The organism is Arthrobacter sp. D1-17 (assembly GCF_054130535.1).
In genome coordinates this window covers 799,316-910,115 of sequence record NZ_CP096382.1, presented here as the reverse complement: position 1 = coordinate 910,115, position 110,800 = coordinate 799,316, and the positions used below count along the sequence as shown (strand labels likewise).

The window sequence follows — 110,800 nt, the reverse complement described above, 5'->3', positions numbered from 1 at the left end:
CGTCCCCGCTCTCCGATACTGCGCATGCCCAAGCCGTCGCCCAAAAACTGGAGGCGGCAGGCGTGCAGGCCCGCGTCGAACACGTCCAGTCCCCCGGCTGGCCGATAGCGGCGGGAGCCCTCGGCTACCGCGTCCGGGCGGGACTGTCTGCGGTCACATACGGAAGATAGCCGGCATCGGTGACTTTGCCGTCCTGGGGTGTGCCGTGGACCGGAGAAATGGCATCGAAGCCGAGATGGGAGGCCGCGCTCACGAGGTCGCCGCCGAAGTCATCTCCCTCGAACCTGGAACGTCAGGACAGGCAATCAGCTGACCGACGGAATGTCACGTTAGTTCTTCCATGAGCCGGGCGAGGATGTCATTCATGGCGAGCAGCCCGACGAGCTGGTTGCCCTCCACCACGACGAGCCGGCTGAGGTGATAGCGGCTCATCAGGGCCGCGGCCTGGCGGACGGACAGGTCCTCGTTGACAGTAATCGCAGGGATCGTGGCGGCGTCATAGACGTTCAGGAGGTCCACATCCCCCTCCTGCGCAACGACGGTGTCCAGGAGTTCTCTGTAGCTCAGCATGCCGTAAGCGTCGTGGGCGTGCTGCCGCTCCACCACCAGACTCTTCACCTGGCGCTCCTTCATCATGGAAAGCGCCTCCCGCAGCGTGCTGTATGGGGAGATCGTGACGACCTGGGGGACCATGACATCTTTGACAGTGAGCATCTCTTTCCTCCTTGTAAAGTGCTGGACCGCCTCAGGCGCCTTCGCGGCGCAGATGCTCCTCGAACCTGACCACCTGCCGCATGTCGATCCCGGTCAGGTGCTCGATGGGGATCGCGAACGCCAGACCGCGGGATTCCGTTCCTTGGACCAATATCGTGTGCAGTTCCTTCAGAATCGGCGCGCTCAGGTGTGCCCCCACGACCATCAGCAGCACGGACTGCGTCCCTTCGAAGGTGAGCCCGAAAAACGTCTTCCTGGCCTCGCCCCCGATGCCCTTGCCCGGCAAAATTGTCACACCCGTGGCGCCGGCCCGTTGGGCGTGTTCAATCACCTTGTCTTCAAGCTCGTCCGGGGCGATCACGATGACTGCTGTGAATCTCATGCCGGTGCCTTCCTTAGAAGGGGAAATCTCTCCATCACCATGGCATACACGATGACCGAGATGACAGGGAAGATGGAGGCATAGGCGATCAGGCCAAACCCGTCAATCAGCACGTCCCTGCCCTCCACGGCGGCCGCAAGCCCGATCCCGAGGGCGGTTACCAACGGCACGGTGACCTCCGACGTCGTCACCCCCCCGAGGTCGAAGGCCAGCGCGATGATGTACTTCGGGGCGAAGAACACCAGCACGATGGCGACGGCGTAGGCGGCCATGATGAAGTAGTGGAACGGCCCTCCTACCAGAATGCGGTAGACGCCGAAGCCGATCCCGAGGGCGACGCCAACGGCGACAACGACCCGGACGGCGAACGCGTTGATCTTGCCCGGAGATGCATCCTGCGCCTGTTCTCCGATGGCCACCAGGGCAGGTTCGGCCATGGTGACCGCAAAGCCGATGAGCAGCGCGAACAGCAGGATCAGGGCCGGGACTCCCTGCTCGATCAGCTGCTCCGCCATCAGGGTCCCGAGCGGGAACAGCCCGAGCTTGAGTCCCACCACGAAGGCATACAGTCCCGCCAGGACCATGATGAAGCCGATGACGAGCCGCAGGGGGTGGGGCAGCCTGCGCCGCAGGGCGACCCATTGGAAGAAGAGGACAACGGCCACAATAGGCAGGACCTCCCGAATCATTGAGGCGAGGCCGAGGATCATGCCCACCACCCAATCCGTTGAGCCCTCCCCGGCGTCGCTCACTGGCGGCGCCGGCCCGGCATTGCCGAAGGTATAGACCCAGATGCCGTAGAGCTGGACCCCGATCAGGGGTACCATCACGCACAGCGCGACCAGGCCAAAGCCGTCGGCGAGCAGGCTGCGTCCCCTGATGGAATTGGCCAGGCCGAGACCGATCGCCGTGATCAACGGGACACTGACGATGTTGGTGGTGACCCCGCCCGAATCGTAAGCAAGGCCAATGATCTCCGGCGGGGCGATATACGTGAGTCCCAGCGCCATCGCGTAGCCCGCGATCAGCAGTCTGTACACCGCCCAGCCCCGCAGGACGCGGAGGATGCCCAGGGTCAAGACCAGCCCCACCGACACAGCGATGACGAAGCGCAGCACCAGCGCATGGATCCGACCGTCGCTGACCAATTGGGCCTGCTCCGCGACAGCGATCACGGCCGGCTCCGCGATGGAGGCAGCGAAGCCAATGGCAAACCCAAAGGGCAGCAACAACCCCAGTGTCCCGCTCCGGACGAACTGATTAGCCAGGTTCTTGCCGACCGGGAAGATACTCAGGTCCAGGCCGTACAGGAACAGGGCAATGCCCATAGCCACGATCAGGAGCCCCGCCACCAGCACCAGTGGGTCATCGGGCATGGAGCGGAACACCAGCGATTGGAACAGAACAACGACGATAACGATGGGCAGAAGGTTCCTGAGCGCCTTAAGGAATTCGCGGGCGAATCGGCTGAGGTGCTCCATCGGGTCCTCTCCCGGAATGGTCCTGTGGGTACCTGGCTTTTCAGTTCTCCGATCCAGCCCAGTCGCGTCTGCCAAGCGAGGCTCCGGTGTGAATAGAGGACATGCGCAGGTCCACTATTGTCATCGCCCGCTCCCCGTGATCTGAGCGACCCTGCGTTCGAGTTCGGCGATGCGATCAGTGATCGGCTGGCTGTGCAGGAGTTCGGCGACCTGATCGGCCTCGTCCTCCTCGAGCACGATCCGCGCCACGATCCGATCGGGCTCGGCGGAGTCGTAAACGAAGAGTTCGCGTCTGCCGGGACGCGCGACGAGGATGCGGAATTGCTGGCCGTCACGGGTCAGGCAGTCGTGCAGCACGCCGGCGCCGGGCACGGTGGAGTGGGTGGTATCCATCGGGCCGTCCGTTCCGTCGGTTGTGGGGTACATCCAGTCTCTCCTTGCCGGTACGGAGGTGCCATTGGGGCTGACACCCATTTCCGAGCGGTGCGCGCCCTGGGTTTCACCGCATGTGGGGGGTGGGGCCTCATGGACAAAGGACGCGGGCCGCGTAAGGCTAGTTGGATGCGGACTCCGCTCGAAACCAGGGCTTCCGGCGCGACATCCGGCCTGCCTCCGAAGGGACCGGCACAGTTGCTGTTCTGGCGACTGTTCATTATCAACGGATTGCTCTTTGCGATCGGCACGCTCGTATTGGCGCTTTCGCCCGCGACGGTATCGTCGCCCGTTCTGCTGACCGAGGTACCGGTCCTGCTCGTCGGACTGGCTCTCATCCTCACTGCGAACGCCGCCCTGGTGCGGGCCAGTCTGGCGCCGTTGGACGCGTTAACGACCGTGATGCGCCGGGGGGGCCTGCTGCGGCGCGGTGGCGATCGGGCAACCGAGGCCGGCAACGGGGACCTCGAACATCTCATCCGCACCTTCAATGAGATGCTCGACCGGTTGGAGGCGGAGAGCAGGGCGAGCAATGCCCTCGCGCTGGCCGCCCAGGAGGGGGAACGTCAGCGCATCTCGCGGGAACTGCACGACCAGATCGGCCAGAGCCTGACCGTTGCTCTCCTCAGTCTTAAGCGGGTTGTCGATCGATCTCCCGACGATCTGCGCGAGGAGAGCCTTGTCGCGCAGGAGGCGGTCCGCGCGAGCCTGGAGGAGGTCCGCCAGGTGGCGCAGCGTCTGCGCCCCGGTGTGCTCGCGGACCTGGGCCTGCGGAGCGCACTGAGTTCGCTGGGTTCGGAGTTCTCCCGTTCGAGCGGGATCCCGGTGGTTTGGGAGCTCGATGAGGAGCTTCCCGAGCTCAGCGGGGAGATCGAGCTGGTGCTGTACCGTATCGCGCAGGAGGCGCTCACCAATGTCGCCCGGCATGCGCACGCGACTCGAGTCGATGTCGCACTCACCTCGACGACGAAAGGGCTGACCCTGCGGATTCTCGACGACGGGCAGGGCGGTGACCTCCGCGAGGGCGCGGGCATCCGCGGGATGCGCGAACGCGCCCTGCTCATCGGTGCCGAGCTGACGGTCGCCGCCCGGCCGAGCGGGGGGACCGACGTTCGCCTCGTCGTTCCCGGCGTCGAGGCGAGGAGCTGAACCGATGGGCGAACCTACACGCATCCTGCTCGCCGACGACCACGCCCTGGTCCGCCGCGGCCTTCGCCTGATCCTCGACGCCGAACCCGATCTCACCGTCGTGGCCGAGGCCGCCGACGGCACAGAAGCGGTTGCCGCTGCGGCCGCAGGCGGGGTCGACCTCGCTGTTCTCGACATCGCCATGCCTCAGATGACCGGTATCCAGGCGGCACGGCAGATATCACGGAACGTACCCGAAGTGCGGATTCTCATCCTTTCGATGTACGACAATGAGCAGTACTTTTTTGAGGCGCTGCGAGCCGGGGCCTCGGGCTATGTGCTCAAGTCGGTCGCCGACCGCGACCTCATCGAGGCGTGCCGCGCAGCGATGCGCGGGGAGTCCTTTCTCTACCCCGGCGCGGTCACAGCGCTCATCCGCGACTACCTGGAGCGCGATCGCCGCGGCGACCGGATGCCGGACAGCATCCTCACAACCCGCGAGGAGCAAATTACGAAACTCATCGCAGAGGGAAATTCCGCCAAGGAGATCGGCGACATCCTGGGGATCAGCGTTAAGACCGTCGATCGCCACCGGGCCAATGTCCTGCAGAAGCTGGGGTTGCGCGACCGGCTGGACCTCACAAGGTTTGCCATCCGCACCGGGCTCATCGAGCCCTAAGACCAACTGCGCGAGCTCGGCGCGCAACGGCCCCGGCCAGGCCCGCGTAGGGCTTGGCCGGGGCCGTAGCTGCCGACGATTCGGGTGAGGACTCGAGGTTATCCTGCGACCTGGAACGTCAGGGTCTCGGTGAACGCCCGGCCGTAGACATCGCTCGACGTGACCGTGGCGGTGTGCTCGCCGGCGGCCAGATCGGAGGGCAGCTGCAGCCGCCAGAGGTGCATCGTGCGGTCAGCCAGGCTGCCGCCATTGACAAGCTGCTCCTGCACGGCCACTGGGTCAGACCACTCAGCACCGACGAGCTGACCTTCGCCCTGCATCTGCTGCGTGCGGACAGCCTCCACAGGCTGGCCGCCGTCGATCTGCACCTTCACCGTGGAGCCGGTGCTGCCCATCCAGAAGTTGGTGGTCAGCCATGTGGTGTTGGCGAGATCGTCCCGGGAGACCGTCAGCGGGCTGGTGAACTCGGGGGCCTTGCCCTTGTTCGCCAGGTTCTGTGCGTACCACTCGCGGTAGCGGGGAGTGTTCAGGCCAAGGGACATCTGCAGGGAGTCATCTTCCCCGCGGACGGTGAAACGCTCCTGGAACTCGGTGTTCTTGATGTCCAGGGTCAGCACGCCGGGCAGGCCGCCGTCGCGCTGGAAGGCCAGAGGATAACCTTCGGAGGTTTGCCGTCCGGAGTACCAGTCGCCGGAAATGGCGCCGGCGGTGATGTGGGTGAAGGGCAGGGCATCGATACCGAACAGCTCGGACCATCCCGCCAGGGAATCGCCTTTCCGCAGGTTCTCGATGCTGTGGGTGTGCCCGCCCACTGCAACAACCTTGCGGCCTTCGAGGATTTTGTAGATTTCCTTGACCTGCGCCACCTGGTGCTTGCTGCTGCCCTGGTCGGCATAGTCCAGCAGCGGGATGTGGGCGGCGAGCACGATCAGCTGGTTCGCCGGTACCTGGGCAATGTCCTGGCGCAGCCATTCAAGCTGCCGGTCGTCCAGGGAACCGGTGTAGTCGCCCTTGCGCGCCGGCAGCTTGGTGGGGAATTCCACGGTGTTCAGGGCTACAACGTGGGCCTTGCCGGCGTCGTAGGAGTAGTACTCCGGGCCCAGGTTGGCCCTGAACGTGTCGAACGTGTGCTCGCTGCTGGTCGCATCGAAGTCAAGGTCATGGTTGCCGGGCAGGAAGCGGGCCGGACCGTTGAGCATGCCGCTTAGTTCCCGGGTCTGCGGGTACAGGGACAGGTCGTCGCCAACAACGTCGCCAATAAACAGAGCACCGCAGCCCGCGTAGTCCTTGCGGGCGGCCAGGTCAGCGAAGGCGCCGGTGCGGGCGTAGGTCACCTCGTCCTGGTCATAGGTCTGGACGTCACCGCCAATCACGCAGTGCTGCTCGGGCGACTGCGTCAGCTTGCTCTGGGCCAGCGGGAAGTTGACCTGGTCCGGCAGCGGACCGGTCGGCTTGATGCCGCCGAAGCGCAGTTCCGGTGAACCGGCCGGCAGGTGGTGGTAGAAGAACTGGGCGACGTTGTCTTCATCCACGGGAACCTGGTAGCCGCGGGGCTGGGTCACGAACACGGTCATGTTGTCGAACGCGGGCAGCTTGTAACGGCCCTCGCTGTCGGTCTTCGTAACGTCGCGACCGTTGGACACGGTCACGCCGGCAAGACCGCGCTCGTTGCCGTCCTGCACGGAGTCCTGGTCCTCGTCGACGAAGGCGACCCCGTCGATGACCTGCTGGTCCTCGTCCGGTCCTTTGACCACGTTGACGCTTCCACGGTAGGCCGAGTCTGGCCAGTCGGCAGCATCTGCGGCGTGGCCGGCAGCAGGGTTCAGCAGGGCCGCAGCGGCGATGACTGCCAGCGTGCTGGCGGTCAGGGCCAAAGGCCGGGCGGGGCACAACTTGGACGGTCTGGCAATCGGGTACACGAAGATCCTCCGGTTGAGTGAAAGCTGCCGGCCGCTTCAGCCGGCGCGTCCACCCTCACAGGACCGGGTGAACACTTCCCCACGGTCCGGCCACGGGAAGCGGACGTATACGTAACCACTTCCCCGGCTGAAAGTGGCGCCCAGCACTGAGCATGCACGTTAACCGGGAGTTTGCTTGCATGCGATTTCGTGCCGGATGTATAGTCGCTCATCCCCCGCAACGAGGCGGGCAGGACGGTCAGGACCGGTGACAGCGATGAAAAAGATCATGTGGACCATTGCCGCGGTGGCAGTGGTCTTTCTCATCATCGGCGGAACTGTCGAGGCCGTCGGATTTTTGCTCTGGGTGGCTCCGATACTCCTGCTCGGGGCCGTCCTGCTGTTCTTCCTAAGCCGCTCCGGCGGCCGCCGCATCCCCTGACATCCCCGTGACGGTGGAGGCCTCCCATGCTGCCTGGAATCATCACCTATTCCTATCCGCCCGACGCCGGTGGGCAAAGCCTGGCCGGGACCTTCTACCTTGATGTCGCCACCGGCCGCTTTGAATGGTCAGAGGAAGTGTTCCAGATCCACGGCTACTCCCCCGGCGAGGTGGTTCCCACTCTTGACCTGCTTCTGGCGCACAAGCACCCGCAGGACAGAGAACACATCCGACGGATCATCGCCGACCTCTGTTCCCGCGGCGGCCGGCGGGCCATGTTCCACCGGATAATCGACAGCCGCGGGCGCGAGCACCATGTGTTCACGGCTGCCGAGGCATGCGAGGACTCGGGCAGGATTACGGGGATGCGGGGTTTTACCGTGGACCTGAGCCGGACTGTTGAATCGGCGAACCGTCACGCTGCCGACCAGGCTATCCGGGGCATGTATGCGAGCCGGGAGATCATCGAACAGGCCAAGGGAATCATTATGGGACTCCGCGGCGGAACCCCCGAGCAGGCATTCAGCCTTCTGGCTGGCCGCAGCCAAAATGCCAACATCAAGCTGGCCACACTGGCGGCGCAGCTCGTGGATGCTGCCGGGCGGGGCAGCGCGCGTGAAGAGCTCGCAGGTTGGTCGGAACGGAAGCGGCTGCTGGACCGGACCCCGTAGGTGAGCCTTCCTGTGCAAACCACGACTCAAAGGAATACCCATGGAGGAATGGCCGGAGGGGCCTCTCCTGCTCGGGGTGCCCATTGTTCCTCAAGAAGGTTAAGGGGTCTGGCAGGGCGTCCGGACCGGGTCTACATTGCTGGGTGAGGAGCTGCATCCGCGGCTCCCGGAACACTGTGGTCCAGGAGGAAACGATGAGCCCCACCCCCAAGCAGCCCGTGACCGACGACAGCATCAAGGTGCGCCAGGTCAGCCATTACCAATTCAGCTGGGTGGCGGGAGAGGCCGGCAGGCCCGGAACGTGGACCCTTCAGCTGGTCCTCGATCAAGGGGCATGGGAGGAAGTCCTCACCTTGGACTCGCAGGACGCCGACAACCTCCAGGACCTGCTGTCAACGTCGGAAACGGTGTTCTACGACGTGCCGCGCCGCACCCTCATGTTTGGCACCACCAGCGCCGGGCACCACTGACGACGGCGGTGCTGCCGCCGTCGGACGCTTCGTGGCCGGACGCCAGAGCCGGCCGCTGCAGAACCGGCCGCTGCAGAAAATTGCCGAAAAGCCACCCCGCGTACACCGTGCGGAAACCTTCAGTGAGCAAACTGGGACAGCATGGCCGTTACCTGAAGGGACTCCACGATGATGACGCAGGACGAATTCATGCCTGCGCTGGGCGAAGAATCCGCCCGCGCCTTGCCCGCAGACCTCGCCCCCGGCGACCTGGTTGAGGGGCGCCGCGGCGGGCGCCTGCTGCACCGGGGCAGGGTCACCGACGTCGCCGCGCACCAGGGACTGCTGTGGATCATGGATACGGTTTCGGGCAGCCGCAGGCTGTTGGACAGCTCGGAACTGGACATCACGCGCCCATCGGAGCTGGAGAGCGCCTAGCCCTCATGGTTTCTCCTGGTCGGCCTCACGGGGATTGAGTCCTGCCAACCGCTCGATGACGTGCAGTCCGGCCGGTGTTCCTGGCCAGTGGCGGCGGAACGCTTCGGGCCCCGCGGAACGGATTACGGAGCGAAGGACCCAGGCGACGATGATGACGTCGTCCGCGTAACCGATGACCGGGAGGAAGTCCGGGACGAGATCCACCGGCATCACCAGGTATGCCATAAGCAGGAGCAGCCTGATCCGGACACCTGACGCGACTGTTCTGTCGGCTGCCATCCGGCGGATCAGACGCAACAGATCAGGCAGAAGACGCAAAGCATCCTTCATACTGACGACCTCTGGGTTGCGCCGGGCATAGACCCACAGACCCGCCAAAAGAATCACGTACACGCAGCCCAATCCGATCAGGATTCCCAGAGCGCCGTCCCACCACTGCATAACCGCTGCTCCCGCTCCTCTTCCTGCCGCGTTCCTGCCGCGCTCCCGCGCCCGGGCGGAATCCGGATCCTTCCGAACAATAACCGTAAGCACCGCACTGGCGCTCTCCCTCTGCCCTAAACTCTTCCGGCCGCCGGCGCAACGCCCCATCATCGGCTGACCAGGCAAGCAGCTTGCTCCTCATAGATCCGACGACGGGAGGGACCCTTCACCGCCGGTGTTCTGCAGGGTTTTCCCAAGCAGTCCCACGCATGGTTTACCAGGGTCAAGCAACGGCTCAGGGGGCAACACCGGTCTCGTGCATGACGCATGTGGAGGACCGATGGCAACACGCAGGGATGTTTTGAAACTCGGCATGTTGGGCGGTGCTGTTGCCGTTTCCGGCGTCGGGGTGGCCCCGGCTTCGTCGGGGGCGAAGGCGAGCGGCGGGGAGGGGGCGACAACGACGTCGGGCTCGTCACCGAGCCAGCTGGCACCGGCCAACATGCCGGTCCCGTACCGGGCGCTTTTCCGGCGGCCTCCCGAGCTGGTGCCCTATGCCACGGGCAGGGACCCCGATGGCCGGCCATTCGCGAAGTACTCCCTCTCGGAGCGGCTGGGCCAGGTGCAGATAGCGAACGGGCTGCTGACCACGATCGCAGGCTACAACGGAATCTTTCCGGGTCCGACGGTCAGGGTTCCGCAGGGCACCCGGACGGAGTTTCGGATCAGCAACCGCCTCCCCTCGAAAGGCCTGCTGTACCCGGACACATTCAACACGGCCACGCACCTGCACGGCTCGGCGTCGCTGCCGCAGTATGACGGGTACGCGAATGACCGCACAGCCCCGGGCAAGGTAAAGAACTACCACTACCCGAACTGGCAGCCCGCGCGAACGCTTTGGTACCACGACCACAACCACCTGCTCACGGCGCAAGGTGTCTATTCCGGACTGGCGGCGATGTACCTGCTGTCTGACCCCTATGAGCAGGCGCAGCTCCCCCAGGGTGAATTCGATGTGCCCATGCTGGTCTCGGACGTGATGCTAAACGCAAACGCCTCACTGGGCTACAACGACAACGGCCGCTCTGGCCTGTGGGGTGACATCATCCTGGTCAACGGCGTTCCGTGGTCCACGATGAAGGTCAAGCCCAGAATCTACAGGTTCCGGTTCCTCATCGGTTCAATCACACGCTCCTACCGCTTCGCTCTATCCAATGGGAAGCCGTTTTACGTTGTTGCCACCGACGGCGGCATGACGCGGAAGGTCGAAGCGGTGTCATCGTGGCGGCAGGGTACCGCAGAACGCTATGAGGTGCTGGTCGACTTCCGTGGCTACAGGCCCGGCCAGACCGTCGACCTGAGGAACCTGAGCAACAAGAACAACGTGAATTTCGCCAACACCGGCAAGGTCATGCGGTTCGAGGTTGTGGCGGACTCCCCGTCACTGATGCCCGGATCCCGTACCCTCAGCTCCATCCCTTCCACGCTTGACCCCGGCGAGCATCCCACCAGGGACTCCGGCGGTATCGAAACAATGAAGCTGACCACCGACATGGTGGTGGCCAAGAAGGTCCTGCGTGTAAAGCGTGAGGGCGGAGAGTGGACCATCAACGGCGTGACATGGGAGGATGTGGAAGCGTCCGGCTTCAGAAAGTGCTTCTCCACGCCGGAGCGCAACGAGGTGGAGCAGTGGACCATCGTCAATGATTCCGGCGGCTGGTTCCACCCCGTGCACATCCACCTCATCGACGGCAAGATCATCGGACGCAACACCAACGGCGGCAAACCTTTCGCTTGGGAAAAGGGCCCGAAGGACGTCTTCTACGCCGGCGAGAACGAATCCGTCACGGTCCTGATGCAGTTCGACACCGGAAAGCACGAAGGCGGCCGGTACATGGTCCACTGCCACAACCTGGTGCACGAGGACCACGACATGATGGTGCAGTTTGCGGTGGGCGACCTGGAAAACAACGACCCCATCTCCGCTGACCCGCCTGTGCCGGAAACAGTGCCGGAGAGTTTCTTCGCCTCGACCTACCGGCTCGCCTATCCGGCAGGGACCTGACATGGAAAGACGCGGCCTGGTCGCATCGTTGGTGCTGCTGGCCGTGTCACTGGCGGGCTGCACCGGGGGCGGGGACCCGGCGGTGCCCGCTTCTGGTGGTCCGCCTGCCAGCGCCGCATCTGCCGCTGCCGGTGGGCCCGCTGATGGGGACTCGGTCCTTTCGCAGGTGGAGGAAGGCCAGGACTTGGGAAACGGCCGGCCCGAGGTCAGCTACGACGGGCTGATGGTGCGGCGCCGGGTGGTCATCGCCGTGCACTCGGACTCCAATGCAGACATGTTGAGCGTCCGTCAGCAGCTGGGCGCAGCAGCAGCGGCCCGCGATATGGTCCTGGACGCCATCTCCCCCACCGTCCTTGAGCCGGCAGTGCTCCAGCACGTCATGCCTGAACTGATCGTCGCACTCCCTGCAGCGGCCACGCTTGACGACGGCCGGGCCCTGACGGACCAGGCCGTTCGGGAAAGAGTGGGAGAAGCAACGCAGGCACTGGCCGCTGAGCACTTTCACGTCCTCCCCGTCCTGGTGCATGACCTCAAATTCACCATCGCCACCGCCACCCCTGCTGCACTCTCGGCTGCAGTCGACAAGGAAGGAATTCTCTCGGATGCCCTAGGGAATTATGGAACAACTGTCGACGGCGGGAAGGTCGCCTTCAGCTACACCGGACCGCTGCTGGGCGACGGCACAGTGGCAAGCGTCCGTGCCGGCATCGCCCGCCAGGCGGGCGTGGCCGCTTCCGCCGTCGCCGTCGGCCCCCGATCCCTGGCCGGCACCGGGGTGGACATGGCCGCAGAACCACCCTGGGACCCGGAGGTGGTTGAGGAAAAACCCGGCCACGCGCACGGCTGACCGGCACCGGGGGCCGCACAGGCAGAGGCCATAACCACCGTCCGGCATAACTTGAGGAACAGCGGGTATCTCTAAGAGCGAGAAAGCCTCGCGCAGCAGGAATGCCAGAGGCCACGAGGATCGGAGCGGGATGTCCACCAAAGCCAAGTCGAATGGCGTGAAGCAGAGCGCCCTGCCCAAGCCGATCACACTGCCTGGCATTTTTTTGGGGGTGGGGCTTGGCGGATTCGTTGACGGGATCCTGCTCCACCAGGTCCTGCAGTGGCACCACATGCTTTCCAGTTCCGACACTGCCAATATCGACATTGGCTCCCACCCCGTCACCACCGTGGCCGGCCTGGAAATGAACACTCTGTGGGACGGGTTCTTCCACACGGCCACCTGGCTAGCCGTGGTCGTAGGGCTGGGAATTCTTTACTCCCGCATCACCATGTCCCGGGGCAGGATCTGGACGTCCAGGGTCCTGTGGGGATGGATGCTGCTTGGCTGGGGCGCATTCAACGTCGTCGAAGGCGTCACAAACCACCACATACTCGGCATCCACCACGTGATCAGCGGCGAGTTCCAGATCCTTGCCGACATCCTGTTCCTGGTTTTCGGCGTCCTCCTGATCGTCGGCGGCTGGTTGCTGCAGCGTTCAGGCCAGCCGCTGGACGCGGACAGGTAGTGTGCCGCCTCGCTGCCGGCCTCGGGAGCATGGCGGAGCCGACACACAAAGGGTGCGGCCCCCAAGAACTGGTCCACAATGGGCCGCACCTTTCGCTTTGTGAATCAATCTTTCTTGAAGGCGTCCTTGACGTGCTCGCCGGCCTGCTTCAGGTCCGACTTGGCCTGATCACCCTGGCCTTCGGCCTTAAGGCTGTCATCGCCGCTTGCGTCGCCAGCAGCTTCCTTGCCCTTGCCGCCCAGCTTTTCCGCCGCGTTGCCGATCTTGTCATCCAAACCCATGGTGTCACTCCCTACGGTTGGCTGCCCGCCGGCGGGTTGCCGGCGGCTCGCCTTCGCATCTTAGGCACGGAGGCGTGCAGGCGCACAAGGGCGGCCGGTTGCCTCAGTCTGCGGATTCCGGCACGTTCCCGGGCATAACTAACCGCCATGACAGCCGACCCATAGAGCCGCCGCAGCCCAAGGCGACTGTGGTGCACACCCCTGTACACTTGACGGAGGTGAGCCGGGAAGTCTGGTCGGCAGTGTATTCGCTGACCCAATTTTAGGATTTTAATGAGCCAGTCACCTTCGCCCGTCCCTCCCCGCCCCACGATCTTCGGCCGCGGCAGTTATGCCGAGGCCCTCCGCATCGGAGAAATCCTGCGGAAGGAAACGGTGGGCGGGGCCCTCTTGGTCATCGCCGCCGTCATCGCCCTGATCTGGGCCAACTCCCCCGCCTCCGAAAGCTACTTCGCGCTGCGGGACTTCACATTCGGCTACGAACCCTGGCACCTCGAACTCAGCCTCGGAGCCTGGGCGGCCGATGGCCTGCTGGCCATCTTCTTCTTCCTCGTGGGCCTCGAACTCAAACGCGAATTTGTAGCCGGCGACCTGCGACAGCTGAACAAGTCGGTGGTCCCGGTAGCCGCCGCAGCCGGCGGGGTCCTGGCTCCGGCGCTGATCTACGCTGCGGTGAACATCAGCAGCCCGGAAACCCTCAGAGGCTGGGCCATCCCCACGGCGACCGACATCGCGTTTGCGGTTGCAGTACTGGCGATCATCGGTTCGCACCTGCCGAGCGCCCTGCGGATCTTCCTGCTCACACTCGCCGTGGTGGATGACCTGATAGCCATCAGCATCATCGCGATCTTCTACTCCTCGGACATCCAGGCGGTGCCGCTGCTGCTGGCACTCCTGCCCTTGGGCCTTTACCTGCTGCTGGCGCAAAAGTTCCGGCGCTTCTTCGGAACGCACCCGGCCGCCGCCTGGCTTATCCTGCTGCCGCTCGGAATCATCACCTGGGCGCTCGTGCACGCGTCCGGAATCCACGCAACGGTGGCTGGCGTGCTCCTGGGCTTCGCCGTCCCTGTCATCCGATCGCAGGCCAGCGGCGGATCGGAAGCCGGCCCAGGGCTTGCAGAGATCTTTGAACATCGCTTCCGCCCGATTTCCGCGGGCATCGCCGTTCCCGTCTTCGCCTTTTTCTCGGCCGGGGTGGCCGTCGGCGGTGCGGAAGGTCTGGTTTCGGCGTTCACGGGTCCGGTAGCCCTGGGCATTGTTCTGGCGCTGGTGCTCGGCAAACCCATTGGCATCATGGGCACCACCTGGCTGCTCACGAAGACCACCAAGGCGAGGCTGGACGGTTCCTTTAAGTGGATCGACGTCTTCGGCATCTCGCTCCTGGCCGGCATCGGCTTCACCGTTTCACTGCTGGTGGCGGAGCTCAGCTTCGGTCATGGGAGCCTAAATGATGATCACGCCAAAGTCGGTGTCCTCTCAGCTTCCCTGCTGGCTGCCCTGCTCGCTGCCGTGGTGCTGCGGATCAGGAACCGCCACTATCGCAAGGCGGAAGAAGAGGAAAAGGTCGATTCAGATCAGGACGGCGTCCCGGACGTCTACCAGTCCGACCGGACAGTCTGACCCTCCACCCCCAACTGCCTGCAGTTGTGGTCGTATTCGCCCCCCACAACGACCACGACTGCCAGTTAGTTGGGTGGCAGGGCGGGGATTGCGCTAGTAACGTGGAGTTTTCGCACGCCAGGGGCTAACCGGGAGTGGATATCGTGGGCAAAGATGGACAAAGCAGTGTAGACCAGCGCAACCTTGACGGACGCAACGCGCACCACAGCAGCAACGGCCAGCGCAGCCCGCAGCAGCACAGTGATCGAACCATGCCGGCCGGCTGGAACGCGGGAGCAGTCGAGCTGATCCTGGTCCGGCACGGCGAGAGCCAGGGCAACGTGGCCGCTTCAGACGCACAGGCGGCAGGCTTGGACGTAATCGATGTTCCCGCCCGCGACGCTGACGTCGAACTCTCCGACACCGGCCGGGAACAAGTTCTGGCCCTGGGCCGTGCACTGGCGGACACCCCCGAAGAGCTGCGTCCCGACGTCGTCATCTCCTCGCCGTACATGCGCGCATTCCGGACGGCGGAACTGGCGGTTCAGACGGCCGGCTGGCCGGTGACCGTCCGCAGCGACGAGCGGCTCCGGGACCGCGAGCTCGGCATTCTCGACATGCTGACCAGCACCGGCGTGGAGAACCGGTTCCCGGAGGAAGCAGAACGACGGCGGTGGCTGGGTAAGTTTTACTACCGTCCGCCGGGCGGGGAATCCTGGGCGGACGTGGCGCTGCGGGTACGCTCCGTACTCGGGGAACTGAACGCGCTGGGCAGCGGGCACCGGGTGATGCTGGTTTGCCACGACGCGGTGGTGATGCTGTTCCGCTATGTGCTCGAGGGCATGTCCGAGCGGGAGCTGCTTGACCTCGCCGCGGGCACGTCAGTCCTCAACGCGTCGGTTACCCGATACGTGCGCCCGGAAGGCGCCGGGCCGTGGACGCTGGAGAGCTTCAACGTTGCCGAGCACCTGGAACGGCACGGCGTCCAGGTCACCGAACATGCAGGAGATGCCAGTGTCCACCCGAAATGAGTCCAGGCCAGCCAAGGAAGATGCCGCCAGTGACACTGCCGCGCAGGACTCTCCTCCGGCTCAGATCACGCCGTCGCTGCTGCGCGACTGGCCGCTGCCCTCCGCCGGCGCGGACAAGTATTCACGCGGCGCGGTGCTGGTGATCGGCGGCGCCCGGCGGACACCCGGAGCCGCGTTGCTGGCCGGAACCGCCGCGCTCCGCGCCGGTGCCGGCAGGCTGACCCTCGCAGTGCCGGAATCGGTGGCCGTGCACCTGGCAGTTACGCTGCCGGAAGCCGGAGTCATCGGCCTGCGTGAATCCGCTGGAGGGTCTCTGGGTTATGACGGTCTGGAAGCTTTGTTCGAGGACTTTGACTCCGCTGACACCGTGCTGATCGGACCGGGACTGGACGACATCGACGGCACCGAAGCGTTGCTCAGGGAGCTGCTCCGGCACGAAGCAGCGCGCACCACTGGTCAGGACGGCGACGGCGGGCCCGCTGCCATTGTTCTGGACGCCTATGCCCTGGGTTGCCTTTCCAAGCTGGTGGACTACCTGGACCCGTGGGCAGGCAGGCTTATACTTACGCCCAATCCCACCGAGGCGGCTATTCTGCTCGGCCAGGACGCGGATCTGGGCGACGAAAGCACGTTGGCGGCCGCCGTTGTCGAAATCTCGGAAAAGTACCGGGCCGTGGTGAGCTGCCAGGGTTTGATCGCCCGCCCGCCCGGCGGCGACGCGCCGGAAGCTGCGGAACGCTGGCAGATCACCACCGGCTATGGCGGGCTGGGCACCTCCGGCAGCGGAGACATTCTGGCGGGCGCCATCGCAGGGCTCCGGGCAAGGGGCGCCACCGACGCGCAGGCCGCCTGCTGGGGCACGCATCTGCACGCAGCCGCCGGTGACCGGCTCGCAAGCCGGCTGGGGAGCCTCGGCTTCCTGGCCCGCGAACTGGCCGACGAGCTGCCTCCCCTGATGATGGAGCTGAACACGTAGCGGTCTGCAGGCAGCGGCTGCAGATTCACGTCTCCGGACACAGGGGAGGCCCGGAGCCCAACGGGCCCCGGGCCATCCCTTACGGGAGAATCCGGCGTATCCTGCCCATGCGCTATGCAGCGCGGTGGCGTGCTCCCGGGCTAACCGCCCCGAAAGGCAGATAACGCGTTCACCGGCTTCTCCCTGTCTCGCGGAGGCTATGCGTTGATCTCCTGCCGAGCCCCCTTGGTTTCGATTTGGATCTTCCGGGGCTGAGCCTTCTCCGCGACCGGAATCCGCAGAGTCAGCACACCGGCGTCGTAATTGGCCTTGATGCTTTCCGTATCCAGGGTGTCGCCCAGGATCAGCTGCCGGCTGAACACACCGCGGGGACGTTCGGAGGCAATCATCTCCGTGTCCTTGCCTACGGGGTCAGGTCGCTCAGCCTTAACCGTCAGGACGTTCCGTTCAATGTCCAGGTCGACGGAGTCAACATTCACACCGGGCAGGTCGAAGGCCACGACGAATTCCTTGTCTTCCTGCCATGCATCCATCGGCATGGCGGCGGGACGCGCCGTTGTGCCAAGGACCTGCTGGGCGAGCCTGTCCAGCTCGCGGAACGGATCGGTGCGCATCAACATGGCTTTCCCTCCTCTTGGGTGAGACGGTCCATTCAGTTATTCCTACCAACCGGATCTATATCGGTTGGTACAGATTTTTTGTAGCACCGAGGATAGGGTCGCGCAAGGGGTGTAGCCAAAAAAGTTTTTCCGGCTTTCAGGACCGTCGCAGACGCCGGTCACGGGTGAGGCAGCATCCACGCGGATTAGGAAGTATGCTTACCACCGGACAGCAAGAACTGGACAGTAAGAAACCAGACAGTTAAACCTGCAGCATGCTGGCACAACGGGACGGACTGCCGTACCGAAGGTCCGGCACACGTCGTAAGGAGTAATGCCATGATTGGATTCATTGTCGCCGGGCTCATCATCGGAGCCCTCGCCCGCCTGATCAAACCGGGCAAGCAGAACCTCGGCCTCGGGGCCACCCTGTTGCTAGGCCTGGCCGGCTCCGTTATTGGCGGCGTCGTCGCAAGCCTGCTCGGAACGGGGGACATCTTCGAGCTGAACGTTCTCGGGTTTATTGTCGCCGTCGTTGCTGCCGTGCTGCTCATCGGCGTCGCCGAAAGCGTGGTCGGCCGCAGGCGGATCCGCCGGTAGCCCCCGCCGCCCTCAGGGACTCAAGCTCACGCCCTGACTCCGGGCAACCGCGCGGTCAGGCCGGGAGCGAACACCCCGACCGCGCCAACCCCGCGCCTTGGAAGGCAGCCAGCCCGCGCCTCCTCTTGTTTGCCTGCACGGCGAGCGCTATTTTAAGCGTGGGATTGAGCTCTAGCAGTCAGGGCACAGAGACCCCTTAGCCAGGAGCGAGTCAGTGTCGACCATCTCCAACGCCCAGCTTCCCGGAGGGGCCCACCGCCCACCCGGCGACCGATTGTGGTGCTCCGAATGCCGCACGGACGAGCACCTGATCGTCGAGTCCATCGAAGCTTTGCACCCTCCCCAAGACGGCATGGTGGAGGTGTCCTACACCTGTGTCGAATGCGACTACTTCTACGGGCACCCCGCGACGGTTCACGACGTTGCTGCCGTCCTGAACCGGCACGGCCAGATGCTGGGCGTCCTGCAGTTCGGCGGCGATTACTTCCACTGCGGTGCTCCCATGATATCGGTGGGCTCGGGAACCAGCAGCATCTCCGGCCGGGAGCTGACACTGCGGCGTACCATCCATGACGTTCACCTCCCCACCCGCCTGCTCCGCTGCGGTTGCGGCTTCCAAATGGAAGTACCGGACTAGGGCAGCGCCTGACTGGCGCAGAATCGAACCGAAAATTCAGCCCGAACCGCACCTGGCGGGTGCGGCGGTAGGACTTTTACGGGCTCCCGGGAAACCGGGCGTACGAAAGGTAAATAGGATGCGTCGGCGGCAACCCGCCGACGTTACCGGAACTGGTGAGGAGATACGGATATGACTATCAAGGCACGCGACATTATGACCGGCGGCGTGGAATGCGTCGGCGCAAATGAAACCCTTGAGCAGGCCGCCAGGAAGATGAAAGAGCTCGACGTCGGCGCGCTTCCGATATGCGGTGAGGACAACCGACTGAAGGGAATGGTCACGGACCGGGACATAGTGGTCAAATGCCTCGCCGAGGGCGGCGACCCGCGCACCGCAAAGGCGGGCGATTTTGGAGAAGGAAAGCCAGTCACCATCGGCGCTGACGACTCCATCGAGGAAGCCATCAGGACCATGCAGGAGCATCAGGTCCGCCGGCTGCCTGTCATCGACGGCCACGATCTAGTCGGCATGCTGAGCCAAGCTGATATCGCGAGGAATTACCCCGAAGAGCGGGTAGGCGAACTGGTTGAATTTATTTCGTACTAGGAGTTCGGGCCCGCCCCGGTTGCAGGCTATTCTCCCGGCCGGCCAGGGCCGGCCCACCGTCCGCCAGCGCATTCAGCTGCGCCACGCGGGGTGCGCCTTTCCAAGCCCTTGATCTCAAATGGCAAACATTTCATCAAAGATGCTTAGTATCCGATACTAATCATGCTTACTATGTTGTTGCCGGCATTGACCAAGGAGACTTATTTATGCGCAAGCTGCTTGTTATGACCACAGCCGTACTGGCCCTGCTCGTAGGCGGTATTTCGTTTGCCCTGCCATCGCAGGCTGGAACTTCCGCTTCGCTCTTTTCCGCGCGGGTCCAGGCGCCGGTGCAAACCGCAGGTGATCCGCAGGCGGCGGAAACTCCAACGCCCACCAGCGAATCAAGCGCTTCCGCGACTCCCTCAGGAAATCCCGTGAATCCGGGAACGGGCGAACCGGCCGAGTCCGAGGGGGCACGCCTCGACTGGGCTCCCTACGTCATTGGTGCGATTGTCCTTGGCGCGATCCTCGCGGCGGTCCTATGGCGCCGTCGCCGGCACGACAAGACGGTGGTTTAGAGACTTGATCTAAAGACTTGGCCGCCACTAGGGCGGCCAATGAAAAAGGAGAAACGAAAATGGTCACTTCCAATCGCGCAGCCGGCGCCAGGAGCCGACTGCAACTGGCAGCCCAGGTCGTGGGGGCAGTGTTCCTGCTCGTCGGCATTCTGGGCTTCATCCCCGGCATCACCAGCAATTTCGGTGCCATGGGTTTCGCAGGGCACACCTCCGAGGCGCTGCTCTTAGGCGTTTTCCAAGTTTCAATCCTTCACAACATCGTTCATCTCCTCTTCGGGGTGGCCGGCATCATGATGGCCCGCAATCCAGGCCAGGCGAAGAACTACCTGCTCTACGGCGGCATCATCTACCTGGTCCTGTGGCTGTACGGCCTGATCATCAACCTCAACACGCCTGCCAACTTTGTGCCGGTCAACATGGCTGACAACTGGCTGCACTTCGTGCTCGGCGCCGGAATGGTTGCCCTGGCACTGCTCCTGTCCCGGCAGGGAGTGGGCGCTGCACATCCCCGGGCGGGGCACTGACACTGTGTTCCACACAGTTTGATTAACGACGACGGCGGCCCTGCACCTTCGCGGGGCCGCCGCACTTTTGCCCTTTTACTGTTGCACCGCCCTTCGGCGGGTTATTCTGATCCTGTCGGTTCCGTGAACCGCACCTGGTTCCGTCCGGCGCCGCAGTAAAGCGGGCCCCTGCAACGACGCCCAGGAGTGGCAGACGATGTCCAAACTTCAGCAGTCACCAGTTTCGACCACTACCGTCACGCCCTCGCCGCCGAAACGCAAGGGCCGGATCGTGGTCAGCTGGATCACCAGCACCGACCACAAAACCATCGGGTACCTGTACCTGATCACCTCCTTCGTGTTCTTCTGCCTGGGCGGTGTGATGGCCCTGCTCATCCGCGCCGAGCTGTTCGAACCCGGCATGCAGGTGCTGGTCACTAAAGAGCAGTACAACCAGATGTTCACCATGCACGGCACAGTCATGCTGCTGATGTTCGCCACACCGCTCTTCGCGGGCTTCGCAAACGTCATTATGCCGCTGCAGATAGGCGCACCGGACGTCGCCTTCCCTCGGCTGAATGCCCTGGCTTACTGGTTCTTCCTCTTCGGCTCCACCATCGCCGTGTCCGGCTTCATCACCCCCCAAGGCTCGGCGTCATTCGGCTGGACAGCCTACACTCCGTTGTCCAACACGACATTCACGCCCGGCGTAGGCGGTGACCTGTGGGTGTTCGGCCTGGCATTGTCCGGCTTTGGCACCATTCTGGGGGCCGTCAACTTCATCACCACCATTATCTGCATGCGCGCCCCGGGCATGACCATGTGGCGGATGCCGATCTTCACCTGGAACACCCTCGTAACGGCAGTCTTGGTGATCATGGCCTTCCCCCCGCTGGCGGCAGCGCTTTTCGGACTCGGTGCGGACCGGAAATTCGGCGCTCACGTCTATGACCCGGAAAATGGCGGTGCCATCCTCTGGCAGCACCTGTTCTGGTTCTTCGGCCACCCGGAGGTGTACATCATCGCGCTGCCGTTCTTCGGTATCGTGACGGAGATCTTCCCCGTATTCAGCCGCAAGCCGATCTTCGGTTACAAGGGCCTTGTCTACGCAACGATCGCAATTGGGGCTCTCTCGGTCACTGTGTGGGCACATCACATGTACGTCACCGGCGCTGTGCTGCTGCCGTTCTTCGCACTGATGACCATGTTCATCGCGGTTCCGACGGGCGTGAAGTTCTTCAACTGGATTGGCACCATGTGGGGCGGTTCGCTGACGTTCGAGACCCCGATGCTGTGGAGCATCGGCTTTCTCATCACGTTCCTCTTCGGCGGCCTCACCGGCATCATCCTGGCTTCCCCGCCGCTGGACTTCCACGTCTCGGACACTTACTTCGTGGTGGCGCATTTCCACTACGTGGTCTTCGGCACCGTGGTCTTCGCGATGTTCGCCGGCTTCTACTTCTGGTGGCCGAAGTGGACGGGCAAGATGCTCAACGAACGCCTCGGCAAGATCCACTTCTGGATGCTGTTCGTGGGCTTCCACGGCACCTTCCTGATTCAGCACTGGCTTGGCGTTGCCGGCTTCCCCCGCCGCTACGCGGACTACATGCCCCAGGACAACTTCACCTGGATGAACCAGTTCTCCACGTACGGTTCCTTCTTGCTGGGGGCGTCCCTCCTGCCCTTCTTCTGGAACGTCTGGATCACGTCGCGCAGCCACCGGAGGGTCGACGTAGATGATCCTTGGGGCTTCGGCGCTTCACTGGAGTGGGCCACGTCCTGCCCGCCGCCGCGCCACAACTTCACGTCCCTGCCGCGCATCCGCTCGGAACGCCCGGCGCTGGACCTGCATCATCCGGAGCTCCGGGTGCGCGAGCACGAAGCGGTCCACTCCCCGGCCGCCGACGTACTGGGGGCAGCGGACATAGGAGCCAAGGACGTGCGGGACCCGAACCCGGACAAGTAAGACCCCAGAATCCTTTGGTGAGTGGAGGACGTCCCGCCCGATGACTGGGCACAGGACGTTCCCCGCTCAAAGATGCCGACTTTTTAACCGGCGGAGTTTTACTCACCGGGCAGTACGGTTCGAGAATGCAGCTGTTCCGGCCAGCTGAACCGGCCGCGCTGTTTTGTCAGCCTGTCAGGCGGCTGCAGTCAGCGGTGCCCGGCGCGAAGAGGCGCCCATGCCGGCGTGAGCAGGGGCCAGAACGCGAACGTTGCATTCCGACTGCTGCGGATCGATGGAAACGGGCAAGTGGTGGGTTTCGGAGCATTCGCGAAGCTGCTCAAGGGCGGACGGTTCGACCCGTGCGTGGCTGACATCCACAACGAGCCGGAGGCCCTCCCTGAGGTGGTTGGCGCGCTTTATAACAACGTACAGAGCCTGGATGTTTCGGGCGGTTACATTTCCCTGGGCGGCGACTTGAGCTTCACCGCATTCAAGATCGAGTCGGACCAAAACCTTAAGCTTGTCGTTCAAAACATCTCCCCTCATGCTGGCCGCTACGCCGCGGCCTGGCCGCGACGCTGCGACCGAGAACTACCCTAACCCAAATGTGATGCACGTAACAGTAAAAGACCGAATGTTGCAGAATCGCGATTCTTAAGGGCAACCGGCACGGAGCCGACAAGCAACGGCCCCGGCGTTTAAGGGACTGAGTCCGCCGAAACGGATTTCGGCGGACTCAGACCGGTTCTCTCGGCAGTTCGGACTATAAGTATTCGTCCCTGGTGGGATCCGGGCGGAGCGGCGCAGGCCCTGGGTCCGGGACGGGAAGCGGGCCCGGCGGTTCCGGCGTAGGGAAAGGACTGGGCGGCGTAGGGCCAGTAGGGTCCGGTCCATTCGGATTGGGACGCATGGGATCGGGACCCGGCTCCGGCGGAAACGGCTCTGGCTCGTGCACTGGCGGAATTGTCATGGCTGCCCCTCGGCTGCTGGATTGTTTCCGGTTTGCGGACGCCAGTTCAGCATACGCCGGAGGCCGGAGCTGGGACAGAGGTCTTCACGCCCGCTTCTCCCCTCCCCTGCGTCACCTTGGACCCGCATGCCCACGGCCAATAAGCCTTCTCTTCCGGTAGCGAACGGCCGGCCTATTTGGCGGTTTCGCTCTATATATTGAGGGAATGACCCAGACTCCGCTGCAGCATTCCGCAGATACCCCCGCCGCTGCCTCCCCTGCGCCTCCGGCCGCAAAGAAGGTGCCCACTGAACGCACCCACCACGGTGACACGTTCGTGGACAACTACGAATGGCTTCGGGAGAAGGACTCTGAGGAGGTGGTGGCGCACCTGAAGGCCGAGAACGCCTATCAGGAAGCCGTCACCGCCCATCAGGAACCGCTGCGCGAGGCGATCTTCCAGGAGATCAAGGGCCGCACGCAGGAGACCGACCTGTCCGTCCCCAACCGCAAGGACGACTGGTGGTACTTCAGCCGCTCTGTGGAGGGCAAGGAGTACGGCATCCAGTGCCGCGTGCGCGCCCAAAACACCGGCGACCCGGTGGCGGACTGGACTCCTCCGGCGGTTGAGGCCGGCGTCGGGATACCGGGCGAGGAAGTGCTGCTGGACTGCAACGTGGAGGCTGAGGGCAAGCCCTTCTTCTCGGTGGGCGGCTCGGCAGTGACCGTGGACGGAAACCTGTACGCCTATGCCGTGGACAACTCCGGTGACGAACGCTTCACGCTGCGCATCAAGGACCTGCGTACCGGCGAGTTGCTGCCGGATGTCATCGAGAACATCTTCTACGGGGTTTCCTTTTCCCCGGACGGCACCCGGATCTTCTACACAATGGTGGATGACTCCTGGCGCCCGTACCAGGTCAAGGCGCACGTCCTGGGTACGCCCGTCACCGACGACGTGGTGATTTACCAGGAGGACGACGTCGCAATGTGGCTGGGCTTCGAGCTGTCCTCTGACAGGCGTTACCTGGTGCTGGGAATTGGCTGCTCCGAATACAGCGAAACACGGCTGCTGCGGCTGGACGATCCCGATGCCACGCTCACCACCGTGATCTCCCGCGACGAACGCGTCCTTTACGAGGCCGAGCCATTCCTGCTGGAGGGCCAAAACGGGCAGAAAACTGAGCGCATCGTCATCACCCACAACCGGAACGCTGTCAATTCGATGGTCTCACTCGTGGAACCGTCCGAACTCGCGAAGCCGCTGGCCGAGCAGCAGTGGACTACCGTCGTCGAGCATTCCGACGACGTCCGGGTGAACGGCGCGGGCGTCACCTCGACCCATATGGTGGTCTCGGTCCGAAAAGACACCATCGAGCGGGTTCAGGTCATCTCCCTGGCCGGTCTCGGCACCGCCGCCCAGGAACCGCCCGTGGAGCCAGCCTTCGACGAGGAACTGTATACAGCCGGAGTAGGCGGTTCCGACTACGAAGCGCCCGTGATCCGGCTCGGCTACACGTCCTACTTCACGCCGTCGCGGGTCTATGACTTCGTGCTCCCCACCACGGACCTGCCCGCAGGTGAACTGCTGCTGCGCAAGGAAAGCCCGGTGCTCGGCGGCTACAACGGCGATGACTACGTGGCCACCCGTGAGTGGGCGCAGGCCGAGGACGGCACCAGGATTCCGCTTTCGGTGCTGCGGCACAAGGCGGTTGCCCGCGATTCAACGGCTGCCGGCCTGGTCTACGGCTACGGCTCATACGAAATGAGCATGGACCCGGGCTTCGGCATTGCCAGGCTCTCGCTGCTGGACCGCGGCGTCGTCTTTGTCATCGCGCACATCCGTGGCGGAGGCGAGCTGGGCCGGCACTGGTACGAGAACGGCAAGAAACTCCGCAAGAAGAACACCTTCACCGATTTCATCGCGGCCACGGACTGGCTTGCGGCCTCGGGCTGGGTGGCGCCGGACCGGATCGCGGCGCTGGGCGGCTCGGCGGGCGGCTTGCTGATGGGTGCCGTGGCCAACCTTGCCCCCGAGAAGTACGCGGCCATCGTGGCGGAAGTGCCGTTCGTCGACGCCCTCAACACCATCTTGGACCCGGAGCTGCCGCTGTCCGCGCTCGAATGGGAGGAGTGGGGCAACCCCATCAAGGACCCGGCGGTCTATGAGTACATGAAGTCGTACACGCCGTACGAGAATGTCCGGCCCGCCGCGTACCCCAAGATCGCCGCGGTGACCTCGTTCAACGACACCAGGGTGCTTTACGTCGAGCCGGCGAAATGGGTGCAGGAGCTGCGGAATAAAACCACGGCTTCAGACCCGATCGTCATGAAGATCGAGATGGACGGCGGCCACGGCGGGGCGTCCGGACGATACGTGCAGTGGCGCGAGCGGGCGTGGGACTACGCCTTCATTGCCGACTCCCTGGGAGCCACGGAACTCCTCCCCGGCGCCGGACTGAAGTAGCTCTCCGACTCGTCCACGGGCCCGACCGGTCGGTTTGTCAGTGATGGCCGCTTGAGGACGCGCCAAGCGGCCAACACTGGCAAAGTGGCAAGAGCCGCGCCTCTGCACCCTATATTTGGACGGTGCTTACGTTGTTCGGGCTCTCACTGTCGAGGCTGAGGTTGTCGATGCTGCCATCACTGAAGAAATACCTGCTCGTTCCCGAGCTGATGCGGCTGTCCTCCAAGGCGCCGCGGGATCCGCACCATGCCTGGGACCAGTACTGGGGAGACATTCGCCGCACCGGCCAACCCGATGGCGTGCTGTGGGACTCGGGCGACGACCACGAAATGCTCGGCTACCTGGAGCACCTGAAGCGGCAGATGGATCCGGAGCTTCCCGTGGTGGACGTCGGCTGTGGCAGCGGCTCATTCAGCCGGAGGTTGGCGGCGCACTTTCCCCACGTCCTCGGCGTGGATGTGTCAGCCCAGGCCGTCGCCCTGGCCCGCTCGGAATCGGAGGGACTGGAGGGGCTCTCCTTCGCTACGGTTGACATGTCGGCGCCGGGAGCAGCCCAAGCGGTGAGAACTGCGCTGGCTGCAGCAGGTCTGGCTGGCGATGCCAACATCTTCATCCGGGGCGTCCTCCACGTTCTCAAGCCCGCCTCCCGCGCCGCGCTGGCCGAACAACTGCTCCCGCTGGTGGGCAGAAGGGGCCGCGTCTTCCTGTCCGAAACGGACTTCCGGGGTAATGCCGTCGAATACGTCAGCCATCTCGGCGCGACCAAGAGCTTCATACCGGAGCCTCTCGCCCACGCCATCCGGGCCCTTCCCATGCCCGGACGCTTCGGGTCCGTTCAGCGCCTGCGAGCGTTTCCCGAATCCCGCTGGGACCTCGTGGAGGACGGTTCCGCCGTCATCGAAACCCATCCGCTGACCTCGCGGGAACCGGAACGGATCCCGGGGTATTTTGCGGTCCTCCAGGCGCGCTGACTGCCGCTGGACCTGCTCCCCATCCTTATCGAGTGCTGAGTAGGCGACCAGATGCGCGCTCAAAACCGAACTTACTCGGCAACCGACGGGGCCTGGGCTTCGTTGAGCCAGGCCAGGGCGTCGGGTTCGGAGGTGAAAAACTTCGTGGGACACGGAACCTTGTGGATGCCGAGGAAAAAGTTGGCGAGCACCCGGTCCACCGGCGACGTGCCGAGCAGCGCAATCCGGGAAGCCTGGCACGGGCGGCCAAAGACGGCGCGCGCTCCCCGGCTGACGTCCGAAGTAGTGGCCATATCCACGAGCATCGGGAGACGGCTTGTCCCGGACAAGGCATTGACCTTTGCCATGGCAGCTTCCGCATCGGCTGCCGTAATACTGGCACCCCGTGCCCAGGTCAGCCGAAGGAATCCCCCGTCATCCAGGACCAAGTCAAACAGCCCATGTTCGCCGCTTGTATCGGCATTCATTGTTGAGACCTCCTCTTGTCTAAACAGACAAGTATCAAGCTACCGCTCCTTGCGGACCCGTCCAACGCGCGCCTTCAATAGACGGAGGAACTCCGCATCTGGTTGAACACCTTCCAAGGGCTGATATTGTGAGTCGAAAATCAGGGGTGGCGCACTGGCGGCGCTCACAACAGGGGGCAATGTGGTTCAGGCACCGGCGGAAAGTCTTTCCCTGCCGCGGGCAGCCGTGGTTGCGATTCCTGATGCGCGTCTTCTCGCCGCGACAGGACACGCCCTCGCTGCTGCCGGTTTTACTGTCCATTCAGCCCTCGATGCCGATTCCCTCGCCTTGGAGCTTGCACGGACTGATCCCGCCGTCGTACTGCTGGATACACGCTTGGCCGAGGGATTCTCCGGGGAGGGCACGCCGGTGCTGCTTCTGGTCGACCTCACCGACGACTTCGACCTGGCCCGGCTGGAGCCGTGGGGCGCTGCTGACTACGTCTCAAGAAGTGCATGCGCACAGGAACTCGTCCACCGGGTCAACACCCTGATTGCACGGTCTCAGGAGCGGCGCCGGATCCGCGCGGAGGCCGAGTCCCTGCGCGAAAGCCTGCGCAACGTCTCCGCTGCCATCCGGGGCACCAACAGCCCGCAACAGATGGCCGGCCACTTGGTGCGTGGGTTTGGTGAGGCGTTGGGAACAGACCATGTCTGGTTCACCACCTTCCAGGATCCGAGGGTCCCCCGCATCACGTCGCAATGGTGCAGGACGGGTTTGTCGCCGCTTCCGGACTCGATTGGATCCTACGAAGATGCCGCCAGGGATCTGGCCAAGTGCCTCTGGTCCGAGGCCGAAGTGCTGGCTGTGGCGGACCACCAGGTCCCCGCTGCCTCGCCCCTGGCCAGTGAGCTGCAGGACTGGCTGGGACTCGCTCAGGCCTCCGCGTCCGTGGTTGTGCCGGTGGGCGACAATGAGTCCGCGCTTGGCATCATCTGGATCGCCCAGCTGGACGCTCCGCGCGAGTGGACCCGGGCCGAAATAGCCCTCATCCAGCACGTTGCAGGTAACCTCGCCCATAGCCTGATCCAGGGCCATCTCATCAGCGCCCAAGTGCAGGTGCTGCAGCAGCTCCGCGAACTGGATAAGGCCAAGACGGACTTCCTGGCGACGGTAAACCACGAGCTCCGCACCCCGCTGACGTCCATCACCGCCTACCTCGACATGATTCGCGATGGCGCCGGCGGCCCGGTGCCTCCAGGCATTGAGTCCATGATGGAAGTCATCTCCAGGAATTCTGAAAGGCTCCGGCGCCTCATTGAGGACCTGCTCACCGTTTCCCAGCCGGACGGTTCCGGCCGCCTCCACCTCAAACAGGTGGAACTCGGCCACATTCTACGGATCGTAGTTGCCGCGCTCCGCCCGCTCGCTCAAGCGCGGAACGTTGTCATCACCGGCGCCGACGCCCACGAGGACGTCAAAATCCGCGCGGACGAAACCCAGCTCGAACAGGTCTTCACTAACATCGTTGCGAATGCCATTAAATTCACCCCCGACGGCGGACGGATCAGTATCAGGGTAATGCTTGATCCTGCTGCTGATGCAGCAGGGCAAACGGCCGTGGTCAAGGTCGCCGACACCGGCGTCGGAATTCCCGAGCAGGAGATTTCCCAGGTGTTTTCCCGTTTCTTCCGGGCCTCCAACGCATCCTCGGCAGCGGTGCCGGGCAGCGGTCTTGGGCTGGCAATAGCCCACGATATTGTGCAGCGCCACAATGGCTCGCTCGAGATGAAATCATCGCTGGGAGTAGGAACAACGGTCTCTGTGTACCTGCCGGTGGCCGGCCCTGAGGGCTAGCCAAACCGGCACTGGCCAAACGAGAGCCAGCAAAAACTGCCCCGGACCAAGCGGTCCAGGGCAGTTCCTGTGCATTAGCTAAGAGCCGCTTAGTTCGGCCACGAACCCACGTACGAGTAGTTGGTGGACGAGGAGGTTGTTGTGGTGTCTTTATCCTTGGGGGTGGCGTTGGCAGGAGCAGCGAAGCCTGCAACCGCCAGGATGCCGGTCATTAAGAGTGTTGCGGCAAATTTCTTCATTCCGCTGATCCTTTCGTATTAGTCACGCGCATAGGGCTTACGGGCGTCAGTATACGACCCTTTCCTCAAGTTTTTGCAAGGTTTTTATAGGTGTCAGGGAGTAGAGTAAATCCAAATGTTTTATGACAGTGTTGCGACGTAACAACTCCTGTTTAACTGCGGGTCGAACTACGATCCGGACTCGCCGTGGATAATTGTCAGCATGCCGATGTCTCGAAATCTATCGCCGTTCATGATTGCAGAGCTGGAGGCCCGCGAAAGCTGGAAACGGCGGGACTACAGCACCGGTTACACGCAAGCCGGGCACGCCGCAGCACTGGCCAAGGAAGTGGGCGACGAATACCGGTGGTGGAAGATGGTGCTGCTGCAGGCGGAATGCCTGCGGGACCAGGCCTCCTTCCAGGGATGCCAAGAGCTTGCGGCCCAACTTGCTACTCATGCTGTCTCCGCTTCTGCCCCTGACCTTGGCGCGAGGGCATACATCCTTCTTGCACTTTCCCTCCAAGGATTGGGCAAGCTTTCGGAGGCTGTCGATGCAGCAACCGCAGCCGCCCGGCTGGTGGCCGGTGACTTTGAGAACGTGTACCTGCACATCCAGGCAGAGCAGGCCCTCATTGCTGCGCTCGCCGAGAGCGGCCGGCTGCAGGCGGCCTGGACCGAATGCCTCGCGTTGCAGTCCCTGCTGACGGACGCCGTCGATGAGGACACCGCGGGCAAGGCCTACTGGGTGATCGGCAACGTCGCCTTCCTCACGCACCGGGTTGCGGAAGGCAGCAAGTACCACGATCTTGCGGCAGAAAGGCTCTCGCCCTCCCGCGACGTCGACCTGTGGGCGCGATTCAACCGAGGATCCGCAGACATGCGCCTCAGGGCCCAATTGAGTGACGGCGCCACTCTGCGCTGCATCGAACGCGCCGAGCTCGCAACGGAGGTGGTCGGAGGCAGCGAACGTGACCTCCTGGAGATGGCTTTGGTCCGCGGCCACTGGTACTACCTGACCGGCGACCTGGATTCGGCGGTCAGCATCCTGGCCCCGTTGCGCAGCAGATTCCATATTCTCGCAAGCCAGACGGCGGCGGAAGCCTCCTTCATCCTGGGCAAGGCGATGATGGAGCAAGGAAATGATGCTGAATCGCTGCAGATTCTCGACGAGGCGGCTACGCTGTTCGATACGGCTGCAGCTACGGAGCGGAGCGCCACGGTGCGTGAGTACCTCGACTCCGTCCAGCACCAGCAGCGGTTCTTTCAGGGGGGATAAGTGGCAGAAGCAACGACGGTTTCCGGCGGGCTTTTAAGGACACACGCCCCAGCCGACCATCAGGGTGGCCCGGGCGTCGCCTGTACTGTCTTGCCGAACCTGACCGTCAGGGCCGTGCTGGCGCAAGGCGCCGACCTGAACGAGGCCACCGTCGCACAGCTGGGTGAGCAGCTCGATGCGCTTGCCGACGGCCGCAGGGCCGCCGTCGTCCTTCAACTGAACGGCATCGCATCCGTAAGCCGCGCCGCGCGTGCTGCCTTTGCCTCCATTGCCCCTGCCGCATCGTGGGCTGTCGTCGGCGCCACGCCCGTGGACCGCCTGCTCGGACACTTCCTCCTGAGCGGGGAATCCGGCTCCGCCCCCGCCCGGTATTTCGCCTCCGAACATGAGGCGCTGGGCTGGCTGGCCAGTCTCGACCGCCTGGGCGGAGCTTAGGGACGGGGATGTTCAGCAACGACGACCCCCGGCTGGGACAACTCCTGGATGGCATCATCCGCCTGGCCTCCGGGGAGCTCCACTCGCGCATCGAAGTCTCGGATGCCAGGGACGAGCTGGATGCCGTGATCATGGGCACGAACCTGCTCGCCGAGGACCTGCAGATCGCCTACCAGGAACTGGAGCAGCGCGTGGAGTCGCGCACCCAGATGCTCCACGCCGCGCACGAGGAACTGCAGCGGATGGCTCTGACTGATCCCCTGACGGGCCTCTACAACCGTTCGGCGCTGGTCGCCGCCGTCAAGGACGCCCAGACCCAAACGGCCGACGGCGGGCTGCCGCCAGCCCTGCTGCTGCTGGACCTTGATGCCTTCAAGAGCATCAACGACTCCATGGGCCACTCGGTGGGCGACCGGGTGCTGACCGGTGTCGGACAGCGGATCCGGGCCTGCGTGCGCACGGACGACATGGTGGCCCGGCTGGGCGGCGACGAGTTCGCCATCCTGCTGCCCGGCAGCAACCTTGCACAGGCCACCCGGGTGGGCAATCAGGTCCTCGAGGCGCTCAACGGGACCATCGAGGTGGACGGCAAGAACATCCGGACCGGGGCCAGCCTGGGCGTGCGGCTGGCGGAGCGGGGCGAAACCTCGGAGGAACTGCTCATGGAGGCCGACATCGCGATGTACGCCTCCAAGGCCGACGGCCGGAACAAACTGCGCGTTTTCGAACCGGCCATGCTGCACGCCCGGCAGCTCCGCAACCAGCTGGTGGGGGAACTCCGGGCTGCCATCGCAGACAACCAGCTCGTGCTCTTCTACCAGCCGGTGATCGAGCTGGCGACGGGGAGGGTCGAGGGCGTGGAAGCCTTGGTACGCTGGCAGCATCCCACGCGGGGCCTCATCATGCCCGACGAGTTCATTCCCATCGCCGAGGAAACCGGCCTCATCTCCGCGCTGGGCAACTGGGTGCTCAGGAATGCCGTGGACCAGCTGCGCCGGTGGCGGACCTGCCCCGAAACCAGCAGGCATGACTTCTCCATGCGGATCAACATTTCAGCCGCCGACCTGCAGCGCCTTGAGTTCATCGAGGACGTGCGCGATGCCCTCGCCGACAGCGGCCTCGATCCCGCATTGCTGGTCCTGGAGCTGACCGAGAGCGCCATTATCCAAGGCAACGAGCTCGACCGCTACACCCTGGCCAGCCTTCGCAGGCTCGGGGTGGGGCTTGAAATCGATGACTTCGGCACAGGTTACTCTTCCATCAGCTACCTGCGGCGGCTGCCCGTGGACCGCGTCAAGGTGGACCGGACGCTCCTGACCTCCCTCGGCAGCGACCCCGCCCAGCCGGCCCTGATTGCCGCCATCCTCCAGCTCATCCGGGCCTGCGGACTGGAGGCGGTGTGGGAAGGCGTGGAAAACGCGGAACAGGCCGAGCACCTCCGCACCACCGGGTGCATCAGCGGCCAAGGCTATTTCTTCAGCCGTCCCCTCCCCGAGGCCGAGTTCACGAAACGCCTGACCGAACAGGACACCTGGCCGGCCTGATTCCGGGCCGGCCTCATTCCGGGCCTGCCTAATTCCGCGCCGGAAGGCTCAACCCGCGGACACTACCGCCGCCGCGGCCTCGGCGATCGCGCGTTCCTCGTCGGTGGGCACCACCAGCACGGGGATCTGCGAGGCGTCGGTGGAAATCACCCGGGGTTCCTTGGAGCGCTGGCGGTTCAGGCCGGCGTCGAGCTCGATGCCCAGCGCACCCAGCCGCTCCCCCACAAGCCCGCGGAACTGGTGCGAATTCTCGCCGATTCCCGCTGTGAAAACAAGGGCCATCGCCCCGCCGACGGCCACGTGGTAGCCCCCGATGTATTTGGCCAGCCGGTAGGACGTGACCGCGAGCGCCATGGCCGCGCGGGCATCACCGGCTTCGGCGGCCTCAACCACGGAGCGCATGTCGTTGTTGCCGGCCAAGCCCCTGAGCCCTGATTCACGGTTGAGCATCATGTCGAGGTCCTCCGCGTTCCAGCCGTGCCGGGCCAGGAACACCAGAATGGACGGATCCAGGTCCCCCGAGCGGGTGCCCATGACCAGGCCCTCGAGCGGGGTGAAGCCCATCGACGTGTCCACGGACTTGCCGCCCCGGATCGCCGTGACCGAGGCGCCGTTCCCCAGGTGGGCGATCACGCCGTCGAACTCCTCCACGGGGAGCTCCAGCAATGCGGCAGCCTGGTGCGTCACGTATTCGTGCGAGGTGCCGTGGAAGCCGTAGCGGCGGATCCCATGATTCGTGTACAGCTCGTCCGGGACCGCGTAGCGCCAGGCATGCTCGGGCAGGCTGCGGTGGAATGCGGTGTCGAACACGGCAACCTGCGGCATGTCCGGCCACTTCTTCGTGATGGCACGGATGCCCAGCACGTTGGCAGGGTTGTGCAGCGGCGCCAGCGGATTGAGCCGCTCGATGGCACGGGTAATCTCATTGTCGATCAGCACGGGCTCGCCGAACCGCTCGCCGCCGTGCACCACGCGGTGCCCCACCGCGTCCAGCTGCCGGTCGCCGAGCACCTCGTGGATGGCGGCGTCGACTTGCTCCAATGCCTCGGCATGGTCTGCCGGGCCCACGACTTCGCCGTCGCCCTGGCCGCCGTTGGACATGCCGATGCGCTCAATCAGCCCTTCAGTGAGGATGCTCCCGGAGGCAACGTCGCGGACCTGGAACTTGAGCGAGGACGAACCGGAATTGATGACAAGCACGAGCACGGGGCCTCCTAAGCCTTAACTTCTGCGGACGGGACGGACGCTGTTGCCGGCTTCTGGTTTTCCGCGGTTTGGGCCTGGATGGCCGTGATGGCCACGGTGTTGACGATGTCCTCCACGGTGCAGCCGCGGGAAAGGTCATTGACCGGCTTCCGCAGCCCCTGCAGGACGGGCCCGACGGCGACGGCACCGGAGCTCTGCTGCACCGCCTTGTACGTGTTGTTGCCGGTGTTGAGGTCCGGGAAGATGAACACCGTGGCCTGCCCGGCGACGGACGAACCCGGCATCTTGGACGCGGCGATGGCGGCGTCCACCGCGGCGTCGTACTGGATGGGGCCTTCGACGGCGAGGTCCGGGCGGCGCTCCCTGACCAATTCGGTCGCCTGCCGGACTTTCTCCACCGCCTCGCCCGAACCGGACCCCCCGGTGGAGTAGGACAGCATGGCCACACGCGGCTCCACACCGAACTGCCGCGACGTCTCTGCCGAAGCCAAGGCAATGTCGGCGAGCTGCTCTGCGTTCGGATCCGGGTTCACGGCACAGTCACCGTAGACCAGCACCCGGTCCGGCATGAGCATCAGGAACACCGAGGACACGATCTTCACCCCCTCCCGGGTTTTCACGAACTCCAATGCGGGCCGGATGGTGTGCGCGGTGGTGTGGGCGGCTCCGGAGACCATTCCGTCCACCACGCCCAGCTGGACCATCATGGTGCCGAAGTAGCTTTCGTCCTGCATGACTTCAAGCGCCCGGGGCAGGTCCACGCCCTTGTGCGCCCGCAGCTCCGCATACCTGGCCGCGAAGTCCTGGCGCAGCTCCGAGGTCGCGGGGTCCACGATGTTGATGCCGGCAAGGTCGATGCCCCGGCTGGCCGCGAGCTCCCTGACGTCCCCCTCCCGGCCCAGCAGGGTCAGGTCGCAGACGTCCCGGCGCTGCAGGATCTCGGCCGCCTTCAGGATCCGCACGTCCTTGCCTTCGGGCAGCACGATGTGGCGGCGCTGGGAGCGGGCACGTTCAATGAGGTCGTGCAGGAACCGCAGCGGGGTCATGCGCTCGGCCCGGGGCAGGTGCAGGCGCTCGAGCATCTCGGCTTCGTCCACCTGCCGGGACCAAAGGCCCAATGCTGATGCCACCTTCCGGCGGTGTCCGCTCCAGATTTCGCTGCGGACCTCGGAAACGCGCCGGGCTGTGGTGTAGGTGTCATCCTCCGTCGCAAACACCGGGAATGGGGCGGAGGCCAGCAGCGGATAGATGTTGGCGTCCGGGGCCAGGCCCCCGGTAAGGATCAGTCCGGACGGCACCGGGAACTCGGGCGAGAACGACGACGCCAGGCAGGCCACCATCACATCCGCCCGGTCACCGGGCACGATCACCAGCGCGCCGTCGTCGAGCACGTTCAAAAAGTTGCCCACATTCATGGCGGCGACCTTGACGTCCCGGACGTCGCGTTCCATGTCGGCGCGGCCGGCGATTTGCTGCAGGCCAAGGGCGGCGCCCACTTCCCCCGTGGTGGGCCGGGCAATCTCCTCCAGCTCCGGGAAGATGTAGACCGGCCTCCCGGACGCCCCCGGCTTCACGGCGTCGGCAATGGCCCCCACAGCCCTTGGATCCGCGCGGTTCACCATCATGGCCAGGAGCGAGCACTTTTCGGCGGCGAGCTCCTTGCGGGCGACGTCGACGGCGGCCGCAACCTCCGCGGCGCTGCGCCCCTTCGCCCCCACCACGGCCACCACGGGGGCGGCCAGGTTGTTGGCGAGGCGGGCGTTCAGGTCGAATTCGACGGCGGCGTCGTGGCCCGTGAGGTCCGTGCCCTCCACGATGATCACGTCGCAGTGCCGGGACATCTCCGCGAAGATCTCCACGCAGCGGCTATCGATTTCTTCGCGCCGGCCCTCGGCCAGCAGGCTCCGCACCTCGGTGAAGGTCAGGCCGCCGCGGCAGCGTTCGCCATCGAGGTCGAAACGGGACTGCATCAGCGCCACCATGGGGTCCGCACCCGGATTGTCGCCGTGGACCACCGGCTTGAAGAAACCGAGCCGGTCCGCGTGCCGGTGCAGCGTGTCCGCCAAGCCCAACGCTATGAGCGACTTTCCCGAACCCGGGGTGGTCGCACTGACATAAATCCCTTTGGCCATCATCAAGTCCTCTGGTTGGAAGGTCCTGCAGCCTGCGTCCTGCATCGACCTGTTCCGTGAAACGTACCCACGGGCATCCCGTCTAAGCAGCGGAGCCCCGCCGCCCCTTCATACTTTCACTTGTTCGCAGTCTTTCGGGAGCACACAATGGTGTTGATCCCCACGTCAGTGGCTCAGCGCTCATCCGGGCACGTGGCGGCGTTCGCCTCGCCCGCCCCTCCCGTGAGCCCGAACGGGCACTTCAGCACCCGGCCCCGCCTGGACGCACATTTAAGGACCGGGCGCAGGATATAAGCACCGAGCCGATGGAGGAGGGAAATGGCCGCCGAACCGCCAGATGATGCGTCCGCCTGGCCGGTCCACCGCCGACTCACCCTGTTTTTCATCCTGGCCTTCCTCATCTCTTGGCTGATCTGGCCGCTGACTCTGCTCAATCCCGGGAGCTCGCCCATGGCGCCCTTCGGACCGGCCGTAGCCGCCGTGCTGGTGGCCGTTCTCGCAGAGGGAAAGGAAGGCCTGCTACGGCTGCTGCGCCGGCTGGGCCGCTGGCGGATTCCCGGGCGCTGGTACCTGGTGGCTTTCGGACTGCCGTGCCTGTTGGTGGGGGCATCGGCGGTCCTGACGGTGGCGGGCGGCGCACCTGCTCCAGACCTGGCGCCGAACCCCGGATGGTTCATGCTGGCCGGAACATTCGCAGCGACCTTGGTGGTGGTCGGACTGTTCGAAGAGTTGGGCTGGCGCGGGTATGCCCTGCCGCTGCTCCAGCGGAACCTCACTGCCCTCCCCGCAGCCCTCCTGCTTGGCGTGGTGGGGGCACTCTGGCACATTCCCGAGTTGGCATCCGACGCTACACAGCAGCGGCCGCCGGTTCCTTTCCTGCTCATGGTCGTGGCGCAGTCCGTGCTGCTGGCGTGGATCTTCAACAGCACCGCGATTCCCCCGCCCCGGTCGCGCGCCAGCGGTCGGAACACCTGCGGAAGCGTGCCCCTCTGTATGGTGTTCCACGCGATGTTCAATACGGCCGGGGCACTGATCTTTCCGGCATTCGCCGGCCCTCACTATCTCGCCTTGTGGTGGACGTTGTCGCTTCTGCATGTGCTGACTGCGCTTGCGGTGATCGCCTACGCCGGACCCTGGCGCCTTGCCCGGAGTCTTGACACAGAGCCCCTTCATGGGATTACCTAATGAACATTCGGTAAATAAAGCTGGAGGCAATGACGCATGGCTGGATCAACAATTTCGGGGTTAACCCACCCGATCCTCGAGAATGACTACGCCTCCGAGTGGATGGGCATCGAGGTCCTGGCCCTCGGCGACGGGGAAGCCACCATCCGCATGACGCTTCGGCAGGAAATGCTCAACGGCTTCGGCATGGCACACGGCGGAATGATCTTCGCCTTCGGCGACACAGCCTTCGCCCTCGCCTGCAACCCGGCGACCCCGGCCACGTCGGAAACCCCGGCCACGCCCGAAACCGGACCCGGCCTGAGCAACGAAGAAACCCCCAGCGCCGGAACGGCAGACACTGAGGGGACGGAGGCAGCCGGACTGGCCGGCTCCGCCGGAGCCGGATCGGACAGCATCACTGTTGCCTCCGGCGTCGACATCAACTTCCTCAAGCCGGCCTTCCAGGGCCAGGTGATTACCGCCGTCGCCCACCGACGCTCAAGCGCCGGCCGCAGCGGCCTGTACGACGTCCAGATCTTCGCCGCCGACCCCGGCTCCGAGATCAGTTCCGGCAAGCCGGGGGAGCTCATCGCCGAGTTCCGCGGGCGCAGCCGCACCATCCCCAAAAAGTAGGAACACACCATGACTCTCCACGCCACAGACCCCCACGCCGCATCCTCAACGGCAGCAACTCCTGCAACTGAGGCGGTCCTCGACCCCGAGGAGACCATGTCCCGGGACGAGATCGAGGCACTGCAGCTCAGCCGCCTTCAGCACACGGTCGCCTACGCCTACGACCGGGTACCGCTCTATAAGCGCAAATTCGACGAAGCCGGAATCCATCCCGCGGACCTGCGCGAATTGTCGGACCTCGGCAACTTCCCGTTCACCACGAAGGAAGACCTGCGCCAGGAATACCCGTTCGGCATGTTCGCCGTGCCGCAGAGCGAAATAGCCCGCGTGCACGCCAGCTCGGGCACCACCGGCCGGCCCACGGTTGTCGGCTACACCAAGCAGGACCTGGCTGACTGGGCCAAGCTCGTGGCCCGCTGCCTCCGCGCCTCCGGCGTCCGCCCCGGCATGAAGGTGCACAACGCCTACGGCTACGGCCTCTTCACCGGCGGCCTCGGAGCCCACGCCGGCGCCGAAGCACTCGGCTGCACTGTGATCCCGATGTCAGGGGGCCAGACCGAGCGCCAGATCCAGCTCATCCAGGACTTCGAGCCTGACGTCATCCTGGCCACACCGACGTACCTGCTGACCATCGCCGATGCTATGGCGCACATGGGCATCGACCCGACTTCCACATCCCTGAAGTATGCCGTGCTCGGCGCCGAACCCTGGACCCAGGAGATGCGCCACGAACTCGAAGTCACCCTGGACGTCAAGGCCTGCGACATCTATGGCCTGTCCGAAGTGATGGGACCGGGCGTCGCCGGCGAAGCAGTGGAGACCCAGGACGGCAGTCATATCTGGGAGGACCATTTCCGCCCCGAAATCATCGACCCCTTCAACCCGGCACCGGGCAAGGAGAACGTGCTGGGCGACGGCGAACACGGCGAGCTCGTCTTCACCTCGCTCACCAAGGAAGCCCTGCCGATCATCCGCTACCGCACCAAGGACCTCACACGGCTGCTCCCCGGCACCGCCCGTCCGGCACACCGCCGGATGGGACGCATCACCGGCCGTAGCGACGACATGATCATCCTGCGCGGAGTGAACCTGTTCCCCTCGCAGATCGAGGAAATCGCGCTGCGCATCCCCGAGCTCAGCCCGCACTTCCAGCTTGAACTCACCCGCCCCGAAGGCCAGCGCATGGACCAGCTGACGGTCAGGATCGAGCGCCGCGACAACGTCACCGCTGAGCAAAGCACGACGGCGGCCCGCGCCTTGCGCGAGCAGATCAAGATCCACGTGGGTTCTTCATGCACGGTAGACGTCGTGGAGCCGGGCTCGCTGGAGCGTTCGAACGGCAAGCTGCGCAGGATCTACGACCTGCGGCCGAAGGGGTAGACGGTATGGCGCTGCGGCCAGCGCAAGGCCGGCCCCAGCCGCCTTCTGCCCATATCGACCGAACGTTCATGAGAAAATAGGCGGTATGCCCAGCACAGCAGCCAGTACATCAGCACCGACGAAGCGCGGCCGTCCCGGATACGACCAGCAGTCCGTGCTGCTCATCGCCGTCGACGTCTTCAACCGCCACGGCTACGATGCCACGTCCATGGGCATCCTGGCCGAAAACCTGGGCATCTCTAAATCGGCGATCTACCACCACGTTCCCTCCAAGGGCGATCTGCTCAAGCTCGCCCTGGACCATGCCCTCGGCGGCCTCGAGGCCATCCTGGAGGAGCCCGGCGCCACCTCCGGAGCGGCCGACTCCCGGCTTGAATTCGTGCTGCGCCAGACCATCGCGGTGCTGGTGGAGCGGCTGCCGTTCGTCACGCTACTGCTGCGGCTGCGCGGCAACACGGACATCGAGCGCAATGCGATGGAACGCCGCCGGTCCTTTGACCATAAGGTGGCCGAGTTGATTTCCGCGGCCCGCGACGAGGGATCGCTGCGGCAGGACATCGACCCCCGGACCGTGACCCGCCTCCTGTTCGGCACCATCAACTCGATCGTTGAGTGGTACAAGCCCGGCGGCTCACTGTCGCCGCAAAAGCTCGCCGACGACGTCATCACCATGGCGTTCGACGGCCTCCACGCCAAGCCTTAGGCCTGGCAGCTCCCCCGGGCCGCCGGCTTACTCACGTCCGCGGCTGGGCAGGGTTCGTGGGAACGCCCTGCGACGGCGGGTTGATTGGAGGCCCGGCAGTGTCCGGGCTGACAGGGGAGCCGCCATGGCCCTGGCTGACCTCGGGCATGTCTTGGGGAAGGGACCCGCTGGGCTCAGCACCGCCCCGCAGCGCGTCCAGCCTGGACTCCAAAACCTGCACTACTGGCAGCCTGTTCCCGTGCGCCTGCTCATACGCCAGCAGCGCCTCCACGCCCCCGGCGTCCAGGGAGTGGATTCGGGAAGGCAGGGTGCCAAGCGGGATGTGGTCGTAGTCGGGAAGCGGCAGATCGTTCCGTTCGGGTGAGTCGCTCATCTTTCCTCCTGGTTTTAGGTTCGACCAACGTAACAGCGGCGCTTTTAATTCGGAACCCTCTTCCACATCTGGCCCCTAAAAACCCGCCCCTCTTCCACATCTGGCACGAAATCGGACCCTCCCTCAAGAGCTGAGGAAGGGTCCGGAAGAACTGCTGGATGTCGTGTTCAGAGCTGATATTCAGCCTGCTGTCCCTTGGTCTCGTGAACGCAGAGGATGTTGTTTTCCGTATCCATGAACCATGCGCATTTCTCGGCATCTGTCGTACAGATGTGGTTCTCAGTCTTAAGATCCGGCAGGTCATAGTCCTGGAAATGGACACCCTTGGCCTCCATATCCCGGACCGTCCGTTCGATGTCCGTGACTTCGAAACTGATGGTGGTGTGTTCGGAATGCTTGCCGTCCCTGACGGGCATCAGCTGCAGTATGGGGCCGCCTTCATGGCCGAACAGTTCGCTTCCGTCCTCTGCCACGCCACGATGGGGAAGGCCAAGTGTTTCCGCATAAAAACGACGGGCGCGCTCTTTGTCATCCACGGGCAGGACGGTTGTGGCTTTGTTGAGTACTAGGTTCATTTTGCCACCTCCTACGGGGGACATTTTAAGCCCGCAAGGTCCAGAAAGATCTTAGGAGATTCCTTCCCGGACGCCTTCCCCAAGTGTTCCCAGCCGCCAGATATATGAGAGAGCGTCCCCGGGAACGCCTCCAAAAGTGAGAGAGCGTCCCCGGAAACGCCGCAGGACCTGCGAGAGGGTTGGGAAAAAACGGCAGGAAGTGAGAGAGCGTTACTTTTCCACGAGGGTGAGGACGTCGTACGTGGCCACGATTTCGTCGTTCTGGTTGGTCAGGACGGCGTCCCAAGCCACCTCTCCGTACTCGTCCGTTTCACGCGGGGTGATCCTCTTGGCCGTGAGGGTAACGCGGATGGAATCGCCTGCGGCAACGGGGGTGATGAAGCGCAGGCTCTCCAGCCCGTAGTTAGCCAGCACCGGGCCAGGAGCAGGCTCAACGAAGAGTCCAGCGCCCCAGGCGAGCAAGAGGTAGCCGTGCGCCACGATGCCCGGGAAGAACGGGTTGGCTTCGGCGGCCTCCTGGTTCGTATGGGCGTAGAAGGTGTCGCCGGTGGAGTTGGCGAAGGCCGTGATGTCCTCCAGCGTGACTTCCCGCAGGTCTGACCGGACGGCGTCGCCAATCCGCAGAGTCTCGAGGGACTTCCGGAAGGGATGCGTGCCCTCGGTTTCCACAGTGAAGTTGCGGTCGGCCCCGGTGTGCCAGACGCCGGTTACAGCCGTCAGCATGTTGGGCGAACCCTGGATGGCAGTGCGCTGCATGTGGTGCATGACGGAGCGGATACCGCCCAGCTCCTCGCCGCCGCCGGCCCGTCCGGGACCGCCGTGGACCAGGTGCGGGACTGGGGAACCGTGGCCGGTGGAGCTGCGCGCGTCCTCCCGGTTCAGCATCAGCACGCGGCCGTGGTGGGCTGCGATCCCCGTGACCAGTTCCTGTGCAACGGCGGGATCGTTGGTGCAGACCGAGGCGACGAGCGAGCCGCCGCCACGGGCGGCGAGGCGGACGGCGTCGGGAATGTCCTTGTAGCCGATGACGGAGGACACCGGACCGAAGGCTTCCAGTGAGTGCACCTGCTCCGCTTCAGCGTCGGCCCAGCTGAGCACCACCGGGGACATGAAAGCGCCGCCCTCAGCCACGCCCTTGGCGCCGTCGGCGTTGGTGACCGACGGCGAATCGAGCGTTCCGTATGCCAGTTCACCGCCGGCGTCGATCATGGCCTGCACGGCTGCGCGGACGTCGTTGAGCTGCTCCACGGACGCCAGGGCACCCATGGTGACGCCTTCGGCCCGGGGATCACCGAGCACCACGCGCTGGTCGACGCGGGCGCCGATGGCGGAAACGACCGCCGGAACCAGCTCCTGGGGCACGATCGCGCGCCGGATCGCTGTGCACTTCTGGCCGGCCTTGACTGTGATTTCGGTGACGACGGATTTGATGAAGGCGTCGAACTCCGGAGTGCCTTCCACCGCGTCCGGTCCGAGGATGGCCGCATTCAGCGAGTCGGTCTCGGACGTGAAGCGCACGCCGCCGAGCACCACGTTCGGGTGTGCCTTGAGGGATTGCGCCGTGGACGCAGAGCCGGTGAAGGCAACGAGGTCCCGATAGTCCAGCACGTCCAGCAGCCCGCGTACAGAGCCGGAGATAAGCTGAAGCGCACCCTTGGGCAGGATATTGGATTCGATGATCGCCTTCACCACGGCGGCCGCGACGTAGCCGGTCGGCGTTGCGGGCTTCACGATGGTGGGAACACCAGCGATGAACGCGGGGGCGAGCTTTTCCAGCATCCCCCAGACGGGAAAGTTGAAGGCGTTGATCTGCACGGCAACACCCGGAATACGCGTGTAAATGTGCTCACCGACGAACGAGCCGTCCTTGGACAGCACCTCCATGGGCCCGTCCACCACCACCTGGGAATTGGGGAGTTCACGCCGGCCCTTGGACCCGAACGTGAAGAGCACGCCGATACCGCCGTCGATATCGATCATGGAGTCAATTTTCGTGGCGCCGGTCTGCGCGGAGAAGGCGTAAAAGTGCTCGCGGCGGGCGTTCAGGTACTGCGCCAGCTCCTTGAGCTTGAGGGCGCGCTGGTGGAAAGTCAGCTTGCCAAGTTCAGTTTGGCCGGTGGTGCGTCCGTAATCCACCACGGCGGCAAGGTCCAGCCCGTCCGTGCTCACCTTCGCCAGAATTTCGCCCGTGCTCGCATCACGCACAGGCACAGCGGAAGCTGCCGAACCGGCGCTGGGCGTCCACCAGGAGTCCTGCACGAAGCTTGGCACTGTCTCCACGGTGTCCAGGGAGGGCTGGGGAGCGGTAGCGGTTGTGGTCATCGTTGACGGGTCCTTCCAACGCGGAACAAACAAATCCGGGCGATCCGGGAAACCGGCCAGCGCATTACTGACCGTCCGTTCGGTAATATGTCTACAGTACATGATGTGCCGCGCTGCACACTAGGAGGGCAGCAGCCCGCCGGTCCGCCGCCGGGCCCCGGCGCCGTGTTCCAACCGTTGGAGCCGTGTTCCAACCGTTCGAGGAGACCAGATGATGCCCAAACCCCGCGACGCCGATCTGCAGGATGCGGCGCCAGCCCCCCAAACGCCGGAAGTCCAAAAGCCTGCCGCCCCGAATCCTACCCGGGAGCTTTGGCAGATCACGCTCGGGGAACTCGACGAGAAGATGGGCGTGAAGATCCTCGAGCAGTCGGTGGAGCGCGTCGTGGCCACCATGCCCGTCGAAGGGAACCGCCAGTCGTTCGGGCTGCTGCACGGCGGGGCGTCGCTGGCCGTCGGCGAAGCAGTGGGCTCGTGGGCCGCCGTCATCCACGCCAGCACGCTGGGAAAGACGGCGGTGGGCGTGGATGTGTCGGCTACACACCACAGATCGGCGCGCAGCGGATTCATCACCATCACGGCAACTCCCATCCACTTGGGAGGGACGCTCACCACCCACGAGGTGCTGATCACCAACGAGGCCGGACAGCGGCTCTGTACGCTGCGGATCACCAACCTGCTGCTGGCGCCAAAGGTCTAGCTGCCCGATATCCCCGCCGGCGCGCGGATAGGCTGGGCGGGTGAGTGAAGTGACTGGCCTGAGTCCCGTCCTGGGTCCCACCCTGCTGGCTATCGGCCTCCTGATGGCGATGACGGCTGCAGTACTCGCGGGCTACCGCGTACCCCGCGCCTATTCACCGGCGCTGGCCGTTGTCCGCGGCGCTGCCCAGCTCGCCGCGGTGAGCCTGGTCCTGGGCGCAGTGATCGCCAGCGGCACCTGGGTGGCTGTGGCACTGGGCATCATGTTCCTCGTTGCCTCGATGACCGCCACGCGCCGCCTTGGCTGGAGCTGGGCACACCTCGGCATGGTCAGCTCCTCAATGGCGGCCGGCATCATGCTGACCCTCATCGTCATTTTCGCTACGGGGTCCATTGAACTTACGGGCCGCTACGCGCTGGCGATTGGCGGCATTGTCATCGGCAACTCGATGACTATTGCGGTGCTGGCAGGCCGCCGCTTCAATGAGGCCGTGATCGACCAGTGGGACGTCGTGGAGGCGTGGCTGGCACTGGGTGCGAAGCCGCGGCAGGCCACCCGGGACATGGCGCGGCATGCAGTGGCCGCATCCCTCATACCCTCCGTCGACCAAACGAAGACCACCGGTCTTGTCACCCTCCCCGGGGCGTTCGTTGGCGCCATTTTTGGCGGGCTCTCCCCGCTGGAGGCAGGACGCTTCCAGATTGTTGTGCTTGCCTCGATCGTAGCCGCCGGCTCCGTCACGGCCGTGATGCTGGTGCATATGCTGGCTCCGGTCCGCCGCCAGCCGGCACGGATGCGCTAGGCGCAGCGGCTTAGGTTAGCGGCCCCTGTGGCTAACGGCGGCCGCGCCGACGTAACGCAATCAGCAGCAACCCGCCCACGATCAGGGCAACCGCAGCCCCTCCGGCCGCCGGCAGCCCCGAAGCTCCCGTATCCGCGAGCGCCGCAGCAGCTGCTGTCGGTCCCGTCCAGGAGCCGGCTTGTCCCTGTGGCTGCACGCCCTGTGGCTGCACTGCCGCAACGGTGGGTTCTGGAGCCGGGGTCAGGACTGCGGGTGCAACCGGGCGCACGGGCTCCGGCCGGGCAGGTGTGTCCTCGCCAGATGCACCACTGCCCTGTATTGGACCGGGCGGGGCAGGCGCCGGCGCCGCTGGTTCTGTCCGGCTGCGGAACGTGCTGACGGCGGAGCTGCTGAACCCGTTGACCGCCTGCGCCGAGAACCCGGGTGTAGAAGCTGGGGCTGCGAAGGACCACATGCCAGCAGCGTCAGCGGGGACCACCAATGGCTCCCGGCCTGGTAGCGTGATCCGCACACTGGAACCGGCCGGAACGCTCGTCCCGGCCAGGGAAGGAATGCGTCCCGAGATGCGCTGCCCTTCCGCAATCGGTCCTGCTGACAGGGGCGTGGTCAGCACAGGCTTGCTGAGGAACAGCCGGAGCTCGACGCCGGGCAGCACCTGGAGCGAGTCCTGCAGTGTGGCGGCCACAGCATAATTTTCGAGGGAGCTCCGCGGATTACCGGCCGAGTGCGTGCCGACAGCGTAGTTGCCGCTAATCCATGGCCCTCCGGAGTCCCCCCCTGCGGACTGCACGGAATAGGACAGGAATCCCCTGAACGATCTGAGGTCCGCCGGCTCTCCGGAAGGACCGCCCACCACATAGATCCCCACCTCGTCCACGACGCCGCATGACCAGCCCTCGGTCCGGCCGGAGCGGCAGACGAACTGCCCGACAACGGGCGCCGCAGAGCCTACGATCTGCACGGAGTTCTTGCCCAGGTCGGCCGTGTCCTCCCAGGTCGTTGCTGCAGGCAGCAGGTTTAGGTCCCCGCGGATCGATTCGACCACGGCGATGTCCTTTCCGGGGTCCCCCGGGTTGTCCAGGTCACCGCCAATCCAGGCATTCCCGGGTCCACCGAACTGGCTGAAGCCAAAGATTCCCAGCTCCCCGGTGACAGCGCTTCCTGCAACGGCACCGCCGGCGGGATCACCGGCCGGAAGCGTGACCTCCGTACGTCTGGCAGCTCCGTCGTCCGCGCAATGCCCGGCGGTGAGCACCAGCGGCTCACCTGCAGGGCTGAACGCGCTGAAGCCCGCGGAGCAAACCACCCCGCTGCCGTCGACCCTGTACCCCTGGCCCCCGAAAAAGTCCTCTTCGCTGGCGAGCGGCTCGCCCTGCACCAGCACCACGTTTGCGTACTTTTTGACAAAGTCCGACGGCGACGTGCCGGCTGCCCCGGCAGCCTCACTTGCGCGGCTCCCGCCTTGACTCTCCGTCTTCCTTGCAGTTTCGGCTGAATTCACGCCTCCGGTGCGGATGATGAATTTGCCGCCGGCCTCGGCAACGGCCTGAAGCCCGACGGGCCCCACCTCGCGCAGGTATGCCCGGTAGAGCTGTTCAACGCTGCTGACCTGAAGCTCCCCGCCTGCTGCAGTCCCGGCGGCAGGTTCCGATGCGACGGGGTTCGCCGAAGTTTCGGCGGGCCGACCCGCTGCCTGGTCCGGAGCGGAGCCGGTGAGGACGAACTCGTCCCTTCCAGTTCCGCCGGCCCTGTTCAGCCCGGCAACGCGATCTTCCAGTTCCGGACCCGAGCCTTCAACCCGGATGTGTCCGTCCCGCAACCGTACCGCCACGAAGCCGCGCAGGTCCCGGAGTACGGCCAGGGCCTCGGCCGCACGCTTCGCCTGCGCGCCCGCGGCGTTGAACTCCGCCAAGGTCATGCCCAAGTCGCGCGCGACGGCCTCGGCCAAACCCTCGTCGCCAGGTGCAGGGGCTGTGGCCGCCTTCCTGGCCACTGCCTGGCCGTTGGCAGCCTCAATGGTGACTGCCGGCGTCGGACTTTCCCCGGTTGCATGCGCCGGCGCTGACGCCGCGGCAATACCGAAGGCGAGCACGGCCGCGATCCCCAAGGGAGCATGGCGGCGCGGCCCACGGCGGGCGCCGGGGGCGTAGTCATGGAACCTCACAGGCCAACCCCCGCATCGAGCAACAAGAGGATCCTGTCCAGCTCGGCAGGCGTGATGCCGTGCGTGAGCAGGTAGTCCCGTGTCTTCAGCGACCTCACGAACTGCAGAACGCCCGCCCCCCGGATTTCCAAAAGCGGCGCCAGCTCGTCTTGGTCCAGGTAGCGTTCGTGGGGGTGCGGTGTGGTCATAGTTCGGTGGCGCTCATTGATGCCGCGCATTGCCGCCTGGTAGGCGGAAACGATGTCCTCATCAGTTGCGCCCGCCAGGTCCTGAAGCATGGCCGCGATCATGCCGCTGCGGTCCCGTCCGGCAGAACAATGGATCACGACGCCGCCTGGAGACTTGGCCACGCTCCGAAACACAGCCGCCACCCTGTCCGGAAAGAAGCGCGCATTGGCAGCGTAGAAGGCCGGATCGTTGAGGTAGGGGACACAGAGTGCCTTGAACTCCGGATGGTCCGGGTCCTCCGTGGGAGCGTGGACGACATCGAAGGGAGCCAGTGCCTCCCCCACAACCGGATCCGCGGGCCGCGGCTGCCGCTCTGCGGGGTTCCGGAGGTCGATGACCGTGCGGACGCCGTCGTCGTACGCCTGCTGCCAACCGGCAGCGGTGAGCCACTCACGCCGGCCCATCCGGTAGACAGAGCCAGCCACGCGCCAGGCGTTCACTGCCCCGTCCCAGCTGACAGGTCCCCTGCCAGCCGGTACATGCTCCCTCGCTTTCACGCAGACAGCTAACCACATCTTCGCCGGTGTCTGCACAGCTCAAACCAAGTAGTACCGGATCACAAGACGCAAAAAAACGGGTAATTGCCACGGGTTCGCACAGTTTCTTCCGGGAGTACCCTAGGGCCCGTGCAGCGTTTCCTGCGCACCAATGGCTTCCCTGAATGAGGGGCTCATCGTGATAACCAAAATGCTCCGCCGCCACACCGCCCGCATGACGGGAGCCATTGCCGTTCTGGCACTCACCGCCGGCGTGTTCTCCACGCCTGCTTCCGCTGATCCTCCCCCGACGTATGTCGGTCTAGGTGATTCCTATGCAGCGGGAATCGGGGGCGGGGAATATGGATCAGCACCGGCATTTGGGGACGTCCCGCCATGCATACAGACCGATGCGGCCTACCCCGCCCAGCTCCGTGGCCTCAACCTGGCATGCTCCGGCGCCACAACGGCCGACGTCTCCAGAATCGTGACGGCTGCAGCAAATCATTCGAGCACGGCGCGCAGGGTAAAACATGCCTCCCATATCACCGTCACCGTGGGCGGGAACGACATCGGTGCTGCCGCCGCTACCGTTCAATGCGCGGGCCTGACCCCGGCTCCAGAATGCAACGCGGCGCTCTTCGAGTCGCTGGCCGTGAAGCTTCCGCAGCTGCCGGCGAAGATCAAGGCCATGGTGGCGGTCATTAAGAGCAAAGCGCCCCGGGCCAAGATTGTCCTGACAGGGTATCCGCGGCTGTTCACAGTCGATTCCATGGCTCCTGAGCAGAAGACCACGGCCACCACAATCAATGCTGCCGTCGATCTCCTCAACGCCACCCTTGCCGCCTCCGCCTTGGCGAACCGCGTGGGGTACGTGAGCGTCACGCAACGGTTCACCAACCACGGCGTCGGATCTGCGGATCCCTGGATCGTCGGACCGCCCCCGGTCTGCCTGGCGACACTCACCTGCGCCCCCGATGGCAGGCCTGCGGACACGTTCCACCCGAATGAGGCGGGACACAGCAACGGGTACGTTGCGGCGGTAGGGGCGGCGCTGACCCGTTAGCTGCGCAGCACGTGCTTTCAGGATCCGCCCCTGAAAGCACGTGTGCTGGTCCGCTTGTCTCGCTAGGCTGAAGCAATGATCAAGGTTGCGGGTACAGCCAGCGCATCGCTGCCGGCGCGGACAGCCTTCGCCTACCTGTCCGCATTTGAGAACACCGCCGAATGGGACCCTTGGACCGAAAAAGTGGAGAAGCTCTCCGAGGGCCCGCTGGCGCAGGGACACCGCTACCGCGCCGAGGTCCTGTTCCGGGGCAAGCGCCAGCTCCTGGAGTACGAGGTCATCGAACTGTTCGACAACCACATCAAGCTGCGCGGCGAAAACGAGAAAGTCGTCGCGTTCGATTCCGTCGATGTGCGTTCCACGGGACCGGGCTGCGACGTCCTCTACACCGCCGAGTTCAGCATTAAGGGGCCGATGAAGCTCCTGCAGCCCTTCCTCGGTCCCGCGTTCATGTCGTTGCGCGATCCGGCGTTGGAAGGACTGCGCCAAAAACTCAACTCCCTGTGACAGGAGCCAGCACGCCCGCATTTACCCGTACCACTGCAAGGAGGACACCATGTCGGGTCAGAACCCAGATCCCCTCGAAGACAAGATCACCGGACTGGAACCCGGCGGGGGCGTGCCTCCCGGCGAGACACCGCCGGGGGAAGCGTCCACCGGGGGCCCGCAGGGCCACGATGAGGGAGCCCGGAAAGGGACACAGGTTGTAGCCATGGTGGCGATCGGCATCGTGGTCCTGCTGTGCCTGGTCTTCTTCATCGGATACATCGTCGGCCTGCTGTAACCCCCAGGCCTGCTGCGGTTCGGGTTGCCTGCGCCCTAGTCAGTCCAGTCGAAGAAGCCCTTGCCCGTTTTCCGGCCGAGCTCGCCGCGGGCCACCTTGTCCCGGAGGATCTGCGGCGGCGCGAAGCGCTCCCCCAGGGTTGACTGCAGGTACTCGGCAATGCCCAGCCGCACGTCCAGGCCCACAATGTCCGTGGTCCGCAGCGGCCCGGTGGGGTGCTTGTAGCCGAGCACCATGGCGTTGTCGATGTCCGCCGCCGAGGCCACGCCCTCCTCCACCATGCGCATGGCCTCCAAGGCAATCGCCACGCCCAGCCGTGAGGAAGCAAACCCTGGAGCATCATTGACGACGACGGCGGTTTTGCCGAGCGCCTCCACCCACGTTTTGGCTGCGGCGGCCAGGTCCGGGGACGTCTGCTCGCCAAGTACCACTTCGATAAGCGTGGATGCGGGAACCGGGTTGAAGAAGTGCAGGCCGAGGAAGTTGGCCGGGCGTTGCAGCTGGGCTGCTAGATCGGTCACCGAAAGCGATGAGGTGTTCGAGGCCAGGAATGCCGTGGCGGCCAACTGCTCCTCCACAGCCTTCAGGGCGCTGACCTTCAGCTCGAAGTCCTCCGGAACTGCCTCCACCACGAGGCCGCAGCCGGCGAAGGCCGCATAGTCGGTGGAGGTGCTGAAGCGGGCGAGAACCTCCTCCGGAGATCCGTCCAGGAGACCACGCTGCGCGGACTTCGCCACCGCGTCGGCGACCCGGGTACGGGCGCCGGCGGCAGCATCGTCGTCGCGCTCCATGACCACCACGGTGGCTCCGTTGATCAGGAAGGCGTGTGCGATGCCTGCCCCCATCCGGCCACCGCCAAGAACTCCAACAGTTTCGGGAAGGTTTGCTGGCCGTAGGGAATTGCTCATGGCTGTGTCTTCATCTCGTTTTTCTTGGTTGTCTTCTTATCCAGAAATGCCTGCATCCGGTCGAACTTGGCCTGGGACTCAAAGAGGATGCCCTGGGCCAGCTGGTCGATGACCGGATGGGCTTCGGCAGGCGCATGGAGAACGGATTTCGTGATCCGTACGGCCAGCGGGTCCTGGCGGGCGATTCGGTCGGCGAGCTGGTGCGCGCCATCCATCAGGACGGCAGCCTCGTGGATTTCGGTGATGAGGTTGACTGCAAGCGCCTCTTCGGCACGCAGGACGCGCCCCGCCAACAGGATTTCCTTGGCCACTGGCTCGCCCACGAGTTCCTTTAGCCGCCAGCTGGCACCGGCCGCAGCCAGAATGCCCAAGCCGGTTTCCGGATTGCCGATCCGGACGCCCGGCGTGCCGATGCGGAAGTCGGCGGCGTACGCCAGTTCAGCACCGCCGCCGAGACAATAGCCGTCCAGCGCCGCAATGACAGGCATGGGCAGCTTGGCGATGCGCACGAAGATGGTTGAGTTGATGCCCTGCAGGGCGTCGTCGCGCCGCCGCTCGCGCAGCTGGGCGATGTCGGCCCCGGAGGCAAACACACCGTCAACGCCGGAGATGATCAGGACCCTCGGGTTCTGTTCGAGCGCCGCGCAGACCAGATGGAGCTCGTCCACCATGTGCTGGTCGATCGCGTTGCGGACTTCCGGGCGGTTGAGGAGCACCACCAGGCGGTCGCCGCGCTCCTCCACCAGGAGGGTGCGGAAGTTGTGGGTGCTTAAGTGTCCGTTCGCGCTGTCTGGGCCCGCCACTACACGCGCTCCAGCAGCATGGCGGTGCCCTGGCCGACGCCGATGCACATGGTGGCCAGGCCGATGCGCGCGTCCTCGCGTTCCATCCGGCCCAGCAGGGTGATGGCAATCCGCGACCCGCTGGAACCCAGCGGGTGCCCCAAAGCGATGGCCCCGCCGTCGTTGTTGACGATGTCCGGCTCCAGCCCGAGGCGCCGCATGCAGGCCAGGGACTGGGTGGCGAATGCCTCGTTGAGTTCGACGGCGCCCAAGTCGCCGACGCTGAGCCCGCTCCGCTTAAGCACCTTCTGGGTGGCCGGGACTGGGCCGATGCCCATGATCTCCGGCTCGCACCCGGCGGAGGCCCCGTCAATAATGCGGGCACGCGGAGTCAGGCCCAGCCGCTGGATGGCTGCTTCAGAGGCAACGATGATGGCGGAGGCACCGTCGTTGAGGGAGGAGGAGTTACCTGCCGTGACCACCGAACCTCCATGCGCTACCGGACGAAGTCCGGCCAGAACCTCCATGGAGGTGTGAGCGCGAGGGCCCTCATCCGTGTCCACGACAGTCTCGGATTTTTTGGTCTTGACCGTCACCGGGACGATTTCGTCCTTGAACCTGCCGGCCTCGATCGCGGCGATGGATTTCTGGTGGGACCGGACGGCAAAGGCGTCGGCGTCCTCGCGCGAGATCCCGTCAACGCGGCCGACTTCCTCCGCTGTTTCCGGCATTGAAAAGGTCATCTTGCCGTCGCGGGACAGCTCGCCCTTCTTGAAAGCGGGGTTGACGAAGCGCCATCCAATGGAGGTGTCGAAGATGTCCCCTGGCCGCGCGAAAGCGGTCTGTGGTTTCTCCTGCACCCACGGCGCGCGGCTCATGGACTCCACGCCGCCGGCAACCACGATGTCAGCGGCCCCGGACTTGATCATCTGGCTTGCCATGATGATGGCGCTCAGTCCCGAGGCGCAGAGGCGGTTTACCGTGATGCCGGGAATGTGGAGGGGAAGTCCGGCCAGGATGGTAGCCATGCGGGCGACGTTACGGTTCTCTTCGCCCGCGCCGTTGGCGTTGCCGAGAATGACTTCGTCAATGGCATCCGGGTCCACACCCGCACGGGCCACAGCTTCGCGGACCACCAATGCAGCAAGATCGTCCGGCCGCACTGCCGAAAGCGCGCCTCCATAACGCCCTACCGGGGTACGGGCACCGCCAACCAGAAAAGCCTCGACCATGAGAACATCCTTCACGCAGGGAGCTGGGCCGGAACGAATAATTTACCGACCGTTCGTTCTATAAAGATTACACGGCAGGGTCCTCCGGTCAACCATGGACCTGCTTCCGGTGGGGCTTTTTGCCCCGGCCCAGCCCCCTTAGCCGCAGATCGCGGCAACGTTCCCGGACCTGACTTTGCCCTACAGCGACTCCGCCTTCGCCGCGATCTCCGCCAGGTCCTTCGCCAGGGACTTTCGCGTGGCCTTCAGGCCAAGCCTGCCGAACAGCGCCATCATGACCCTGCTGACCACCGTAGGCCGGAGGACCTCGGCGCCGAATGTCAGCCTGAGGTCGGTTCCGCCACTGCGCTCGGCCAGTTCAAACCGGGAAGTGTACTCGGCGCCGCCGTGCAGCGCCTTGACCGTGGTGCTCCGCGGCCGGTCCGCCTCGGCGACCCACATTTCCAGGGTTTCCCGGCGGCCCAGCATGGAGCGCGTTTCCTTCCACCGGGTCCCCTCACCATAGGGACCTTCGCTTACCATCTGGATGGATTCCACGCCGGAAAGCGTCGCGGCCGAGCCGGGGATGTCGGAGATGACCGACCACACCTTGTCGGCGCTTGCGTTCACGTGCTGCGTCAGGCTGGTGCTGTGATTCATGGTTCGAGCCTAGTCCGCGGACACGGCAAGGAGCACGAAACCTGAGACATGCTCTTGAATTAGTAAGCATGCTTTGTGTTAGGCTGAAATGGCTTTGTCAGAGCAACCGGCAACAGAAGGTGGTCACCGCCATGGGTATCGCAGACAAGATTTCGAATGCAGCGGAAGAGCTCGGCGGCAAGGCCAAGGAAGCGGCGGGTAACGCAACTGACAACGACCGGCTGAAGGCTGAAGGCCAGAAGGATCAGGTTGTGGCCGATGCCAAGAAGGTCGGCGAAGGCGTCAAGGACGACTTCAAGAGGGACTAGGTCCCAGAGGCTAAATAAAGAACGACGGCGGCGGACTCTCCTTGGGGGGTGTCCGCCGTTGTTTGTGTGTGCCCGCCAAGCGCGAACGGACACTTGAGCCCCGCCAAAAGGGGCCCCAAGTGTCCGTACGCGCCTCCTGAGGAGGAGGAAGAGGGAACTAGCTGTACAGCTCGCTCTTTGGCTCGTTGTTCTTGACCTTCTGCCAGCCAAGCCACAGCAGCACTGCGAAGAAGGGGATGGTGGCAAGGGTCCAGAGGCCGAGGTAGAACACCTCACCGCTCTTGCTGGTCATGGTGTCGAACCCGATCAGCACAGTGATGGCGAGCAGACCCAGGAGTCCGCCCCAGCTGGTCCACGGGGACCCGGGCATCGGCAGGCTGGAGGTCACGCCCTTGCGGTGGCGCAGCGCGATCTGGCTGGCGAAGATGGCGCCCCAGGTGAAGATGACACCGATGGAGGCGGTGTTCAGTGCCAGGTCGAAGGCGTGGGAGCCGCCCAGCCAGATGTTGAGCAGGATGCCCACGAGGTAGAACGCGGCGATGGCCAGGATCGCGGCGTAGGGAACATGGCGCGAGGACATCCTGGTGAGCCACTGCGGCGCGTGGCCGTTGTTGGCCATGGTGCGGAAGACGCGGCCGATCGAATAGAGGCCGGAGTTGCAGGAGGACAGTGCGGCGGTGATAACGATCATGTTCATGACGTCGCCAACCCAGGCGAGGCCCATCTGGCCGAAGACGGTGACGAACGGGGATACGCCGGCCTTGTACTGGTCGGACGGCAGGAGCATGGCGAGCAGGGTGACGGAACCGACGTAGAAGACCACAATGCGGAGCACGACGGCGCGGATCGCCTTGGGCACTTCACGTTCCGGGTTCTGCATCTCGCCTGCGGTGATGCCGACGAGTTCGATGCCGTTGTAGGCGAAGATCACGGCGTTGAGTACCAGGACCATGACGAGGGCGCCCTTGGGGAACATCCCGCCCTCGGCCGCGAAGAGGTTCGCCACGGAGGCGTTGCCGTCGCCGACCTGGGCGTTGGTCAGCACCATGAAGGTACCGACGGCCAGGAAGATCAGGATGGCGCCGACCTTGAGGCAGGAGGCCCAGAACTCGAACTCGCCAAACGCCTTGACGCTGAGCAGGTTCACGGCCACGAGGAGCGCCAGCGCGGCGATGGCGGAGGCTTCGACCGGCACGTTCGGGAAGAAGAACTGGAAGTACAGGCCGATCGCGATCAGTTCCGCGATGCCGGTCATGCCCCAGTTGATGAAGTACATCCACCCGGAGAGGAATGCGCCCTTCTTGCCGAACATTTCGCCGGCGTAGCTGACGAAGGATCCTGAGGTCTGCCGGTACATGATGAGCTCGCCCAGTGCCCTCATGAGGAGGTAGGCGATGACGCCGGCAATTGCGTAGGAGAAGATCAGGGCCGGGCCGGTGGAGGCCAGGCGTCCGCCGGCTCCCATGAAGAGGCCGACGCCGATGGCGCCGCCCATGGCGATCATGGTGACGTGGCGCCTGCCCAGGGTCTTTTTGTAGCCCTCGGCGCTGAGGGTGGAGTCGACGGCGACGGATGGGGCCGTCCGGCTCTCAAGTTCTGTGGGGGTGATTTGTGGCACAGCTGTTCCTTGTAGGTTGTGGTGTTGCCGCAGGTCGGGATTACTGTCGGTTGGGGAACCTGGAGTTTTTGTACCGATAATTCGCGTTCAGGCCCCTTTTGAGGGCCATCTGCGTACCAAAACTCGTGAAGCACCGAAGCTTCGCGCGGCCTGTCCATAGTACAAGATCCCTCCGGCAGGTCGTGACGCGCACAACATTCCGGGGGTGCTGTCGCCTGCCCGCTGCCTTCCCACCGCCTGACAAGGAGCGGGTTCTCTTTCGAATGGATAAAAACATTCCTGCTCAGGAGCATTTACCGATACCCTTTGCACCATGGGGGGTGACGTGTGTCTTCTCCCAGCGACCACGCCGCCTGCGTGGGCATGTGGCATTCGTGCCATTCCTCAGGGGGGACAATGAGAAAAAGAGCACTCCTGCCTGCAGTTTTGCTGCTGGCAGTTGCCGGGTGTTCAGGCGGCGGTTCCGGTCCTGGCGGACCGGGTGCAAGCGAGCCTGCCGCACCTACGGCAACAACGGGTTCGACGGCGGGACCGGAAACCCCGTTGATCTCCGCTCCACCGACCACGGCACCATCCTTGCCGACGGACGTATCAACAACACTGAACGCGATCAAAGACCTGCAAAAACACACCTGCTCAGCGGGTGCCGACGGGTCCTGGACCTTCAAAGGGACCTTGGTCAACGCGTCGGAGAAGGCCAAGACCTACACGGTGGCAGTTGCGGTAACTGTGGGGGCGGCTGTTCAGGGCCACACGCTCATCACGGAAACCGTTGCGGCAGGGAAATCGGCTGAAGTGTCTGCCGAGAACTTCGCGAAAACCACTGGCTCGGCAGGTCAGTGCGAACCGGTCGTCTCGGCAAAGGATGCTCCATGAAAAAAACAATACTGACGGCTGCCCTGCTCCTGAGCTTCGCGGCTGGATCACTGACGGTCTCGCCGGCCCTCGCCGAGGATTCCACGACTCAGCCGGGCAGCCCTACGGACCCGGCCAGCACTGCGGAGGCAACACCGCTGGCGCCGACTCCAGCCGGGACGGCCTCCGTGGCACCGCTGCCGTCAGACTCTGAGACGTCGTCGCCCTCGGTCACACCCACTCCGTCTGCCACGCCGTCCGAGCCCACGCCGTCACCGTCGGTCACGCCGTCCGTGACGCTGTCGCCGCCGGTCTCACCTGCCCCGAAGGCGACAACACTGGTTGAGCCGCCGGCCGAGCCTGCACCGGTTGTCGTTAAAGGCGCCATCGCCGTGAAGTGGCAGGCCCTGAACGGCGCCGCCGGCGTTCTCGGCGCTCCTGTCGCGAATGAAGTGTGCAGCGCAGGTCTCTGTGGGCAGACGTTCAAGGGTGGAACCATGTACTGGACGGCGGCCACGGGGGCACATCCCGTCCTGCTGACAGCGGGCAAAACGGGTCCCCACTGGTATGCCAACGGCCGCGGCCGTCTCTTCGGCTATCCCGTCACAGATGAAGTGGCCGTCGCCGGAGGAACTGTCCAAAAGTTCTCCACCGGCAGGATGCTGGCTTCGTCCACCAAGGGTGTTTTCCAGATTTGGCTGAAGGGGGCCATCGGAAGCCGTTGGAACACACTGGGAGCGGTCAGCGTGGTCGGCCTTCCGCTGTCCAAGGAAACCTGCGGTCAAAGGAACGGCGGATGCTACCAAGTCTTTTCCAAGGGAAACATCTACTGGAGCCCAGCCACCGGAGCACGCATGGTCCGTGGGCTCTATTACACCCGCTGGGTGGGCCTGGGCGGCCTTAACGGCCGCATGGGTTACCCCACCAGCGACTTGGCCTGCGGAAAACCGGCTGGTGGGTGCCTCCAGTCGTTTCAGGGCGCCACCGTCCTCTGGTCCCCGGCAAGCGGGGCATGGGTCACCAAGGGTGGCATCGGTGCCCGGTACATGAGTGTCGGTGGGATGCGGAGCGCGCTCGGATACCCCACCTCCAACGAAAAATGCACCCCCGGACAATGCATCCAGTCGTTCCAGCGCGGCTATATCGGCTGGAACGCCGGCGGGACACGGATCTATGCCATGACCGAGTGCGCCAAGCTCAACAACGGGCGGACCAAATACTCCGCGTACGGTGCAAACCGCGTCCTGCTGACGTTCACCTCCGGCTACAACCGGTCGTACGCCACCAACATCTACTGCATGCGGGTGGCGGGGCTCTACGTTGCCGACTGGAAGACCGACGGTTATGTGGGCGCGTCCGGCTTCAAGCCGCCGGGAGTGCCTTCCGGCCCCACCCGCTACCTCTTCTCCCCCACCGGTTCGTACTCAGTGACCGAAGCCTTTGGACTGGGCAATCCCGGGACAAAGCTGGCTTACCGCACGCTGAACCCGAACTCCCGCTGGGGCGGAAACCCCTGGACGGCAACGTACAACAAGTACTTCGAGTCCTCCTCGTGGGTGGGCTGGGACGAGAACATGTGGTACTTCGCGACCCGCTCCACACACGACTACCGGCAGGGTGTGGTGATCAACTACAACCGGCCGAACATTGTGCAGAACGCGGGCTTCGCCATCTTCCTGCACATGAACAAGGTCCCGACGGCAGGCTGCATCTCCCTGGATGACTGGGCAGTCGTCGACTACATCAGGAAATCGACTCCTGGTGACCGCATCATCATGGGCACCTACAACGACATCTTCCGGTAGACCGGCAGGAGTCAGGTAAACACCCGGCGCCAGTGCCGACGGCTTGAGCCGCGGCACCGGCGCCGGGTGTTTTAAGCCTGAAAGCGGGCTCTCCTCAAGCGGCGAGGAGAGCCGCTTTCCTGCGGCGGGCCTTGGCGATCCGGGTGCCGATCAATCCCTGCCGGGGACTGAAGAGATAGACGACGGCGAAGACGGCACCCTGCGTGAGCACCACCATGGCGCCAGAGGCGGTGTCCAGGTAGTAGCTGAAATAAATCCCGGCAACCGAACAGGCCGCTGAAACGGACGGGGCGATCACGAGCATGCGGGAGAACCGGTCTGTCAGCAGGTACGCCGTGGCGCCCGGGATGATCAGCATGGCCACCACCAGCACCACGCCAACGGTCTGCAGCGCCACCACCGACGTTAAAGCGAGCAGGCCCAGCAGCAGCGCACCGAGGCGCTTGGGGGAAAGCCCGATGGCATGCGCGTGCGTGGGGTCGAACGCGTACAGGGTGAGGTCGCGGCGCTTCAGGATGAGGATGGCGAACGCGACCACCCCGAGCACCAGCACCTGGATGAGGTCGGGAACGCTGACGCCCAGCAGGTTGCCGAAGATGATGTGGTTCAGGTCCGTCTGGCTGGGCGTCACGGAGATCAGGACCAGGCCGAGCGCGAACAGCGAACTGAAGACGATGCCGATCGCGGCATCTTCCTTCACGCGGCTCGTGCTGCGGACCACCCCGATCATGGTCACCGCAATCAGCGCGAACACCAGTGCTCCCAGCGCAAACGGCGCGCCCACGATGTACGCGAGCACGACGCCGGGAAGCACGGCGTGCGAGACGGCGTCGCCCATGAGCGACCAGCCGATCAGGACGAGCCAGCAGCTCAGGACCGCGCACACGATGGCGGCGAGCGCCGTGGTGAGGATGGCCCGGACCATGAAGTCATAGCCGAGTGGCTCCAGAAACAGGCTGATGGGATCCACGGCTCAATCCCTCCGCGCGCGGTCGAGGACGTCGGCGACGGGGTCGACGTGGTGTGCAGGCTGCTGCAGCCCGGGCCGCGGGTATCCTGTTCCGTCCCGGTTCAGCACGTCCAGACCGAACGCCATCGCGAGGTTCTCCGGCTGCAGCACCACCTCTGGTGCGCCGTGCATCAGCACCTTGCGCATCAGGAGCACGGCTTCGTCGCACAGCTGCGGAAGGGCGTGCAGGTCATGGGTGGAGATGAGGATGGTGCAGCCGTCCGCGGCCAGCTCACGCAGCAGGCGCGTGATGGTGGCTTCAGAGCGCTTGTCCACCCCCGCGAACGGTTCGTCCAGCAGCATCATCGAGGCGCCCTGGGCTATTCCCCGCGCCACGAAGGCGCGCTTCTTCTGCCCGCCCGACAGCTGGCCGATCTGCCGGCCGGCGAACTCGGAGAGTTCCACCCGTTCCAGGGCCTCGTCGACGGCGGCCCTGTCGGCTTTGGAGGGGCGCCGGGTAAATCCCTGGTGCCCGTAACGGCCCATCATCACTACGTCCTTCACGGACAGCGGGAACTGCCAGTCCACGTCCTCGCTTTGCGGGACGTAGCCGATCACGCCCTCCCTGCGCGCCTTCGACGGCGGCGCACCGTTCACCAGCACGCGGCCGGCGTCAGGCCTGAGCATGCCCATGATCACTTTAAAAAGCGTGGACTTTCCCGAGCCGTTCATCCCCACCAGGCCGCAGATCCGTGCGTGGCCGAGGTTGAGGGAGGCAGAATCCAGGGCGAGCACCTCGCCATAGTGCACGGTGACGCCCTCCACAAGGATGGCCGCGCGCGGTGCGGACTGCTCCTGCCCTTCCTGCCAACGGGTTATCGACGTGCTCATGGCTGCCCACCATTCAATGCAGCGGTAATCACCTTGGAGTCGTGCCTGATGAGGTCGAGGTATGTGGGGACGGGTCCGTCGGCGTCGGAGAGAGAGTCCACGTAGAGCACGCCGCCGAACCTGGCGCCGGTGGCTTCCACCACCTGCCGCATGGGGGCATCGGAGACGGTCGATTCACAAAAGACGGCCGGAACCTTGTTCTTCCGTACGAAACCGATGGCCTCGGTGATCTGTTGCGGGGTGGCCTGCTGTTCCGCGTTAACGGCCCAGATGTAGACCTCCTGGAGGCCGGCATCCCGGGCGAGATAAGAGAACGCTCCCTCGCAGGTCACGAGCGCCCGCTGGTTCTTGGGGACAGCGGCGAGCTTTGCCGTCATCTCATCCTGCACGGCCTGCAGCTTCGCCTTGTAGGCCTTGCCATTGGCCTCGAACGCCTTGGCGTTGCCGGGGTCCAGTTCGGAAAAGGCCTTCACCATGTTGTCCACATAGACCTGGACGTTCAGCGGCGACATCCAGGCGTGGGGGTTCGGCTTGCCCTGGTAGGCGTCCTCGCTGATGGACATCACCTCCACCCCTTCGCTCACCACGGCGTGGGGCACATCCAGGCCCTCGACGAATTGGGCGAACCAGGCTTCGAGGTTGAGGCCATTGTCCAGGATGAGGTCAGCCTGCGACGCTTTGCGGATGTCCCCCGGCGTTGGTTCGTAGCCGTGGATTTCCGCCCCTGCCTTGGTGATCGACTCCACGCGCAGCTTGTCGCCGGCAACGTTCTTTGCCACGTCAGCCAGCACGGTGAACGTGGTCAGCACCACCGGCCGCTCATCCCCGCCGCTTCCCGGCGTATTGCCTCCGCACGCCACGAGCGCGAGGCAAAAGAGCACGACGGCGGCAGCGGCGCTTACGCTCCGGCCCCGCCGCACGCCCGTGCTTGCTGCAGCGGTGGTCGGTGCTGCAGGCGGGGCGGAAGTGCGGGCACGGGGGGCATCGGAGTCGCGGCGCGCCGTCGCACTTCGAGAGACTGTGGATCGGCGGTCACCTTTGGCACACCGAAACAGAAAGTTAGGCATACCGAAGATTCTACCGAACGCCATTCAGCGCCTGCAATGAAGACGACCCTTGGTTACGGAGCATTGCCTGCGACCGCCCACCCCTGCCGGCCACTAACAAACAGCCCGCGGGCCCGCCAGCCGGACTAGGCTGGAGGCATGGTGACAACCCGACGGCCCCTCCCCGCTCCGCGCCCGGACCTCTACCAATTTTCGCCGCTCGATTTCACCACGGTGGGGCTGTATGTAGCGATCGCTGCTTTTTTTGCGGTTGCCGGGGAACTGCTCCTGCCGCTGCTCAGGCTGCTGGTGCCCACGCCTGCCGCCGCGTCATACGCCGTGAACCTCCTGTTCTACGGCTGCGTCGGCATCCTGGCAGTGTTTGCAGCCCGTCAGGTGGTGGCGCGGGACCTGAAAGTGCTGGCAACGAGGCCGTGGTTCACCCTTGCGATGGTGCCGGCGGCCGTCGTCGTCATGATGATCTTCACGGCAATCCTCGTGGTCGTCGCGGGAACCACGGAAACTTCCGCCAACCAGGCCGGGCTGCAGGAACTCATCCAGCAGGTTCCGGCGTGGCTCATGGTGCCGCTCATCGTGGTGGTAGGCCCCTTTGTGGAAGAGTACATTTTCCGGCACCTGATGATCGGCAAGCTCAGCCGCCGCTGGAACATCTGGGTCTGCTGCACGCTCTCCGTTGTGCTTTTCGCCGCCCTGCACATCGTGGGCCAGGAGGCGCTCACGCTGGCAGCACTGATGCCTTACCTCGCCATGGGCGCCACGCTGGTTTTCGTGTACGTCTGGACCGGCAAGAACCTGATGTTCTCCTACTTCGTCCACGCCGCAAAGAACCTGGTCGCCGCCATCTTCCTGTACACCATCCCGCCGGAACTGCTTGACCAGATGCAGCAGGTCCAGGGCTGACACAAACTCCCCCTATCCGGCGCGCCGCCGTCGTCGTAGGGTTTTGTCCCATGGGACTGAACATCCAGATCGCAGTGGACTGCAAGAATCCGCACGACCTCGCCGACTGGTGGGCTGAGACGCTGGACTGGGCCGTGGAGCCGCAGGACGAGGCGTTCATCCGGTCAATGATCGAGAAGGGCTACGCCACCGAGGCGGCAACAATGACCCACCACGGCAAGCTCGTGTGGAAGGACGGCGCGGCGATCAGGCCCAAAGAGGAGCTCGACGCCACGGCGCCCGCCCGGCGACTGCTGTTCCAGACCGTTCCCGAGCAGAAGACCCTCAAAAACAGGGTTCACTGGGACGTGCGCCTCGACGGCCGGGACAAGGACGAGGTCCGCGCCGAGCTTGAAGCCCGCGGCGCCACTTTCCTTTGGACCGCCAGCCAAGGCCCCCACTCCTGGTACACGATGGCCGACCCCGAAGGCAACGAGTTCTGCATCAGCTGACCCGATTACTAGACTGGGGACGGTGAGCAACCAAATTCCCGCCAAGGTATCCGACGTCTTCGACCCGTCACGCTGGCGCACTGTGTCTGGCTTCGACGACTTCCAGGACATGACCTACCACCGCCAGGTGGAGCGGGACGCGTCCGGTGCCGTGGTGCGGGACCTGCCCACCGTGCGCATCGCCTTCAACCGCCCGGAGGTCCGCAACGCGTTCCGTCCCGGCACGGTCGATGAGCTGTACCGCGCCATGGACCACGCCCGGATGACGCCGGATGTGGCCACCGTGCTCCTCACCGGCAACGGCCCCTCCCCCAAGGACGGCGGGCACTCCTTCTGCTCAGGCGGGGACCAGCGGATCAGGGGGCGGGAAGGCTACAGGTACGCGTCCGGCGAGACCCAGGAGACTATCGACCCAGCCCGCGCCGGGCGTCTTCACATCCTGGAAGTCCAGCGGCTCATGCGGACCATGCCCAAGGTGGTCATCGCCGTCGTCAACGGCTGGGCGGCCGGTGGGGGCCACTCCCTGCACGTGGTCTCGGACCTGACCATCGCCTCGCGCCAGTACGGCAAGTTCAAGCAGACCGACGCCACCGTGGGCAGCTTCGACGCCGGCTACGGCTCCGCCCTGCTTGCCCGCCAGATCGGCCAGAAGACGGCGCGCGAAATCTTCTTCCTGGCCCGCGAATACTCCGCGGAGGACATGGTGCGGGTGGGCGCGGTGAACGAGGCCGTGGACCACGAACGGCTCGAGGAGGTTGCCCTCGAATACGCCGCGGACATCGCCCGCCAGTCCCCGCAGGCCATCCGCATGCTTAAGTTCGCCTTCAACCTCGCCGACGACGGCCTGGCCGGCCAGCAGGTCTTTGCCGGGGAAGCCACCCGCCTGGCCTACATGACCGACGAAGCGGTTGAAGGCAAAGAGGCGTTCCTCGAGAAGCGGGACCCGGATTGGTCCAGGTTCCCGTACTACTTCTAGGCACTGCTTCCAGGTACTGCCTCCAGGCACTGCTCCCCCATCAAGGCAGCCCCACCCACCCCTAAGGCGGACCGCGTGAACATCGAACCAGCCCTGAAGGCCCTGGCGGCAGCCCTCCACGGCGAGGGTCCCGCCGTCGAGCTCTCCGCCGGCCCCAACGGTGAGCCCGTGGTGTCTTATGTGGAAACGCCCGGGATCGAGGACGCCGCGGTGGTGGTCTGCACGTCGGGCTCCACCGGCACCCCCAAGGCGACGGTCCTCAGCGTTGACGCCCTCGCCGCCTCCTCCATGGCCACGGCGTTCGCCCTCAAGGGCGAGGGCCAGTGGCTCCTGGCGCTCCCCCTGCAGTACGTTGCAGGCGTCCAGGTGCTGGTGCGGTCGCTCTTCGCCGGCACGCGCCCGTGGGCCATGGACCTCTCCAACGGGTTCACCACGGACGGTTTCACTGCTGCCGCCCTGGAACTGACGGACAAGATCCGTTTCACGTCCCTGGTCCCGGCACAGCTGAAGCGGCTGCTCTCCGACCCCTCGGCCGACACCCTCGCCGTGCTGCGCCGCTTCAACGGCATCCTGCTCGGCGGCGGGCCCGTTTCAACGGCGCTCCTCGAATCAGCCCGGGATGCCGGCCTGCGCGTGGTCACCACGTACGGCGCGGCGGAAACAGCCGGCGGCTGCGTGTACGACGGTTTTCCCCTCGAAGGCGTGGCGGTCCGGGTCGCGGAGGACGGTAGGATCCACCTCGGCGGCGCCACCCTTGCTGCCGGTTACCTTGGCGCGCCCGGGCTGACCGCCGCAGCCTTTACCGACGACGACGGCGTCCGCTGGTACCGCACCAACGACCTCGGGACACTGGACGCCGACGGCAGACTGACTGTGCTGGGGCGCGCCGATGACGTGATCATCACTGGCGGCGTCAAAGTGTCCTCCCTGCATATCCAGGAAGAGCTGGAGAAGTTCGATGGCGTGAGGGCGGCTTTCGTGGCTGGCGTCGAGTCGGCGACGTGGGGACAGGCTGTCGCCGCGTACGTGGCAGTATCCGATGCCGCCTCAGCCCAGGGCAGCGCCCTGGCTGAACAGTGGCACAGCACCTTGGGCCTGATTGCCCCCAAGACCGTCCTGCCGGCAAGCGACCTGATCATGCTGCCCAACGGTAAACCCGACAGGCTGGCGATGCTTGAACGGCTCAATGCCCTGCATCAGGGAAAATAGATTCGGCCTGCTCCGCCGCGGCCCGTCGTTGCCGGAGCAGGCCGCAGTTCCGCCGCGCTTCGTGCGCGCAACGTTCCACCCAACCAACGTGAGGTATTACCGTGGCTACAGCCGCACAATGGATTCAAGGCGCCCGGCCGCGCACACTTCCGGCTGCAATCGCTCCTGTCCTGATCGGGACAGCAGCAGCGTTTGAGATGGACGCCTTCCGCCCGCTGAACGCCCTGCTGGCGGCCCTCGTGGCGCTGCTGCTGCAGGTCGGCGTCAACTACGCCAACGACTACTCGGACGGGATCCGCGGGACAGACGAAAACCGTGTGGGCCCGCTGCGGCTGGTCGGGTCCGGGGCGGCAAGCGCTGAACACGTGAAATACGCGGCGTTCGGCGCCTTCGGGCTGGCCATGCTGCTGGGGCTGGTGCTCGTCGTCATGACCCAGACATGGTGGCTGCTGCTTGTGGGTGTGGGATGCATCATGGCGGCATGGGGCTACACCGGCGGCAAGAACCCCTACGGCTACATGGGTCTGGGCGAGCTTTTCGTGTTCGTCTTCTTCGGCCTCGTGGCAACACTCGGCACCACCTACACGCAGGCCGGCCAGGTCAGTCTCCCCGCGGTCATCGGCGCCATCGGCACCGGCCTGATTGCCTGCGCCCTCCTGATGGCCAACAACGTCCGGGACATCCCAACCGATACCAAGGCCGGCAAACGGACCCTCGCCGTGCGCCTCGGCGACAAGCACGCGAGGGAAAGCTACGTGCTGATGCTCGCCGTCGCGATCCTCCTGGTGGTGATTCTGGCGCCCACACGGCCTTGGATGCTCATTGTCCTGCTGCTCATCCCTGCCAGCCTGATGCCGTCCTGGCTGATGATCAACGGCCGCAAGCGCAAGAGCCTCATCCCCGTCCTGAAGCAGACCGGCCTGATCAATCTTGGCTATGCCGCGTTGTTCTCACTGGGCCTGTTCCTGAGCCACGGGCTGTAGGTACGGCCCGGTGCTCCCGGAGGCGGTACTGCGGCTACGCCTCAGTGCTCCGGGGGTCGGTACTGCGGGGGTCGGTGCTGCGGGGGCCGGTCTTCGGGATGTCGTTGCGGACTGTGACGTCCGGGTGGGTATCCGTCAGACGGTCCTCGGCCTCGGCGTCGTCCACTTCACCGGCGGTGCGCAGAGGCTTGGCCCGGCCCGAGAACCGGGCCTGCAGGGAAGCAGCTGCCGCATCGCGCTGCTCCTGAAAGAACAGGTAGCTGATGGCGAAGGAAATGAGACCAGCGCAGACCACGGCGAGGAGCCAGCCCAACTGCAGGAACACGAACAGCGCAAACAGCGGGACAAAGAGGGCAAGCCGGATCAGGGAGTATCTCACAAAAGCCACAATCCAAGTTTAGCCGTGATCACTGAACGCAGATTCCCTGGCCGCCAACGCCCTACCCTGCCCTTCCTCCACCCGTCGCAAAAAGTTCGTGTCCGAGTTCCGAAAATCCGTGGCACCGGCCGTGTGCATACTGTAATCTCCGCTGGGGCGGCTGACAGCTAGACTGATTGCATGCTCCGAGTTGCCATTGCAGTCGCCATCCTCGCTATCTACGTCTACGGACTGGTGGACGTGATCCGGACTGATTCGGGCCTCACCAGGGGCTTTTCCAAAACGACATGGATCATCATCGTGGTCTTCCTGCCCATCATCGGCGCTGCCCTCTGGTTCCTGATCGGCCGGCCCCGCTATGAGGCTCCGGTCCGGCAGGCCTACCCCCACCCCACAGCCCCCGATGACGACCCCGACTTCCTCCGCAACCTGGAGCAGCGCCGCCGCAAACAGGCGGAAGCGGAGCGGCTGCGGAAGCTGAAGGACGACCTCGAGGCCAAGAAGCGCCAGGCCGACGGCGGCCCCACCGGTTCGGGAAACTCCGGCGCAACTGGTGCCGGTGACGCCAGCGCCGAAGGCAATCCCGAGGCCAAGTAACGCCGGGCACACGTTCAGCGCCTCACCCAGCGGCCAGAAAAGGCCGCCCCCAACCCGGGACCAGGCCATCGCCCGTACCGTTTTGTCAGATATGGCCGCCCATTGAGCACGCTAAGCGGCCGTTTTTGTCAACCGGCGAGCCTCGGCGATGGGTACAAGGATCCTCTTATGCCCGATCCCTTTGCCCCTCCCGGCCATCTTGGCTGGTAAACCGTGCACCATCAAGCAGGCCAATGCTGCCGGCCTGACCAGGAGTCGCTACCGGGCCCGGGACCTGCAAAGTCCGTGCCACGGTGTCCGGAATCCTGCCTCCGCCGACACAACGCTGCTGGTCAGGGCACAGGCCCTCGGTGCGGGATCGGTGCGGCGGAAGGGCGCCGTCGGGCATCAATCCCTCCCTCTGCCTGACAAAATCACAATTGGCCGACACCTGCCATGCACCTCTCCGCTGCGCACGGGCCCAAGCCTTCATACGGGCCAACACCGATTCCCCCAAGGAGACCGGGCTTCGGCTGCTACTTGTGTGTTTCGGCCTGCCTGAACCTGCCATCAACGCCTCTGTTTGATGGAACCGGCGTACCGCACGCCGTCACCCGGGTGCGCGCCGCCCTGGCAAGGCGTGGATGGAGACCGCCGCGCTAATGCCCGTGCTCTTCACGATTCAGCAAAAATGGCCGCCCAACACGTATTTGAGCGGCCATTTTCGGCGAACGGCCTACCGGCCGCCTTGAAAACCTACAGCCCGGAGTAGGAGTGCAGGCCGTTGAAGAACTGGTTGACGATTGTGAAGTTGAAAACCACGCACAGGTAGCCCACGATCGACAGCCAGGCCGCGCGGGTTCCCGTCCATCCGCGGGTTGCCCGGGCATGCAGGTAGCCGGCGTAGACCACCCAGATCACGAACGTCCAGACTTCCTTGGTGTCCCAGCCCCAGAAGCGGCCCCACGCCTTTTCAGCCCAGATGGCGCCGAACATCAGGGTGAAAGTCCAGCCGATGAAGGCGATGGCGTTGATGCGGTAGGAAAGGTTTTCCAGGCTCAGCGCGGTTGGCACCAGGCGCATGAAGCCCAGCTTGTCCGCCCCGCCGGCGGCAATCGTCTTCTGCCGGTGCGACTGCACGAGCTGCAGGGCGGACATGGCGAACGTTAGGGTGAAGAGGGCCGAGGAGAGCACGGCGATGGAGACGTGAATAACGAGCCAGTAGCTCTGCAGCGCCGGCACGAGGTGGCCCACCGGGGTCCAGTAGGCCACGGAAGCTGCGACCAGCATGATGATCACCAGGCCCACTACGAACGTGCCGAGGAACCGCAGGTCTCGCCGGATCAGCACGATCAGGAAAACTGCGATTGCAACAAACGCGCCGGTGGTCAGGAACTCGTACATGTTGCCCCACGGCACGCGCCCGGCACCGATCGCACGGGTGAGCACAGCGGCTGCATGGATCGCAGCACCCAGAACCGTCAGTGCCACTGCAACGCGGGCCGGTGCACGGCGCTCGCCGCTGTACGTCATGCTGGCGTCGGCGGTCTGCCCCGCCGCCGCGCCGTCCTGGGCCTTGGCAGACACGGACGACGACGGCCGCTCGGCACGGCCGGCGGGCCCGGCAAGGTGCCCCTCAACACGGTCGCCAAGACCTGCTGCGCCCGCCCCTGCAGTGGCGGGAACCTTCGATTCGGCTTCCGCGCTGCGCTCAGATGCACCTGCGGCGGCAGCAGCCTTCAGGTCAACGGCACGCAGGGCCCTGCTGCTCTTGGCGAGGTCCCAGGCGAAGGCGATGAACGCCACCGTGTATGTGCCCGCAGCGAGGAGCATGAACAGCTCGCTGTACTGGCCCATGGTTTCGTTGATGGGGTACATTACCGGTCCTTCTTCGGCTCAGCGGAGCCTGCTGGTGAGGTGGTTGGGGATGGTCGGCCAACGCCGTCAGAGCCGGTAGCACTGTCGGAGCCGGAAGTGCCGTCAGAAGTGTCAGAGCCAAGGTTCCACTTGCGCGACAGCAGCCCGCGGATGGCCACGGCTTCGCCGGCGAGGCGGTGGTCCTCGCCGCGGGCCAGAAGCCCGTATTCCACCATGGTCCGCCCGTCCTCATGCGTTCCCGTGCGCACCCAGACGCGCCGGCGATTGACGTAGAGGGAGACCACGAGGCCGGCCACGGCGAGCAGCGCGAAGATGAGCGCGGAAAGCTGGCCGGGGTTGTGGTGGATGTCGACGCCCACATACTTTTTCACCCCGTCGAACGAGATGGAGCCCTTGCCGTCCGGGAGCGTGTAGGTGCTTCCGGGCGCCAGCGTGATCCCCCCGGCATCGAGGTTGCGGGAGTTCAGCGGGGTAAGGTCCTTGACGTCGAGCTCGAACACGTTTTGCGGTGCGCCCTTGTCGAGGCCGAGATCGCCGTAGTAGGAGTTCAGGCTCAGCTGCGGGTTGATGAGTTCGGGGTCGCCGCTGAAGGAGACACCTTCGTCAGTCACGAACGCGGTGGGCAGGAAGAATCCGGCGAAGCCGAGCTGGTCCGGCTTCGCGTCGGGAACCTTGATCACCACGGAGGAGTAATAGTTGTCCCCCTGCAGCTTGGCTACAACCGGTCCCTGCATCGCGACGTTGCCGTTGCCGTCCCGGATCGTGACCACGGGTGCGTAGCCGTTGCCGGTCAGGTAGATGCTGGTACCGCCGAGGGTGACGGGCTCGTTGACCTTCAGGACTTCCTTCTGGGCCGGCGCGCCGGGGTTTTCCTTGGTGGTGACCTCCGCCGTGAAGTCGATGGGCTGGCCGAACTTGCCCTGGGATTCACGGTCGAACGTTGCCTGGAATTTGTCCAGCTGGATGGAGTACGGCTGGAGCTGGCTGCTCTGGAAGTTGGTGCCCGGGTTGAACTGGTCGTAGCCCACCAGCGTGTTGACGAAGGTGTCACCCTCCACGAGGATCCTTTGGCCGCTGTAGCCGAACAGCCCGCCGATTGCCACAGAGACGAGGACGCCGATCAGCGAGGTGTGGAAGACCAGGTTGCCGACTTCCTTGAGGAAGCCGCGCTCCGCCCCCAAAGACGGCCGCGCGCCGTCGTCGTGCCTTACTTCAACGCGGTAACCGCGTTTCTTCAGCAGTTCCGCTGCGTCTTCAATGGCCTCCGACGCCGGGATGCCGGCTTCCGCTGGCACCACCAGCGTGCCGTACTCCGGCAGGCGGGAGAGCCGCTTCGGGGTGCGCGGCGGCTGTGAGCGCATGGCGCGGTAGTGCGCGATGGCACGGGGCACCACGCAGCCGATCAGCGAGATGAACAGCAGGATGTAGATGGCGGAGAACCAGGCCGAGGAATAGACGTCGTACAGCTGCAGGGCGTCGAGGATTTTGCCGTAGTCCGGGTTGTCCTTGATGTACTGGGTGACGACCGACGGGTTCGCCGGTCGCTGCGGGAACAGCGAACCGGGCACGGCGGCCACCGCCAGCAACAGCAGGAGAAACAGCGCGGTGCGCATGCTGGTCAGCTGCGTCCAGGCCCAGCGCAGCATGCCCACGATGCCCAGGGCAGGCAGCGCAGCGTCGGCCTTGGCCTCCTTCAGGGCGTTCTTGGGACCGCTTTCTGTAGAGGCTGTTTCCGGGGCTTTCCCGGCCGGAGGGTTCTTGGGTGACTTCACACGCTCGCTCATCAGATCGGCAACTTCACATCGGTTTGGAACCAGTACTGCAGCTCAGTGACCCAGGCACCCCACACGCCGGTCGCCATCAGCAGGCCCAGGACGATCAGTACGCCGCCGCCGGTCCGCTGGATGGCCAGGCGGTGGTTCCGGAAGAAGGACATGATCCCCGCGCCGCGGCGGACCGCAAGGGCGATCAGCAGGAACGGGATGCCCAGACCGAGGCTATAGACGAAGGCGAGGAAGGCGCCCTTCGCGGCTGAGGAACCGCCCGAGAGGCTCAGGAGCTGCACGGCGGAGTAGGTTGGGCCGATGCAGGGTGCCCAGCCCAGCCCGAAGGTGATGCCCAGCAACGGAGCGCCCCACAGACCGGCAGGTGGTTTCGCATGGATTTTGGCGTCACGCTGGAGCCAGCTGAAGCCGCCCATGAACACCACGCCCATGGCGATCACCAGGACTCCGAGCAGCTGCGTGATCCAGCCGTTCTGGCCACCGGAAACCAGGGTTCCCAGCTGCCCAAATGCGCCGCCGAGAAGCACGAAGATCACCGAAAACCCGAGCACGAAGAGGCCGATGCCCGCGAGCATGCGGCCGCGCTTCTGCTTTTGGAGGTCGACGCCGGTCAACCCCGTGACGTAGCCGAGGTAACCGGGCACGAGCGGCAGGACGCAGGGCGAGAGGAAGGAGACCAACCCCGCCAGGAGCGCGACGGGGATGGCAAGCAGCAGGGAGCCGTTCAGGATGGCTTCGGCAAAAGGGCTGTTCACGGTACGGCGCGCCCGCTACTCTGCCACGGCGGATTCGATGAGGGCCTTCAGGGTGCCCTTCTGGATCTCCCCCAGGACGCGGGACGCGACGCGGCCCTGCTTGTCCACCACCAGCGTTGTGGGAACGGCGCCGGGCGGCACGAGGCTGGACACGGACAACAGCACGCTGCCGTCCTTGTCGTTGAAGCTCGGGTACGTCAGACCGAACGTCTTGTCGAACGCCTCGGCGGTTGCCTTCTCATCGCGCAGGTTCACGCCGAAGAACTGCACCCCCTTGCTTTTGAAGGTCTGGTGCAACTCCTCGAGGACGGGCGCCTCGACGCGGCAGGGTGCGCAGGCGGCAAACCAGAAGTTCAGCACGGTGACCTTGCCCTGGAAGTCCTGGGGGGTCACGGTGGTGCCGTTAAAGAGCGTGCCCTGGATGTCCACCGCCGACTTGCGGTCCGCTGCAGCAAATTCCGTCACCGAGCCGTCGCCCGCGACGTAGTTCTTGTTGTCCCCTGCCTTTGCCTGCTTCGCGAGCGCATCTTCCTGGGCGCAGCCGGAAAGGCCAAGCGTTAGCGCGGTCAAAGCCAGACCGCCGGCGGCGAGGACGCTGCGGCGGGAGCTAATGGGGGTGTTGGTCATAACTAGGCTCCGGGGGTGCTTGATGCACCGGGAAGTAGGGCGGCCGCCGGCTCGCTGTACTCAACGCGCAGGAGGGTGCCGTCGTCGTCGAACACGAGGGACGTCAGGGAGGTCAGGGTGCATTCCCGCTTGCGGGGGTCATGCCACAGCGGCTTGCCCTCTGCACTGAGCCTGGTCGCCCAGATGGGAAGCTGGTGGCTCACCATGATGGCCTCTGCTCCATCCCCGCCCAGTTCAATCGCCTTGAGGCGTGCTTCCTGGACGGCCGCACCCACGCGGGCTGCCTGGTCCTTGTAGGGCTCGCCCCAGGAAGGGCGCAAGGGATTAACCAGCTTAGGCCAGTGCTTCAGCTTCCTCAGCTCCGCCTTGCTGACCCTAAGGCCTTCGAAGTGGTTTTCAGCCTCGATGATGCGCTCGTCCGTGTGGATCTCCAGGCCCAGGGCATTCGACGTCGGAAGTGCGGTTTCCTGGGCTCGCGTCAGGGGGGACGCCACGAGATAGACGATCTTTGCCCCCTGGCTTGCACGGTCGCGGAAGTGGTCCGCCAACAGCTGCGCCATCTGCAGGCCGAGCTCGGAAAGATGGAATTCCGGCAGCCTGCCATAGAGGACGCCCTCTGGATTGTGGACCTCGCCGTGGCGGAGCAAATGAACGGTGGCTTGGGGCATGTCTACCAGTTTCTCAAAGATACCGGGCGATCTGAAATCTTCTACATCTAGTAGAACTCACGAAAATGACGGAAAGTTCCGGAAACGTGGGATAAAAGATGCAAATGCATGTTTATACTGGATGCAGCAGTTAGTTGAGGCTTCAACCGAGGAAGCTTCAGCAGCAAGAACAGTGAACGCTTACCGCTCAAGGAGAAACATCATGGCATTGCCCACCAACGTCACCCCCGGCACCTGGACCCTCGACAACTCACACAGCGAGATCGCATTCACCGTCCGTCACGCAGGCATCAGCAAGGTCCGTGGGCAGTTCAAGGATGCTGCAGCCTCGCTGGATCTGGCGGAGAATGTAGCGGACTCGAAGATCGAGGCGATCATCCAGACTGCGAGCTTCGACTCCGGCGACGTGAACCGCGACGGCCACGTCCGGGGCGAAGACTTCTTCGACGTCGAGAAGTTCCCCGAGATCTCCTTCGTGTCCAACGGCCTCGTCCCGGCCGGTGACGGCTACGAACTCCAGGGCGACCTCACGATCAAGGGCGTGACCCGTCCGGTATCCCTCGAGACCGAGTTCAACGGCGTGGCTGTTGACCCCTTCGGCAACACCCGCGCCGGTGTCTCCGCTGAAGCCATCATCAGCCGCAAGGACTTCGGCCTGACCTGGAACGCCGTCCTGGAAGCCGGCGGAGTTCTGGTGAGCGACAAGGTTGCCATCAATCTTGAGCTGGCCTTCATTGCGCCCGCCGCGTAGCGCCTGCCGTTAGGGCAACCCGCCAGATCAGGCACGGCCCGTCAGGCCAAGCCCGCCTGACGGTCTTCGAACGCAACAGCCCCGCCCGTGGTCCCGGTTCATCAGCCTCCACGAAGCGGGGCTTTTGCATCCCTGAAGCAATGCCGGGCGAATCCCGCCAACCCCCGATCTACAGTGAGAGCCATGAGCAACCCGAACGCGCCGCATCCGCACGAACCATGCGGCGCACCACCTTCCGGGAACCACTCCCAACGGCGCCGTTCCGGCAGGTTCCCGTTCAAAATTCCAGCAGATCGTCCCCGCAGTTTCTATGAGGCCATGCCCCAGGGCGGGTTGGCCGAAATGTTCAGCGTGGCAGGACTGCCGATGGAGCTAAGAATCTCGTATTGCGTCTGGCTGGCCGCCGGACTGCTGGGGCTGCTGGGCGGCGTCATCGGGCTGTTCGGCGCGTTGGTGCTCTTTGCGTTCCTGCCCGCGGTTGCCATCCTGGTGCTGCTGCTCGTGCTTTTTGGTGCCGCGCTATCCAGCGTCCAGATTGTTCTGGCAATAACACTGAAGGAAGGCCGGGAGTGGGCCCGGCTCGCCCTGACCGCCGTCGCCGGGGTTTCTCTGCTTCTCACTATCATCAGCCTCAGTTTCACCGACGGACGTGGCGGCAGCGGTTTCAGTTTCCTGGCAAGCCTGACCGCGACCGTGCTGATGTGGTCTCCCGGCTCACGGCGGTGGTTCGCAGCAGCGCGTGTACGGGCCTGACTCCCGGCACAGCGTCCGCGAATACCGCTTCCGGAATAAGCCTCGCCGCGCCTGCCGAGGGGTACGGTGGAAGTAAACCATGCTGGGGGCAGGGCAAACGTCTGAAACCCGGCGGCCGGTCCCTACGTCACAACGCAAAGGAACGCTCATGAGCACTCCTCCAGTCCCGCCTCGCAACCCCAATGATCCGGAATCCGGCCGCCACGATGCCAATGAACCGGGACGGGAAGGCGGGGGGCAGCCGCAGTACGGCCAGAACGCTCCCCAGTATGGGCAGAACGCTCCCCAGTATGGGCAGAATATCCCGCCTGCGCCGCAATACGGCCAGCAGGGCCAGAACCCCCCGCAGTACGGCCAGAACGCCCCGCAGTCCGGTCAGCCGCAGTACGGCCAGAACGCCCCGCAGTACGGCCAAGAGCCCTCCTCCGGCCAGAACCCGCCGCAATATGGACAACCACAGTACGGCCAGTCCCCCTACGGCCAGTCACCGTACGCGCAGTCTCCATACGGGCAGCAGTACCCTTCGGAGCAGGCCAAGGGCGGCCCCGCCGGTGTCCCCCAATCTGTTAACAAGGCGTTCTGGATGATCATCGCGGCCGGTGCCCTGACGCTCCTGTCCACGCTGTTGGGCATTGGGACCCTCGACGATCCCGCCACACGCCAAATGTTTGAAGACCAGATTCAGGGCAGCGGCCAGAACATTGCCTTTGAAGACATCAAGGGCCTCCTCGTCGGCACGATCGTCGTCTTTGCGCTCATCATTGCCGGGCTGTATGCCCTGGTGGCGTTCAACGTCCGCAAGGGTAAGAACTGGGCCCGGATCCTGGGTACGGTATTCGCGGCGCTTTCTATTTTCTCCGTGTTGCCGCTCGGCCTTAACACCGTCGCTGTCATCCTGGGCATCGCGGCGATCGTGATGCTCTACATGCCTGCGGCCTCACCGTACTTCCAGAAGCCGCAGCCCTTTGCCAACCCGTATGGGGGCGGCCCGTTCGGCCGCTAACCGCTCAGGCTGCCAGGCCGTTCACGTCACTTGTGGCCCCTCACTCCATTACGGAGTCGGGGGCCACAACTGTACGTTCGCGCTGAGTGGAGGGCCTACTCCGGCTGGTCCGGGGTCTGGGCCCGCTGCGCGTGGTACGCGAGGATCTGCAGCTCGGTTGCCATGTCCACCTTCCGGAGGTTCACGCCTTCCGGAACCTGCAGCATCACCGGCGCGAAGCTGAGAATGCTGTGGACTCCGGCCGCCACAACCCGGTCACAGACGCTCTGGGCCACAGCCGCGGGCAAAGCGAGCACCACCATATTGGCCCCCGTCCGCTCCAGCACGGTTTCCAGATCGGCCACATCGCTCACGCGGAGCCACCCGACTTCGTTGCCCACCACCATCTGGTCGGCATCGAAAATGGCTACGACGTCGAAACCGCGGGACTCAAACCCGCCGTACCTGGCCAGTGCCTTGCCCAGGTTGCCGGCACCAACGATGGCGACCTTCCAGTCGTGAGTCAGACCGAGCGCGGCGGCGATGTGCCGGCTCAGATACTGCACCTCGTAGCCGACGCCGCGGGTGCCATAGGAACCGACGTGGGAGAGATCCTTGCGGAGGGTCGAGGAGCTGACGCCGGAGGCCTCGGCCAGGGACTCGGAGGAGACGCGTTCGATGCCCTCAGCGAGCAGGGAGTTTAGGGCGCGCAAGTAAATGGTGAGGCGGGCCACAGCCGCGGGCGGAATCTGCTTTCCGGCAGTTCCGGTGTCCTCAGGCACTGCCTGGGGAGGTGAGTCGAGCGAAGTCACTAATTGCTCCATTGCGTCGCGTTGTGAGTCCACTCTAAATCCCCATCACTTATGTCAACAAAGCCGGTGCCACTGCGCCGAAACGACGGAAACGGCCGTTAGCGCGCCATCGCCTGACGAAGAACCCGTTCCAGCCGGGCCTCGTCGATCTTCCAGAAATCCCGCTGGATTCCGTCCACCAGCACCACCGGAAGCTCCTCGGCGTAGCGCTCACGGAGAGATTCGTCGCTGTCCACCGACTGTTCCCTCCACCCCAGTCCCAACCCGGCCGTAACGCGCCCGACGGCCTCGCGCGCCGCAGCGCAGAGGTGACAGTCAGCTTTGGTGAGGAGAACGACGTCGGGAATTGCCATGGCTCAACCGTAGCGCCGTTCCCGTCGGGGAGCGATGCCGGCGGCGCCAGGCGCCGGATGACGCCGGCATCACTGTTGCGGGACGGTGGAATGCTCCACGTTGACTAGACTCAATGGCATGCCTGAGGAGAAGTATGTCGCTGTGGTTGAGCGGTCAACTGCAACGCAGAAACCGCCTGCTGCAGCGCAGCAGCAGGGCGAGGCAGCGTTTTTCGACGTCGACAACACCCTCATGAGGGGTGCCAGCATTTTCCATGTCGCGCGGAAGATGCACCAGCGGGGAGCCTTCACTCTCCCCCAGGCCGCCGGCATGGCCTGGAAGCAGTTGAAGTTTGTGCTCCGGGGCGAAAACGTGAACGACGTCCACTCGGTGCGGGACTCCGCACTGACCCTCGCCTGCGGCATCACGGAGGAAGACGTGAAGGTGCTCGGCGAGGAAGTGTACGACGAGATGATCGCCTCCCGGATCTGGCCGGGCACGAAGGCCCTGGCCCAGCAGCATCTGCGCGTAGGCCGGAAGGTCTGGCTCGTGACCGCTACCCCGATCGAGGTAGCCACGGTGATCTCCACACGGCTGGGGCTCACGGGAGCGCTGGGCACGGTGGGCGAAATCAGTGAGGGCCTGTACACCGGACGGCTCGTCGGCGACATCCTCCACGGCCCGGCCAAAGCCGTCGCCGTCCAGGCCATCGCGGACAACGAAGGCCTGGACCTCAAGCGGTGCTGGGCCTACAGCGACTCGTACAACGACATCCCGCTGCTGACCCTCGTCGGCCATCCCGTGGCGATTAACCCCGACGCCCGGCTGCGCAAACACGCCCGCGCACACAACTGGCCCGTCTACGACTTCCGTTCAGGCCGCCGTGCCGCCACCCTCGGCCTTAAGGCAGCAACAGCAGGCGGCGCAGTCTACGGCCTCTGGAAGGGCTACGCCCGCATCCGCGGCCCCCGGGTGTGAGGCGCTCTTTTCCCTTCGACACGCAAATGCCCCCTCGATAGGGGAATTTCGGCTGCGTCAGGCATATGCGCGTCATGAGGCGGTATGGTCTGCGCGGCAGGGAACGCAAAAATGCCCGCACCCTCGAAAGGGAGCGGGCATTGACGCGTAGAAGGTACTTCTACTTCTTATTGCGGCGCTGGTGGCGGGTCTTGCGAAGCAACTTGCGGTGCTTCTTCTTGGCCATACGCTTGCGACGCTTCTTAATAACTGAACCCACGAAAGTTCCTTACAAACTAGATGCAGTACCTGTCTGATGGAGAAGGTCCGTGGACTGAGCAACAGACTGACAACTGACAGATTCTTACAATGACGTAAAACGTTCCTTAACAGGGTACCGCTTTATCCGGGCCCCTACTGACCGCCACCACTCCCGGAACCTGCAGCGGCCCCCAAGGCGGCTGCAGCAGTCCCGACAATCGGCGCGGAAACCTGGGCTCCCGAATTCACGCGGTACCCGTCTGACCGTCGACGACGGCACCCTTGAGGTACTGTTCGACGGCGGCCTCAGGAACGCGGTATGAACGGCCAAACCGGACAGCCGGCATTTCGCCGGAATGAACCAGTCGGTACACGGTCATTTTGGAAACGCGCATGACCTGAGCCACTTCGGCCACGGTCAGGAACTTGGCGTTCGAGAAGTTCGACTCTGCGGACATTTCCCATATTCCTTTGCTCTCAGCAACTATGCGGCATCCCCCGTTTGTGCGGTGCGCCGATGCTGAGCCATCGAACAACCGTGTCCTAGTTACTCTAGATGCTCACGTGGCCATTGTGAAAGCCCGCCGCTTCCGCGAAGAGGCGGCCAGCTGATCCAGAACCGACACCGTCACATCCCACTCCATGCAGGCGTCAGTCACACTCTGGCCGTAGACCAATTGGGACCGGCCGGCGGCGTGTTCGGCCACGTCCAGGTTCTGGGCCCCGCCCACCAGGAAGCTCTCCAGCATCACACCCGCGATGGCACCGGCGGACGCCCCCGCACCCTCCAGCTGGGCACCAATCTCCAGCGCTACTTCTGCCTGCCGGTGGTGGCTCTTGCCGCTGTTGGCGTGGCTGGCGTCCACGATGAGCCGCGGGTTCAGGTTCTTTCCGGCCAGCTTGGCAGAGGCGGCTTCGACATCGGCGGCAGAGTAGTTCGGCCCCTTGCGTCCGCCGCGGAGGATGGCATGGGTGTCCGGGTTGCCGGCGGTGGAGACCAGCGAGGCCCGTCCGTCGCCGTCAATGCCCAGGAAAGCCTGGGCGGCCGCGGCGGCGCTGCAGGCGTCGACGGCAGCCTGGAGGTCGCCGTCGGTTCCGTTCTTGAAGCCGATCGGCATCGAGAGTCCGGAGGCGAGCTGGCGGTGGATCTGGCTTTCCGTGGTGCGTGCGCCGATGGCACCCCAGGACACGAGGTCTGCCATGTACTGCGGGCTGATTGGCTCAAGGAACTCGGTGGCCGCGGGCAGTCCCAGCGCCGTGACCTGCTGCAGGAAGCGGCGCGCCTCCCGCAGGCCGGCGGCAATGTCGTGCGTGCCGTCCAGCCGCGGATCATTGATCAGGCCCTTCCAGCCCACGGTCGTGCGCGGCTTTTCGAAGTATGCCCGCATGACGATCAGCAGGTCTTCCTTGTGCTTTTCGGCCTGGCTGACGAGGCGGCGTGCGTATTCGAGGCCGGCCTTCGGATCGTGGATGGAGCACGGGCCAACGATCACGAGCAGGCGGTCATCGACGCCGTCCATGACCGCCCGGACTTCGTCCCGTCCGCGTTCGACGACGTCCGCCGCTCGGCCGTCCAGCGGCAGTTCGGTGATCATTTCCTGGGGGGTGGGTAATGCCCTGAGCCCGCTGACGCGCAGGTTGGAGGTGGACTGCCGCGATGGGGACGGCGACTCTGCCGGCCGCACGTCTGCAGGGACGTTCGACGCCGGCTGCTGGGTTTCGGTGATTGCTGCGCTCATGTGCTGGGTCCTGTTCCGGGTACGGAGCGGGCCCAGTTCAGAACCCGCCGGAGAAATGGCGAAGGGCAGAGAATGATCTCTGCCCTGTTGGCTCTGAAGGTAGTTGGATGCGTGTCAGTTAGACGCGGGCCCCTCCAGAGCCAACGAAAAATACGCATACCAACGGTTAGTCATAGGCACACCCTAACCTCAGCCTTGTTCGGTCCGCAAACCGGCACATGCGCGAACGGACACTTGGGGCCCCGCCGCCAGGGCCCCAAGTGTCCGTTCGCGCTGGCCCCTCGCTGGGCAGGAGCACGTCAATCGAGTATCTTGCGCAGGAACAGCAGTTGCCGGATCCAGTGGTGCTCCTGGCCGCCTTCGTGGTTGTTGAACCTGTAGACCTCGATGCCCTTCGACACCCGGTCCGGAGCCGACGTCCCGTAGGCGTTGAAGCTGGCAAAGATGGTCGACGGCGGGCAGACGTCATCCATCTGGGCCACGGAGTAGAGCGCCGGCACCGCGGCGGAGCGGGCCAGGTTGACGCCGTCGAAATAGTTGAGAACCGCAAGCATCGGCTCATACCGCTCCCGGTGTCTGCCCAAAAACGCTGCAATTTCGGGGTACGGCCCCCGGGGTGCGATGTCAATGGCACGTGGAAAATCCTGAAGGAACGGGACATCGGGCAGGGCGGCGATGATGCCGTCGAGCCTTCCTGCCGCCAGCCCGGCAACCGCGATGGTGATTCCGCCGCCCTGGCTGACGCCCGCCACGATGATCCGGGACGCGTCGACGGCGGGATGGCTCTGCACGGCTTCGACGGCGCGGAACGCGTCCATGTAGACGCGGCGGTAATAGTAGTCTTCCCGGCTGCCCGCTCCGCGGGTCATCAGCCCCGCATAGGCCACCTCACCGGCGGAAGGATGCGGATCCGGGGTCTCGCCCACCGAACCGGAATAACCCTGGCCCCTCGTGTCCATGATGAAGTGCGCATAGCCCGCCTGCGCCCATCGGGTGTCCTGGTTGGCCAGGCCCCTGCCGCCCGAATAACCGGCGTACTGCACGACGGCCGGCAGCGGCGTACCGGGTTCCCTGTTCGCCGGAAGGTGCAGCCAGCCTTTGACGGGCGAGCCGCCGTAGCCGGCGAACGTGACGTCAAAGGTGTCGATGACGCTGAGATAGTTCTCCGCCGGTTCGAAAACCACGGCGAGCGGAAAAGCGCGGGTGTCACTGACGGTACGGTCCCAGAAGACCTCGAAGTCATCCGGAGGTGCGACGGCGGAGGTGTACGTCCGCAGTTCCTCGAGCGGCAGATCGAAGAGGGGCATGGCTTCCGTTTCATTGGCGGGACAAAGGAGTCGGCTACACCATAGCTGCCTGATAGACCTTCAGCTGCTGGGAACCGCGGGCGGCTGCCCGTAGTTCATGCAGCCCGCCGTTGATGGTACCGGCGGCCCTGGCCTGGACCAGGACGTTGCCTAGGGCTGTTGCCTCGACAGGCCCGGCGATGACCGGTTTGCCCGTGGCTTCGGCGGTGAGTTGGCACAGGAGTTTGTTCTGCGAGCCGCCTCCGACGATGTGGACCACGTTGACGGCAACGCCGGCGAGGCGTTCGGCATCGGCGATGGTGCGCGCATAACCGGCAGCCAGGCTGTCGAGGATACAACGGACCGTGGCCGCGGGTTGGTCCGGCAGGATCGCTCCGGTGGCCTGGACTGCTGCCCGGATGCGTTCAGGCATGTTGTCCGGGGCGATGAAGCATGGGTCATCGGCGTTGATCTGCGGACCGCCCCGCGGGAGGGCGGCTGCGGCGTCAAGCAATGCCCCGAGCTCCGGCTTATATCCTTGGGCGGCCCAGGTCCGCTGGCATTCACTGAACAGCCAGAGCCCGCCGACATTGCGCAAATACCGGATGGTACCGTCTACTCCGCGTTCATTGGTGAAGTTCGCCGCACGGCTGGCCTCGGTCAGCACCGGATGCTGCAGCTCGACTCCCACCAGGGACCAGGTGCCGGAGGAGATGTAGGCGAAGCTGTCCGTATCCGCAGGGACGGCAGCGATCGCGGAGGCAGTGTCGTGCGAGCCGACCGCGACCACCTTTGTCTCCACCGGCAGACCGGTGCGCTGCGCAATGCCCGGCAGCAGTGTGCCGACCGTTTCACCGGGCTGAATCAGGGGCGGGAACAGGTCCTGGGACAGTCCCAGCGCGGCGAAGAATCCGATGGCCCACTCCCCCGCGACGGCGTCGAACAGCCCGGTGGTGGAGGCGTTGGTGGCCTCCGTGTAGCGCTCCCCGGTAAGAAGGAAGGCGATCAGGTCCGGGATCAGCAGGGCTTGAAGGCCCTCGAGGTTCTGTTCTGTCGCCAACTGGTAAATGGTATTGAACTGCAGGAACTGCAGCCCGGTGGTGGCGTAGAGCCGTGCCGGGTCCAGTTTGTCGTGCACGCCCGCGACGGCGGCGCGGCTGCGTTCGTCGCGGTAGCTAAACGGTTGAGCGGTCAGTTCACCGGGGGCGTTGACCAGTCCATAGTCCACTGCCCAGGTGTCGATGCCGATGCTGGTAATCGCCTCGCCCGCTGCGTCCGCCGTAGCTGCCGCTGCGGCAAGGCCGTTGAGCACCTCGGCGAAGAGAGCGTCGAAGTCCCAGCGGAGGCCTCCGTCGGAGTGCACCACGCCGTTGCGGAAACGGTGGACCGTCTCCATATTGACCCTGCCCGTGCCGCCGATCCGTCCGAGGATGACGCGTCCCGAGGAGGCGCCGATGTCGACGGCGACGAATACGCCGCCGTCGACACCTGCTTGTGGACGGGGTGCTGCTGCGCTGCTCACCGCAGGAACGCCGCCGCGACGCCGGCGTCAACGGGGATGTGCAGGCCGGTGGTGTGCGAGAGTTCGTTGCTGGTGAGCACGGCAGCGGCGTTGGCGACGTGTTCGGGCAGGACTTCGCGCTTGAGCAGGGTGCGCTGGGCGTAGTACTTGCCCAGTTCCTGCTCGTCCACGCCGTAGACGGCGGCGCGCTTGGCGCCCCAGCCGCCGGCGAAGATACCGGATCCGCGGACCACGCCGTCGGGGTTGATGCCGTTGACGCGGATGCCGTACTCGCCCAGTTCCGCGGCGAGGAGGCGGACCTGGTGGGCCTGGTCGGCTTTGGTGGCGGAGTAGGCGATGTTGTTCGGGCCGGCAAAGACGGAGTTTTTGGAGGAGATGTAGATGATGTCTCCGCCCAGGCCCTGGTCGATCATGACCTTCGCGGCGGCCTTGGCCACCAGGAACGATCCCTTGGCCATGACGTTGTGCTGCAGGTCCCAGTCCTTCTCGGTGGTTTCCAGCAGCGGCTTGGAGATGGACAGGCCAGCGTTGTTGACCACCAGGTCCACGCCGCCGAACGCCAGCACCGCTTCGCTGATTGCGGCGGCCACCTGGGCTTCGTTGGTGACGTCGGCCTGCACGCCGACGGCGACGTCGGGACCGCCAAGCTCCTCGGCGACCTTTTCGGCGTTTTCGAGGTTCAGGTCGGCGATGACCACGCAGGCGCCTTCGGCGGCGAGGCGGGTCGCGATGGCCTTACCGATCCCCGAAGCCGCGCCGGTCACGAGCGCGACGCGGGTGGCGTGGGACTTGGGCTTGGGCATGCGGGCGAGCTTGGCTTCCTCCAGGGCCCAGTATTCGATCCGGAACTTTTCGGATTCCTCGATCGGGGCGTAAGTGGAAATCGCCTCGGCGCCGCGCATGACGTTGATGGCGTTGATGTAAAACTCGCCCGCCACGCGGGCGGTCTGCTTGTTGGCGCCGAACGAGAACATGCCCACGCCCGGGACCAGGACAATGGCCGGGTCGGCACCGCGCAGCGCCGGGCTGCTCTCATCCGCATGGCGGTCGTAGTACGCCTTGTAGTCCTTCCGGTATTCGGCGTGGAGTTCCTTCAACCGGGCCACGGAGTCCTCGATGGAGGCATCCGCGGGCAGGTCCAGAATGAGGGGCTTGACCTTAGTGCGCAGGAAGTGGTCCGGGCAGGAGGTACCCAGTGCCCCTAGACGCGGATGCTCGGCAGACTCGAGGAATTCCAGCACGGCGGTGTCGTCGCTGAAGTGGCCCAGGACCGGCTTATCCGTGGACGCCAGGCCGCGGATCACGGGCGCCAGCGCGGCGGCCTTGGCACGCCGCTCGCCCTCCGGCAGCGGCGCGTAGCCCGGGAGCTTCGGACCCAACGGCTCGTTCCTGCCGTTGGCGGCGATGTACTTCTCGGCCTGGTCGATGATCCACAGCGAGTTCGCTTCCGCTTCCTCGGACGTGGCGCCCCAGGCGGTGATGCCGTGCCCGCCGAGAATGGTGCCGACGGCCTGCGGGTTGGCGTCCTTGATCGCCGCGATGTCCAGGCCCAGCTGGAACCCGGGACGGCGCCACGGCACCCAGACCACCTTGTCGCCGAAGATCTTGGCGGTGAGCGCCTCGCCGTCCGCTGCGGTGGCGATCGCGATGCCGGAGTCCGGATGCAGGTGGTCAACATGGGCGGCGTCCACCAGACCGTGCATGGCGGTATCGATCGACGGCGCCGCGCCGCCCTTGCCATGCAGGCAGTAATCGAGGGCCGCGACCATCTCGTCCTCGCGCTCCACGCCCGGGTAGACGTTCTTCAGCGCCTGCAGCCGGTCAAGGCGCAGCACCGCCAGGTTCCCGGCTTTTAGCGTCCCGAGGTCCCCGCCGGAACCCTTCACCCAGAGGAGGTCAACATCTTTACCGGTAACAGGGTCCTTCCCGGTGCCCTTTGCGGAGGTGTTGCCGCCGGCGAAGTTCGTGTTCCGCTTGTCCTCGCCCAGGCGATTGGAACGGGCGATCAGGTCCTGCGCCGTCTTATTGGCGGCGGTGTTGTTGGTTGCTGTGTTCTGCATGTTCATGCCCTTTACGCGCCCCATCCGGCCTGGTGACCGCCCACGCGGTCCTCGTTGATCTGTTTCTGGTAGCCGCTGGCCTTGTAGGCTGCCAGCGGGTCCGCGGGCAGGCCGCGGGATTCACGCCACTCTGCCAGCGCGGGCCGGACATCTGTGTAGAAGGCGTCGTTGAAAATGCCGTTCGCTGCCAGAACGTCGCCGGTGCGCTGGGCTTCGGCCAGGGCTGCGGTGTCCACGAGCAGGGCGCGGGCAGTCATCTCCTGGACGTTCAGCACCGAGCGGATCTGCGCCGGGATCTTCTCCTCCAGGTTGTGGCACTGGTCCAGCATGAGCGCCACGCCTGACTCTTTACCGGAGGACTTGCCAAAGCCGCCGCCGCGGATGACTTCGTGCATGATGCGGAACAGCTGGAACGGGTCCGCGGCCCCCACGATCAGGTCATCATCCGCGTAGAAGCGCGAATTGAAGTCGAAAGAGCCGAGCTTGCCGAGGCGCAGCAGCTGCATCACGATGAACTCGATGTTGGTGCCCGGCGCGTGGTGGCCGGTGTCCAGGCAGACAAAGGCCTTCTCGCCCAGGGCCAGGGTCTGCGCGTAGGACGTGCCCCAGTCCGGAACGTCCGTGTGATAGAACGCCGGCTCGAAGAATTTGTACTCCAGCACCAGGCGCTGGTCCTCGCCCAGGCGCGCGTAGATCTCCTGCAGGGACTCGGCCAGCCGGTCCTGGCGTCCGCGCATGTCGTCCTGGCCCGGATAGTTGGTACCGTCCGCGAGCCAGATTTTCAGATCCCTGGATCCGGTCTGGTGCATGATGTCGATGCACTCAAAGTGATGGTCTACCGCCCGGCGCCGCACGCTCTCATTAGAAGAGGTCAGCGAGCCAAACTTGTACTCATCGTCCTGGAAGGTGTTCGAGTTGATCGTGCCCAAGCCGACACCCAGGCCGGCCGCGTACTCCTTCAGCGCAGCGTAATCGTCAACCTTGTCCCACGGGATGTGCAGCGCCACCGTTGGCGCCAGGCCCGTAAGCTCATGGACCTTAGCCGCGTCCGCCAGCTTTTCCTGGACAGTGCGGGGGGTCCCGGGCGTGCCAAACACCCTAAACCTGGTGCCCGAATTGCCGTAAGCCCACGAGGGAACCTCAATGGCCAGCTCCGAAAGCCGGCTCAGCGCCGATGCTGTGTTGTTCATGATTTTTCTTTCGTCAGAGTTTCACGGTCTCAGAGTTTGGCGGTGTCAGAGCTTGCCGGTGACAGTGTCGGCAGCGTTTGGTGCTTTGTCTCTGTTGCCGCGGCCAGCTGCTCGCCGAGGTTGAAGACCTCGTCGAGGACCCGGAAGCCTTCGTCAGGGGGAACCTCACTGTTGTGGAAGAGCGCGCCCATTTCCGCCTGCCAGCGGGTGTTGACGCCCGTGAGAGCCATCCGGGCCCGCACGGCGTCAAAATCGTCGCATTCGAGGTAGCCGATCAAAAGTCCGTCGTTGTCCAGGTACAGCGAGTAGTTGTTCCAGCCGGCTTCCTTCAGGGCAGCGAGCATTTCCGGCCAGACCGCGGCGTGGCGCCGAATGTACTCCTCCAGCAACTCGGGCTGGACGGAGGACCGGAAGCAAACTCTCATTTCGAGCTCCTGCGTAGGTGGGCGGAAAATGCATGGAAGGAGATTGAATCGTTTCATTGCTACGATTCAAAGTACTCTGGAGTTCGGAAGGGTGTCAAGCTTTGCACCCGAGCAAACGATCTTTCGGAGGACCAGCACATGTCCCGGCCAACCAGCATCAAGGACGTCGCCAACCACGCACAGGTCGCAGTAGGAACGGTATCCAACGTCCTCAACAACCCCGACCGAGTCTCAGAACGCACGAGAAACAGGGTGCTGAAGGCCATCGATGAACTCGGCTTCATCCGCAACGATGCAGCACGGCAGCTGCGGGCCGGGCACAGCCGCACCATCGGCGTCGTAGTTCTAGATGTCGGCAACCCGTTCTTCACCGCCCTGGTCCGGGCCGCCGAGGACGCCGCGGCGGTGAACGGCAGCGCGGTCCTGCTCGGCGACAGCGGCCACGATGCAACCCGTGAATCGCACTACATCGACCTGTTCCAGGAACAGCGCGTCCAGGGGTTGCTCCTGTCCCCTGTGGGAGATGTGGCAGACAGGCTGGAGGCACTGCGGCAACGCGGCATCCCCACTGTCCTGGTGGACCGCCTCGCTGATGAAAACCGCTTCAGCTCTGTGTCGGTAGATGATGACGCCGGCGGCTACCTCGCCGCCCGCCACCTCCTCGACCTGGGGCGCCGGAAGCTCGCTTTCGTGGGCGGGCCGCTCTCCATCAGCCAGGTCCAGGACCGCCTCGCCGGCGCCCGCCGCGCTGTCGCCGAAGTACAGGGGGCGGCACTGGAAGTTCTCGACTCGGGTGGCCAGTCGGTCCTTGCTGGACGCGCAGCGGGAAACAGCGTGGTGGCGCGGCGCACCGGCGACATGCCGGACGCCATCTTCTGCGCCAATGACCTCCTGGCGCTGGGCGTCATGCAATCGCTAACCATGTTGAATAACGTGCGGATCCCCAACGATATTGCCCTGATCGGCTACGACGACATCGACTTTGCCGTATCGGCCGTCGTACCACTCTCCTCCATCAGACAGCCCACCGAGACTATCGGCAGAACAGCCATTGAACTGCTGTCGGAGGAACTGGACGCGCAGCATCCGCGCCACCGAGCGGTTGTGTTTGAGCCGGAATTGGTCGTCAGGCAAAGTACCGCAGGCAGTGCCGCGCCGTCCCCGGCAATGGACCGCGGACTGGCTCGCAAATAGCCTGCCTCGATAAACGTTCGTGGCCAGGCAGGCATATGCGGTAGCCACTGGCTGAGGAGCAGCGGGCATCTTTTATTGCGGATTTCATTGCGGAGTCATTCGGAGCGGTAGCCCGCCGCCATGGCACATCCAGCCCATGACCGGCCCCAAGGGAGACGAGGCCAGGCGCGCAGCAGGGGCCTGTGGCGTCGAGGCAACAGCCTCAGGAAAGCCCAACAAAGCCCTCAGGCAGACAACCCTCCTCCCCGAGTTTGGCGGATGACCATGCTCACAGCAGCACCGCGTGAAAGGTGTCCCGCCTGCTCCCTTATGCGGTTTTTGATGGATGCGTTGACGTAATGTACGTCACCGCATACGATTGATGAATCGATTCAAAAGACCGGGCCTCTTGGGCTTCTTCCACCGGGTTTTCCACCAAAAAGTCACGATCATGGAGAACCAGTCGGAGTGGAACGTTTCCGGTTCCTTGCCAATGATGACGAAGGAAATCAGCGAATGAACATCAAATCCTCCGGGGATAACCTCCCCGACCTCGAAGCCAGCATCGGCCGGAGGGACCCGAAAAAGGCCGCAATGAGCGGCTGGATCGGAAGTGCTCTTGAGTACTACGACTTCGCGTTGTACTCGCTGGCCGCGGCACTTATCTTCCCCTCCATCTTCTTCCCGTCCGAGAACTCGACCGTCGCGATCATCGCCTCGCTCGCGACCTACGCGGTGGGCTATGTCTCTCGTCCGATCGGCGCTGTCGTCCTGGGCGCTTACGGCGACAGACATGGCCGCAAGCAGGTGCTCGTCTTCGCGATGCTGCTGATGGGTTTCGCGACCTTCGCGGTCGGACTCTTGCCCACGTACGGACAGGTCGGCATCCTCGCGCCCGTCCTTTTGGTAATCCTCCGCCTGATCCAGGGGTTCGCGGTCGCAGGCGAGCTCGGCGGTGCCAGCGCGATGATTGTGGAGCACTCTCCCGATGCCAGGCGCGGCTTCTTCGCGAGCTTCAGCCTTCAGGGCACGCAGGTCGGCTCAATCCTGGCCACCGCTGTCCTGCTCCCGCTCTCCGCCCTGCTCCCGAAGGACCAATTCGAGACCTGGGGCTGGCGCATCCCCTTCCTGCTCAGCGCCTTCGTGATCCTTGCCGGATACATCATTCGGCGTCGGGTGCAGGAGCCCCCGGCGTACCTGGCACAGGCCGAAAAAGGCAAGGCGAAGCGGCGGTTCCCGCTCATCGACCTCCTGCGCACCCACCCCTGGGGCCTGGTCCGGTGCGTCATCATGACATTCACCAACGTGATAGGCATGGCAACCCTCATCTTCGGCGTCTCCTACGCCACGCAAAAGGGCTACGGCATCGGCTACTCAAGCAGCGAGTTCCTCTGGGTAACCCTCGTGGCTAATTTGACTGCGGTAGTGACGATCCCGGTATTCGGCGCGCTCTCCGACAGGATCGGCCGCCGGGCTCTTATGGTGGCTGGCGGAATCGGCGGCGGCCTGCTGGCGGGCGGATACCTGTGGGCGATCGACCAGAGAAGCCTGGTTCTGGTCTTCGTGTGCGTCGTGGTCGTGCAGGGGATCTTCTTCCAGATGTGGAACGCGACATTCGCCACGTTCTTCCAGGAGCAGTTCCCTATGCGGATCCGAGTAACTGGATTCGCCGTGTCACAGAACGTCGGCCTCATGATCGCGTCGTTCTTCCCGAGCATCTTCACGGCAATCGCTCCCCCCGGATCGACGAACGTGCCGATGGTCATCGGGCTGACCACGTTCAGCATTTGCCTGGTCGCGGCGCTCGCTACCTTCCTGTCTCCCGACACTAAAGGCAAGTCGCTCGAGGACCTCGAAGGGCACAAGGCTGATTCGCAGCCACTTAAGAATGCACACGCGTGAGCTCAGCCCTCATCCGCCTTCAGCGAGGCACGGCAACGACGGAACAAGAGTCTGGAAGCAGTAATGACTGAAACGAAGAAAGAGCCACAGGCAGTGTGGGCAGTCAAGCACAGCCCGCTACTGCGGGCGCCGGAGAGGTTCATCTCCCGGGTGGAGCTCCAGAGAATGGTCCACCTCTTGACGGATAATCTGGTCAATATCACGGACGAGACAGGAGCGTTCCTCCTTCGCCTCGACGACGGCCGAGTGATTGATACTAAAGGCTGGGCCGGCTGGGAGTGGACTCACGGCGTCGGCCTGTACGGGATGTGGCAGTACTACGACCAGACCGGTGAAACGACGGTGCGGGACATCATTGACTCCTGGTTCACTGCACGGCTGGCCGAGGGCACCACGAAAAACGTCAACACAATGGCACCGTTCCTGACACTTGCCTGCCGGTACGAGGAGACGGGCGACCGCGCGCTCCTGCCGTGGCTCGACTCTTGGGGCGAGTGGGCTATGCGTGAGATGCCGCGGACACCTCACGGCGGCATGCAGCACATCACGTTGGCCGAGGAGAACCATCACCAGCTGTGGGACGACACCCTCATGATGACCGTCCTGCCGTTGACCAAGATCGGCCTGCTGCTAGGCCGGCCGCAGTATGTCAGCGAGGCAACCTTCCAGTTCCTCACCCATGTGGCGTACCTCATGGACCGGGAGACAGGGCTGTGGTTCCATGGCTGGTCGTTTGACGGCAACCACAACTTTGCTAAGGCCCGCTGGGCCCGTGGGAACTCGTGGCTGACCATGGTGATCCCAGACTTCCTGGAACTGGTGGACCTGCCCGAGTCCGACCCGGTGCGCCGGTTTCTGATTGAGGTCCTTGACGCCCAGGTCGCGGCCCTTGCTGAATTGCAGGATGCCTCAGGAATGTGGCACACGCTTCTGGATGACCCTTCCTCGTACCTTGAAGCGTCGGCGACTGCCGGATTCGCCTATGGAATCCTCAAGGCAGTGCGCAAAGGCTACCTCGACCGCAAGTACGCTGCCGTGGCGGAGAAGGCAATCAGGGCTGTCATCTCAAATATCTCGGCAGACGGCGAGCTGCAGCAAGTATCGTTCGGCACCGGTATGGGTTCTGACCTGGACTTTTATCGCGACATCCCGCGCACGTCGATGCCTTACGGTCAGGCGATGGCAATCCTGTGCCTCGCTGAGTATTTGCGGACCTACTACTGAGTCGCCGCCGGGCGGCCAACGCCTGGATACGGCTCCTTGAGTGACCGTCCGCTGGGACGGCAAGACAACGATTTAGCTATGGAGGGAAACTGATGGTTCTCGATTCGTTCCGACTGGACGGGAAAATTGCCCTGGTGACGGGTTCATCCCGTGGCCTGGGGCAGGGCGCTGCAGTGGCGCTGGCGGAGGCCGGAGCCGACGTTGCACTGCTGAACCGGGCCGGGGCCGAGGAAACAGCCGAGAAAGTCCACGCCCTCGGACGCAAGGTCCATGTGATTGAGCAGGACCTGGGGTTGGCAACCCCTCAGGAGCTGGACGAGTCTGTCCAGTCTGTGGTGGAGGCGCTGGGGCGGATCGACATATTGGTGAATAATGCCGGGATAATTCGGCGGGCACCGCTGCTGGAGCACCCCTCCTCGGACTGGGACGACGTGCTGGCGACCAACCTGGACGCTGTGTTCCACCTGTCGCAGGCCGCTGCAAAGCGCTACGTGGCCCAAGGCGGGGGAAAGATCATCAACGTCGCCTCGATGTTGTCTTTCCAGGGCGGCATCCTGGTGCCCGGGTACGCTGCCAGCAAGCATGCGGTGGCGGGACTCACAAAGTCGTTTGCGAATGAGCTGGCTGCCCATGGAGTGAACGTCAACGCGATCGCCCCGGGATACATGGCCACTGACAACACTGAGGCAATCCGTTCAGATGAGGCGCGCCAGAAGGCGATTCTGGACCGCATCCCCGCGGCACGGTGGGGAACTCCTGCCGACTTGCAGGGTTCGTTCGTATTTCTCGCCTCGCCCGCATCCGACTACGTAAACGGCGCGATCATTCCGGTCGACGGCGGCTGGCTCGTACGCTGACCGCCGCTACAGAGACATCACCCCTATAACTTGGAGAAATCAATATGCAACAGCGCTACGCAACCAGCCCGGACCAGCTCCCGACGTTTGACACAAAAGAGCTGCGAGAGAGGTTCCTGGTCGAGGATCTGTTCGTCCCCGGCGAGGTGAATGTCGTCTATACGCACCACGACCGGATTGTTCTCGGCGGCGCCGTTCCCGCGGGCAAACAGCTTCCACTGCCGGCATTCGACGAACTACGCGCGGAGTATTTCCTGGCCAACCGCGAGGTCGGGATCATCAACATAGGTGGCACCGGTACGGTCACCGCGGACGGCGAGACCTACACTCTGCCCAACGGGGCGTGCCTCTACATCGGCCGCGGCACCCGGAACATCATCTTCTCCGATGCCCCTGCCGCCGAGGAAACCGGAGGGGCACAGTTCTACCTGTTTAGCGCCCCTGCGCACACTACCTACGAAACCCAGCTGGTGCTCAAAGGGGAAGGCACGGTGCGCGAGCTGGGTGATCAACTCACCAGCAACCGGCGGACCCTGAATCAGTACATTCATGAGAAGGGGGTGCAGTCCTGCCAGATCGTCATGGGCGTGACCGAGCTGCACCCAGGATCAATGTGGAACACTATGCCGGCCCACCTTCACGACCGCCGCACTGAATGCTACCTGTACTTCGGCGTGCCGGACGACGCCCGGGTTATCCACCTGATGGGGCAGCCGGCTGAGACACGCCACCTTGTGGTCGCCGACCGGCAGGCGGTCATTTCACCGTCCTGGTCGTTGCACTCCGGCGTCGGCACCGCCTCCTACTCCTTCGTCTGGGCTATGGCCGGGGAGAACCAGTCCTTTGACGACATGGACCCCGCTCCCGTCACCTCGCTGCGCTGAACCATCCGAAGGAACCCGATGAGCGACACACTCTCCACCCTCTGCGCATCGCGCCTCGTACCCGTCGTCGTGCTCGACGAGGCTGCCCATGCCAAGCCTCTGGCCGCAGCCCTTGTGGCTGGGAATCTTCCCGTCGCGGAGGTGACCTTCCGGACCGCCGCGGCCGTTGAGGCCATCCGTATCATGGCTGATCACGGGGACATGCTCGTGGGAGCGGGTACGGTGCTGACCGGCCAGCAGGTCGACCAGGCGGTCAACGCTGGCGCTTCCTACATCGTTTCACCCGGCCTGAGCCGGGCCGTGGTGGAGCGGTGCCAGGAGCACGGCGTGCCCGTGCTGCCTGGGGCCGTGACCGCCACCGAAATCCAGGCGGCGCTGGAGTTGGGTTTGAGCACAGTCAAGTTTTTCCCGGCGGGCACATCCGGCGGCGCCGCGGCGATCTCCGCGCTCGCCGCGCCGTTTGGCGGTGTTCGCTTCGTCCCCACGGGTGGCATCGGCCCTAAGAACCTTCATGAGTACCTCGCGATTCCCGCTGTGGTGGCAGTGGGAGGCTCGTGGATGGTGTCCAAGGATCTGTTACGAGCCGGTGACTTTGCGCAGATCACCAGACTCGCCGCGGAGGCCGTGGCTGCGGCTAGACAGGGCGCATCCGCCTGACAGCCGGGGTCCGCCTTGGCGGGCGCCGGCCCAGCACAACGCCACAATTCCCTCCGGGGACCGTTCCCTACCTTGAGGAGCCACCATGTTAGTCAGACGAGTCAGTGCCCCGACGGGGACCGAAGCCAGGGCAATGAAGGGGTCAGCATGAACACCACACTCGGCGCTGGACAGAGCCAGACCACCGACGTTGTCACCTTCGGGGAGACCATGGCCTTGTTCAAAGCCGACACGCCGGGCCCCCTGTCACACGTCCCCGGTTTGAGTTTGGGAATCGGAGGGGCAGAGAGCAACGTGGCCGTGGCTCTGCAGCGCCTCGGCACTTCCGTCACCTGGCTTGGACGCGTCGGGGCCGATAGCCTGGGAGATCTGGTCGTACGCGAACTGAGGGCAGAAGGGATTACCGTCGCCCCTATTCGCGATTCTGCTGCGCCCACTGGTTTGATGGTCAAAGAACGCCGCACCGCCGACGCCGTCAAGGTCTGGTACTACCGCTCAGCCAGTGCGGGGTCCCGTCTGCACCCAGACGATATCCCCTCAGACCTCATAGCGCGCTCACGACTGCTCCACGTCACAGGGATAACCCCCGCACTCTCAAGCTCGGCGGCCGACGCGACACGGCAAGCCATCGACTGTGCCAGGGCCGCCGGGGTACTGGTGTCGTTCGATCTCAACTACCGTGCGGCACTGTGGTCCGAAGAGGACGCAGGGCATCTATTCCGGCAGATCATCGCCAAAGCAGACATCGTCTTCGCCGGCGACGACGAAGCCGCGATCGCTGTCGGGCCTGCTCCCGAACCTCGGGAACTGGCCCGACGCATCGCCGCGCTTGGGCCCACCCAAGTCATTCTCAAACGCGGCGCGCAGGGGTGCCTGGCACTGATCGACGGCAAGGAATACTCCAGGGAAGCGGTGCCCGTACGCGTGGTGGACACGGTCGGGGCCGGAGACGCTTTCGTCGGCGGCTACCTCTCCGAGATGCTCCGTGAATCGGAGATCGACGATCGGCTCCTGACCGCTACCCAGGTCGGCGCCTTCGCTTGCCTGGTCCCAGGTGACTGGGAAGGGATGCCGCGCAGAGCAGAACTGCACCTGCTGGACCCCAGCGATCCAGTCTCCCGTTAAAAACATCCGCATCCTCGTCCTGAGACCAGGAAGCCCTACCCAGGCTTGGTTCAGCGCTTCGATGCCCCGGCTTCAACCAGCTCTGCCGGGCGGCCGCCGTCGCCCTTCCGGATGCCCTCCAGAATCCCCCGGTGCCTGCAACGCAGGCGGGGGCGGTGGCGTTGCAGTCCGGATGCGCACAGACAAACCCATCATGGTTAGTGTGGTCCGACCACATACACTAGACTGTGGGCAACCACATGATTCGGAATCGGAGGCAGCAATGACGCAAACTATCGAGTCGACCAACCCAGAGGTACCCACCACGCCCGAGGACGCCGCCCCGGCCGGCCGCGAGCCCCGTACTCCAGCAACCTCCGGGGTGCCGTCGGCGCTGAAGCGCCGGATTCCCAAATACTCCGACCTGGCCCCCCTGATGCAGTTCAAGAAGCCTGAGTTCAGCCGGGCCGCCAAGCTGCAGCGTGCCAGCACCATTTGGGAGTTGCGGGACATGGCTAAGCGCCGGACGCCGCAGGCACCGTTTGACTACACGGACGGCGCGGCGGAGTCTGAGATTACCCTGCGGCGCGCCCGTGAAGCCTTCCTGGACATCGAGTTCCGGCCCGGCATCCTTCGCAATGTTTCCAGCGTGGACCTGGGCACGGACATTCTGGGCAAGCCGTCCCGGCTTCCGGTCGGCATCGCGCCCACTGGCTTCACCCGCATGATGCAGTCCGAGGGCGAATACGCCGGCTCCCAGGCCGCTGAAGCGGCCGGAATCCCCTACACGCTCTCCACTATGGGCACCGCGTCCATCGAGGATGTTGCCGAGGCTGCACCCCACGGCCGGAACTGGTTCCAGCTCTACCTGTGGACCGACCGGGAGCGCTCCCTGGAGCTGATTGAGCGGGCTGCGAGGGCCGGCAATGACACCCTCATGGTCACCGTGGACACCGCCGTGGCCGGCGCCCGCCTCCGCGACGTGCGGAACGGCATGACCATCCCGCCGGCACTGACGCTGAAGACCGTCCTGGACGCCTCATACCGGCCTGCCTGGTGGTTCAACTTCCTTACCCATGAGCCGCTGACCTTCGCGTCGCTCTCCCGCTACACCGGCACGGTGGCGGACCTGATCAACTCCATGTTCGATCCCACCCTGACTTTCGAGGACCTCGACTGGCTCCGCGAGACCTGGCAGGGCAAGCTCGTGGTCAAGGGAATCCAGACCGTGGAGGACGCCCGCAAGGTGGTGGACCACGGCGCCGACGGAGTGGTCCTCTCCAACCACGGCGGACGCCAGCTGGACCGCGCGCCAATCCCGTTCCACCTGCTCCCGGAGGTAAAGCAGGCGTTCCAGGCTGACAACACCGATGCCGCCATCATGCTGGACACCGGCATCATGAGCGGGGCAGACATTATCGCTGCCCTGGCTCTTGGCGCGGACTTCACCCTGATCGGCAGGGCCTACCTCTACGGACTCATGGCCGGTGGCCGCGCCGGCGTGGACAGGGCCCTGCAGATCCTCGAGAAGGACATGGCGCGGACCATGGCGCTGCTAGGCGTGAGCAAGCTCTCCGAGCTGACGCCGGACCACGTGCGGATCCTCAAGAAGTAGCCGCTCGCAGGCCTACTTCTTGCGGCCGAACTTTGGCAGATTGGCCAGCAGGTCGGCCGCTTTCTTCGCGCCGCGCCCCACTGTGCGGCCGATCTGCTGGGGAACAGTGCCGTCCTGCGCCGGGTTTCCTGAAACTTGCCCGCCGGGAACCACGACGGCGGGACTCAGCTCCCCGCCGATGGAACGCCCGGTGTCACCTGGGCCCGCAGAGCCGGCAGCGGCAAACGCTTCCGGCAGTCCCGTCCCAGCGGCGCGGGAGGCCGCCGTCCCCGACGCAGCAGCCCCGGCGCGGGCAGGTGTTCCCACCTGGTGCCGCGCATCGGTTCGCTGCTGCTCGTCGCCAGCGGGCATCTCGGACGAGTCCGGCGAGGCAGCGGCAGCCGAACCTCCGACGTCGAACGTCCCCAGCCAGCTGGCGACACCTTCCAGCGGCTTGGTGTTCAGCGCGTAGTAGCGCTTCTGTCCCTGCGCGCGCATGCTCACGAGGTCGGCTTCACGGAGCACCTTCAGGTGCTTTGAGATGGTGGGCTGACTGGCGGCGAGCTCCTCGACCAGCTCCCCCACCGCTTTGTCCCCCTTTTGGAGGGACACGAGAATGTCACGCCGCGTTGCCTCAGCAATGACGGCGAATACGTCGTCTGTCACCATGGCACCAACCCTAGCGACATATACGCCAAATGGCATCTACTATTTCGCGGCCCGCATCAATCGAACCAGGGGTCGAGGCCGTACACCGGAAAGACTTCCTTGCGTGTGGCCATCACTGTCCGGTCGACGGCGTCGTTGGGGTCGAAGCCGACCTCCCACGAGCGCCACCAGACATCAGCGCCGTCGCCCATGAGTGCTGGCGCAGCCACGCCGTAGCGCTCGTGCACGTGGGCCCGCCACGCCTCGGGGACAGGAGTGCGCAGGGGCACGGGCCGGCCGGCCGCGATGGCAATAAGGTGGCTCCATGCCCGCGGCACCACCCCCGTGATGTGGTACCCCCCGCCCCCCGTCGCAATCCATCGGTTGTCACAGTGACGGGCGGCGAGATTCCCGACGGCGGTGGCAGCCTCGCGTTGGCCGTCCACGCTGACGTTGAGGTGGGTCAGCGGATCCTGCCGGTGGGAGTCGCAGCCGTGCTGGCTCACGATCACCTCCGGTTCGAACGCGCCTACCAACTGCGGGACCACGGCGTGGAAGGCACGCAGCCAGCCGGCGTCGCCCGTACCGGCGGGCAATGCGACGTTGACGGCGCTGCCCGGGGCATCCGGACCGCCGGTCTCGTTGGCGAATCCGCTGCCGGGAAACAGTGTCAATCCGCTCTCATGCAGCGAGATGGTGAGCACCCGGGGGTCGTTCCAGAAAATGCTCTGTGTCCCGTCACCGTGATGCGCGTCGACGTCGACATATGCCACACGCTGCACACCGCCGTCGAGGAGCCTCTGAATTCCCAGCGCTGCATCGTTGTAGATGCAGAAGCCGCTGGCACGGTCCCGCGAGGCATGATGCAGGCCGCCGCCGAAGTTCACGGCCCGCAGGGCGGAGCCGTCCAGGATGGAGTTCGCCGCGAGCAGGGAGCCGCCGGCAAGGCGGGCGGCCGCCTCATGCATGCCCTCGAAGGCAGGGTCGTCCTCTGTGCCCAGTCCGTGGGCTTCGTCAGGGACCAGCGGATCTTCACTGACCCGGCGGACGGCCGCCACGAACTCGGGGCTGTGGACGGAAGTCAGCTCGTCGTCGCCCGCGACTTCGGGCGCCGCTACGGTGACGTGCCCCAGGTCCAGCAGACCCAGGCTGCGGGCCAACCGCTCGGTGAGGTCCAGCCGCTGGGGCGCCATCGGGTGCCCAGGACCGAAGTTGTATGCGGTCATGGCGGAATCCCACACCACCGTCGTTGGCAATGCAGGAAGGCTGTGTCCGGGAAGGAGAGTCATCCCTGACAGGCTACCTGAGCGGCCATGCCCTCTCAGCCTGAGGCGCTGTCCGTTCAAGGAGCGGATTTTAGTGGTTTACTACTGAAGGAAGCAGATACGACCGAGGAAACAGCCACCCATGACGCAGAGCCAGTCGAGGTCAAAGAGCCCGGCGAGCTGGCATCCCAACGTGCCGGAGCGTGAAGGCCTCGGGATTTTCACCCGACTCCGGGACTTCGTCGATGATATCGCCAACACCTCGCCTGCACGCCTGGCCTTGTCCGCCTTCGCCTCTGTTTGCTTGGTCTTCACCGCGCTGCTCACTCTGCCGGCAGCATCAGCCAGTGGCGAACCGACTCCGCTCCACCAGGCCATGTTCACCGCAGTTTCTGCCGTCTGCGTCACGGGGCTCACCGTTGTCACCACTGCCACTCATTGGTCCTTCCTCGGCCAGTTAATTATCCTCATAGGCATTTTTGTGGGTGGCCTCGGGACTCTGACGCTGGCGTCTCTGCTGGCGCTGATGGTGAGTAAACGGCTCGGAGTTCGCGGGAAGATCATTGCAGCGCAGTCAATGAACACTGCGGGACGCCTCGGCGAAGTAGGCACTCTCCTCCGCATCGTGATCACTACCTCCGTAGTGATTGAGGGTGTCTTGGCCCTGATCCTGATTCCGCGTTTCCTCGTATTGGGTGAGAGCTTCTGGAGCGCCGTCTGGCACGGCTTGTTTTACGCCATCTCCGCTTTCAACAACGCAGGGTTTACCGCACATGCCGAGGGCATCCTTCCGTTTGAGAACGACCTCTGGATCCTCGTTCCCATCATGGTCGGTGTCTTCCTGGGCAGTCTCGGCTTTCCGGTAGTCATGGTCCTGCTGCAGAACGGGCTGAACTGGAAGAAATGGAACCTGCACACCAAGCTGACCATCGAGGTCTCCCTCATCCTGTTGGCTGCGGGCACCCTGCTGTGGGCCATCATGGAGTGGGACAACGCCAGGACCATTGGGACCCTAAGTTTCAGTGACAAGGTCTTCCATTCACTTTTTGCGTCAGTTCAGGTCCGTTCCGGAGGCTTCAACCTGGTCGACCAGAACCAGATGGAGTCCACCACCATGCTGTTGACGGATGCCCTCATGTTCGCCGGCGGCGGTTCCGCATCAACGGCCGGCGGCATCAAGGTGACCACCATCGCCGTCATGTTCCTGGCCATTGCGGCCGAGGCGCGTGGAGATGCAGATGTGAAGGTCCACGGGCGTACCATTCCAGAGGGAGCCATGCGAGTGGCTATTTCCGTGATTGTGGCGGGAGCTACCCTGGTCTCGGTTGGGTCCTTCCTCCTTCTGTCCATAAGCGGTGAGTCTTTGGACAGGGTGCTCTTCGAAGCAATTTCAGCTTTCGCTACTTGTGGCTTAAGCACCAACCTCAGCGCCGAGGTAGCACCAGCCGGAGCGTACGTGCTGACAGCCCTCATGTTTATGGGGCGTGTCGGCACGGTCACCCTCGCCGCTGCCCTTGCCTTGCGCCAGCGCAGGCAGCTGTACCACTATCCGGAAGAGAGGCCCATCATTGGCTAGTTCCTCAAGCGCCCAAAACCGCCCCGCCCACAATGCTCCCGTACTGGTGGTCGGACTGGGTCGCTTCGGTTCAGCGACTGCTGAACAGCTCGTCAAGCAGGGACGCGAAGTGCTGGCCATCGAGCGGGACCGGAGCCTCGTGCAGAAATGGGCTGCCACCCTCACGCACGTCGTTGAGGCGGACGCCACCAACATCGACGCTCTCCGCCAGCTCGGGGCGCAGGAGTTCAGCTCCGCGGTCGTTGGTGTTGGCACGTCCATCGAATCTTCCGTGCTGATCACCGTGAACCTCGTGGACCTGGGCATCGAGCACCTGTGGGTCAAGGCCATCACCCCGTCCCACGGCAAAATTCTCACCCGCATCGGCGCCAACCATGTCATCTATCCGGAAGCGGACGCCGGTGTCCGGGCCGCCCACCTGGTGTCCGGGCGCATGCTGGACTTCATCGAGTTCGACGACGACTTCGCCATCGTCAAGATGTACCCGCCGCGTGAGACTGTGGGCTTCACCCTGGACGAATCAAAGGTGCGTTCCAAGTACGGCGTGACCATTGTGGGAGTGAAGTCCCCGGGCGAGGACTTTACCTACGCCCGCCCGGAGACCAAGGTGTCTTCCCGCGACATGCTGATTGTGTCGGGGCACGTGGACCTGCTGGAGCGCTTCGCGGCCCGGCCCTAACCCGGCCATCGGATGGCCTCCGCCCGCGGGTTTCCCGGTCCGGGCTTGGGGGAGGTTAGGGTGCGGGCGGGGCTCAGCCGAGCTGCTTGGTCAACTCTGCTGCCCGGTCGGCGGCGGCGCGAGCTCCGGCGGTGATGATCGCAGGCATGCCGCGATCATCAAAGGTCGCGATCGCGCGTTCGGTGGTGCCGTTGGGGCTGGTCACTGCCTTGCGCAGGGCAGTGGGGTTGGCTCCGGGCTCGGCGAGCATGAGTCCGGCGCCGGCCACGGTCTCGCGGGCGAGCAGAAGGGCAAGCTCCTCATCGAGGCCAAGTTCGACACCGGCAGCAGCCATCGCTTCAGCGAGATAGAACGCGTACGCCGGGCCTGACCCGCTGATGGCGCCGAGGGCGTCGACCTGCTCTTCGGGGATCTCGACGACGGTTCCCACCGCTGCGAGAATGTCCTTCGCCCGCTGGAGCTGCTCCGGCGAGCAGTGCGTGCCTGCGGAGACGGAGACGACGCCGCGGCCCAGCTTCGCGGGAGTATTTGGCATGGTCCGGATTACCGGCTGACCCTCCGGCAGGGCGGCCTCCAGCTGGGCGATGGAAACGGCTGCAGCCACGCTGATGACGATGGTGTCTGGGGCGATCGAACCGCTGATTTCGCGCGCCAGCTCGGTGATGCCCACGGGCTTCACTCCAAGGATGACCACGCTGGACCCCTTCGCGGCCTGCTTGTTGTTGTCGGGCTCCTCCACACCTGCGATGGCTGTTATGCCATGATGGCGCTCGGCCAGCTCGGCGGCGCGCTCTGCCCGGCGCACTGTGGCCACCACGTCCATGGGGTCAGTGCCGGCGTCGAGGAGGCCGCTCATGATTGCCTCGTTCATTGATCCACAGCCAAGGAATGCAATTCGGTTGGTCATTGCTCCATCATTGCAGTTCACGGCCCGGCATGCAGGCCCGCTAAGCCCTTGGCCCTGAAACAGGAGCCTTTTCTTTTTGCGGCTCGAGCAGGGTTTCCCAGCTTTCGTACAGGGAATACCCGCTGAACTCCCATGGTCAGTGGCTAATGTTCTTAGTGCTTCACAAGGTGCGAGTGATGGAGCTGATCCTTTCGGATCGGCGCGGCGCCGGCCGGTTGCAGGAGTGTTCCCCCAGCTCCTTCTGCACGACCGACCGGCGCTTCACACTTCTAAGCTTCGCTTTTCAAACCCGTTTCAGCCGGCAGTCAGGGGCTGCGTCTGGATTCCAATATGCGGAGCGGGCTCCAAGGGCCCGTCAAAGACCAGCTGGTCGAGACGGCGCAGGATGAGGCCCTCGCGCAGGGCCCAAGGGCAAATCTTGATTTTCTTGAAGGCGAACAGCTCCAGGGCCGCTTCTGCGACCAGCGCGCCCGCGAGGAGCTGGTTGGCGCGGGCTTCGGAGACGCCGGGAAGATGCAGCCGGTCCTCGCTCTTCATCGCTGTTAGGCGCTGGGCCCAGATCCCCAGGTCCGTGGCGTGCAGCTCGCGTTTAACGTAGGGACCGGCTGCACTGGGGGCCGCACCGCCAATCCGTGCCAGCGAGCGGAAGGTTTTGGACGTTCCGGCAACGAGGTTCGCCCTTCCGATGGCATCGAAGCTCCGGACCACGGGCTTGAGTGTGTCACGAATATAACTCCGCAGCTCCTTCACACTCTTGGCGGAGGGAGGGTCCTCCTTCAGCCAGTCGCGTGTGAGGCGGCTGGCGCCGAGCGGTACGGAGGTAGCAAGCTCCGGGAGCTCGTCCTGGCCTGTGGCCATCTCGAAGGAACCACCGCCGATGTCCAGATTCAGGATCGGGCCCGCACCCCAGCCGTACCAGCGGCGGACCGCGAAGAACGTCATGGACGCTTCCTCGCTGCCTGTCAGCTCCTCAAGGGTAACCGTTGTTTCGTGCTTCACCCGGGCGAGCACAGCCGGCCCGTTAGTGGCCTCGCGGATGGCAGAGGTACAGAAGGCCAGGAGGTCCTCCGCCTTGTGCCTCGCGGCGAACTCCCACGCCTCAAGGACGAACTCGGTCAGCTCATGCTGGCCTGCATCGCTGATGTTGCCGTCGCCGTCGAGATACTGCACAAGCGACAACGGCCGCTTGTGCGAGGCGAAAGGCACAGGACGCGCACCGGGGTGGGCGTCCACGAGGAGAAGGTGGACAGTGTTGGATCCGATATCGAGGACGCCTAGCCGCATCCTGCCATTATTCCCCGAAGAGCGGCGGCGGAAGCAATCCGCCCCGGCACATTTCCCCGATCAGGACCGCCCCCGGATCAGGATGAAGCCGCTACTCGCCTTCGAGGCCAGCCGGGTTCGCGTCGGTGTCATCAGCACGCTTGAAATCGCGCCTGATGTTCGCAATGCCCTCGGGGTTGATTTCGAACCCGTAGGCTGCCCCGGGGTTGATGACCATCCCGAGTTCGTCGCCAATGTTGGCGATGATGGCTGCCCCCTGCGTTCCGAGCACGTTCGGCGCGGCCTCGAGGTACTCCGGGTCGACACGGCTGGGGTGAGAGAAAACGGCCAGGACAGGCTGCCCATCTTCGTTCCCGAGCACCAACGGCTCGACCTGGGAGTCCTCGCCTTCCAGGGCGTCGGCGCTGATGATGTAAACCTCGTTGTTCAGGAAGGACAGGATGACGTCCACCGGATCGGCGTCCGGCTGACCCCCCTGAGCCAGCTTCTCTTCGAGGTCGTTCAGCGGCGTCGTGTCTGCGGGTCCGGTCTGTTCAGTCATGTATCTACTCGACCACGTTGCAGGGCACCGCGCAATTCCGAACCCTTGGCGACGGTGCCGGATGGTAGCGAGCTCAACCAGCCTGCTTTACTTCTTCGCCGCTGCCTTCTTTGCCGGCGCCTTGCGGGTGGTGGTGCGTTTGACTGGTCCCTTGGCGCGCTTCTCGGCCAGGAGTTCGACGGCCTGTTCCCGCGTCAGTTCCTCCAGTGAAGTGCTCCGCGGCACCGTGATGTTGGTGACGCCGTCCGTGATGTATGGACCGAAGCGGCCTTCCTTCACGACGATGTTCTTTTCGGACACCGGGTCCGGTCCGAACTCGGCCAGCGGGGGTACGGCTGCGCGGGCGCCGCGCTGCTTCGGCTGCGAGTAGATTTCCAGAGCCTGTTCCAGCGTAATCGTGAAGATTTCCTCTTCCGAACCGATGGACCGCGAGTCCGTTCCCTTCTTCAGATAGGGACCGAAGCGGCCGTTCTGGACGGTGATGACGTTACCCTCGGCGTCCTGGCCGAGCACCCGCGGCAGGCTCATGAGAGCGAGCGCCTCGTCGAGGGTTATGGTCTCCACCGACATGGACTTGAACAGCGATCCGGTGCGCGGCTTGGCCTTGACGGGCTTCTTCGGCGGCTTCGGTTTGCCGTTCTTGTAGTACTCCACGGGCAGGTTGGCGAGCTGTTCCTCGGTCATCTCCGGGATGATCTCGGTGACGTAGGCGCCGTAGCGGCCGTTCTTGGCCACAATGGTGTGGCCGGTGTGGGGATCAGTGCCGAGCACCCGTTCCTCGGGCGCCGCGGTTTCCATCAGCTCCACGGCCTTCTCGGCGGTGAGCTCATCAGGGGCGAGATCTTCGGGGACATTGGCGCGGGCAGACTCCACCACTTCGCCGGTTTTCGGATCCACGGTGGGGACAGAGCTCTCGAGGTACGGCCCGAACTTGCCCACGCGCAGGGTGATGCCCTCGGCGATGGGCACCGAGTTGATTTCGCGCGCGTCGATCTCACCGAGGTTGTTCACGATGCTGAGCAGGCCCGGATCGGTGTCTTCCCCATAGTAGAAGTGCTTGAGCCAGGCAGCACCCACGGCCTGGCCATTGGCGATCTTGTCCAGGTCGCCTTCCATGTCGGCCGTGAACTCGTAGTCGACGTAGTCGTGGAAGTGCTGCTCCAGCAGCCGGACCACGGAAAAGGCGATCCAGCTGGGTACCAGGGCTGAGCCCTGCTTCCGCACGTAGCCGCGGTCCTGGATGGTGGAAATCGTGGAGGCGTAGGTGGACGGGCGCCCGATGCCTTTCTTTTCCAGCTCGGCCGTGAGGGAGGCTTCGGTGTAGCGCGGTGGCGGGGATGTCTCGTGCCCGACGGCAACAATGTCGGAGGCGGACAGCGAGTCGCCCTTGGCCACGTTCGGCAGGCGCCGTGCTTCCTCGGAGTCCTCGTCACCGCGGGTTTCGTCCTTGCCTTCCTCGTAGGCTGCGAGGAAGCCGGGGAAGGTGATGACAGTGCCGGAGGCCGAGAATTCGGCGTCGCGGCCTTGGGCCGGGCCGCTAACCGCCACTGCACCGAGGCGGATGGTGGCGGTGGAGCCCTTGGCATCGCCCATCTGGGAGGCGACGGTGCGCTTCCAAATCAGTTCGTAGAGCCTGAATTCGTCGCCGCTGAGCTGTGAAGCAACCTGGGCCGGTGTGCGGAAGGAGTCACCGGCGGGACGGATGGCCTCGTGGGCTTCCTGGGCGTTGGCTGCCTTGTTCGAGTAGACGCGCGGGGACTGCGGAACGTACTCCGGGCCATAGAGCTCAGATGCCTGGCGGCGTGCAGCCGTGATGGCTTCATCGCTTAGCGCGGAGGAGTCGGTACGCATGTAGGTGATGTAGCCGTTTTCATACAGGCGCTGGGCGATCTGCATGGTGCTCTTGGACGAGAAGCGGAGCTTGCGCCCGGCCTCCTGCTGCAGTGTTGACGTGGTGAACGGAGCGGCAGGGCGGCGGGTGTACGGCTTGGTGTCAACGGACCGGACGCGGAAGTCCGCGCCTTCCAGCCCTGCTGCCAGCGACGTGGCCAGTTCCTCATTAAGGTGCACGGCGTTGCGTGCGGTGAGTACGCCGTCGTCGTTAAAGTCCCGGCCGCTGGCCACCTTGGCGTTGTCCAGCGCGGCGAGCTTGGCTTTGAACGAAGCAGAACCCGCTTCGGCACCGAACTGGCCGGTCAGGTCCCAGTAGGAAGCCGCCTTGAACGCCATGCGTTCGCGTTCGCGGTCCACCACCATGCGTGTGACCACAGACTGCACACGCCCTGCGGAGAGCCCGCGTGCAACCTTCCGCCACAGCACAGGGGAGATCTCGTAGCCGTAGAGGCGGTCGAGGATGCGGCGCGTCTCCTGGGCATCCACGAGCGCGGCGTCGACATCGCGCAGGTTGTCCATGGCCCGGTGGATGGCCTCCTTGGTGATTTCACCGAAGGTCATGCGGTACACGGGAACCTTCGGCTTGAGGACCTCCAGGAGGTGCCACGCGATGGCCTCGCCCTCGCGGTCCCCATCGGTTGCGAGATAGAGGGCGTCGGCGTCCTTGAGCTGGGCCTTGAGTTCGGCGACCTTTTTCTTCTTGTCCGGGGACACGACGTAGTACGGCTTGAAGTCATTTTCCACGTCGACGGCGAACTTGCCCACCGAGGTCTTCTTCAGTTCCGCGGGGAGCTCTGAAGGCTGCGGCAGGTCCCGGATGTGACCAATGGAGGCCTCGACAATGAAGCCCTCGCCCAGATACTTGGCGATGGTCTTGCTCTTGGCCGGAGACTCCACAATCACGAGTTTCTTGCCGGTTTTGGCCTTGCTTGGCACAGTGCTCCTACAGAAAAAGGTTGCTCGGGCAGATGAGCCCATATTGGCCTAGTTCACCATATTTTGAAGAATCTTGCGCAACCATGTGGAAAACACGTGGCCGTCGTCACCGATGAAGATCGCCCTCAGGGTCCGCTTGTTGCGCCGTTCCGGTTCGGGTTCAGGAGTCCGGCGGCAAGCACGACGGCGGATGGCGGCTCAGGAGCATTCCCGCGCATTCCGGCGGATCGCGGAACCGCTCAATCCTGCGGGGCCGGCAGGAGGAATCCGTCCCGGACCAGATTGGCAATATCGCTGAGCAGGGCGCTGCGGAAGGCAATGCCGTCGAAGTCCTCATAGCCTCCAAGGAGGGACTCCAAGGCCCCGATAATCTGCCCGGCAGAGAGGTCACCGTCGCACGCCGAGACAAACCCGGCCAGTTCGGTGCTCAGGAGGTTGGTGCGGCGAAGACTGGCACCCTGCCGCAGCAGGATCACGCCGGGATGTTCCGCCCCGGGCCGCTGATGGCGCTCCTCCGTGACGTCATCGGCCACGACGAGATGCGCCGCGGACAGATCGTTCGCGGCCAGCCAGTCCGCCCGGTCAACGGCGGCATCCAAATGCGGGCCCACCGGCTGCTCGATCGGGTACGTGATCTCCTCGAACCTGTAGACCCGGCGTGTACCGGCGTCGGGCCGCCGCAGCCAGATCATCCCGAAACCGATCCCGTCCACGTTCCGGGAAGCGAAATCGCCGAGGTACGCGGAGTAGGCCTCCTGATAATGCCGGCGGTCCCTGTTCTCTGAGGCATCCTGCAGCCACGTTTCGGCGTACTGTTCGGGCCCCACCTGTTCGCGCTGGATGAACCAGGCATCGGTGTCCTCCCGGACCCAGCGCTGCGGCCGCTCCTCCCATGACAGCCCCGCGGTGATCTCCCAGTTGCCCAGCATCTGGGCTGTGCCGCCCGGAGCCAGCACGTCGGGCAGGGACTGCACCAGGGTGGCCACGATGCCATCGCCTGGCAGGCCGCCGTCACGGTAGGTGAATTGGTCTCCGGCCGCCTCTCCGGCGCTCCGCGGTGTAATGACGAAGGGTGGGTTGGACACCACGAGGTCGAACTTCTCTCCGGCTACGGGCTCCAGCAGGGAGCCGAGCCTGAGGGCCACGCGGTCCGCGGGCCGCGCCGGGTCAACCTGCAGCGCCTCGGCGTTGAGCAGGACATTGAAGCGCGTGAACGCCAGCGCCCGTTCGGAGATATCGGTGGCTGTGACGTGATCGCTGTGGTGCAGCAAGTGGAAGGTCTGGATGCCGCAGCCGGTCCCCAGATCCAGAGCCCTTTTGGCATGGCGCCGGATGGTGGTCTGCACCAGCGTGGTGGAGGCCTGCCCGATACCCAGGACATGGTCGCGCCGGAGGACGCCGGGTCGCTGGTGTGCCGCGAGGTCGCTGGCCACCCACAGTTCCACGCCGTCGCTGCCGGTGGCATCCTCCCCTGCAGCCCCCTTCCATCCGTACGGCCGCAGGTCGGCCGCGGCCCTGATCAACTCCCTCCCTGCTTCCGCGGGCTCCGCTGCTTCCGCCCGCTGCCCTGCTTCCGCGGGCTCCGCGGGCTCCGCGAGGCCAAGGTCCATAAGCCCTTGCGTCCGGGTGCGCGGCAGGGCGGCGTCAAGCACCGCCGGGTCCTGCGGGACAGCCAGCAGCCAGAAGCGCACGACGGCGGCGAGCGCCGCCGCCCGCGCCTCACCCTGGGCGGCTCCTTCAGTGACGATCAATGCGGGGATGAGCTGGTCACGGTCCAGCGCCGCGAATGCCGACGGCCCCAGCAGCGCGGCAACGCCGTCAACGGTGTAGCCCACCTCCCGCAGGTCTGCAGCCAGGGAGTGCAGGAGGTCCGGGAGGTCGCTGCGTGGTGCATCGGGAGTGTTGCCGGCAGTAAAGAGCATTGATTGGGTCACAGCGCCAGTCTATTTGTCGGATCTGTTTGTCCCCTCTGCGCGATCTTTTGGTCCCGTTTGTTTGTCCGAGGACAGGGCTAGAGTTGGGCCATGTTGGACACCAAAGCAGCGGCGCTTACTCCGGATGGCTCTGGCCCGGAGTGGCTGCAGTACGTCGCGGCCTTCGCTCCCCTCAGCACCCTGCTGGCGGCTTTGATCGCGGGCTGGATTGCGTGGCGGACGCTGGCCCAACGGCGGGAAGCAGACCGCCGGGACCAGTGGTGGCAGCGGACGCAGTGGGCCATCGGCCTGGCAATGGACCCTGATTTCAGCCGGGCCGTCGTGGGCCTGATTGCGCTTAGGCACTTGGCGGCAAGCGACCTGTGCACGGCAGAGGACTACGAGATGCTTGACAAGATCGGGGGCGCGAAAATCGATGCACTCACGCTCTCCGAGGAGAGCGCAGAGCGACGGAGACAACCAGGCCGGGCGGGGCACGCCGCGGCTGGGAATGGCGGAGCCGGAGCCGGGCAGGTCGGGGCGGAGAACCGCGAAGGGCAGGCCGGGGCGGGGCAGGCCCCGTCCGCCCGCGCCGACCTTATCCCCGTCGACCTGAAGTCCCGTGGCGAGAGGGTGTTCGTTGGTTCTCCGAAGATGGCGAACGCCCTAGAAGAGGCAGACAACCTGGTCTCTTTCGCGGCAGCCCGACGCAGCCGCTGAACATCCGTGCGGGCAGCACGTGAACCCGGAGCGGGTAAGTTGGAATCATGGCTGGACGTTCTCCCGTGATGCCGCGTGTACCCACGGCGCCTCTCGTTCCCACGGCGCTTCGCGTTTCCGCGGTGTTCCGTGGTTCTTCGCTGCTCCGTGTCCTGATGATCGTGACCGCGGGCGCCCTCTTGCTGGTGCTGCCGGCCTGCTCGCCGAGGGTGTCCATTGAAAACGCGGACGTCCCGGCCTGGAAGGCCACGGCCCTGCCTTCTGCCCAAAGTGCAGTTCTTGAGGATGCCGGCAAGATCCTTAACCGGGACAGGATCATCCAGGAAACGGGCTCCATTCCTGCTGGCCGTTACATATTGACGGCCACCTGCGAAGGCGGGGGCAAGGCGTTCTTTGCCGTGTCCGTCGATGGGAATCCGATAGCCGATACCGGGGCCGCCTGCAACGGCAGCCGCGAAATCTCGAAGCTGAATGTACCTAAAGCCGGTGCTCTCGAAATCAGCGCCTCGAGCGTTGACGCACCACTCATATATGCCTATCAACTGGTGCCGGCGAAGTAGCAGGCCACCTCATAATCTGCCTCTGCATAATTGGCTCTGGCTCCACACGTTCCGCGGGCTTAGAGTCTGTGTATGCCTTCTGTGCGGATGGTCTCCGTGCATTGCTCCGGGGGGGACTTCTCCAGGCGGGTGCCACCGGTGCGATCCTCGCGGAGCCCGGCAGCCGCCGTCGTACTTTTCCTTATGCTGGCTTCCGGCTCTGCCCTGAGCGGCTGTGAGTACAGCTACGACGACGGGCGCGGCGCCCTTCCCCCCGACAGTGCACCGCCACTGACGGATGCGGCGCTACCGCGCGATACGCGGTTCACCCGCCCCGTGTCAGGTGCTGAGCTCGACGCCTGGGCGCGCGAGGTGCTGCCCGACGCCGAGGGACAGGTGTTCTTGACCGACTACGGCACTGTGGAGGAGGACGAGGAGGAGGTCCTGTCCACATCTCGTCTGCCCAGCGGTACCTACACCCTGACGCTCGCGTGCCGCAGCGAACGGAGAGTTTCGTTTACAGTGCGCGACTCCGAATTCGCGTTGGTGGACTTGAGCCTGCGTTGCGGCACGTCACGGGTGAATGTCGTTCAAGTGGCGAAGGACTCCGTCCTGCAGATCACAGTCGAAGCGCGCAGGGACGCGAACTTCGCGCTGCGTGTAAGCCGCATCTAACGGCTTACCTTACCGACTGCTGAAGCACCGGTGAGGCCGCGCAGCCAGTCAGGCAGCGCACCTTTCCGGGCAGCGCAAGGTCTCCGGGCTGGCTGCGCATTCGCCGCAGTACAGGGTTAGGGTGCGGCAACTCGGGTTGGAGCAGTTTTCGAACTTGCTCGTGGGTGCTGCGCACCGAACGCACTCACCGATGGTCTTCGCGTCCTCGCTGAATTCGAGGTGCATGCGCTTGTCGAAGACGTACAGTGAGCCTTCCCACAGCCCATGGTCCTTGAACGTTTCGCCGTAGCGGACGATGCCGCCGTCCAGTTGGTACACCTCTTTAAACCCGCGGTTCACCATGAGGCTGGAGAGCACTTCACAGCGGATCCCGCCGGTGCAGTACGTGACCACGGGCTTGTCCTTGAGGGCGTCGTACTTGCCCGACTCCAGCTCCTTGATGAAGTCGTGGGTGGTGGCGACGTCCGGGACCACTGCGTCCTTGAACTTGCCAATCTGCGCCTCGAAGGCGTTCCGGCCGTCGAAGAAAACGACTTCCTGGCCGCTTTCCTTCTTGGCATCAACGAGTTCGTGGAGTTCCTCGGGTTTCAGGTGCTTTCCGCCGCCCACGACGCCGTTTTCGTCAACCTTCAACTCCCCCGGAGCCCCGAAGGATACGATCTCGTCACGGACCTTGACGCTCAAGCGCGGGAAGTCGTCCGCTCCGCCCTCCGACCATTTCACGTCGATGCCACGGAATCCCTTATATTCCCGGGTGGTCTTGACGTACTGCTTGACCGCTTTGATGTCCCCGCCCACAGTGGCGTTGATGCCGTCTTTGGAGATAAGGATGCGCCCGGTCAGCCGGAGCTTCTCACAGAGGGCACGCTGCCAGAGCATGACTGCGTCTGGGTCGGCGATGGGGGTAAAGCCATAAAAAAGCACAATTCGGTTCAAAGCCACGCTTTTAAGCGTACTGGGTCCCCACAAACCGCCGGAATGAGGGTACGGGGTGAAGGCAGGGCCGGAGCGCCGGACGGACGTGCAGTTGCCGCCTGCCCTCCCATCACAATTGCATAAGCAAGGGGCAAAGCCCTGTTGCTTGTGGCAACGCTGGAATACCCTCATCACATGACGCCAGAAGCCATGGTTGGAGACATCACGCACCTGCTGGAAGTCTGGGTAGCCGGCTGGGCCGGATGCCGAGGCTACGAGACGGGGACTGAGGGACGGTTTCCCGCCGCCCTCCGAGCTGAGTCGACCGGGGAATGGCAGTACTTTGCTTCCGATCCCACTGACTCGGAATTTGCGGACCTGGCAGCCAAGACTGCCGAAGCACCCGCCCGGGTGCTGACCATCCTGACGAACGACGTGGAGCGGTACACCGCTCTGGCGCAACTGCACGGCCTCAACGTCACCTCCGCGTCCCAGAGCATGATGGTGGTGGACATGGAAACCCAGGACGCCGAGGACCCCTGGCTTTCCGATGACGAACTCTCCTTGGAAACGTCCGAGTCCAACGGCGTGCACCATGCTGTTGTCCGGTCCGGGGATACCGTCGCGGCCAGCGGCCAGGTGCTGGTCATCAACGGGACGGCTGTCTTCGACAAGATTGTTACCGAACCGGCGTTCCAGCGACGCGGGCTGGGCAGCTTCATCATGAAGGCCCTGGCGGCCCAGGCATTTGAGCACGACGTGGAGGACGGCCTCTTGCTGGCGTCGCTCGACGGGCAAAAGCTCTATTCACATCTGGGCTGGACCTCGGTATGCCACGTCCTGATGCTCTCCGCTTCGGATGAAGGGTCGGACCTCTCGGTCGCCTGACGGGATGCGGCTGCCGGGTTCCGTCCGGCTCGAATTCCGGCCGGTTTCCGCGCGGGTGAAACAATGTTGGGGTGAACCCCTATGACTCGCTGATTCCCCTGTTGGGCCGCGGCCCGGATCCGGAGCAGCTGCGGCATGTGCGTACCATCCCGGCGCGCCGGGCGGTGCATGAGCCCTGGCCGCAGTGGGTCCACGCTGACCTGGTGGCGGCCTACGGCAACCTGGGAATACAGCAGCCGTACCGGCACCAGGTTCAGGCTGCCGACATCGCCCACGCCGGCGGCCACGTGGTGGTCGCCACCGGTACGGCCTCCGGAAAATCGCTCGCCTACCAGCTTCCCGCGCTCGATGCGGTCCACCGTTCCGAACTGCGTGTGCTCTCCGAGCCGGGCAAGATTCATGACGGCGGCGCGGTCGCCTTGTATCTCGCACCGACCAAGGCGCTGGCCGCGGACCAGCTGGCGGCCATTCGCTCGCTCAAGCTGCCCACTGTCAGGGCAGAGACCTACGACGGCGACACCGACCAGGCATCGCGGCGCTGGATCCGGGACCATGCCAACGTCATCCTGGCGAACCCCGACATGCTGCACTTTGGAATCCTGCCAAACCATGCGTGGTGGGCCGGTTTCTTCCGCCGTCTGAAGTATGTGATCGTCGATGAGGCGCACACCTACCGCGGGGTTTTCGGCTCGCATGTTGCCAACCTGATGCGCCGGCTTCGGCGCATCTGTGCCTATTACGCAGCGGGCAGCTCCCCGGGCCCGGTGTTCATCGCTGCGTCCGCCACGGCATCCGAACCGGAGGAGTCCTTCGGAAGGCTCATCGGCGCGCCAGTGCAGGCCGTAGCAGAAGATTCCTCACCCCACGGATCCACGACGGTCGCTTTCTGGGAACCTGCCCTGACGGAGGTGCGCGGTGAAAACGGTGCGAAGGAACGGCGGACGGCCGTGGCTGAAACCGCTGACCTGCTGGCCAACCTCGTTTCCTCACAGATCCGCACTATTGCCTTCATCAAGTCGAGGCGCGGCGCTGAAACCATTTCCTCCATCACGAAGCGGTTGCTCGATGAGGTTGACCCGAGCCTGCCCCAGCGGGTTGCCGCCTACCGGTCCGGGTACCTGCCCGAAGAACGCCGTGCGCTGGAGAAGGCCCTCCGCTCTGGGCAGCTGCTTGGCATTTCGAGCACTTCGGCGCTGGAGCTGGGCATCGACATCTCCGGACTGGATGCCGTGCTGGTTGCCGGCTGGCCCGGGACCCGAGCCTCCCTGTTCCAGCAGATCGGCAGGGCCGGCCGGTCCGGGCAGGAGGCAATCGCGGCGTTTGTTGCCAGTGATGACCCTCTCGACACTTACCTGGTGAATCATCCTGAGGCAATCTTCGACGTCTCGGTTGAGGCCACCGTCTTTGACCCTTCGAATCCATATGTTCTCGGGCCGCATCTCTGCGCCGCTGCTGCCGAGCTTCCCCTGGGCATTGGCGAGCTGCCGCTGTTCGGAAGCACCGCCGAGAACCTGCTCGGCCGGCTCGTCGATCGCGGATGTCTGAGGCGCCGGCCTGCCGGCTGGTTCTGGACCCATCCCCAAAATGCTGCCGCCATGGTGAGTCTTCGGGCCGACGGTGGCGGGCCGGTGAGCATAGTGGACGCGGACACGGGGTCGCTTCTCGGGACGATGGACTCCCCGCAGACCCACTATCAGGCACATACAGGTGCGGTGTACGTCCATCAGGGTGACAGCTACGTAGTGGAGGAGCTGAACGA

Annotated in this window: 112 protein-coding genes (2 of these 112 cut by a window edge); 63 read left to right on the top strand and 49 right to left on the bottom strand. The window is 64.6% G+C overall.

Annotated elements, in window-relative coordinates:
* A protein-coding gene (locus M1E01_RS04270; protein ID WP_457973867.1) for a hypothetical protein crosses the window boundary here: on the top strand, window positions 1-170 show its 3' portion. 163 nt of this gene lie to the left of the window's left edge; 170 of the gene's 333 nt are visible here — the last part of the coding sequence; its start codon lies beyond the left edge, outside the window; it ends in the stop codon at window positions 168-170.
* 154 nt (window positions 171-324) lie between these two features.
* On the opposite strand, the gene M1E01_RS04265 is transcribed toward M1E01_RS04270, so the two are convergent.
* The 4 genes from M1E01_RS04265 to M1E01_RS04250 all read right to left on the bottom strand — a co-directional run bounded on the left by M1E01_RS04265 (window position 325) and on the right by M1E01_RS04250 (window position 3,003).
* Complete coding sequence (locus M1E01_RS04265; RefSeq protein WP_457973866.1) at window positions 325-714, bottom strand: CBS domain-containing protein; 390 nt, start codon at window positions 712-714, stop codon at window positions 325-327.
* A 31-nt stretch (window positions 715-745) separates the two neighbouring features.
* Entirely contained in the window at window positions 746-1,096 is a 351-nt protein-coding gene (locus M1E01_RS04260; RefSeq protein WP_457973865.1) for a P-II family nitrogen regulator, read from the bottom strand.
* Window positions 1,093-2,577 (bottom strand): DUF1538 domain-containing protein, encoded by a 1,485-nt coding sequence (locus tag M1E01_RS04255; protein ID WP_457973864.1) that lies wholly within the window; start codon window positions 2,575-2,577, stop codon window positions 1,093-1,095. Before M1E01_RS04255 ends, M1E01_RS04260 begins: the two co-directional genes overlap by 4 nt.
* A gap of 120 nt (window positions 2,578-2,697) precedes the next feature.
* The gene (locus M1E01_RS04250; protein ID WP_457973863.1) at window positions 2,698-3,003 is read right to left on the bottom strand and encodes a hypothetical protein; all 306 of its coding nucleotides are present in this window, start codon (window positions 3,001-3,003) and stop codon (window positions 2,698-2,700) included.
* A gap of 135 nt (window positions 3,004-3,138) precedes the next feature.
* Between M1E01_RS04250 and M1E01_RS04245 the strand changes: the two genes are divergently transcribed.
* Complete coding sequence (locus M1E01_RS04245) at window positions 3,139-4,158, top strand: sensor histidine kinase (protein ID WP_457973862.1); 1,020 nt, start codon at window positions 3,139-3,141, stop codon at window positions 4,156-4,158.
* 4 nt (window positions 4,159-4,162) lie between these two features.
* Window positions 4,163-4,816, top strand: coding sequence for a response regulator (locus M1E01_RS04240; protein WP_457973861.1), 654 nt, complete (start codon window positions 4,163-4,165; stop codon window positions 4,814-4,816).
* A gap of 98 nt (window positions 4,817-4,914) precedes the next feature.
* Here M1E01_RS04240 and M1E01_RS04235 read toward each other — a convergent pair whose 3' ends face one another.
* Window positions 4,915-6,735, bottom strand: coding sequence for a calcineurin-like phosphoesterase C-terminal domain-containing protein (locus M1E01_RS04235; RefSeq protein ID WP_457973860.1), 1,821 nt, complete (start codon window positions 6,733-6,735; stop codon window positions 4,915-4,917).
* Between the two features lie 256 nt (window positions 6,736-6,991).
* On the opposite strand from M1E01_RS04235, the gene M1E01_RS04230 reads away from it, so the two are divergent.
* The 4 genes from M1E01_RS04230 (at window position 6,992) to M1E01_RS04215 (ending at window position 8,714) form a co-directional block, all read left to right on the top strand.
* A complete protein-coding gene (locus M1E01_RS04230) occupies window positions 6,992-7,156 on the top strand; it encodes a hypothetical protein (RefSeq protein ID WP_457973859.1) in 165 nt (54 codons plus the stop codon).
* A gap of 26 nt (window positions 7,157-7,182) precedes the next feature.
* Window positions 7,183-7,827: a PAS and ANTAR domain-containing protein gene (locus M1E01_RS04225; protein WP_457973858.1), complete on the top strand. Its 645-nt coding sequence runs from the start codon at window positions 7,183-7,185 to the stop codon at window positions 7,825-7,827.
* Window positions 7,828-8,021: 194 nt separating this feature from the next.
* Window positions 8,022-8,297 (top strand): hypothetical protein, encoded by a 276-nt coding sequence (locus M1E01_RS04220; protein WP_457973857.1) that lies wholly within the window; start codon window positions 8,022-8,024, stop codon window positions 8,295-8,297.
* Between the two features lie 168 nt (window positions 8,298-8,465).
* Window positions 8,466-8,714, top strand: coding sequence for a hypothetical protein (locus M1E01_RS04215; protein WP_457973856.1), 249 nt, complete (start codon window positions 8,466-8,468; stop codon window positions 8,712-8,714).
* Between the two features lie 3 nt (window positions 8,715-8,717).
* Here the strand turns inward: M1E01_RS04215 and M1E01_RS04210 are convergent, their stop codons facing one another.
* Window positions 8,718-9,155 carry a YkvA family protein gene (locus tag M1E01_RS04210; RefSeq protein ID WP_457973854.1) on the bottom strand — a complete coding sequence of 146 codons (438 nt, stop codon included), beginning with the start codon at window positions 9,153-9,155 and terminating at the stop codon, window positions 8,718-8,720.
* A 322-nt stretch (window positions 9,156-9,477) separates the two neighbouring features.
* Between M1E01_RS04210 and M1E01_RS04205 the strand changes: the two genes are divergently transcribed.
* The 3 genes from M1E01_RS04205 (at window position 9,478) to M1E01_RS04195 (ending at window position 12,716) form a co-directional block, all read left to right on the top strand.
* Complete coding sequence (locus M1E01_RS04205) at window positions 9,478-11,202, top strand: multicopper oxidase family protein (protein ID WP_457973853.1); 1,725 nt, start codon at window positions 9,478-9,480, stop codon at window positions 11,200-11,202.
* A gap of 1 nt (window position 11,203) precedes the next feature.
* Entirely contained in the window at window positions 11,204-12,049 is an 846-nt protein-coding gene (locus M1E01_RS04200; RefSeq protein ID WP_457973852.1) for a hypothetical protein, read from the top strand.
* A 130-nt stretch (window positions 12,050-12,179) separates the two neighbouring features.
* Window positions 12,180-12,716, top strand: a complete 537-nt coding sequence (locus M1E01_RS04195; protein WP_457973851.1) for a DUF2243 domain-containing protein — start codon at window positions 12,180-12,182, stop codon at window positions 12,714-12,716.
* A 104-nt stretch (window positions 12,717-12,820) separates the two neighbouring features.
* Here M1E01_RS04195 and M1E01_RS04190 read toward each other — a convergent pair whose 3' ends face one another.
* Window positions 12,821-12,997 (bottom strand): CsbD family protein, encoded by a 177-nt coding sequence (locus M1E01_RS04190; protein ID WP_457973850.1) that lies wholly within the window; start codon window positions 12,995-12,997, stop codon window positions 12,821-12,823.
* A gap of 273 nt (window positions 12,998-13,270) precedes the next feature.
* Between M1E01_RS04190 and nhaA the strand changes: the two genes are divergently transcribed.
* The 3 genes from nhaA (at window position 13,271) to M1E01_RS04175 (ending at window position 16,603) form a co-directional block, all read left to right on the top strand.
* Entirely contained in the window at window positions 13,271-14,617 is a 1,347-nt protein-coding gene (gene nhaA / locus M1E01_RS04185) for a Na+/H+ antiporter NhaA (RefSeq protein WP_457973849.1), read from the top strand.
* Window positions 14,618-14,868: 251 nt separating this feature from the next.
* Window positions 14,869-15,627, top strand: coding sequence for a histidine phosphatase family protein (locus tag M1E01_RS04180; protein ID WP_457974858.1), 759 nt, complete (start codon window positions 14,869-14,871; stop codon window positions 15,625-15,627).
* Window positions 15,628-15,691: 64 nt separating this feature from the next.
* Complete coding sequence (locus tag M1E01_RS04175; RefSeq protein WP_457974857.1) at window positions 15,692-16,603, top strand: NAD(P)H-hydrate dehydratase; 912 nt, start codon at window positions 15,692-15,694, stop codon at window positions 16,601-16,603.
* A gap of 197 nt (window positions 16,604-16,800) precedes the next feature.
* Here the strand turns inward: M1E01_RS04175 and M1E01_RS04170 are convergent, their stop codons facing one another.
* Window positions 16,801-17,223: an Hsp20/alpha crystallin family protein gene (locus tag M1E01_RS04170; protein ID WP_457973848.1), complete on the bottom strand. Its 423-nt coding sequence runs from the start codon at window positions 17,221-17,223 to the stop codon at window positions 16,801-16,803.
* 318 nt (window positions 17,224-17,541) lie between these two features.
* On the opposite strand from M1E01_RS04170, the gene M1E01_RS04165 reads away from it, so the two are divergent.
* From M1E01_RS04165 to M1E01_RS04125, 9 genes are all read left to right on the top strand, one after another.
* Window positions 17,542-17,802 carry a GlsB/YeaQ/YmgE family stress response membrane protein gene (locus M1E01_RS04165; protein ID WP_457973847.1) on the top strand — a complete coding sequence of 87 codons (261 nt, stop codon included), beginning with the start codon at window positions 17,542-17,544 and terminating at the stop codon, window positions 17,800-17,802.
* A 214-nt stretch (window positions 17,803-18,016) separates the two neighbouring features.
* A complete protein-coding gene (locus M1E01_RS04160) occupies window positions 18,017-18,439 on the top strand; it encodes a hypothetical protein (protein ID WP_457973846.1) in 423 nt (140 codons plus the stop codon).
* A 171-nt stretch (window positions 18,440-18,610) separates the two neighbouring features.
* Window positions 18,611-19,027, top strand: coding sequence for a CBS domain-containing protein (locus M1E01_RS04155; RefSeq protein WP_457973845.1), 417 nt, complete (start codon window positions 18,611-18,613; stop codon window positions 19,025-19,027).
* A gap of 224 nt (window positions 19,028-19,251) precedes the next feature.
* The gene (locus M1E01_RS04150) at window positions 19,252-19,587 is read left to right on the top strand and encodes a hypothetical protein (protein ID WP_457973844.1); all 336 of its coding nucleotides are present in this window, start codon (window positions 19,252-19,254) and stop codon (window positions 19,585-19,587) included.
* Window positions 19,588-19,646: 59 nt separating this feature from the next.
* Entirely contained in the window at window positions 19,647-20,111 is a 465-nt protein-coding gene (locus M1E01_RS04145; RefSeq protein ID WP_457973843.1) for a DUF4383 domain-containing protein, read from the top strand.
* A gap of 196 nt (window positions 20,112-20,307) precedes the next feature.
* On the top strand, window positions 20,308-22,056 hold the full coding sequence (ctaD, locus tag M1E01_RS04140; protein WP_457973842.1) for an aa3-type cytochrome oxidase subunit I: 1,749 nt from the start codon (window positions 20,308-20,310) through the stop codon (window positions 22,054-22,056).
* Window positions 22,057-22,281: 225 nt separating this feature from the next.
* Window positions 22,282-22,638 (top strand): hypothetical protein, encoded by a 357-nt coding sequence (locus tag M1E01_RS04135; RefSeq protein WP_457973841.1) that lies wholly within the window; start codon window positions 22,282-22,284, stop codon window positions 22,636-22,638.
* 575 nt (window positions 22,639-23,213) lie between these two features.
* Window positions 23,214-25,454, top strand: coding sequence for a S9 family peptidase (locus M1E01_RS04130; RefSeq protein WP_457973840.1), 2,241 nt, complete (start codon window positions 23,214-23,216; stop codon window positions 25,452-25,454).
* Between the two features lie 167 nt (window positions 25,455-25,621).
* Window positions 25,622-26,425, top strand: coding sequence for a class I SAM-dependent methyltransferase (locus M1E01_RS04125; RefSeq protein WP_457973839.1), 804 nt, complete (start codon window positions 25,622-25,624; stop codon window positions 26,423-26,425).
* A gap of 71 nt (window positions 26,426-26,496) precedes the next feature.
* Here M1E01_RS04125 and M1E01_RS04120 read toward each other — a convergent pair whose 3' ends face one another.
* Window positions 26,497-26,892 carry a DUF7793 family protein gene (locus tag M1E01_RS04120; RefSeq protein WP_457973838.1) on the bottom strand — a complete coding sequence of 132 codons (396 nt, stop codon included), beginning with the start codon at window positions 26,890-26,892 and terminating at the stop codon, window positions 26,497-26,499.
* 181 nt (window positions 26,893-27,073) lie between these two features.
* On the opposite strand from M1E01_RS04120, the gene M1E01_RS04115 reads away from it, so the two are divergent.
* On the top strand, window positions 27,074-28,729 hold the full coding sequence (locus M1E01_RS04115) for an ATP-binding protein (protein ID WP_457973837.1): 1,656 nt from the start codon (window positions 27,074-27,076) through the stop codon (window positions 28,727-28,729).
* Between the two features lie 89 nt (window positions 28,730-28,818).
* Here M1E01_RS04115 and M1E01_RS04110 read toward each other — a convergent pair whose 3' ends face one another.
* Complete coding sequence (locus M1E01_RS04110) at window positions 28,819-28,968, bottom strand: hypothetical protein (protein ID WP_457973836.1); 150 nt, start codon at window positions 28,966-28,968, stop codon at window positions 28,819-28,821.
* Window positions 28,969-29,170: 202 nt separating this feature from the next.
* Between M1E01_RS04110 and M1E01_RS04105 the strand changes: the two genes are divergently transcribed.
* The 3 genes from M1E01_RS04105 (at window position 29,171) to M1E01_RS04095 (ending at window position 32,205) form a co-directional block, all read left to right on the top strand.
* Window positions 29,171-30,226, top strand: a complete 1,056-nt coding sequence (locus tag M1E01_RS04105; RefSeq protein ID WP_457973835.1) for a hypothetical protein — start codon at window positions 29,171-29,173, stop codon at window positions 30,224-30,226.
* 90 nt (window positions 30,227-30,316) lie between these two features.
* Window positions 30,317-30,661, top strand: coding sequence for a DUF7793 family protein (locus M1E01_RS04100; protein WP_457973834.1), 345 nt, complete (start codon window positions 30,317-30,319; stop codon window positions 30,659-30,661).
* Window positions 30,662-30,669: 8 nt separating this feature from the next.
* Window positions 30,670-32,205: a putative bifunctional diguanylate cyclase/phosphodiesterase gene (locus M1E01_RS04095; protein ID WP_457973833.1), complete on the top strand. Its 1,536-nt coding sequence runs from the start codon at window positions 30,670-30,672 to the stop codon at window positions 32,203-32,205.
* A 48-nt stretch (window positions 32,206-32,253) separates the two neighbouring features.
* Here M1E01_RS04095 and M1E01_RS04090 read toward each other — a convergent pair whose 3' ends face one another.
* Both M1E01_RS04090 and pta read right to left on the bottom strand, forming a co-directional pair.
* The gene (locus tag M1E01_RS04090) at window positions 32,254-33,411 is read right to left on the bottom strand and encodes an acetate kinase (RefSeq protein ID WP_457973832.1); all 1,158 of its coding nucleotides are present in this window, start codon (window positions 33,409-33,411) and stop codon (window positions 32,254-32,256) included.
* 8 nt (window positions 33,412-33,419) lie between these two features.
* A complete protein-coding gene (gene pta, locus M1E01_RS04085) occupies window positions 33,420-35,543 on the bottom strand; it encodes a phosphate acetyltransferase (protein ID WP_457974856.1) in 2,124 nt (707 codons plus the stop codon).
* A 318-nt stretch (window positions 35,544-35,861) separates the two neighbouring features.
* On the opposite strand from pta, the gene M1E01_RS04080 reads away from it, so the two are divergent.
* The 4 genes from M1E01_RS04080 (at window position 35,862) to M1E01_RS04065 (ending at window position 39,426) form a co-directional block, all read left to right on the top strand.
* Window positions 35,862-36,728: a CPBP family glutamic-type intramembrane protease gene (locus tag M1E01_RS04080; protein WP_457973831.1), complete on the top strand. Its 867-nt coding sequence runs from the start codon at window positions 35,862-35,864 to the stop codon at window positions 36,726-36,728.
* Between the two features lie 36 nt (window positions 36,729-36,764).
* Entirely contained in the window at window positions 36,765-37,343 is a 579-nt protein-coding gene (locus tag M1E01_RS04075) for a hotdog fold thioesterase (RefSeq protein WP_457973830.1), read from the top strand.
* Window positions 37,344-37,352: 9 nt separating this feature from the next.
* Window positions 37,353-38,723 carry a phenylacetate--CoA ligase PaaK gene (gene paaK / locus M1E01_RS04070; protein WP_457973829.1) on the top strand — a complete coding sequence of 457 codons (1,371 nt, stop codon included), beginning with the start codon at window positions 37,353-37,355 and terminating at the stop codon, window positions 38,721-38,723.
* An 85-nt stretch (window positions 38,724-38,808) separates the two neighbouring features.
* A complete protein-coding gene (locus tag M1E01_RS04065) occupies window positions 38,809-39,426 on the top strand; it encodes a TetR/AcrR family transcriptional regulator (protein ID WP_457973828.1) in 618 nt (205 codons plus the stop codon).
* Window positions 39,427-39,457: 31 nt separating this feature from the next.
* On the opposite strand, the gene M1E01_RS04060 is transcribed toward M1E01_RS04065, so the two are convergent.
* The 3 genes from M1E01_RS04060 to paaZ all read right to left on the bottom strand — a co-directional run bounded on the left by M1E01_RS04060 (window position 39,458) and on the right by paaZ (window position 42,696).
* Window positions 39,458-39,799 carry a hypothetical protein gene (locus tag M1E01_RS04060; protein ID WP_457973827.1) on the bottom strand — a complete coding sequence of 114 codons (342 nt, stop codon included), beginning with the start codon at window positions 39,797-39,799 and terminating at the stop codon, window positions 39,458-39,460.
* Between the two features lie 167 nt (window positions 39,800-39,966).
* Window positions 39,967-40,374 (bottom strand): VOC family protein, encoded by a 408-nt coding sequence (locus tag M1E01_RS04055; RefSeq protein WP_457973826.1) that lies wholly within the window; start codon window positions 40,372-40,374, stop codon window positions 39,967-39,969.
* 210 nt (window positions 40,375-40,584) lie between these two features.
* The gene (paaZ, locus tag M1E01_RS04050; protein WP_457973825.1) at window positions 40,585-42,696 is read right to left on the bottom strand and encodes a phenylacetic acid degradation bifunctional protein PaaZ; all 2,112 of its coding nucleotides are present in this window, start codon (window positions 42,694-42,696) and stop codon (window positions 40,585-40,587) included.
* 211 nt (window positions 42,697-42,907) lie between these two features.
* Between paaZ and M1E01_RS04045 the strand changes: the two genes are divergently transcribed.
* Both M1E01_RS04045 and M1E01_RS04040 read left to right on the top strand, forming a co-directional pair.
* A complete protein-coding gene (locus tag M1E01_RS04045) occupies window positions 42,908-43,396 on the top strand; it encodes a PaaI family thioesterase (RefSeq protein ID WP_457973824.1) in 489 nt (162 codons plus the stop codon).
* Window positions 43,397-43,499: 103 nt separating this feature from the next.
* Entirely contained in the window at window positions 43,500-44,198 is a 699-nt protein-coding gene (locus M1E01_RS04040; protein WP_457974855.1) for an ABC transporter permease, read from the top strand.
* Between the two features lie 31 nt (window positions 44,199-44,229).
* On the opposite strand, the gene M1E01_RS04035 is transcribed toward M1E01_RS04040, so the two are convergent.
* Together M1E01_RS04035 and M1E01_RS04030 are read right to left on the bottom strand one after the other, a co-directional pair.
* Window positions 44,230-46,362 (bottom strand): S1 family peptidase, encoded by a 2,133-nt coding sequence (locus M1E01_RS04035; protein WP_457973823.1) that lies wholly within the window; start codon window positions 46,360-46,362, stop codon window positions 44,230-44,232.
* Entirely contained in the window at window positions 46,359-47,105 is a 747-nt protein-coding gene (locus tag M1E01_RS04030) for a tyrosine-protein phosphatase (RefSeq protein ID WP_457973822.1), read from the bottom strand. Before M1E01_RS04030 ends, M1E01_RS04035 begins: the two co-directional genes overlap by 4 nt.
* A gap of 133 nt (window positions 47,106-47,238) precedes the next feature.
* Here M1E01_RS04030 and M1E01_RS04025 point away from each other — a divergent pair, with 133 nt between their 5' ends.
* From M1E01_RS04025 to M1E01_RS04015, 3 genes are all read left to right on the top strand, one after another.
* Window positions 47,239-48,132, top strand: coding sequence for an SGNH/GDSL hydrolase family protein (locus tag M1E01_RS04025; protein WP_457973821.1), 894 nt, complete (start codon window positions 47,239-47,241; stop codon window positions 48,130-48,132).
* Between the two features lie 75 nt (window positions 48,133-48,207).
* Complete coding sequence (locus M1E01_RS04020; RefSeq protein WP_457973820.1) at window positions 48,208-48,639, top strand: SRPBCC family protein; 432 nt, start codon at window positions 48,208-48,210, stop codon at window positions 48,637-48,639.
* A gap of 49 nt (window positions 48,640-48,688) precedes the next feature.
* Window positions 48,689-48,916: a DUF6480 family protein gene (locus M1E01_RS04015; protein ID WP_457973819.1), complete on the top strand. Its 228-nt coding sequence runs from the start codon at window positions 48,689-48,691 to the stop codon at window positions 48,914-48,916.
* A gap of 35 nt (window positions 48,917-48,951) precedes the next feature.
* Here the strand turns inward: M1E01_RS04015 and M1E01_RS04010 are convergent, their stop codons facing one another.
* The 4 genes from M1E01_RS04010 to M1E01_RS03995 all read right to left on the bottom strand — a co-directional run bounded on the left by M1E01_RS04010 (window position 48,952) and on the right by M1E01_RS03995 (window position 52,477).
* Entirely contained in the window at window positions 48,952-49,824 is an 873-nt protein-coding gene (locus M1E01_RS04010; protein ID WP_457973818.1) for a 3-hydroxyacyl-CoA dehydrogenase family protein, read from the bottom strand.
* Entirely contained in the window at window positions 49,821-50,627 is an 807-nt protein-coding gene (locus M1E01_RS04005; RefSeq protein ID WP_457973817.1) for an enoyl-CoA hydratase/isomerase family protein, read from the bottom strand. Before M1E01_RS04005 ends, M1E01_RS04010 begins: the two co-directional genes overlap by 4 nt.
* Window positions 50,627-51,838, bottom strand: a complete 1,212-nt coding sequence (locus M1E01_RS04000) for a thiolase family protein (protein ID WP_457973816.1) — start codon at window positions 51,836-51,838, stop codon at window positions 50,627-50,629. Before M1E01_RS04000 ends, M1E01_RS04005 begins: the two co-directional genes overlap by 1 nt.
* Window positions 51,839-52,018: 180 nt before the next feature.
* Entirely contained in the window at window positions 52,019-52,477 is a 459-nt protein-coding gene (locus M1E01_RS03995) for an SRPBCC family protein (RefSeq protein ID WP_457973815.1), read from the bottom strand.
* Between the two features lie 131 nt (window positions 52,478-52,608).
* Here M1E01_RS03995 and M1E01_RS03990 point away from each other — a divergent pair, with 131 nt between their 5' ends.
* A complete protein-coding gene (locus M1E01_RS03990) occupies window positions 52,609-52,785 on the top strand; it encodes a CsbD family protein (protein ID WP_457973814.1) in 177 nt (58 codons plus the stop codon).
* A gap of 157 nt (window positions 52,786-52,942) precedes the next feature.
* Here the strand turns inward: M1E01_RS03990 and M1E01_RS03985 are convergent, their stop codons facing one another.
* Entirely contained in the window at window positions 52,943-54,403 is a 1,461-nt protein-coding gene (locus M1E01_RS03985) for an amino acid permease (protein WP_457973812.1), read from the bottom strand.
* Window positions 54,404-54,979: 576 nt separating this feature from the next.
* Here M1E01_RS03985 and M1E01_RS03980 point away from each other — a divergent pair.
* Entirely contained in the window at window positions 54,980-55,279 is a 300-nt protein-coding gene (locus M1E01_RS03980; protein WP_457973811.1) for a hypothetical protein, read from the top strand.
* The gene (locus M1E01_RS03975) at window positions 55,276-57,063 is read left to right on the top strand and encodes a hypothetical protein (RefSeq protein ID WP_457973810.1); all 1,788 of its coding nucleotides are present in this window, start codon (window positions 55,276-55,278) and stop codon (window positions 57,061-57,063) included. Before M1E01_RS03980 ends, M1E01_RS03975 begins: the two co-directional genes overlap by 4 nt.
* Before the next feature lie 94 nt (window positions 57,064-57,157).
* On the opposite strand, the gene M1E01_RS03970 is transcribed toward M1E01_RS03975, so the two are convergent.
* From M1E01_RS03970 to M1E01_RS03960, 3 genes are read right to left on the bottom strand one after another with little or no spacing between them, the layout of a single operon-like run.
* Window positions 57,158-58,024 carry a metal ABC transporter permease gene (locus tag M1E01_RS03970; protein ID WP_457974853.1) on the bottom strand — a complete coding sequence of 289 codons (867 nt, stop codon included), beginning with the start codon at window positions 58,022-58,024 and terminating at the stop codon, window positions 57,158-57,160.
* A gap of 12 nt (window positions 58,025-58,036) precedes the next feature.
* Window positions 58,037-58,903, bottom strand: a complete 867-nt coding sequence (locus M1E01_RS03965) for a metal ABC transporter ATP-binding protein (protein ID WP_457973809.1) — start codon at window positions 58,901-58,903, stop codon at window positions 58,037-58,039.
* Window positions 58,900-59,970, bottom strand: a complete 1,071-nt coding sequence (locus M1E01_RS03960) for a metal ABC transporter substrate-binding protein (RefSeq protein WP_457973807.1) — start codon at window positions 59,968-59,970, stop codon at window positions 58,900-58,902. Before M1E01_RS03960 ends, M1E01_RS03965 begins: the two co-directional genes overlap by 4 nt.
* Window positions 59,971-60,108: 138 nt before the next feature.
* On the opposite strand from M1E01_RS03960, the gene M1E01_RS03955 reads away from it, so the two are divergent.
* From M1E01_RS03955 to M1E01_RS03935, 5 genes are all read left to right on the top strand, one after another.
* Entirely contained in the window at window positions 60,109-60,870 is a 762-nt protein-coding gene (locus M1E01_RS03955; protein WP_457973806.1) for a CPBP family intramembrane glutamic endopeptidase, read from the top strand.
* Between the two features lie 50 nt (window positions 60,871-60,920).
* Window positions 60,921-61,361: a VOC family protein gene (locus M1E01_RS03950; RefSeq protein ID WP_457973805.1), complete on the top strand. Its 441-nt coding sequence runs from the start codon at window positions 60,921-60,923 to the stop codon at window positions 61,359-61,361.
* Window positions 61,362-61,383: 22 nt separating this feature from the next.
* Window positions 61,384-62,337 carry a 1,4-dihydroxy-2-naphthoyl-CoA synthase gene (locus M1E01_RS03945; RefSeq protein WP_457973804.1) on the top strand — a complete coding sequence of 318 codons (954 nt, stop codon included), beginning with the start codon at window positions 61,384-61,386 and terminating at the stop codon, window positions 62,335-62,337.
* A 75-nt stretch (window positions 62,338-62,412) separates the two neighbouring features.
* Window positions 62,413-63,546 (top strand): AMP-binding protein, encoded by a 1,134-nt coding sequence (locus M1E01_RS03940; protein WP_457973803.1) that lies wholly within the window; start codon window positions 62,413-62,415, stop codon window positions 63,544-63,546.
* 101 nt (window positions 63,547-63,647) lie between these two features.
* Window positions 63,648-64,529: a 1,4-dihydroxy-2-naphthoate polyprenyltransferase gene (locus M1E01_RS03935; RefSeq protein WP_457973802.1), complete on the top strand. Its 882-nt coding sequence runs from the start codon at window positions 63,648-63,650 to the stop codon at window positions 64,527-64,529.
* A gap of 34 nt (window positions 64,530-64,563) precedes the next feature.
* On the opposite strand, the gene M1E01_RS03930 is transcribed toward M1E01_RS03935, so the two are convergent.
* The gene (locus M1E01_RS03930; RefSeq protein WP_457973801.1) at window positions 64,564-64,917 is read right to left on the bottom strand and encodes a DUF4229 domain-containing protein; all 354 of its coding nucleotides are present in this window, start codon (window positions 64,915-64,917) and stop codon (window positions 64,564-64,566) included.
* Between the two features lie 171 nt (window positions 64,918-65,088).
* Between M1E01_RS03930 and M1E01_RS03925 the strand changes: the two genes are divergently transcribed.
* Window positions 65,089-65,505 (top strand): PLD nuclease N-terminal domain-containing protein, encoded by a 417-nt coding sequence (locus M1E01_RS03925; protein ID WP_457973800.1) that lies wholly within the window; start codon window positions 65,089-65,091, stop codon window positions 65,503-65,505.
* A gap of 735 nt (window positions 65,506-66,240) precedes the next feature.
* Here M1E01_RS03925 and ccsB read toward each other — a convergent pair.
* From ccsB to M1E01_RS03900, 5 genes are read right to left on the bottom strand one after another with little or no spacing between them, the layout of a single operon-like run.
* Window positions 66,241-67,362 carry a c-type cytochrome biogenesis protein CcsB gene (gene ccsB, locus M1E01_RS03920; RefSeq protein WP_457973799.1) on the bottom strand — a complete coding sequence of 374 codons (1,122 nt, stop codon included), beginning with the start codon at window positions 67,360-67,362 and terminating at the stop codon, window positions 66,241-66,243.
* Window positions 67,362-69,146: a cytochrome c biogenesis protein ResB gene (gene resB, locus M1E01_RS03915; RefSeq protein ID WP_457973798.1), complete on the bottom strand. Its 1,785-nt coding sequence runs from the start codon at window positions 69,144-69,146 to the stop codon at window positions 67,362-67,364. The genes ccsB and resB overlap by 1 nt, the downstream gene beginning before the upstream one ends.
* Entirely contained in the window at window positions 69,146-69,901 is a 756-nt protein-coding gene (locus M1E01_RS03910; RefSeq protein ID WP_457973797.1) for a cytochrome c biogenesis CcdA family protein, read from the bottom strand. Before M1E01_RS03910 ends, resB begins: the two co-directional genes overlap by 1 nt.
* Window positions 69,902-69,916: 15 nt before the next feature.
* Window positions 69,917-70,528, bottom strand: coding sequence for a TlpA family protein disulfide reductase (locus M1E01_RS03905; RefSeq protein ID WP_457973796.1), 612 nt, complete (start codon window positions 70,526-70,528; stop codon window positions 69,917-69,919).
* 2 nt (window positions 70,529-70,530) lie between these two features.
* Entirely contained in the window at window positions 70,531-71,196 is a 666-nt protein-coding gene (locus M1E01_RS03900) for a histidine phosphatase family protein (protein WP_457973795.1), read from the bottom strand.
* A gap of 202 nt (window positions 71,197-71,398) precedes the next feature.
* Between M1E01_RS03900 and M1E01_RS03895 the strand changes: the two genes are divergently transcribed.
* The 3 genes from M1E01_RS03895 to M1E01_RS03885 all read left to right on the top strand — a co-directional run bounded on the left by M1E01_RS03895 (window position 71,399) and on the right by M1E01_RS03885 (window position 73,703).
* Window positions 71,399-71,947 (top strand): YceI family protein, encoded by a 549-nt coding sequence (locus tag M1E01_RS03895; RefSeq protein ID WP_457973794.1) that lies wholly within the window; start codon window positions 71,399-71,401, stop codon window positions 71,945-71,947.
* 183 nt (window positions 71,948-72,130) lie between these two features.
* Window positions 72,131-72,700, top strand: a complete 570-nt coding sequence (locus tag M1E01_RS03890) for a hypothetical protein (RefSeq protein ID WP_457973793.1) — start codon at window positions 72,131-72,133, stop codon at window positions 72,698-72,700.
* A 148-nt stretch (window positions 72,701-72,848) separates the two neighbouring features.
* Window positions 72,849-73,703, top strand: a complete 855-nt coding sequence (locus tag M1E01_RS03885) for a hypothetical protein (RefSeq protein ID WP_457973792.1) — start codon at window positions 72,849-72,851, stop codon at window positions 73,701-73,703.
* 95 nt (window positions 73,704-73,798) lie between these two features.
* On the opposite strand, the gene M1E01_RS03880 is transcribed toward M1E01_RS03885, so the two are convergent.
* The gene (locus M1E01_RS03880; protein WP_457973791.1) at window positions 73,799-74,494 is read right to left on the bottom strand and encodes a redox-sensing transcriptional repressor Rex; all 696 of its coding nucleotides are present in this window, start codon (window positions 74,492-74,494) and stop codon (window positions 73,799-73,801) included.
* 98 nt (window positions 74,495-74,592) lie between these two features.
* Complete coding sequence (locus M1E01_RS03875; protein ID WP_457973790.1) at window positions 74,593-74,847, bottom strand: glutaredoxin family protein; 255 nt, start codon at window positions 74,845-74,847, stop codon at window positions 74,593-74,595.
* 118 nt (window positions 74,848-74,965) lie between these two features.
* Between M1E01_RS03875 and M1E01_RS03870 the strand changes: the two genes are divergently transcribed.
* Window positions 74,966-75,805, top strand: a complete 840-nt coding sequence (locus tag M1E01_RS03870; RefSeq protein WP_457973789.1) for an HAD family hydrolase — start codon at window positions 74,966-74,968, stop codon at window positions 75,803-75,805.
* Between the two features lie 160 nt (window positions 75,806-75,965).
* On the opposite strand, the gene M1E01_RS03865 is transcribed toward M1E01_RS03870, so the two are convergent.
* The 8 genes from M1E01_RS03865 to M1E01_RS03830 form a co-directional block, all read right to left on the bottom strand.
* Window positions 75,966-76,064: a 30S ribosomal protein bS22 gene (locus M1E01_RS03865; protein WP_003792170.1), complete on the bottom strand. Its 99-nt coding sequence runs from the start codon at window positions 76,062-76,064 to the stop codon at window positions 75,966-75,968.
* A 226-nt stretch (window positions 76,065-76,290) separates the two neighbouring features.
* Window positions 76,291-76,503, bottom strand: a complete 213-nt coding sequence (locus M1E01_RS03860; RefSeq protein ID WP_457973788.1) for a helix-turn-helix domain-containing protein — start codon at window positions 76,501-76,503, stop codon at window positions 76,291-76,293.
* Between the two features lie 102 nt (window positions 76,504-76,605).
* The gene (locus M1E01_RS03855) at window positions 76,606-77,784 is read right to left on the bottom strand and encodes a 3-deoxy-7-phosphoheptulonate synthase (protein ID WP_457973787.1); all 1,179 of its coding nucleotides are present in this window, start codon (window positions 77,782-77,784) and stop codon (window positions 76,606-76,608) included.
* 299 nt (window positions 77,785-78,083) lie between these two features.
* Complete coding sequence (locus M1E01_RS03850) at window positions 78,084-79,091, bottom strand: acetylxylan esterase (protein ID WP_457973786.1); 1,008 nt, start codon at window positions 79,089-79,091, stop codon at window positions 78,084-78,086.
* A gap of 34 nt (window positions 79,092-79,125) precedes the next feature.
* On the bottom strand, window positions 79,126-80,592 hold the full coding sequence (locus M1E01_RS03845) for a rhamnulokinase (RefSeq protein ID WP_457973785.1): 1,467 nt from the start codon (window positions 80,590-80,592) through the stop codon (window positions 79,126-79,128).
* Entirely contained in the window at window positions 80,589-82,658 is a 2,070-nt protein-coding gene (locus M1E01_RS03840) for a bifunctional aldolase/short-chain dehydrogenase (RefSeq protein WP_457973784.1), read from the bottom strand. The genes M1E01_RS03845 and M1E01_RS03840 overlap by 4 nt, the downstream gene beginning before the upstream one ends.
* A gap of 5 nt (window positions 82,659-82,663) precedes the next feature.
* Window positions 82,664-83,842, bottom strand: coding sequence for an L-rhamnose isomerase (gene rhaI / locus M1E01_RS03835; RefSeq protein WP_457973783.1), 1,179 nt, complete (start codon window positions 83,840-83,842; stop codon window positions 82,664-82,666).
* Window positions 83,843-83,871: 29 nt separating this feature from the next.
* Window positions 83,872-84,267: an L-rhamnose mutarotase gene (locus M1E01_RS03830; RefSeq protein ID WP_457973781.1), complete on the bottom strand. Its 396-nt coding sequence runs from the start codon at window positions 84,265-84,267 to the stop codon at window positions 83,872-83,874.
* Between the two features lie 138 nt (window positions 84,268-84,405).
* Here M1E01_RS03830 and M1E01_RS03825 point away from each other — a divergent pair, with 138 nt between their 5' ends.
* From M1E01_RS03825 to M1E01_RS03790, 8 genes are all read left to right on the top strand, one after another.
* Window positions 84,406-85,461 (top strand): LacI family DNA-binding transcriptional regulator, encoded by a 1,056-nt coding sequence (locus tag M1E01_RS03825; RefSeq protein WP_457973780.1) that lies wholly within the window; start codon window positions 84,406-84,408, stop codon window positions 85,459-85,461.
* A 495-nt stretch (window positions 85,462-85,956) separates the two neighbouring features.
* Window positions 85,957-87,342: an MFS transporter gene (locus tag M1E01_RS03820; protein WP_309076494.1), complete on the top strand. Its 1,386-nt coding sequence runs from the start codon at window positions 85,957-85,959 to the stop codon at window positions 87,340-87,342.
* Window positions 87,343-87,405: 63 nt separating this feature from the next.
* A complete protein-coding gene (gene bglB, locus M1E01_RS03815) occupies window positions 87,406-88,566 on the top strand; it encodes a beta-galactosidase BglB (RefSeq protein ID WP_457973779.1) in 1,161 nt (386 codons plus the stop codon).
* 92 nt (window positions 88,567-88,658) lie between these two features.
* Complete coding sequence (kduD, locus tag M1E01_RS03810; protein WP_457973778.1) at window positions 88,659-89,423, top strand: 2-dehydro-3-deoxy-D-gluconate 5-dehydrogenase KduD; 765 nt, start codon at window positions 88,659-88,661, stop codon at window positions 89,421-89,423.
* A gap of 44 nt (window positions 89,424-89,467) precedes the next feature.
* Complete coding sequence (kduI, locus tag M1E01_RS03805; RefSeq protein WP_457973777.1) at window positions 89,468-90,307, top strand: 5-dehydro-4-deoxy-D-glucuronate isomerase; 840 nt, start codon at window positions 89,468-89,470, stop codon at window positions 90,305-90,307.
* 18 nt (window positions 90,308-90,325) lie between these two features.
* On the top strand, window positions 90,326-90,964 hold the full coding sequence (gene eda / locus M1E01_RS03800; protein WP_457973776.1) for a bifunctional 4-hydroxy-2-oxoglutarate aldolase/2-dehydro-3-deoxy-phosphogluconate aldolase: 639 nt from the start codon (window positions 90,326-90,328) through the stop codon (window positions 90,962-90,964).
* A gap of 147 nt (window positions 90,965-91,111) precedes the next feature.
* The gene (locus tag M1E01_RS03795) at window positions 91,112-92,089 is read left to right on the top strand and encodes a sugar kinase (RefSeq protein ID WP_457973775.1); all 978 of its coding nucleotides are present in this window, start codon (window positions 91,112-91,114) and stop codon (window positions 92,087-92,089) included.
* Between the two features lie 262 nt (window positions 92,090-92,351).
* Entirely contained in the window at window positions 92,352-93,683 is a 1,332-nt protein-coding gene (locus M1E01_RS03790; protein WP_457973774.1) for an alpha-hydroxy acid oxidase, read from the top strand.
* A gap of 12 nt (window positions 93,684-93,695) precedes the next feature.
* Here M1E01_RS03790 and M1E01_RS03785 read toward each other — a convergent pair whose 3' ends face one another.
* Window positions 93,696-94,331 (bottom strand): ArsR/SmtB family transcription factor, encoded by a 636-nt coding sequence (locus M1E01_RS03785; RefSeq protein WP_457973773.1) that lies wholly within the window; start codon window positions 94,329-94,331, stop codon window positions 93,696-93,698.
* A 56-nt stretch (window positions 94,332-94,387) separates the two neighbouring features.
* A complete protein-coding gene (locus tag M1E01_RS03780) occupies window positions 94,388-95,599 on the bottom strand; it encodes an acetoin utilization protein AcuC (protein ID WP_457973772.1) in 1,212 nt (403 codons plus the stop codon).
* A 118-nt stretch (window positions 95,600-95,717) separates the two neighbouring features.
* Between M1E01_RS03780 and M1E01_RS03775 the strand changes: the two genes are divergently transcribed.
* Together M1E01_RS03775 and M1E01_RS03770 are read left to right on the top strand one after the other, a co-directional pair.
* The gene (locus M1E01_RS03775; protein ID WP_457973771.1) at window positions 95,718-97,151 is read left to right on the top strand and encodes a TrkH family potassium uptake protein; all 1,434 of its coding nucleotides are present in this window, start codon (window positions 95,718-95,720) and stop codon (window positions 97,149-97,151) included.
* Window positions 97,144-97,830 carry a potassium channel family protein gene (locus M1E01_RS03770; RefSeq protein WP_457973770.1) on the top strand — a complete coding sequence of 229 codons (687 nt, stop codon included), beginning with the start codon at window positions 97,144-97,146 and terminating at the stop codon, window positions 97,828-97,830. Before M1E01_RS03775 ends, M1E01_RS03770 begins: the two co-directional genes overlap by 8 nt.
* Before the next feature lie 73 nt (window positions 97,831-97,903).
* On the opposite strand, the gene proC is transcribed toward M1E01_RS03770, so the two are convergent.
* The 5 genes from proC to M1E01_RS03745 all read right to left on the bottom strand — a co-directional run bounded on the left by proC (window position 97,904) and on the right by M1E01_RS03745 (window position 105,313).
* Window positions 97,904-98,737 (bottom strand): pyrroline-5-carboxylate reductase, encoded by an 834-nt coding sequence (gene proC / locus M1E01_RS03765; RefSeq protein ID WP_457973769.1) that lies wholly within the window; start codon window positions 98,735-98,737, stop codon window positions 97,904-97,906.
* 294 nt (window positions 98,738-99,031) lie between these two features.
* Complete coding sequence (locus M1E01_RS03760; RefSeq protein WP_457973768.1) at window positions 99,032-100,021, bottom strand: Ppx/GppA phosphatase family protein; 990 nt, start codon at window positions 100,019-100,021, stop codon at window positions 99,032-99,034.
* 91 nt (window positions 100,022-100,112) lie between these two features.
* Window positions 100,113-100,562, bottom strand: a complete 450-nt coding sequence (locus M1E01_RS03755) for an SseB family protein (RefSeq protein WP_457973767.1) — start codon at window positions 100,560-100,562, stop codon at window positions 100,113-100,115.
* An 87-nt stretch (window positions 100,563-100,649) separates the two neighbouring features.
* Complete coding sequence (gene topA / locus M1E01_RS03750) at window positions 100,650-103,391, bottom strand: type I DNA topoisomerase (RefSeq protein ID WP_457973766.1); 2,742 nt, start codon at window positions 103,389-103,391, stop codon at window positions 100,650-100,652.
* 239 nt (window positions 103,392-103,630) lie between these two features.
* A complete protein-coding gene (locus M1E01_RS03745) occupies window positions 103,631-105,313 on the bottom strand; it encodes a DUF7059 domain-containing protein (RefSeq protein WP_457974852.1) in 1,683 nt (560 codons plus the stop codon).
* 102 nt (window positions 105,314-105,415) lie between these two features.
* On the opposite strand from M1E01_RS03745, the gene M1E01_RS03740 reads away from it, so the two are divergent.
* The 3 genes from M1E01_RS03740 (at window position 105,416) to M1E01_RS03730 (ending at window position 107,238) form a co-directional block, all read left to right on the top strand.
* A complete protein-coding gene (locus tag M1E01_RS03740; RefSeq protein WP_457973765.1) occupies window positions 105,416-106,024 on the top strand; it encodes a hypothetical protein in 609 nt (202 codons plus the stop codon).
* 47 nt (window positions 106,025-106,071) lie between these two features.
* Entirely contained in the window at window positions 106,072-106,584 is a 513-nt protein-coding gene (locus tag M1E01_RS03735; protein ID WP_457973764.1) for a hypothetical protein, read from the top strand.
* 72 nt (window positions 106,585-106,656) lie between these two features.
* Window positions 106,657-107,238: a hypothetical protein gene (locus M1E01_RS03730; protein ID WP_457973763.1), complete on the top strand. Its 582-nt coding sequence runs from the start codon at window positions 106,657-106,659 to the stop codon at window positions 107,236-107,238.
* Window positions 107,239-107,286: 48 nt separating this feature from the next.
* Here the strand turns inward: M1E01_RS03730 and trhO are convergent, their stop codons facing one another.
* A complete protein-coding gene (gene trhO / locus M1E01_RS03725) occupies window positions 107,287-108,180 on the bottom strand; it encodes an oxygen-dependent tRNA uridine(34) hydroxylase TrhO (protein ID WP_457973762.1) in 894 nt (297 codons plus the stop codon).
* A 168-nt stretch (window positions 108,181-108,348) separates the two neighbouring features.
* Between trhO and M1E01_RS03720 the strand changes: the two genes are divergently transcribed.
* Complete coding sequence (locus tag M1E01_RS03720; RefSeq protein WP_457973761.1) at window positions 108,349-109,041, top strand: GNAT family N-acetyltransferase; 693 nt, start codon at window positions 108,349-108,351, stop codon at window positions 109,039-109,041.
* A gap of 71 nt (window positions 109,042-109,112) precedes the next feature.
* Window positions 109,113-110,800: the 5' portion of a DEAD/DEAH box helicase gene (locus M1E01_RS03715; RefSeq protein WP_457973760.1), read on the top strand. Its footprint extends 709 nt past the window's final position; the window shows 1,688 of its 2,397 coding nt (coding positions 1-1,688); the start codon lies at window positions 109,113-109,115; its stop codon lies beyond the right edge, outside the window.

What these genes read in the sequence shown, in the direction of transcription:
- M1E01_RS04265 (WP_457973866.1), bottom strand. Translation starts at nt 714, where the DNA reads ATGCTCACTGTCAAAGATGTCATGGTCCCCCAGGTCGTCACGATCTCC.
- M1E01_RS04260 (WP_457973865.1), bottom strand. Translation starts at nt 1,096, where the DNA reads ATGAGATTCACAGCAGTCATCGTGATCGCCCCGGACGAGCTTGAAGAC.
- M1E01_RS04255 (WP_457973864.1), bottom strand. Translation starts at nt 2,577, where the DNA reads ATGGAGCACCTCAGCCGATTCGCCCGCGAATTCCTTAAGGCGCTCAGG.
- M1E01_RS04250 (WP_457973863.1), bottom strand. Translation starts at nt 3,003, where the DNA reads ATGTACCCCACAACCGACGGAACGGACGGCCCGATGGATACCACCCAC.
- M1E01_RS04245 (WP_457973862.1), top strand. Translation starts at nt 3,139, where the DNA reads ATGCGGACTCCGCTCGAAACCAGGGCTTCCGGCGCGACATCCGGCCTG.
- M1E01_RS04240 (WP_457973861.1), top strand. Translation starts at nt 4,163, where the DNA reads ATGGGCGAACCTACACGCATCCTGCTCGCCGACGACCACGCCCTGGTC.
- M1E01_RS04230 (WP_457973859.1), top strand. Translation starts at nt 6,992, where the DNA reads ATGAAAAAGATCATGTGGACCATTGCCGCGGTGGCAGTGGTCTTTCTC.
- M1E01_RS04225 (WP_457973858.1), top strand. Translation starts at nt 7,183, where the DNA reads ATGCTGCCTGGAATCATCACCTATTCCTATCCGCCCGACGCCGGTGGG.
- M1E01_RS04220 (WP_457973857.1), top strand. Translation starts at nt 8,022, where the DNA reads ATGAGCCCCACCCCCAAGCAGCCCGTGACCGACGACAGCATCAAGGTG.
- M1E01_RS04215 (WP_457973856.1), top strand. Translation starts at nt 8,466, where the DNA reads ATGATGACGCAGGACGAATTCATGCCTGCGCTGGGCGAAGAATCCGCC.
- M1E01_RS04210 (WP_457973854.1), bottom strand. Translation starts at nt 9,155, where the DNA reads ATGCAGTGGTGGGACGGCGCTCTGGGAATCCTGATCGGATTGGGCTGC.
- M1E01_RS04205 (WP_457973853.1), top strand. Translation starts at nt 9,478, where the DNA reads ATGGCAACACGCAGGGATGTTTTGAAACTCGGCATGTTGGGCGGTGCT.
- M1E01_RS04200 (WP_457973852.1), top strand. Translation starts at nt 11,204, where the DNA reads ATGGAAAGACGCGGCCTGGTCGCATCGTTGGTGCTGCTGGCCGTGTCA.
- M1E01_RS04195 (WP_457973851.1), top strand. Translation starts at nt 12,180, where the DNA reads ATGTCCACCAAAGCCAAGTCGAATGGCGTGAAGCAGAGCGCCCTGCCC.
- M1E01_RS04190 (WP_457973850.1), bottom strand. Translation starts at nt 12,997, where the DNA reads ATGGGTTTGGATGACAAGATCGGCAACGCGGCGGAAAAGCTGGGCGGC.
- nhaA (WP_457973849.1), top strand. Translation starts at nt 13,271, where the DNA reads ATGAGCCAGTCACCTTCGCCCGTCCCTCCCCGCCCCACGATCTTCGGC.
- M1E01_RS04180 (WP_457974858.1), top strand. Translation starts at nt 14,869, where the DNA reads ATGCCGGCCGGCTGGAACGCGGGAGCAGTCGAGCTGATCCTGGTCCGG.
- M1E01_RS04170 (WP_457973848.1), bottom strand. Translation starts at nt 17,223, where the DNA reads ATGTTGATGCGCACCGATCCGTTCCGCGAGCTGGACAGGCTCGCCCAG.
- M1E01_RS04165 (WP_457973847.1), top strand. Translation starts at nt 17,542, where the DNA reads ATGATTGGATTCATTGTCGCCGGGCTCATCATCGGAGCCCTCGCCCGC.
- M1E01_RS04155 (WP_457973845.1), top strand. Translation starts at nt 18,611, where the DNA reads ATGACTATCAAGGCACGCGACATTATGACCGGCGGCGTGGAATGCGTC.
- M1E01_RS04150 (WP_457973844.1), top strand. Translation starts at nt 19,252, where the DNA reads ATGACCACAGCCGTACTGGCCCTGCTCGTAGGCGGTATTTCGTTTGCC.
- M1E01_RS04145 (WP_457973843.1), top strand. Translation starts at nt 19,647, where the DNA reads ATGGTCACTTCCAATCGCGCAGCCGGCGCCAGGAGCCGACTGCAACTG.
- ctaD (WP_457973842.1), top strand. Translation starts at nt 20,308, where the DNA reads ATGTCCAAACTTCAGCAGTCACCAGTTTCGACCACTACCGTCACGCCC.
- M1E01_RS04130 (WP_457973840.1), top strand. Translation starts at nt 23,214, where the DNA reads ATGACCCAGACTCCGCTGCAGCATTCCGCAGATACCCCCGCCGCTGCC.
- M1E01_RS04125 (WP_457973839.1), top strand. Translation starts at nt 25,622, where the DNA reads ATGCTGCCATCACTGAAGAAATACCTGCTCGTTCCCGAGCTGATGCGG.
- M1E01_RS04120 (WP_457973838.1), bottom strand. Translation starts at nt 26,892, where the DNA reads ATGAATGCCGATACAAGCGGCGAACATGGGCTGTTTGACTTGGTCCTG.
- M1E01_RS04110 (WP_457973836.1), bottom strand. Translation starts at nt 28,968, where the DNA reads ATGAAGAAATTTGCCGCAACACTCTTAATGACCGGCATCCTGGCGGTT.
- M1E01_RS04105 (WP_457973835.1), top strand. Translation starts at nt 29,171, where the DNA reads ATGCCGATGTCTCGAAATCTATCGCCGTTCATGATTGCAGAGCTGGAG.
- M1E01_RS04095 (WP_457973833.1), top strand. Translation starts at nt 30,670, where the DNA reads ATGTTCAGCAACGACGACCCCCGGCTGGGACAACTCCTGGATGGCATC.
- pta (WP_457974856.1), bottom strand. Translation starts at nt 35,543, where the DNA reads ATGGCCAAAGGGATTTATGTCAGTGCGACCACCCCGGGTTCGGGAAAG.
- M1E01_RS04080 (WP_457973831.1), top strand. Translation starts at nt 35,862, where the DNA reads ATGGCCGCCGAACCGCCAGATGATGCGTCCGCCTGGCCGGTCCACCGC.
- M1E01_RS04075 (WP_457973830.1), top strand. Translation starts at nt 36,765, where the DNA reads ATGGCTGGATCAACAATTTCGGGGTTAACCCACCCGATCCTCGAGAAT.
- paaK (WP_457973829.1), top strand. Translation starts at nt 37,353, where the DNA reads ATGACTCTCCACGCCACAGACCCCCACGCCGCATCCTCAACGGCAGCA.
- M1E01_RS04065 (WP_457973828.1), top strand. Translation starts at nt 38,809, where the DNA reads ATGCCCAGCACAGCAGCCAGTACATCAGCACCGACGAAGCGCGGCCGT.
- M1E01_RS04060 (WP_457973827.1), bottom strand. Translation starts at nt 39,799, where the DNA reads ATGAGCGACTCACCCGAACGGAACGATCTGCCGCTTCCCGACTACGAC.
- M1E01_RS04055 (WP_457973826.1), bottom strand. Translation starts at nt 40,374, where the DNA reads ATGAACCTAGTACTCAACAAAGCCACAACCGTCCTGCCCGTGGATGAC.
- paaZ (WP_457973825.1), bottom strand. Translation starts at nt 42,696, where the DNA reads ATGACCACAACCGCTACCGCTCCCCAGCCCTCCCTGGACACCGTGGAG.
- M1E01_RS04045 (WP_457973824.1), top strand. Translation starts at nt 42,908, where the DNA reads ATGATGCCCAAACCCCGCGACGCCGATCTGCAGGATGCGGCGCCAGCC.
- M1E01_RS04040 (WP_457974855.1), top strand. Translation starts at nt 43,500, where the DNA reads ATGGCGATGACGGCTGCAGTACTCGCGGGCTACCGCGTACCCCGCGCC.
- M1E01_RS04030 (WP_457973822.1), bottom strand. Translation starts at nt 47,105, where the DNA reads ATGTGGTTAGCTGTCTGCGTGAAAGCGAGGGAGCATGTACCGGCTGGC.
- M1E01_RS04025 (WP_457973821.1), top strand. Translation starts at nt 47,239, where the DNA reads ATGGCTTCCCTGAATGAGGGGCTCATCGTGATAACCAAAATGCTCCGC.
- M1E01_RS04020 (WP_457973820.1), top strand. Translation starts at nt 48,208, where the DNA reads ATGATCAAGGTTGCGGGTACAGCCAGCGCATCGCTGCCGGCGCGGACA.
- M1E01_RS04015 (WP_457973819.1), top strand. Translation starts at nt 48,689, where the DNA reads ATGTCGGGTCAGAACCCAGATCCCCTCGAAGACAAGATCACCGGACTG.
- M1E01_RS04010 (WP_457973818.1), bottom strand. Translation starts at nt 49,824, where the DNA reads ATGAGCAATTCCCTACGGCCAGCAAACCTTCCCGAAACTGTTGGAGTT.
- M1E01_RS04000 (WP_457973816.1), bottom strand. Translation starts at nt 51,838, where the DNA reads ATGGTCGAGGCTTTTCTGGTTGGCGGTGCCCGTACCCCGGTAGGGCGT.
- M1E01_RS03995 (WP_457973815.1), bottom strand. Translation starts at nt 52,477, where the DNA reads ATGAATCACAGCACCAGCCTGACGCAGCACGTGAACGCAAGCGCCGAC.
- M1E01_RS03990 (WP_457973814.1), top strand. Translation starts at nt 52,609, where the DNA reads ATGGGTATCGCAGACAAGATTTCGAATGCAGCGGAAGAGCTCGGCGGC.
- M1E01_RS03975 (WP_457973810.1), top strand. Translation starts at nt 55,276, where the DNA reads ATGAAAAAAACAATACTGACGGCTGCCCTGCTCCTGAGCTTCGCGGCT.
- M1E01_RS03965 (WP_457973809.1), bottom strand. Translation starts at nt 58,903, where the DNA reads ATGAGCACGTCGATAACCCGTTGGCAGGAAGGGCAGGAGCAGTCCGCA.
- M1E01_RS03960 (WP_457973807.1), bottom strand. Translation starts at nt 59,970, where the DNA reads ATGCCTAACTTTCTGTTTCGGTGTGCCAAAGGTGACCGCCGATCCACA.
- M1E01_RS03955 (WP_457973806.1), top strand. Translation starts at nt 60,109, where the DNA reads ATGGTGACAACCCGACGGCCCCTCCCCGCTCCGCGCCCGGACCTCTAC.
- M1E01_RS03950 (WP_457973805.1), top strand. Translation starts at nt 60,921, where the DNA reads ATGGGACTGAACATCCAGATCGCAGTGGACTGCAAGAATCCGCACGAC.
- M1E01_RS03925 (WP_457973800.1), top strand. Translation starts at nt 65,089, where the DNA reads ATGCTCCGAGTTGCCATTGCAGTCGCCATCCTCGCTATCTACGTCTAC.
- ccsB (WP_457973799.1), bottom strand. Translation starts at nt 67,362, where the DNA reads ATGTACCCCATCAACGAAACCATGGGCCAGTACAGCGAGCTGTTCATG.
- resB (WP_457973798.1), bottom strand. Translation starts at nt 69,146, where the DNA reads ATGAGCGAGCGTGTGAAGTCACCCAAGAACCCTCCGGCCGGGAAAGCC.
- M1E01_RS03905 (WP_457973796.1), bottom strand. Translation starts at nt 70,528, where the DNA reads ATGACCAACACCCCCATTAGCTCCCGCCGCAGCGTCCTCGCCGCCGGC.
- M1E01_RS03900 (WP_457973795.1), bottom strand. Translation starts at nt 71,196, where the DNA reads ATGCCCCAAGCCACCGTTCATTTGCTCCGCCACGGCGAGGTCCACAAT.
- M1E01_RS03895 (WP_457973794.1), top strand. Translation starts at nt 71,399, where the DNA reads ATGGCATTGCCCACCAACGTCACCCCCGGCACCTGGACCCTCGACAAC.
- M1E01_RS03890 (WP_457973793.1), top strand. Translation starts at nt 72,131, where the DNA reads ATGAGCAACCCGAACGCGCCGCATCCGCACGAACCATGCGGCGCACCA.
- M1E01_RS03885 (WP_457973792.1), top strand. Translation starts at nt 72,849, where the DNA reads ATGAGCACTCCTCCAGTCCCGCCTCGCAACCCCAATGATCCGGAATCC.
- M1E01_RS03875 (WP_457973790.1), bottom strand. Translation starts at nt 74,847, where the DNA reads ATGGCAATTCCCGACGTCGTTCTCCTCACCAAAGCTGACTGTCACCTC.
- M1E01_RS03870 (WP_457973789.1), top strand. Translation starts at nt 74,966, where the DNA reads ATGCCTGAGGAGAAGTATGTCGCTGTGGTTGAGCGGTCAACTGCAACG.
- M1E01_RS03860 (WP_457973788.1), bottom strand. Translation starts at nt 76,503, where the DNA reads ATGTCCGCAGAGTCGAACTTCTCGAACGCCAAGTTCCTGACCGTGGCC.
- M1E01_RS03855 (WP_457973787.1), bottom strand. Translation starts at nt 77,784, where the DNA reads ATGAGCGCAGCAATCACCGAAACCCAGCAGCCGGCGTCGAACGTCCCT.
- M1E01_RS03850 (WP_457973786.1), bottom strand. Translation starts at nt 79,091, where the DNA reads ATGCCCCTCTTCGATCTGCCGCTCGAGGAACTGCGGACGTACACCTCC.
- M1E01_RS03840 (WP_457973784.1), bottom strand. Translation starts at nt 82,658, where the DNA reads ATGAACATGCAGAACACAGCAACCAACAACACCGCCGCCAATAAGACG.
- rhaI (WP_457973783.1), bottom strand. Translation starts at nt 83,842, where the DNA reads ATGAACAACACAGCATCGGCGCTGAGCCGGCTTTCGGAGCTGGCCATT.
- M1E01_RS03830 (WP_457973781.1), bottom strand. Translation starts at nt 84,267, where the DNA reads ATGAGAGTTTGCTTCCGGTCCTCCGTCCAGCCCGAGTTGCTGGAGGAG.
- M1E01_RS03825 (WP_457973780.1), top strand. Translation starts at nt 84,406, where the DNA reads ATGTCCCGGCCAACCAGCATCAAGGACGTCGCCAACCACGCACAGGTC.
- M1E01_RS03820 (WP_309076494.1), top strand. Translation starts at nt 85,957, where the DNA reads ATGAACATCAAATCCTCCGGGGATAACCTCCCCGACCTCGAAGCCAGC.
- bglB (WP_457973779.1), top strand. Translation starts at nt 87,406, where the DNA reads ATGACTGAAACGAAGAAAGAGCCACAGGCAGTGTGGGCAGTCAAGCAC.
- kduD (WP_457973778.1), top strand. Translation starts at nt 88,659, where the DNA reads ATGGTTCTCGATTCGTTCCGACTGGACGGGAAAATTGCCCTGGTGACG.
- kduI (WP_457973777.1), top strand. Translation starts at nt 89,468, where the DNA reads ATGCAACAGCGCTACGCAACCAGCCCGGACCAGCTCCCGACGTTTGAC.
- eda (WP_457973776.1), top strand. Translation starts at nt 90,326, where the DNA reads ATGAGCGACACACTCTCCACCCTCTGCGCATCGCGCCTCGTACCCGTC.
- M1E01_RS03795 (WP_457973775.1), top strand. Translation starts at nt 91,112, where the DNA reads ATGAACACCACACTCGGCGCTGGACAGAGCCAGACCACCGACGTTGTC.
- M1E01_RS03790 (WP_457973774.1), top strand. Translation starts at nt 92,352, where the DNA reads ATGACGCAAACTATCGAGTCGACCAACCCAGAGGTACCCACCACGCCC.
- M1E01_RS03785 (WP_457973773.1), bottom strand. Translation starts at nt 94,331, where the DNA reads ATGGTGACAGACGACGTATTCGCCGTCATTGCTGAGGCAACGCGGCGT.
- M1E01_RS03780 (WP_457973772.1), bottom strand. Translation starts at nt 95,599, where the DNA reads ATGACTCTCCTTCCCGGACACAGCCTTCCTGCATTGCCAACGACGGTG.
- M1E01_RS03775 (WP_457973771.1), top strand. Translation starts at nt 95,718, where the DNA reads ATGACGCAGAGCCAGTCGAGGTCAAAGAGCCCGGCGAGCTGGCATCCC.
- proC (WP_457973769.1), bottom strand. Translation starts at nt 98,737, where the DNA reads ATGACCAACCGAATTGCATTCCTTGGCTGTGGATCAATGAACGAGGCA.
- M1E01_RS03760 (WP_457973768.1), bottom strand. Translation starts at nt 100,021, where the DNA reads ATGCGGCTAGGCGTCCTCGATATCGGATCCAACACTGTCCACCTTCTC.
- M1E01_RS03755 (WP_457973767.1), bottom strand. Translation starts at nt 100,562, where the DNA reads ATGACTGAACAGACCGGACCCGCAGACACGACGCCGCTGAACGACCTC.
- M1E01_RS03745 (WP_457974852.1), bottom strand. Translation starts at nt 105,313, where the DNA reads ATGCTCTTTACTGCCGGCAACACTCCCGATGCACCACGCAGCGACCTC.
- M1E01_RS03740 (WP_457973765.1), top strand. Translation starts at nt 105,416, where the DNA reads ATGTTGGACACCAAAGCAGCGGCGCTTACTCCGGATGGCTCTGGCCCG.
- M1E01_RS03735 (WP_457973764.1), top strand. Translation starts at nt 106,072, where the DNA reads ATGGCTGGACGTTCTCCCGTGATGCCGCGTGTACCCACGGCGCCTCTC.
- M1E01_RS03730 (WP_457973763.1), top strand. Translation starts at nt 106,657, where the DNA reads ATGCCTTCTGTGCGGATGGTCTCCGTGCATTGCTCCGGGGGGGACTTC.
- M1E01_RS03720 (WP_457973761.1), top strand. Translation starts at nt 108,349, where the DNA reads ATGACGCCAGAAGCCATGGTTGGAGACATCACGCACCTGCTGGAAGTC.